The sequence below is a fragment of the Roseixanthobacter psychrophilus genome (genome assembly GCF_043195195.1).
Taxonomy (GTDB): Bacteria; Pseudomonadota; Alphaproteobacteria; order Rhizobiales; family Xanthobacteraceae; genus NCEH01.
On sequence record NZ_JBAFWT010000003.1, the window covers coordinates 170,247 to 275,915 of the forward strand.

Annotated in this window: 136 protein-coding genes and 3 tRNA genes (1 of these 139 cut by a window edge); 49 read left to right on the forward strand and 90 right to left on the reverse strand. The window is 61.6% G+C overall.

The window, feature by feature from the left end:
* Nucleotides 1–4: 4 nt before the first annotated feature.
* Nucleotides 5–328 carry a twin-arginine translocation signal domain-containing protein gene (locus tag V5F77_RS04795; RefSeq protein ID WP_429004187.1) on the forward strand — a complete coding sequence of 108 codons (324 nt, stop codon included), beginning with the start codon at nt 5–7 and terminating at the stop codon, nt 326–328.
* A 268-nt stretch (nt 329–596) separates the two neighbouring features.
* Here the strand turns inward: V5F77_RS04795 and V5F77_RS04800 are convergent, their stop codons facing one another.
* Nucleotides 597–1,151, reverse strand: a complete 555-nt coding sequence (locus V5F77_RS04800) for a DUF1269 domain-containing protein (RefSeq protein ID WP_429004188.1) — start codon at nt 1,149–1,151, stop codon at nt 597–599.
* Nucleotides 1,152–1,423: 272 nt separating this feature from the next.
* Nucleotides 1,424–2,512: an NUDIX hydrolase gene (locus V5F77_RS04805; protein ID WP_429004189.1), complete on the reverse strand. Its 1,089-nt coding sequence runs from the start codon at nt 2,510–2,512 to the stop codon at nt 1,424–1,426.
* A 245-nt stretch (nt 2,513–2,757) separates the two neighbouring features.
* On the opposite strand from V5F77_RS04805, the gene egtB reads away from it, so the two are divergent.
* From egtB to V5F77_RS04820, 3 genes are all read left to right on the forward strand, one after another.
* Nucleotides 2,758–4,020, forward strand: a complete 1,263-nt coding sequence (gene egtB, locus V5F77_RS04810; RefSeq protein ID WP_429004190.1) for an ergothioneine biosynthesis protein EgtB — start codon at nt 2,758–2,760, stop codon at nt 4,018–4,020.
* A gap of 13 nt (nt 4,021–4,033) precedes the next feature.
* Nucleotides 4,034–5,002 (forward strand): L-histidine N(alpha)-methyltransferase, encoded by a 969-nt coding sequence (egtD, locus tag V5F77_RS04815; protein WP_429004191.1) that lies wholly within the window; start codon nt 4,034–4,036, stop codon nt 5,000–5,002.
* Nucleotides 5,003–5,177: 175 nt separating this feature from the next.
* Nucleotides 5,178–6,470 (forward strand): MFS transporter, encoded by a 1,293-nt coding sequence (locus V5F77_RS04820; RefSeq protein ID WP_429004192.1) that lies wholly within the window; start codon nt 5,178–5,180, stop codon nt 6,468–6,470.
* A gap of 50 nt (nt 6,471–6,520) precedes the next feature.
* Here the strand turns inward: V5F77_RS04820 and V5F77_RS04825 are convergent, their stop codons facing one another.
* The 6 genes from V5F77_RS04825 to V5F77_RS04850 form a co-directional block, all read right to left on the reverse strand.
* Nucleotides 6,521–7,576, reverse strand: coding sequence for a heme-dependent oxidative N-demethylase family protein (locus V5F77_RS04825; RefSeq protein WP_429004193.1), 1,056 nt, complete (start codon nt 7,574–7,576; stop codon nt 6,521–6,523).
* Nucleotides 7,577–7,752: 176 nt separating this feature from the next.
* Nucleotides 7,753–8,709 (reverse strand): PDR/VanB family oxidoreductase, encoded by a 957-nt coding sequence (locus V5F77_RS04830; RefSeq protein WP_429004194.1) that lies wholly within the window; start codon nt 8,707–8,709, stop codon nt 7,753–7,755.
* The gene (locus tag V5F77_RS04835) at nt 8,706–9,293 is read right to left on the reverse strand and encodes a dimethylamine monooxygenase subunit DmmA family protein (protein WP_429004195.1); all 588 of its coding nucleotides are present in this window, start codon (nt 9,291–9,293) and stop codon (nt 8,706–8,708) included. The genes V5F77_RS04830 and V5F77_RS04835 overlap by 4 nt, the downstream gene beginning before the upstream one ends.
* Nucleotides 9,294–9,510: 217 nt before the next feature.
* Entirely contained in the window at nt 9,511–11,826 is a 2,316-nt protein-coding gene (locus tag V5F77_RS04840; protein WP_429004196.1) for a DUF1989 domain-containing protein, read from the reverse strand.
* Between the two features lie 5 nt (nt 11,827–11,831).
* Nucleotides 11,832–12,335: a flavin reductase family protein gene (locus V5F77_RS04845; protein WP_429004197.1), complete on the reverse strand. Its 504-nt coding sequence runs from the start codon at nt 12,333–12,335 to the stop codon at nt 11,832–11,834.
* Nucleotides 12,336–12,490: 155 nt separating this feature from the next.
* Entirely contained in the window at nt 12,491–13,894 is a 1,404-nt protein-coding gene (locus V5F77_RS04850; protein ID WP_429004198.1) for an acyl-CoA dehydrogenase family protein, read from the reverse strand.
* A 314-nt stretch (nt 13,895–14,208) separates the two neighbouring features.
* On the opposite strand from V5F77_RS04850, the gene V5F77_RS04855 reads away from it, so the two are divergent.
* Nucleotides 14,209–15,336, forward strand: a complete 1,128-nt coding sequence (locus tag V5F77_RS04855) for an aminomethyltransferase family protein (RefSeq protein ID WP_429004199.1) — start codon at nt 14,209–14,211, stop codon at nt 15,334–15,336.
* Nucleotides 15,337–15,653: 317 nt separating this feature from the next.
* Here V5F77_RS04855 and V5F77_RS04860 read toward each other — a convergent pair whose 3' ends face one another.
* Nucleotides 15,654–15,995, reverse strand: a complete 342-nt coding sequence (locus tag V5F77_RS04860; protein ID WP_429004200.1) for a hypothetical protein — start codon at nt 15,993–15,995, stop codon at nt 15,654–15,656.
* Here V5F77_RS04860 and V5F77_RS04865 point away from each other — a divergent pair.
* Entirely contained in the window at nt 15,994–16,848 is an 855-nt protein-coding gene (locus V5F77_RS04865) for an alpha/beta hydrolase (protein WP_429004201.1), read from the forward strand. The two genes, V5F77_RS04860 and V5F77_RS04865, sit on opposite strands and share 2 nt — an antisense overlap.
* A gap of 63 nt (nt 16,849–16,911) precedes the next feature.
* Here the strand turns inward: V5F77_RS04865 and V5F77_RS04870 are convergent, their stop codons facing one another.
* From V5F77_RS04870 to epmA, 6 genes are all read right to left on the reverse strand, one after another.
* On the reverse strand, nt 16,912–17,184 hold the full coding sequence (locus V5F77_RS04870) for a hypothetical protein (protein WP_429004202.1): 273 nt from the start codon (nt 17,182–17,184) through the stop codon (nt 16,912–16,914).
* Nucleotides 17,185–17,257: 73 nt separating this feature from the next.
* Nucleotides 17,258–18,154, reverse strand: coding sequence for a dienelactone hydrolase family protein (locus V5F77_RS04875; protein ID WP_429004203.1), 897 nt, complete (start codon nt 18,152–18,154; stop codon nt 17,258–17,260).
* A 142-nt stretch (nt 18,155–18,296) separates the two neighbouring features.
* Complete coding sequence (locus tag V5F77_RS04880) at nt 18,297–20,282, reverse strand: autotransporter family protein (protein ID WP_429004204.1); 1,986 nt, start codon at nt 20,280–20,282, stop codon at nt 18,297–18,299.
* Nucleotides 20,283–20,515: 233 nt separating this feature from the next.
* Entirely contained in the window at nt 20,516–20,689 is a 174-nt protein-coding gene (locus tag V5F77_RS04885; protein WP_429004205.1) for a hypothetical protein, read from the reverse strand.
* A 429-nt stretch (nt 20,690–21,118) separates the two neighbouring features.
* Entirely contained in the window at nt 21,119–22,627 is a 1,509-nt protein-coding gene (locus tag V5F77_RS04890; RefSeq protein WP_429004206.1) for a P-loop ATPase, Sll1717 family, read from the reverse strand.
* 154 nt (nt 22,628–22,781) lie between these two features.
* Entirely contained in the window at nt 22,782–23,831 is a 1,050-nt protein-coding gene (gene epmA, locus V5F77_RS04895) for an EF-P lysine aminoacylase EpmA (RefSeq protein WP_429004207.1), read from the reverse strand.
* A 159-nt stretch (nt 23,832–23,990) separates the two neighbouring features.
* Between epmA and efp the strand changes: the two genes are divergently transcribed.
* Nucleotides 23,991–24,560 carry an elongation factor P gene (gene efp, locus V5F77_RS04900; RefSeq protein WP_429004208.1) on the forward strand — a complete coding sequence of 190 codons (570 nt, stop codon included), beginning with the start codon at nt 23,991–23,993 and terminating at the stop codon, nt 24,558–24,560.
* A 274-nt stretch (nt 24,561–24,834) separates the two neighbouring features.
* Here the strand turns inward: efp and ureG are convergent, their stop codons facing one another.
* From ureG to urtA, 11 genes are all read right to left on the reverse strand, one after another.
* Nucleotides 24,835–25,461 carry an urease accessory protein UreG gene (gene ureG / locus V5F77_RS04905; protein WP_429004209.1) on the reverse strand — a complete coding sequence of 209 codons (627 nt, stop codon included), beginning with the start codon at nt 25,459–25,461 and terminating at the stop codon, nt 24,835–24,837.
* A complete protein-coding gene (locus V5F77_RS04910) occupies nt 25,458–26,165 on the reverse strand; it encodes an urease accessory protein UreF (protein ID WP_429004210.1) in 708 nt (235 codons plus the stop codon). The genes ureG and V5F77_RS04910 overlap by 4 nt, the downstream gene beginning before the upstream one ends.
* Complete coding sequence (ureE, locus tag V5F77_RS04915; protein WP_429004211.1) at nt 26,158–26,928, reverse strand: urease accessory protein UreE; 771 nt, start codon at nt 26,926–26,928, stop codon at nt 26,158–26,160. Before ureE ends, V5F77_RS04910 begins: the two co-directional genes overlap by 8 nt.
* Nucleotides 26,929–26,936: 8 nt before the next feature.
* Complete coding sequence (gene ureC / locus V5F77_RS04920) at nt 26,937–28,655, reverse strand: urease subunit alpha (RefSeq protein ID WP_429004212.1); 1,719 nt, start codon at nt 28,653–28,655, stop codon at nt 26,937–26,939.
* Between the two features lie 108 nt (nt 28,656–28,763).
* Nucleotides 28,764–29,384, reverse strand: a complete 621-nt coding sequence (locus V5F77_RS04925) for an urease subunit gamma (protein ID WP_429004213.1) — start codon at nt 29,382–29,384, stop codon at nt 28,764–28,766.
* Nucleotides 29,385–29,395: 11 nt separating this feature from the next.
* Nucleotides 29,396–30,256, reverse strand: a complete 861-nt coding sequence (locus tag V5F77_RS04930) for an urease accessory protein UreD (protein ID WP_429004348.1) — start codon at nt 30,254–30,256, stop codon at nt 29,396–29,398.
* On the reverse strand, nt 30,231–30,926 hold the full coding sequence (gene urtE, locus V5F77_RS04935; protein ID WP_429004214.1) for an urea ABC transporter ATP-binding subunit UrtE: 696 nt from the start codon (nt 30,924–30,926) through the stop codon (nt 30,231–30,233). The genes V5F77_RS04930 and urtE overlap by 26 nt, the downstream gene beginning before the upstream one ends.
* A gap of 190 nt (nt 30,927–31,116) precedes the next feature.
* Nucleotides 31,117–31,890: an urea ABC transporter ATP-binding protein UrtD gene (urtD, locus tag V5F77_RS04940; protein WP_429004215.1), complete on the reverse strand. Its 774-nt coding sequence runs from the start codon at nt 31,888–31,890 to the stop codon at nt 31,117–31,119.
* Between the two features lie 2 nt (nt 31,891–31,892).
* Entirely contained in the window at nt 31,893–33,020 is a 1,128-nt protein-coding gene (gene urtC, locus V5F77_RS04945; protein WP_429004216.1) for an urea ABC transporter permease subunit UrtC, read from the reverse strand.
* Entirely contained in the window at nt 33,017–34,648 is a 1,632-nt protein-coding gene (gene urtB / locus V5F77_RS04950; protein WP_429004217.1) for an urea ABC transporter permease subunit UrtB, read from the reverse strand. The genes urtC and urtB overlap by 4 nt, the downstream gene beginning before the upstream one ends.
* A 174-nt stretch (nt 34,649–34,822) precedes the next feature.
* Nucleotides 34,823–36,124, reverse strand: coding sequence for an urea ABC transporter substrate-binding protein (urtA, locus tag V5F77_RS04955; protein WP_429004218.1), 1,302 nt, complete (start codon nt 36,122–36,124; stop codon nt 34,823–34,825).
* A gap of 499 nt (nt 36,125–36,623) precedes the next feature.
* Between urtA and V5F77_RS04960 the strand changes: the two genes are divergently transcribed.
* Complete coding sequence (locus V5F77_RS04960; RefSeq protein ID WP_429004219.1) at nt 36,624–37,235, forward strand: carbonic anhydrase; 612 nt, start codon at nt 36,624–36,626, stop codon at nt 37,233–37,235.
* A gap of 108 nt (nt 37,236–37,343) precedes the next feature.
* Nucleotides 37,344–38,708 carry a magnesium transporter gene (gene mgtE / locus V5F77_RS04965; RefSeq protein ID WP_429004220.1) on the forward strand — a complete coding sequence of 455 codons (1,365 nt, stop codon included), beginning with the start codon at nt 37,344–37,346 and terminating at the stop codon, nt 38,706–38,708.
* Between the two features lie 86 nt (nt 38,709–38,794).
* Here mgtE and V5F77_RS04970 read toward each other — a convergent pair whose 3' ends face one another.
* A complete protein-coding gene (locus tag V5F77_RS04970) occupies nt 38,795–39,046 on the reverse strand; it encodes a hypothetical protein (RefSeq protein WP_429004221.1) in 252 nt (83 codons plus the stop codon).
* A 163-nt stretch (nt 39,047–39,209) separates the two neighbouring features.
* Here V5F77_RS04970 and V5F77_RS04975 point away from each other — a divergent pair, with 163 nt between their 5' ends.
* The 3 genes from V5F77_RS04975 to V5F77_RS04985 all read left to right on the forward strand — a co-directional run bounded on the left by V5F77_RS04975 (nt 39,210) and on the right by V5F77_RS04985 (nt 42,332).
* A complete protein-coding gene (locus V5F77_RS04975) occupies nt 39,210–40,532 on the forward strand; it encodes an HdeD family acid-resistance protein (protein ID WP_429004222.1) in 1,323 nt (440 codons plus the stop codon).
* Nucleotides 40,529–41,680 (forward strand): MFS transporter, encoded by a 1,152-nt coding sequence (locus V5F77_RS04980; protein ID WP_429004223.1) that lies wholly within the window; start codon nt 40,529–40,531, stop codon nt 41,678–41,680. The genes V5F77_RS04975 and V5F77_RS04980 overlap by 4 nt, the downstream gene beginning before the upstream one ends.
* Nucleotides 41,681–41,870: 190 nt before the next feature.
* Nucleotides 41,871–42,332, forward strand: a complete 462-nt coding sequence (locus V5F77_RS04985) for a hypothetical protein (protein ID WP_429004224.1) — start codon at nt 41,871–41,873, stop codon at nt 42,330–42,332.
* Nucleotides 42,333–42,367: 35 nt separating this feature from the next.
* Here the strand turns inward: V5F77_RS04985 and V5F77_RS04990 are convergent, their stop codons facing one another.
* The 4 genes from V5F77_RS04990 to V5F77_RS05005 form a co-directional block, all read right to left on the reverse strand.
* Nucleotides 42,368–43,501, reverse strand: a complete 1,134-nt coding sequence (locus V5F77_RS04990; RefSeq protein WP_429004225.1) for a hypothetical protein — start codon at nt 43,499–43,501, stop codon at nt 42,368–42,370.
* Between the two features lie 18 nt (nt 43,502–43,519).
* Nucleotides 43,520–44,626: a GSCFA domain-containing protein gene (locus tag V5F77_RS04995; protein WP_429004226.1), complete on the reverse strand. Its 1,107-nt coding sequence runs from the start codon at nt 44,624–44,626 to the stop codon at nt 43,520–43,522.
* 4 nt (nt 44,627–44,630) lie between these two features.
* Nucleotides 44,631–45,404 carry a hypothetical protein gene (locus V5F77_RS05000; protein ID WP_429004227.1) on the reverse strand — a complete coding sequence of 258 codons (774 nt, stop codon included), beginning with the start codon at nt 45,402–45,404 and terminating at the stop codon, nt 44,631–44,633.
* 97 nt (nt 45,405–45,501) lie between these two features.
* On the reverse strand, nt 45,502–45,873 hold the full coding sequence (locus V5F77_RS05005) for a hypothetical protein (RefSeq protein WP_429004228.1): 372 nt from the start codon (nt 45,871–45,873) through the stop codon (nt 45,502–45,504).
* A 214-nt stretch (nt 45,874–46,087) separates the two neighbouring features.
* Between V5F77_RS05005 and V5F77_RS05010 the strand changes: the two genes are divergently transcribed.
* A complete protein-coding gene (locus tag V5F77_RS05010) occupies nt 46,088–46,294 on the forward strand; it encodes a hypothetical protein (protein WP_429004229.1) in 207 nt (68 codons plus the stop codon).
* Between the two features lie 223 nt (nt 46,295–46,517).
* On the opposite strand, the gene V5F77_RS05015 is transcribed toward V5F77_RS05010, so the two are convergent.
* The 16 genes from V5F77_RS05015 to V5F77_RS05090 all read right to left on the reverse strand — a co-directional run bounded on the left by V5F77_RS05015 (nt 46,518) and on the right by V5F77_RS05090 (nt 59,893).
* A complete protein-coding gene (locus V5F77_RS05015) occupies nt 46,518–46,808 on the reverse strand; it encodes a hypothetical protein (protein WP_429004230.1) in 291 nt (96 codons plus the stop codon).
* Nucleotides 46,805–47,167, reverse strand: coding sequence for a DUF1937 family protein (locus V5F77_RS05020; protein WP_429004231.1), 363 nt, complete (start codon nt 47,165–47,167; stop codon nt 46,805–46,807). The genes V5F77_RS05015 and V5F77_RS05020 overlap by 4 nt, the downstream gene beginning before the upstream one ends.
* Nucleotides 47,164–47,379, reverse strand: coding sequence for a hypothetical protein (locus tag V5F77_RS05025; protein ID WP_429004232.1), 216 nt, complete (start codon nt 47,377–47,379; stop codon nt 47,164–47,166). The genes V5F77_RS05020 and V5F77_RS05025 overlap by 4 nt, the downstream gene beginning before the upstream one ends.
* The gene (locus V5F77_RS05030) at nt 47,376–48,626 is read right to left on the reverse strand and encodes a helix-turn-helix domain-containing protein (RefSeq protein WP_429004233.1); all 1,251 of its coding nucleotides are present in this window, start codon (nt 48,624–48,626) and stop codon (nt 47,376–47,378) included. The genes V5F77_RS05025 and V5F77_RS05030 overlap by 4 nt, the downstream gene beginning before the upstream one ends.
* Nucleotides 48,627–48,655: 29 nt before the next feature.
* A complete protein-coding gene (locus V5F77_RS05035; protein ID WP_429004234.1) occupies nt 48,656–48,886 on the reverse strand; it encodes a hypothetical protein in 231 nt (76 codons plus the stop codon).
* Between the two features lie 141 nt (nt 48,887–49,027).
* Nucleotides 49,028–49,366: a hypothetical protein gene (locus tag V5F77_RS05040; protein WP_429004235.1), complete on the reverse strand. Its 339-nt coding sequence runs from the start codon at nt 49,364–49,366 to the stop codon at nt 49,028–49,030.
* The gene (locus V5F77_RS05045; RefSeq protein ID WP_429004236.1) at nt 49,363–50,241 is read right to left on the reverse strand and encodes a glycoside hydrolase family 108 protein; all 879 of its coding nucleotides are present in this window, start codon (nt 50,239–50,241) and stop codon (nt 49,363–49,365) included. Before V5F77_RS05045 ends, V5F77_RS05040 begins: the two co-directional genes overlap by 4 nt.
* Nucleotides 50,242–50,326: 85 nt before the next feature.
* Nucleotides 50,327–51,658 carry a tail fiber domain-containing protein gene (locus V5F77_RS05050; RefSeq protein WP_429004237.1) on the reverse strand — a complete coding sequence of 444 codons (1,332 nt, stop codon included), beginning with the start codon at nt 51,656–51,658 and terminating at the stop codon, nt 50,327–50,329.
* 9 nt (nt 51,659–51,667) lie between these two features.
* Nucleotides 51,668–52,978: a hypothetical protein gene (locus V5F77_RS05055; RefSeq protein ID WP_429004238.1), complete on the reverse strand. Its 1,311-nt coding sequence runs from the start codon at nt 52,976–52,978 to the stop codon at nt 51,668–51,670.
* A gap of 4 nt (nt 52,979–52,982) precedes the next feature.
* A complete protein-coding gene (locus tag V5F77_RS05060) occupies nt 52,983–55,712 on the reverse strand; it encodes a phage tail protein (RefSeq protein WP_429004239.1) in 2,730 nt (909 codons plus the stop codon).
* Entirely contained in the window at nt 55,712–56,083 is a 372-nt protein-coding gene (locus V5F77_RS05065; protein ID WP_429004240.1) for a DUF6950 family protein, read from the reverse strand. The genes V5F77_RS05060 and V5F77_RS05065 overlap by 1 nt, the downstream gene beginning before the upstream one ends.
* A 32-nt stretch (nt 56,084–56,115) precedes the next feature.
* Entirely contained in the window at nt 56,116–56,691 is a 576-nt protein-coding gene (locus V5F77_RS05070; protein WP_429004241.1) for a DUF2163 domain-containing protein, read from the reverse strand.
* A 7-nt stretch (nt 56,692–56,698) separates the two neighbouring features.
* Entirely contained in the window at nt 56,699–57,352 is a 654-nt protein-coding gene (locus V5F77_RS05075; protein ID WP_429004242.1) for a hypothetical protein, read from the reverse strand.
* Between the two features lie 175 nt (nt 57,353–57,527).
* Nucleotides 57,528–58,328: a KilA-N domain-containing protein gene (locus V5F77_RS05080; protein ID WP_429004243.1), complete on the reverse strand. Its 801-nt coding sequence runs from the start codon at nt 58,326–58,328 to the stop codon at nt 57,528–57,530.
* Nucleotides 58,329–58,571: 243 nt separating this feature from the next.
* Nucleotides 58,572–59,708: an ORF6N domain-containing protein gene (locus V5F77_RS05085; RefSeq protein ID WP_429004244.1), complete on the reverse strand. Its 1,137-nt coding sequence runs from the start codon at nt 59,706–59,708 to the stop codon at nt 58,572–58,574.
* Nucleotides 59,708–59,893: a hypothetical protein gene (locus V5F77_RS05090; RefSeq protein WP_429004245.1), complete on the reverse strand. Its 186-nt coding sequence runs from the start codon at nt 59,891–59,893 to the stop codon at nt 59,708–59,710. Before V5F77_RS05090 ends, V5F77_RS05085 begins: the two co-directional genes overlap by 1 nt.
* A gap of 363 nt (nt 59,894–60,256) precedes the next feature.
* On the opposite strand from V5F77_RS05090, the gene V5F77_RS05095 reads away from it, so the two are divergent.
* The 4 genes from V5F77_RS05095 to V5F77_RS05110 all read left to right on the forward strand — a co-directional run bounded on the left by V5F77_RS05095 (nt 60,257) and on the right by V5F77_RS05110 (nt 62,322).
* Nucleotides 60,257–60,550, forward strand: coding sequence for a hypothetical protein (locus tag V5F77_RS05095; RefSeq protein WP_429004246.1), 294 nt, complete (start codon nt 60,257–60,259; stop codon nt 60,548–60,550).
* A 171-nt stretch (nt 60,551–60,721) separates the two neighbouring features.
* Nucleotides 60,722–60,994, forward strand: coding sequence for a BrnT family toxin (locus V5F77_RS05100; protein WP_429004247.1), 273 nt, complete (start codon nt 60,722–60,724; stop codon nt 60,992–60,994).
* Nucleotides 60,978–61,340, forward strand: a complete 363-nt coding sequence (locus tag V5F77_RS05105) for a helix-turn-helix domain-containing protein (RefSeq protein WP_429004248.1) — start codon at nt 60,978–60,980, stop codon at nt 61,338–61,340. Before V5F77_RS05100 ends, V5F77_RS05105 begins: the two co-directional genes overlap by 17 nt.
* 226 nt (nt 61,341–61,566) lie before the next feature.
* Nucleotides 61,567–62,322 (forward strand): outer membrane protein, encoded by a 756-nt coding sequence (locus tag V5F77_RS05110; protein ID WP_429004249.1) that lies wholly within the window; start codon nt 61,567–61,569, stop codon nt 62,320–62,322.
* A 37-nt stretch (nt 62,323–62,359) separates the two neighbouring features.
* Here V5F77_RS05110 and V5F77_RS05115 read toward each other — a convergent pair whose 3' ends face one another.
* From V5F77_RS05115 to V5F77_RS05205, 19 genes are all read right to left on the reverse strand, one after another.
* On the reverse strand, nt 62,360–64,687 hold the full coding sequence (locus V5F77_RS05115) for a hypothetical protein (RefSeq protein ID WP_429004250.1): 2,328 nt from the start codon (nt 64,685–64,687) through the stop codon (nt 62,360–62,362).
* Nucleotides 64,680–65,018: a phage tail assembly chaperone gene (locus V5F77_RS05120; protein ID WP_429004251.1), complete on the reverse strand. Its 339-nt coding sequence runs from the start codon at nt 65,016–65,018 to the stop codon at nt 64,680–64,682. The genes V5F77_RS05115 and V5F77_RS05120 overlap by 8 nt, the downstream gene beginning before the upstream one ends.
* A 14-nt stretch (nt 65,019–65,032) precedes the next feature.
* A complete protein-coding gene (locus tag V5F77_RS05125) occupies nt 65,033–65,419 on the reverse strand; it encodes a hypothetical protein (RefSeq protein WP_429004252.1) in 387 nt (128 codons plus the stop codon).
* A gap of 8 nt (nt 65,420–65,427) precedes the next feature.
* Nucleotides 65,428–65,916, reverse strand: coding sequence for a hypothetical protein (locus tag V5F77_RS05130; RefSeq protein ID WP_429004253.1), 489 nt, complete (start codon nt 65,914–65,916; stop codon nt 65,428–65,430).
* A gap of 15 nt (nt 65,917–65,931) precedes the next feature.
* Complete coding sequence (locus V5F77_RS05135) at nt 65,932–66,351, reverse strand: DUF4128 domain-containing protein (protein ID WP_429004254.1); 420 nt, start codon at nt 66,349–66,351, stop codon at nt 65,932–65,934.
* A gap of 165 nt (nt 66,352–66,516) precedes the next feature.
* On the reverse strand, nt 66,517–67,059 hold the full coding sequence (locus V5F77_RS05140; RefSeq protein ID WP_429004255.1) for an HK97 gp10 family phage protein: 543 nt from the start codon (nt 67,057–67,059) through the stop codon (nt 66,517–66,519).
* Nucleotides 67,059–68,084, reverse strand: coding sequence for a phage minor head protein (locus tag V5F77_RS05145; RefSeq protein WP_429004256.1), 1,026 nt, complete (start codon nt 68,082–68,084; stop codon nt 67,059–67,061). The genes V5F77_RS05140 and V5F77_RS05145 overlap by 1 nt, the downstream gene beginning before the upstream one ends.
* A 2-nt stretch (nt 68,085–68,086) precedes the next feature.
* Complete coding sequence (locus tag V5F77_RS05150; RefSeq protein ID WP_429004257.1) at nt 68,087–68,461, reverse strand: hypothetical protein; 375 nt, start codon at nt 68,459–68,461, stop codon at nt 68,087–68,089.
* Nucleotides 68,461–68,976 (reverse strand): DnaT-like ssDNA-binding protein, encoded by a 516-nt coding sequence (locus tag V5F77_RS05155; protein ID WP_429004258.1) that lies wholly within the window; start codon nt 68,974–68,976, stop codon nt 68,461–68,463. The genes V5F77_RS05150 and V5F77_RS05155 overlap by 1 nt, the downstream gene beginning before the upstream one ends.
* A 2-nt stretch (nt 68,977–68,978) precedes the next feature.
* Entirely contained in the window at nt 68,979–69,302 is a 324-nt protein-coding gene (locus tag V5F77_RS05160) for a hypothetical protein (protein WP_429004259.1), read from the reverse strand.
* Nucleotides 69,303–69,358: 56 nt separating this feature from the next.
* Nucleotides 69,359–70,522 (reverse strand): hypothetical protein, encoded by a 1,164-nt coding sequence (locus V5F77_RS05165; RefSeq protein WP_429004260.1) that lies wholly within the window; start codon nt 70,520–70,522, stop codon nt 69,359–69,361.
* A gap of 102 nt (nt 70,523–70,624) precedes the next feature.
* Nucleotides 70,625–71,416: a DUF6651 domain-containing protein gene (locus V5F77_RS05170; RefSeq protein ID WP_429004261.1), complete on the reverse strand. Its 792-nt coding sequence runs from the start codon at nt 71,414–71,416 to the stop codon at nt 70,625–70,627.
* Nucleotides 71,417–71,516: 100 nt separating this feature from the next.
* Nucleotides 71,517–73,073 (reverse strand): DUF4055 domain-containing protein, encoded by a 1,557-nt coding sequence (locus V5F77_RS05175; protein ID WP_429004262.1) that lies wholly within the window; start codon nt 73,071–73,073, stop codon nt 71,517–71,519.
* Nucleotides 73,074–74,345: a terminase large subunit domain-containing protein gene (locus V5F77_RS05180; protein WP_429004263.1), complete on the reverse strand. Its 1,272-nt coding sequence runs from the start codon at nt 74,343–74,345 to the stop codon at nt 73,074–73,076.
* 79 nt (nt 74,346–74,424) lie between these two features.
* Nucleotides 74,425–75,003 carry a terminase small subunit gene (locus tag V5F77_RS05185; protein WP_429004264.1) on the reverse strand — a complete coding sequence of 193 codons (579 nt, stop codon included), beginning with the start codon at nt 75,001–75,003 and terminating at the stop codon, nt 74,425–74,427.
* Complete coding sequence (locus V5F77_RS05190) at nt 75,000–75,482, reverse strand: hypothetical protein (RefSeq protein WP_429004265.1); 483 nt, start codon at nt 75,480–75,482, stop codon at nt 75,000–75,002. The genes V5F77_RS05185 and V5F77_RS05190 overlap by 4 nt, the downstream gene beginning before the upstream one ends.
* Entirely contained in the window at nt 75,482–75,661 is a 180-nt protein-coding gene (locus V5F77_RS05195; protein ID WP_429004266.1) for a hypothetical protein, read from the reverse strand. The genes V5F77_RS05190 and V5F77_RS05195 overlap by 1 nt, the downstream gene beginning before the upstream one ends.
* A 182-nt stretch (nt 75,662–75,843) precedes the next feature.
* Nucleotides 75,844–76,044, reverse strand: a complete 201-nt coding sequence (locus V5F77_RS05200; protein WP_429004267.1) for a hypothetical protein — start codon at nt 76,042–76,044, stop codon at nt 75,844–75,846.
* A 107-nt stretch (nt 76,045–76,151) separates the two neighbouring features.
* On the reverse strand, nt 76,152–76,574 hold the full coding sequence (locus V5F77_RS05205; RefSeq protein ID WP_429004268.1) for a hypothetical protein: 423 nt from the start codon (nt 76,572–76,574) through the stop codon (nt 76,152–76,154).
* Between the two features lie 220 nt (nt 76,575–76,794).
* On the opposite strand from V5F77_RS05205, the gene V5F77_RS05210 reads away from it, so the two are divergent.
* A complete protein-coding gene (locus tag V5F77_RS05210) occupies nt 76,795–77,235 on the forward strand; it encodes a hypothetical protein (protein WP_429004269.1) in 441 nt (146 codons plus the stop codon).
* Nucleotides 77,232–77,426, forward strand: coding sequence for a hypothetical protein (locus V5F77_RS05215; RefSeq protein WP_429004270.1), 195 nt, complete (start codon nt 77,232–77,234; stop codon nt 77,424–77,426). Before V5F77_RS05210 ends, V5F77_RS05215 begins: the two co-directional genes overlap by 4 nt.
* 45 nt (nt 77,427–77,471) lie before the next feature.
* On the opposite strand, the gene V5F77_RS05220 is transcribed toward V5F77_RS05215, so the two are convergent.
* From V5F77_RS05220 to V5F77_RS05275, 12 genes are all read right to left on the reverse strand, one after another.
* Nucleotides 77,472–77,969 (reverse strand): HNH endonuclease, encoded by a 498-nt coding sequence (locus V5F77_RS05220; protein WP_429004271.1) that lies wholly within the window; start codon nt 77,967–77,969, stop codon nt 77,472–77,474.
* Between the two features lie 189 nt (nt 77,970–78,158).
* A tRNA-Leu gene (locus V5F77_RS05225) sits at nt 78,159–78,238 on the reverse strand.
* A 12-nt stretch (nt 78,239–78,250) separates the two neighbouring features.
* Nucleotides 78,251–78,322, reverse strand: a tRNA-Gly gene (locus V5F77_RS05230).
* A gap of 145 nt (nt 78,323–78,467) precedes the next feature.
* Nucleotides 78,468–78,543, reverse strand: a tRNA-Thr gene (locus V5F77_RS05235).
* A 164-nt stretch (nt 78,544–78,707) separates the two neighbouring features.
* A complete protein-coding gene (locus V5F77_RS05240) occupies nt 78,708–79,289 on the reverse strand; it encodes a hypothetical protein (protein ID WP_429004272.1) in 582 nt (193 codons plus the stop codon).
* 3 nt (nt 79,290–79,292) lie between these two features.
* Nucleotides 79,293–79,463, reverse strand: coding sequence for a hypothetical protein (locus V5F77_RS05245; RefSeq protein WP_429004273.1), 171 nt, complete (start codon nt 79,461–79,463; stop codon nt 79,293–79,295).
* Between the two features lies 1 nt (nt 79,464).
* Entirely contained in the window at nt 79,465–79,602 is a 138-nt protein-coding gene (locus V5F77_RS05250) for a hypothetical protein (RefSeq protein ID WP_429004274.1), read from the reverse strand.
* Nucleotides 79,603–79,820: 218 nt separating this feature from the next.
* Complete coding sequence (locus V5F77_RS05255; RefSeq protein WP_429004275.1) at nt 79,821–80,207, reverse strand: A1S_2505 family phage non-structural protein; 387 nt, start codon at nt 80,205–80,207, stop codon at nt 79,821–79,823.
* A gap of 335 nt (nt 80,208–80,542) precedes the next feature.
* Nucleotides 80,543–81,022, reverse strand: a complete 480-nt coding sequence (gene ssb, locus V5F77_RS05260) for a single-stranded DNA-binding protein (protein WP_429004276.1) — start codon at nt 81,020–81,022, stop codon at nt 80,543–80,545.
* Nucleotides 81,022–82,002 (reverse strand): hypothetical protein, encoded by a 981-nt coding sequence (locus V5F77_RS05265; RefSeq protein ID WP_429004277.1) that lies wholly within the window; start codon nt 82,000–82,002, stop codon nt 81,022–81,024. The genes ssb and V5F77_RS05265 overlap by 1 nt, the downstream gene beginning before the upstream one ends.
* A 6-nt stretch (nt 82,003–82,008) precedes the next feature.
* On the reverse strand, nt 82,009–83,430 hold the full coding sequence (locus V5F77_RS05270) for a replicative DNA helicase (RefSeq protein WP_429004278.1): 1,422 nt from the start codon (nt 83,428–83,430) through the stop codon (nt 82,009–82,011).
* Complete coding sequence (locus tag V5F77_RS05275) at nt 83,427–83,651, reverse strand: hypothetical protein (protein ID WP_429004279.1); 225 nt, start codon at nt 83,649–83,651, stop codon at nt 83,427–83,429. Before V5F77_RS05275 ends, V5F77_RS05270 begins: the two co-directional genes overlap by 4 nt.
* A gap of 80 nt (nt 83,652–83,731) precedes the next feature.
* Between V5F77_RS05275 and V5F77_RS05280 the strand changes: the two genes are divergently transcribed.
* Nucleotides 83,732–83,956 carry a hypothetical protein gene (locus tag V5F77_RS05280; RefSeq protein WP_429004280.1) on the forward strand — a complete coding sequence of 75 codons (225 nt, stop codon included), beginning with the start codon at nt 83,732–83,734 and terminating at the stop codon, nt 83,954–83,956.
* A gap of 198 nt (nt 83,957–84,154) precedes the next feature.
* On the opposite strand, the gene V5F77_RS05285 is transcribed toward V5F77_RS05280, so the two are convergent.
* From V5F77_RS05285 to V5F77_RS05340, 12 genes are all read right to left on the reverse strand, one after another.
* A complete protein-coding gene (locus V5F77_RS05285; RefSeq protein ID WP_429004281.1) occupies nt 84,155–84,913 on the reverse strand; it encodes a DNA cytosine methyltransferase in 759 nt (252 codons plus the stop codon).
* Between the two features lie 76 nt (nt 84,914–84,989).
* Nucleotides 84,990–85,826, reverse strand: a complete 837-nt coding sequence (locus V5F77_RS05290) for a methyltransferase (RefSeq protein ID WP_429004282.1) — start codon at nt 85,824–85,826, stop codon at nt 84,990–84,992.
* Between the two features lie 82 nt (nt 85,827–85,908).
* Entirely contained in the window at nt 85,909–86,496 is a 588-nt protein-coding gene (locus V5F77_RS05295; RefSeq protein WP_429004283.1) for a hypothetical protein, read from the reverse strand.
* Complete coding sequence (locus tag V5F77_RS05300; protein WP_429004284.1) at nt 86,493–86,678, reverse strand: hypothetical protein; 186 nt, start codon at nt 86,676–86,678, stop codon at nt 86,493–86,495. The genes V5F77_RS05295 and V5F77_RS05300 overlap by 4 nt, the downstream gene beginning before the upstream one ends.
* Nucleotides 86,675–87,178: a helix-turn-helix domain-containing protein gene (locus tag V5F77_RS05305; protein ID WP_429004285.1), complete on the reverse strand. Its 504-nt coding sequence runs from the start codon at nt 87,176–87,178 to the stop codon at nt 86,675–86,677. Before V5F77_RS05305 ends, V5F77_RS05300 begins: the two co-directional genes overlap by 4 nt.
* Complete coding sequence (locus V5F77_RS05310; RefSeq protein WP_429004286.1) at nt 87,171–87,404, reverse strand: hypothetical protein; 234 nt, start codon at nt 87,402–87,404, stop codon at nt 87,171–87,173. The genes V5F77_RS05305 and V5F77_RS05310 overlap by 8 nt, the downstream gene beginning before the upstream one ends.
* Before the next feature lie 40 nt (nt 87,405–87,444).
* Complete coding sequence (locus tag V5F77_RS05315; RefSeq protein ID WP_429004287.1) at nt 87,445–87,798, reverse strand: putative PDDEXK endonuclease; 354 nt, start codon at nt 87,796–87,798, stop codon at nt 87,445–87,447.
* The gene (locus V5F77_RS05320) at nt 87,798–88,088 is read right to left on the reverse strand and encodes a DUF2312 domain-containing protein (RefSeq protein WP_429004288.1); all 291 of its coding nucleotides are present in this window, start codon (nt 88,086–88,088) and stop codon (nt 87,798–87,800) included. The genes V5F77_RS05315 and V5F77_RS05320 overlap by 1 nt, the downstream gene beginning before the upstream one ends.
* Before the next feature lie 17 nt (nt 88,089–88,105).
* Nucleotides 88,106–89,179 (reverse strand): KilA-N domain-containing protein, encoded by a 1,074-nt coding sequence (locus tag V5F77_RS05325; RefSeq protein WP_429004289.1) that lies wholly within the window; start codon nt 89,177–89,179, stop codon nt 88,106–88,108.
* A gap of 51 nt (nt 89,180–89,230) precedes the next feature.
* A complete protein-coding gene (locus tag V5F77_RS05330; RefSeq protein ID WP_429004290.1) occupies nt 89,231–89,605 on the reverse strand; it encodes a hypothetical protein in 375 nt (124 codons plus the stop codon).
* Nucleotides 89,606–90,357: 752 nt separating this feature from the next.
* Nucleotides 90,358–90,549, reverse strand: a complete 192-nt coding sequence (locus tag V5F77_RS05335; RefSeq protein ID WP_429004291.1) for a hypothetical protein — start codon at nt 90,547–90,549, stop codon at nt 90,358–90,360.
* Nucleotides 90,546–90,782 (reverse strand): helix-turn-helix domain-containing protein, encoded by a 237-nt coding sequence (locus V5F77_RS05340; protein ID WP_429004292.1) that lies wholly within the window; start codon nt 90,780–90,782, stop codon nt 90,546–90,548. Before V5F77_RS05340 ends, V5F77_RS05335 begins: the two co-directional genes overlap by 4 nt.
* A 280-nt stretch (nt 90,783–91,062) precedes the next feature.
* Here V5F77_RS05340 and V5F77_RS05345 point away from each other — a divergent pair, with 280 nt between their 5' ends.
* From V5F77_RS05345 to V5F77_RS05485, 29 genes are all read left to right on the forward strand, one after another.
* Nucleotides 91,063–91,494: a S24 family peptidase gene (locus tag V5F77_RS05345; protein ID WP_429004293.1), complete on the forward strand. Its 432-nt coding sequence runs from the start codon at nt 91,063–91,065 to the stop codon at nt 91,492–91,494.
* Nucleotides 91,495–91,661: 167 nt separating this feature from the next.
* Nucleotides 91,662–91,919, forward strand: a complete 258-nt coding sequence (locus tag V5F77_RS05350; RefSeq protein ID WP_429004294.1) for a DUF1902 domain-containing protein — start codon at nt 91,662–91,664, stop codon at nt 91,917–91,919.
* A 362-nt stretch (nt 91,920–92,281) separates the two neighbouring features.
* Nucleotides 92,282–92,521 (forward strand): hypothetical protein, encoded by a 240-nt coding sequence (locus tag V5F77_RS05355; protein ID WP_429004295.1) that lies wholly within the window; start codon nt 92,282–92,284, stop codon nt 92,519–92,521.
* A 10-nt stretch (nt 92,522–92,531) separates the two neighbouring features.
* On the forward strand, nt 92,532–92,789 hold the full coding sequence (locus V5F77_RS05360) for a hypothetical protein (RefSeq protein ID WP_429004296.1): 258 nt from the start codon (nt 92,532–92,534) through the stop codon (nt 92,787–92,789).
* Nucleotides 92,786–92,959, forward strand: a complete 174-nt coding sequence (locus V5F77_RS05365) for a hypothetical protein (protein WP_429004297.1) — start codon at nt 92,786–92,788, stop codon at nt 92,957–92,959. Before V5F77_RS05360 ends, V5F77_RS05365 begins: the two co-directional genes overlap by 4 nt.
* 1 nt (nt 92,960) lies before the next feature.
* Nucleotides 92,961–93,233: a hypothetical protein gene (locus V5F77_RS05370; RefSeq protein WP_429004298.1), complete on the forward strand. Its 273-nt coding sequence runs from the start codon at nt 92,961–92,963 to the stop codon at nt 93,231–93,233.
* A 3-nt stretch (nt 93,234–93,236) separates the two neighbouring features.
* Nucleotides 93,237–93,371: a hypothetical protein gene (locus tag V5F77_RS05375; RefSeq protein WP_429004299.1), complete on the forward strand. Its 135-nt coding sequence runs from the start codon at nt 93,237–93,239 to the stop codon at nt 93,369–93,371.
* Nucleotides 93,371–93,652 carry a hypothetical protein gene (locus V5F77_RS05380; RefSeq protein ID WP_429004300.1) on the forward strand — a complete coding sequence of 94 codons (282 nt, stop codon included), beginning with the start codon at nt 93,371–93,373 and terminating at the stop codon, nt 93,650–93,652. The genes V5F77_RS05375 and V5F77_RS05380 overlap by 1 nt, the downstream gene beginning before the upstream one ends.
* The gene (locus V5F77_RS05385) at nt 93,649–93,975 is read left to right on the forward strand and encodes a hypothetical protein (protein WP_429004301.1); all 327 of its coding nucleotides are present in this window, start codon (nt 93,649–93,651) and stop codon (nt 93,973–93,975) included. Before V5F77_RS05380 ends, V5F77_RS05385 begins: the two co-directional genes overlap by 4 nt.
* A 2-nt stretch (nt 93,976–93,977) precedes the next feature.
* The gene (locus V5F77_RS05390) at nt 93,978–95,228 is read left to right on the forward strand and encodes a DUF6745 domain-containing protein (protein ID WP_429004302.1); all 1,251 of its coding nucleotides are present in this window, start codon (nt 93,978–93,980) and stop codon (nt 95,226–95,228) included.
* A gap of 507 nt (nt 95,229–95,735) precedes the next feature.
* A complete protein-coding gene (locus V5F77_RS05395; protein ID WP_429004303.1) occupies nt 95,736–96,092 on the forward strand; it encodes a hypothetical protein in 357 nt (118 codons plus the stop codon).
* 145 nt (nt 96,093–96,237) lie between these two features.
* The gene (locus tag V5F77_RS05400) at nt 96,238–96,396 is read left to right on the forward strand and encodes a hypothetical protein (RefSeq protein WP_429004304.1); all 159 of its coding nucleotides are present in this window, start codon (nt 96,238–96,240) and stop codon (nt 96,394–96,396) included.
* The gene (locus V5F77_RS05405; protein WP_429004305.1) at nt 96,389–97,240 is read left to right on the forward strand and encodes an ERF family protein; all 852 of its coding nucleotides are present in this window, start codon (nt 96,389–96,391) and stop codon (nt 97,238–97,240) included. Before V5F77_RS05400 ends, V5F77_RS05405 begins: the two co-directional genes overlap by 8 nt.
* Nucleotides 97,240–98,247 carry a hypothetical protein gene (locus V5F77_RS05410; RefSeq protein WP_429004306.1) on the forward strand — a complete coding sequence of 336 codons (1,008 nt, stop codon included), beginning with the start codon at nt 97,240–97,242 and terminating at the stop codon, nt 98,245–98,247. Before V5F77_RS05405 ends, V5F77_RS05410 begins: the two co-directional genes overlap by 1 nt.
* Nucleotides 98,248–98,255: 8 nt before the next feature.
* A complete protein-coding gene (locus tag V5F77_RS05415; protein ID WP_429004307.1) occupies nt 98,256–98,885 on the forward strand; it encodes a lambda exonuclease family protein in 630 nt (209 codons plus the stop codon).
* Nucleotides 98,886–99,220: 335 nt separating this feature from the next.
* Nucleotides 99,221–99,565: a hypothetical protein gene (locus tag V5F77_RS05420; RefSeq protein ID WP_429004308.1), complete on the forward strand. Its 345-nt coding sequence runs from the start codon at nt 99,221–99,223 to the stop codon at nt 99,563–99,565.
* A 4-nt stretch (nt 99,566–99,569) separates the two neighbouring features.
* On the forward strand, nt 99,570–100,079 hold the full coding sequence (locus V5F77_RS05425; RefSeq protein ID WP_429004309.1) for a hypothetical protein: 510 nt from the start codon (nt 99,570–99,572) through the stop codon (nt 100,077–100,079).
* Nucleotides 100,076–100,549, forward strand: coding sequence for a hypothetical protein (locus tag V5F77_RS05430; protein WP_429004310.1), 474 nt, complete (start codon nt 100,076–100,078; stop codon nt 100,547–100,549). Before V5F77_RS05425 ends, V5F77_RS05430 begins: the two co-directional genes overlap by 4 nt.
* Complete coding sequence (locus V5F77_RS05435) at nt 100,546–100,956, forward strand: hypothetical protein (protein WP_429004311.1); 411 nt, start codon at nt 100,546–100,548, stop codon at nt 100,954–100,956. The genes V5F77_RS05430 and V5F77_RS05435 overlap by 4 nt, the downstream gene beginning before the upstream one ends.
* Complete coding sequence (locus V5F77_RS05440; RefSeq protein WP_429004312.1) at nt 100,956–101,609, forward strand: hypothetical protein; 654 nt, start codon at nt 100,956–100,958, stop codon at nt 101,607–101,609. The genes V5F77_RS05435 and V5F77_RS05440 overlap by 1 nt, the downstream gene beginning before the upstream one ends.
* Nucleotides 101,606–101,749: a hypothetical protein gene (locus tag V5F77_RS05445; protein ID WP_429004313.1), complete on the forward strand. Its 144-nt coding sequence runs from the start codon at nt 101,606–101,608 to the stop codon at nt 101,747–101,749. Before V5F77_RS05440 ends, V5F77_RS05445 begins: the two co-directional genes overlap by 4 nt.
* The gene (locus V5F77_RS05450; protein ID WP_429004314.1) at nt 101,750–102,184 is read left to right on the forward strand and encodes a hypothetical protein; all 435 of its coding nucleotides are present in this window, start codon (nt 101,750–101,752) and stop codon (nt 102,182–102,184) included.
* Entirely contained in the window at nt 102,185–102,580 is a 396-nt protein-coding gene (locus tag V5F77_RS05455) for an HNH endonuclease (RefSeq protein ID WP_429004315.1), read from the forward strand.
* Nucleotides 102,580–102,939 (forward strand): hypothetical protein, encoded by a 360-nt coding sequence (locus V5F77_RS05460; RefSeq protein WP_429004316.1) that lies wholly within the window; start codon nt 102,580–102,582, stop codon nt 102,937–102,939. The genes V5F77_RS05455 and V5F77_RS05460 overlap by 1 nt, the downstream gene beginning before the upstream one ends.
* Entirely contained in the window at nt 102,936–103,154 is a 219-nt protein-coding gene (locus V5F77_RS05465) for a hypothetical protein (protein WP_429004317.1), read from the forward strand. Before V5F77_RS05460 ends, V5F77_RS05465 begins: the two co-directional genes overlap by 4 nt.
* Before the next feature lies 1 nt (nt 103,155).
* Nucleotides 103,156–103,524, forward strand: a complete 369-nt coding sequence (locus V5F77_RS05470) for a DUF5406 family protein (protein ID WP_429004318.1) — start codon at nt 103,156–103,158, stop codon at nt 103,522–103,524.
* A gap of 53 nt (nt 103,525–103,577) precedes the next feature.
* Nucleotides 103,578–104,891: a hypothetical protein gene (locus V5F77_RS05475; protein WP_429004319.1), complete on the forward strand. Its 1,314-nt coding sequence runs from the start codon at nt 103,578–103,580 to the stop codon at nt 104,889–104,891.
* A 269-nt stretch (nt 104,892–105,160) separates the two neighbouring features.
* On the forward strand, nt 105,161–105,463 hold the full coding sequence (locus V5F77_RS05480) for a hypothetical protein (protein WP_429004320.1): 303 nt from the start codon (nt 105,161–105,163) through the stop codon (nt 105,461–105,463).
* Between the two features lie 3 nt (nt 105,464–105,466).
* Nucleotides 105,467–105,669 carry the 5' portion of a hypothetical protein gene (locus V5F77_RS05485; protein ID WP_429004321.1) on the forward strand. The gene runs 151 nt beyond the window's last position, so the window shows 203 of its 354 coding nt (coding positions 1–203); it begins with the start codon at nt 105,467–105,469; its stop codon lies off the right edge, out of view.

Consider the following 105,669-nt stretch of genomic DNA (forward strand, 5'->3'; position numbering starts at 1 on the left):
CCCCATGATCTCTCGACGGTCCCTCCTCGGTGGTCTGCTGACCGCCGTCGCCGCCGCCGCCGCACCCCTCGCCGTCGCGAGCCAGGCGGAGGCCCAGGTCTTCATCCAGCCGGCCCCGCCGCCCCTGCGGATCGAACGCCGTCCGCCCCCGCCGCGTCCGGGCTGGGTGTGGGTGTCCGGTTTCTGGACCTGGGATCCGCGCCGCCGCAGCTATGTGTGGGTGCCCGGCCGCTGGGTCGCGGGCCGTCCCGGCATGCGCTATCGCGATGGCACCTGGGTGCGCCGCGGCAATGTGTGGGTCTACAATCCGGGCGGCTGGCGGCGCTGAGCCTGCCGCACACCAGGACGTGAAAAAAGGGGACCGTTCGCCGGCCGGCGAACGGTCCCTTTGTATTTCAGAGCCGTTTAAGAGACTGTTTGAAAATGCGCGGGTCTTGGACCCCATTTTTTCTGAATTTCAAAACAGGCTCTTACAACCCAAAAGAGAAGCAGGGCGCCGAGATCGTTCTTCTCCCCTTCCCACCGCCTCCCGTACCCCACCTCTCCCCGGCGGGGAGAGGGGGGGTATACGGACGATCCCGCAAAGATCGCCGCGATCAGGCGGACGGGGTCGCCGGCGCCTGGCCCGATTCGGGAGCGGGCGCCTCGACCGGAACCTCGGTGGCGGCATGGGCGGCGAGCGCGTCGCGCAGGGCGTTCTCCTTGGTATGGTCGAAGGAGGTGCTCATCACCGTGCCGCCGACCCCGCGCAGGTCTTCCAGCACCTTGTCGGTGGTCATCTTGCGGATCAGCAGGAACAGGCCGGCGGTGCCGGGCTGGAGCGCTTCCGCCGCATCCTTCACGAACTGGTCGTTGATGCCGACATCGGTCAGCGCCCCGCCGAGCGCACCGGAGGCCGCGCCGATCGCCGTGCCCACCAGCGGCATCATGAAGATGAAGCCGATCAGAGTTCCCCACAGCGCGCCGGACATGGCGCCCGTGGCGGTGGTGTTGATGAGCTGGTTCAGCTTGATGTGGCCGTTCTCATCCTTCACCGCGATGACCGCATCGCCGAGTTCGATGAGATATTCCTTCTGCATGCCCAGGATCTTGTCGCGAACCTCGACGGCCCGCTGTTCCGAGGGGAAAGCGATGAAGACAAGATCGCTCATGGCCGGTGTCCTTCATTTACGCAGATCGGGGCCGCGCGCAGGCGCGGCGCGGCAGCTTCGGCCTCGGGCGCCCGCGGGAAATGCACCCGCACAAAAGCCGCCCGCCAACCGGAAGCCGCGGCATGTTTGACACGGTTTCATGTCAATTCAAACAGCGGAAGCTGCGGCGTCGCAGCATTGCGGAACGCCCGCAGCGGGACGCCCCAGAAACGCCAGAGGCCGGTTCCCGCAGCAGCTCGCGCAGCGGTGCTTTGGTACGGCGCGAGCCGTGCTCACCGCGCGGGGGCGAAGGTCTGCGTCTTTCCCTCCGGCCCATCGGTGACCCGCACAGCGGAACCGGGCACGGGATCTTCCACGGCCGATTTGCCGGCGGTGGATTTGCGATCGGCTTTCTTGTCCAACGCCTTCTTGCCTGACGCCTTCTTCTGTGTGGCCTTTTTCCCGGCAGCCTTCTTGCTCGCCGGCTTCTTGTCCGACGCGGCGGGCAAATTCCCGGAAGGCGAGCTGAGAGACGCAACCCGCTCCGACGGTGTTTTCACTGCATCCTCGACGGATCTGCGCATCTCGGCAGCAGCGTTTTCGAGCACCGCCTTCTTGGGAGCAACCTCCGTGGAGGCAACCTCCTTCGAGGCGGCCTTCTTCGGGGTGGCCTTCTTGGCCGCGCCTTTCTCGGGCGCAACCGCGATTGGAGCCGGCTTTTCCATTGTCGGCGACGGCTTGGCCGGCAAAAGCCCTGCCGGCGCATCTTCCTGCGGCGGCGCCCCGGCCTTGTTACTCATCGCCTTTTTCGAAGGGGCCTTCTTGACGTCGGCCTTCTTCACCGTCGCCGCCGCCTCGGCGGGCGCCACCGCACTCGGGGCTGCGGTCCCATCGTCCGACACCTCGGCCGGAGCCTTGCCCTTGGCCGGGGGCTTCTCCTTGACCGTCGTCTTAGCAGCCGTCTTGGCCGCCTGCTCCGCCAGGGCCGCCTGCCGCGCTTCTTCCTTCGCGGCATAGCGCGCGGCGGTCTGGGCGGCGAACTGCAGGATGATCTGCGCCAGCCCCTCCTCCTGCACCGCCGCGGCGGCGCTCTCGGCGCTGAACCAGAAGCCGACACGCTCGGAACGCTCCGGCCATTTCTTCACATAGCGCTTCACCTTCATGGGAAACACCATGACGTCGCACGGCACGGTGTGCGTTGGAGACAGGCGCTTCTCATAACTGTAGAGGCCGATTGCCGTGGACGACGTGGCGCCGATCAGCCCCGCTTCCTCATAAGCTTCCCGCGCCGCCGTCTGCGGCGGCTTGAGCCCTCGGATGGGCCAGCCTTTCGGCACCACCCAGCGGCGCGTTTCGCGTGACGTGATGAGGCGAATCTGCACCTCGCCGTCCTGCCTCTGACGATACGGCAAGGCGGCATATTGCATACGGCGCAACGAAGGTTTTTCGGACGTAATTGGCATTTGGCGGCAAAGAATCTCCCTGCCAACATTATGGCGCAACGCAGCCGTCATAATCGGGGCGGGACGAAAAAATTCCGCGCCCCCCTTTCGGAACCGTTCTGCTGTTCCGACGTTTGAGGCATTCATGGTCCCGGTCACGCGCCCGGCAAACAGTGGAGACGCCCATGTCCCGGCACCCCCAGGCCGCACCGGCCGCCTCGGACGCACGAGCGGAGCCTGATACCAGCGATCTGCGCGCGCGTCTGGTCGCCGCCTTTGGTTCCGTGCGCGGGGAGAGCGAGCATCGCGCGGCGCCGCTTTCGGCCGAAGACCAGATGCTCCAGTCCATGCCGGACGCGAGCCCGATCAAATGGCATCGCGCGCACACCACCTGGTTCTTCGAGCAATTCGTTCTGCGGGACTATGCGCTCGGCTACGTGCCGTTCGACGACCGCTTCGCCTTCCTGTTCAATTCCTATTATGTCGCCGCCGGCCCGCGCCACGAGCGGCCGAAGCGCGGCCTGATCTCCCGCCCCACCATGCAGGAGGTCGGCGCCTATCGCGCCCATGTGGACTCAGCCGTCGTCGCCCTGCTGGATCAGGTGGCGGACGACCGCCTCCCCGCCCTCGCCGCTTTGATGGAAATCGGCTTCAACCACGAGCAGCAGCACCAGGAGCTGATGCTCACCGACATCCTCCACGCGTTGTCCCAGAACCCGACCGATCCCGCCTACGATCCAACATGGACCCCGCCGGCCACCGGACCGGACATGGGGGAGGATCGGCGCGCACAGCCATCGATCGCCGGCGGCATCTACCGCATCGGCCATGAGGGCGAGGGCTTCGCCTTCGACAATGAATCCCCCGCCCACCAGGTGTTGGTTCCCCCCACCCGGATCGACCGCCATCTCGTGACCAATGGCGACTGGCTGGACTTCATGCAGGCCGGCGGCTACCGGGACCCGCTGCTGTGGCTTTCCGAGGGCTTCGGCGCGGTCCAGGCGGGCGGCTGGGAGGCGCCGCTCTATTGGCGCGAAATCGATGGGCAGTGGTTTTCCCTCACCCTTGGCGGATTGCGGCCGGTGGATCTGACCGCCCCGGTCTGCCACGTCAGCTATTACGAGGCCGATGCCTTCGCCCGCTTCGCCGGCAAATCGCTGCCCACCGAGCAGGCGTTCGAGGTGGCGGCCGGCAAGGGCCTATTGGCCGATGCGTTCGGCGTGGTCTGGCAGTGGACCCGCAGCTTCTACGGCGCCTATCCCGGCTATCGCGCGGCGCCCGGCGCGCTCGGCGAATACAACGGCAAGTTCATGGTCAACCAAATGGTGCTGCGCGGCTCCTCGCTCGCCACGCCCCAGGGCCACGAGCGGGTCACCTACCGCAATTTCTTCCATCCCCATCAGCGCTGGCAGTTCACCGGGCTGCGCCTCGCCGACGAAGCGATCTGATCCAGGAGACCCGATGTCCCTCTCCCATCCCGCCGAGCGCGCAGAGCCGCTTGCCCCGACCGCGGAATTCGCCCGCGATCTCGCCCTCGCCCTGTCCGCCCGGACCAAGCGCCTGGCGCCGAAATATTTCTACGATGCCACGGGCTCTGCCCTGTTCGAGCAGATCACCCAGCTTGAGGATTATTACCCCACCCGCACCGAGATCGGCATCCTGGAGGCGCACGCGCACGACATCGCCGCCTTGCTGCCGCCGGGCGGCGTCCTGGTGGAGTTCGGCAGCGGCGCCAGCGTAAAGGTCCGCCTGCTGCTGGACCGCATTCCCCACCTCGCCGCCTATGTGCCGGTGGATATTTCCGCCGAGTTCCTGGAGCGCACGGCGAGCGATCTGCGCCGCGCCTATCCCGGCATCGAGATCCTGCCGCTGGCGGGGGATTTCACCCAGCGCTTCGCCCTGCCCGAACTGGCGCGCGGCCGCCCGCTTCTGGGCTTCTTTCCTGGCTCCACCATCGGCAATTTCGAGCCGGCGGAAGCGCGCGACTTCCTCGCCCACGCCCGCGAGACGCTGGGGGCGGGTAGCCGCATGATCGTCGGCGTCGACCTCGTGAAGGACCCCCGCCTGCTCCATGCGGCCTATAATGATGCGGAGGGCATCACCGCGCGGTTCAACAAGAATGTGCTCGCCCGCGCCAATCGCGAACTGGGCGCGGACTTCGACCTGTCCGCCTTCGTGCATCGCGCGTTCTTCAACGCCCCGGCGAGCCGGATCGAGATGCACCTCATCAGTGCCCGCGCGCAGACGGTGCATGTGCAAGGCGCGGCCTATTATTTCGCCACCGGCGAAAGCCTGCATACCGAATGCAGCTACAAATACACGCTCGACGGCTTCAAGGACCTCGCCGGTGACGCCGGCTGGGTGAGCGAGGCGGCCTGGACCGATTCCGAACGGCTGTTCAGCGTGCACCTGCTGGCGTCTCCCGACTGAGGGCATCGACGGCCCCGCGCTCGCACCTCGCCTCTGAGGCAAGCCCGTGGGGCAAGTGCCTGAGGTTTGTCCACATTTGCCGAACGGCGTGCTGCGGCGCGGTGGTAAAACCGCTTGGCCTTGGGTTTGCTTCGTGTGACTTTGGCGAAATCAAGGTCGCACCGGAGCGGGGGACATGCTGATCGAGGATCGCGGACCAGGATTTCAGGGAAAGGCATCCCTGCAAGGCTGGCTGATCTGGGGCACCGCGGCCCTGTTTTATCTCTACGAGTTCTTCGTGCGCGTCGCGCCCTCGGCCATGGAGCCGGAATTGCAGGCCCATTTCGGCCTCTCCGCCGCCGCTCTGGGCGCCGCCGCCGGCACCTATTACCTCATCTATTCGCCCATGCAGCTCATCTCGGGCACCATCATCGACCGCTTCGGCGTGAAGCAGGTGCTGGTGGTCTCGGCGCTGATCTGCACCTCCGGCGCGTTCCTGGAGATCATCGGCTCCAGCAGCCTGTTCCTGGTGGTGGCGCGGTTCGCGCAGGGCTTCGGCTCGGCCTTCGCCTTCGTCGGCACCATGTATATCGCGGCGGAATGGTTTCCCCGCTCCATGCTGGCGCGACTCTCGGGCCTCACCACCTCGCTCGGCATGGCGGGGGCGATCATCGGCAATGCCGGCATCGCCCGGATGGTGGAGACGCTGGGCTGGCAGAGCGCGCTGGTGGGCGCCGGCTTCGTCGGCCTCGGCGTCACGGCGATGATCGTGTTCGTCATCCCGAGCAAGCCGCCCGCCGGCACCGACGTGCCGCATCCCTATAAGCCGAACGTGCTGCGGGCGCTGCGCATCGTCTATGCCAATCCGCAGAGCTGGTATCTCGGCATCATCGGCGCGGCGCTCTACATGCCGCTGTCGATTCTCGGTGCCCTGTGGGGGGCGGAATATATCTCCGCCGTCACCGGCGCCTCCAAATTGGAAGCCACCGGGGCGGTTTCCATGATGTATGTGGGCTGGCTGGTGGGCGGGCCGCTGGCTGGCTTCGTCTCGGACAAGCTCGGCATCCGCCGTCCGATCCTGCTCTATGCCAGCGCGGCGACCCTGGTGGTGACCTTCGTGATCGCCATCATCCCCAACATGTCGCTGCCGGTGGCCTATCTGCTGCTGCTGCTGCTCGGGCTGGCCTCGTGCTCGCAGGTGATCTGCTTTGCCACCGTGGTGGAACACAATCCCCACACCGTTACCGGCACCGCCCTCGCCTCCACCAACATGATCATCATGCTTTTGGGCGGGGTCGCGGAATGGGCGTTCGGCCTGGTGCTGGACCTGGTCGCGGGCACCAGCGACACCACGCAATATTCCGCGCAGGCGTACCATTACGCCATCCTGATGCTGCCGGCGATCTCGCTGGTGGGCCTCGGCGCGGCGACCCTGGTGAAGGAAGCCAAGGAGATCGTCGGCGTTCAGGAAGCGGCCGCGCCGGCGTAGCGAAAGCGGCCAAGCCGGGCGGCCTCACGCTCCGCCCGGCGTCCGGCCTCTCACAGGCGGGTTAGTTCGCTCTGGATGCCCTTGCTGAGCTCGGCGCCGTCGTCGAGCGGGGCGAGATAGTCGATGGCCATCTGCCGGAAGCGCGGCAGGCCCTTGTAGGCCTCAATATCGGGATGCAGGTCGCGCAGCACGCGGTGCAGCCGCTTGCCCCATTTGGGCACACGCGCCACCTCCTCCAGGCTCGCGAGATAGCAGCGGATGCCGAACAGGATGGCATTCGAGCGCGGCAGGCGGAACAGGGTCTGCAACTCCACCCGCAGATGCACCTTCTGCCCCACGTTATCCGGCGTCACGCTGGCCTTGTCCGGACCCCAGACGGGATAATTCTCCGGCGAGGTATCGAGCCGCGGATTGATGGTCATGGTCCAGTTCAGCCGCCGCACCGGCTGGCCATATTGCAGACGCAGCAGATATTTCAGCGCGCGATCGAACACGCCCTTTTCGTGCGCCAGCGGCACCGGCCCGTGCCATTCGTGGAAGCTCATGCCGATGTCGAATTCGAACGACCAATCGGCCTGGGTGGTGACCATGCCGCCGTCCACATAGAGATTGTCCTCGCGCTGGTCCTGCAGCGTGAAATCGCCCTGGGCCTGGCGGGTGATATATTCGAACGGCGGGCACGGCAGGGTTTCCGCCTTGCCGAAAGTGAAGCTCTGGTGGATGCCGAGCGGCCGGTTGATCCAGGTCCACAGGTCCCCCGCCTTGGTGAGGGAGAAATGCGCGGGATAATCGGCGGCCAGATTCTCCATGATGAGTTCGAGCGTGTCCCACTGGGCCGCCATCATGTGCGGCAGCACCTGGCAGCGCTTGGGATCTTCCGCCAGCACCTGCGCCCGCTCGCGGCACTCGGCGACATAATGCTCGTCCACGTCGAACACATGATCATAGGCCGGGCTGGCGCCGCCCTTCACATGCGGCTCGATGTTCACCGAATACATGTATTGGTCTTCGGGAAACGGGAACGGAAAGTGCAGGATGGCCGCGCTGGAATTGCGATAGGTGAAGTCGTGGCGGAAGGTCTCGTTGGGCTTGAATTGAAGGGTCATGAAAAGTCCTTCCGGTCACGAAGAAAGTCTCGGGAACATCCCCTCTCCCGCGTGCGGGGGAGGTCAGGGAGGGGGAAAGCCGCATCCCCCGCCGAAGCATCAGCGCAGCGTGAGAGGCGCCCCCCTCACCCCAACCCTCTCCCCCTCGGGGAGAGGGAGCGGATCGTTGATACGCTTCAAAAATCCAACACCACCTGCGCGGTGCGGGCGCGCGACACGCAGGGCATGATGAATTTCTGCGAGGCCTTCTCCTCGGCCGAGAGAAAATCATCGCGATGCTCCACCTCGCCGTCGAGCACGTCGAGCTTGCATTCCCCGCACGCCCCACCCCGGCACAGACACGGCGCCGCGATGCCCTGCGCCTCCAGCGCTTCCAGCAGGGTCTGGTTGTCGCCGACCTGCACCTCGATGCCGGATTTCGCCAGCACCGCCTTGAACGGCAGGCCGCCCGAGGCATCGCCGAAGCTCTCGCGGTGGATTTTGCCCGAAGGCCAGCCGAGCGCCACCGCGCTCGTTATCACCGCATCCATCAGCGCGCGCGGGCCACACGTATAGACATGGGTGCCGAGCGGCTGGCGCGCGAGAATGCCGGCGAGATCGAACGCCGCGCGCCCGTTGCCGTGGATGAAGATGTCCTCTCCCGCCGCGTGGGGCGCCAGCAGCTTTTCGAACACCGGCGCCTCGTCCGCCGTACAGAGCTGGTGCAGCTCGAACCGCGCGCCGCGCGCCTTGAGGGCCGGCGCATAGGACAAGAGCGGCGTGATGCCGATACCGCCGGAAATCAGCAGATGCTTCCTGGCCTTGGACGCGAGCGGAAACAGATTGCCCGGAACCCCGATCTCGATCACATCGCCGCGCGCCACGCTTTGGTGCAGAAACCGCGAGCCGCCGCGCGACTGGGCCACGTGGCGCACGATGATTTCATAGCGCTCCCGGCTCTCGGGCGGGGAAACCAGGGAATAGGCATTCTTCATCACCCGCCCCTCGTGGCGCAGGGTGACCATCACATGGGCGCCGGCCGATGGGGTCGGCAGCGCCCCGCCGTGCAGGGGCGCGAAGGCGAAGCGCTTCAGGGTGGGCGAAAGCTGCTCGATCTCGTGGATGCGGACCGGGATCGGACCTGAGGCGATCATGCGTAAAGCTCCTCCGCATCTGGAACATCGCCGGGCGCCTCGGCGTCCACCTGCACGCCCATATAGGCGGCGTGCCGGCGGGAGAAATGATCGCGCACGAACAGGTTCGCGCCGCAGCCACCGCAAGTGAAGATGGAGGTGGTGACCCCTTCCCCATAGGTGCGGCAATGCACGCAGAACACGCGCCGGGCCATGCTGCCGGTATGGGCGAGGCGGATTTCCTGGCGGCTCATGCCGGCCTTATCGGCGATGCGGAACACGTCCCACAGGAACGGCTCTGAGCCGGTGGCGTAGAGGCGCAGGCCCATGGTCTCGCGCGCGAGACGCTCTTCCAAAGCGGAGAACAGATGGCCGTTGGCGCGGAACGGCCGCACGCTCTCGCCCTGCGCATCCACCACGGAGACGGGCAGCAGAGCGCTGCGGTTCACCACGGTCCAGGTCTCGAACGCAGCCGGCTCGAACCCCTCCGCCAAAACGTCCGCCGGCAGCGTCGGGCCTTCCACCACTAGCAGATGATGCCGGCCCGCCGGATCCAGCTCCAGCGGCGCATATTTGGGCCGGCTCTTGATGCCTTGATCGCTCATGATGCCTTCCGCTTCAGGTCAAAAATTCTGAGGCCGAGCGTCCGCGCCGCCCCTCACCCCAACCCTCTCCCCGGCGGGGAGAGGGGGTTTTGGACTGTCCAGCCCGCATCACCTCGCACCTGGAAAAGCCGTTCCGCCCCTCACCTCTCCCCCACGGGGAGAGGTCGGCCGCGCAGCGGACGGGTGAGGGGGCAGGCCGGCCCAACGCCTCGCGCCGCTATGCCCGCACCCGCGTCTTCTGCGGATCGAAATGCGGGAACGGCACGATCTCAGCGGGAATGCGCTTCTGGTGGCCGTCCAGCTTGCCGATTTCGATCGGCCCGCCCGCCTCCGCCGCCGCGATATCGAGCCGTGCCAGCGCGATGTTCTGCTTCAGGATCGGCGACTTGGTGGCACTGGTGACGACGCCCACCTGGGCGCGGCCGCTATAGATGGGATCGCCGTGACCCACATCGTCATTGGAGCCGATGAGCAGCCCCACCATCTTGCGCGCCGGATTGGCCTTGCGGCGCAACAGCGCCTCGCGGCCGACGAAATCCTCGTCCTTGGTGGCGACAGCAAAGCCGATGCCGGCCTCGAACGGGTCGGTCTGGTCGCAGAAGTCGTAACCCGCGAACACCAGCCCGGCCTCGATGCGCAGCATGTCGAGCGCGGTGAGGCCGAGGGGCGTCAGGCCCTTGGGCGCGCCGGCGGCCCACACCGCATCCCACAGCGCGGTTGCATCCTTGGGATGGCACCAGATCTCGAAACCGAGTTCGCCGGTGTAGCCGGTGCGCGAGACGATCAGCGCCGGCCCCTGCGGTCCGCCGAGGCGGGCGATGGCGAAGCGGAACCATTTCAGCTCGGCAATCGCGGGCTGCACCGGCGAGGTCCAGATGATCTGCAAGAGGATCTCGCGGCTCAGAGGCCCCTGCACGGCGATATTGTGGAGCTGGTCGGTGGAGGATTTGACCCAGGCTTTCAGGCCCCATTCGGCGGCCTTGTCGCGCAGCCATTTGCCGGTGAATTCCTCGCCGCACACCACGCGGAAATTCGCCGGGCCGAGGCGGAAAACGGTGGCATCGTCGATCATGCCGCCGTGCTCGTAGCACAGCGCGGTATAGACCACCTGGCCGACCGAAAGCTTGCGGATGTCGCGCGTCACGGTGCGCTGGAGCAGAAGCTCCGCATCCGGGCCGGTCACCTCGAATTTGCGCAGCGGCGAGAGATCCATCACCGCCGCCTTTTCGCGGCAGGCCCAATATTCCGCGATCGGCCCGGCGCCGGTGAAGCAGGTGGGCAGCCAGAAGCCGCGATATTCCACGAAATTGCGGGTCTGCTCGGCGATCCGGGGGTGAAAGGCGCTCTCCCGCGTCAGGCGCGGCTCGGCTTCTGGGTTCATGCGGAACGCTGTTCCCTTGGAGATGGGGGTGCCGCCGTCATAGACGCGGACATGGATGTCGGTGGGGTGCCAGGCATTGGCGGAATCGATGTCGTCGGCGCACGAGGAGGAGGCGCACAGAAGATCCGTCATGGCGCGCAGCAGCACATAATCGCCGGGGCGCGACCATGGCTCGTCCATGGTCAGCGCGTTGGAGCTTTCGACGCAGGTATTGAAGAAGAAATTGATCGCCGGCCAGCCGCGCTTCTCCTTGATGCCATACGGCCTCAGCACCATGTTGAAATTGTCCGAGCAATTGTCGTGGCCCGGATAGCCCATGTCTTCGTAATATTTGGCCGAGCAGGCAAGCGCGAACGTGTCATGCCGCCCCACCGTGTCGCGCACCACCTCAATGAGCGGCATCTGGCGCTCGTCGAAATATTTCGAATGCAAGCCGGGGCCGGGATAGGCCGAGCCCATCAGCGTGCGGGTGGTGGTGGAATCGAGGCCGTATTCCAGCCCCTCCTCGTCCAGCGCCTTGGCGTCGAAGGCGAGGAAGTCGGAGCATTGCCGGCCTTCCACGTCGATGATCTGGATATAGTCGCCGGCCTTCACGCGGTACGCCTTGGCGCGGGCCGCGGGAATGCGCAGGTCCAGCACCATTTCGCCCAGCGGCGGCGGCAGGTCCGGCAGGGAGCCGGCGATGCGGGTAATCTCCACCTTCAGGTCCGTCGGGGGCGTCTGCTCGTCCGGCGCCATCAGCGGACCGCCGGCGGCAACGATCACCAACAGGTCGCGCAGCGCGGTCAGGCTCACGCGCCCACCGGGCGCGTCATCCCCGAGCACGGTGCGGGCTAAGGCGGCGGGATCGATGCCGCGCGTCGCGAAGAGGCGCGCCACGTCCGCGCCGCCTTCCCCGTTCAACCGCGCGGCGAGCGGCGCGCCGAGCGGGGCCGCATCGAGGCCCAAGGCCTGCACTGCCGCAAGGCCCGAAGCGTCGAAGGCGAAGATGTCGGCGGCCTGAAAGCCCTCGGGATCGGTGATGCGGATTTCATCGCCCGCCTGCAGGACAAAGGCGGCGCAGCCGCCGCCGCGCACCACGCCGCGCTCGGCCGGCGCGCGGGGCGTTGGGGGAGAGCCGGACGTCAGGGGAGGCGCGGTGATGGCATCCATGAGTTTCAGTCCGGATCGGTGAGCGAGCGATAGCGCCCGCGGTAATAGATGAGCGGTGCGCCCTCGCCCTCGGCATGGAAATGCACCACCCGGCCAACGAAAATCTCATGGTCGCCGCCGTCATAATGGGCGTAGGCGGCGCATTCGAAGGACGCATGGGCCGGGCGCAGCAGCGGCGCGCCCGAATGGCCCTCGTGGAGTTCGAGATTGGCGAACTTGTCGGGACCGCCGCGCGCGAACCGGTTGGACAATTCCTCCTGCCCCTCCAGCAGCACGTTGACGGTGAAGAAATCCAAAGCTTCCAGCCGCGCCAGCGAATGCAGCGAGCGGGCCATGGAGAACAGGATCAGCGGCGGGTCGAGGGAGACCGAGGAGAAGGAATTCACCGTCACGCCGAGCGGCCCTTCCGCGTCGCGGCCCAGCACCACGGCGATGCCGGTGGCGAACCGGCCGAGCACGTTGCGCAGTTCGCGCGGATCGAAGCGGGCGTCGAGATCGATTTGGGTCATGACGTGAAGGCGCTCCTCGCTCCCGCGTCCGCCGATGCCGTGCGGAACGCCCGAAGCGGCGAGGGTGACGGAAGCCGGCAGGGGGGACAAGCCTTGTCCCCCCCGGTGCGCATCCGTGCCGCGGCGTCCCGCGTCCGGCTGCATGGCGGCGCGGTTCACGCCACCTTGGCCGGCTGAAGCTCGGCGAGGAGCTTCTCGGCGAAGGCGCGCTTCTGCGCGTCGTCCATCTTCTTCACTTCGTTGTTGAGCATGCGCTGGTTGATGGACTTGTTCCAGTAATCGAGGCTCTCGAAGCCCAGCAGCGAGGCCTTGCCGACGAACTGGCGCAGCACTTCGTTGGTCGGCCCCATCACCCAGCCGGCCTTGCCGTCGCGCAGATAGCGCTCGATCTGCAGCGCCGGGCGATAGCCCGTGCCGCCGCAGGCGTGCAGCATCTTGTCGGTGACATGGGTGACGTTCTTGGCGGCCTCGAACTTCACCTGCCAGAGCCAATGCAGCAGCGCCGAGCGCGGCAGCACGTCGAGGTCCTTGTGGATCGACCAGTCGCAATTGTTGGTCACGCTGTCGAGCGCCTGGGCCATCTGGAAGACGAAGGCGCGGCAGGTGTTGGTGTCCATGATCGCCTCGCCGACATAATCCTGGATGGTCGGATAGTCGGCGACGCGCATGCCCACGTCATTGTGGGTCTTGCGGGTGGTGTGGCGCTTGGCGATGTCGATGACCGCGAGCGAGATGCCGTTCCAGCAGGCGGAGGAGCAGGTGAGGAAGAACGGGTCCACCACCTCGTCATTGGATTTCGCGCCGTCGCCGATGGGGCCGACCATGGCATCCTTGGGGATCACCACGCCTTCCACCTGGATCGGGCCGGACTGGTTGCCGCGCAGGCCGAGGCCGTCCCATTCGGACGGATTGGACTTCACGTCGTCCTTGAGCACCAGGAAGCAGGAGAGATCGGAATAATCGCCGGAGAAGCCGGGGCTGGTGGTCTGGAGGATGTACCAGTCGGCAAAGCCGCCGGAGGTGGTCCAGGAGGCCTTCTTGGTGATCTTCCAGCCCTCGCCATAGGCTTCCGCCTTGGAGGAGATGGGATACCAGAAGTGCGAGCCGGTCTCGGGATCGGAATAGGAGAGCGTGCCGATCAGCACGTCGGCGTCGAGCCGCTTGAGAATGTCGGTCAGGCGGGCATTCTCGTGATAGCGCAGCAGGGCCGCGGCCACGGCGCCGAGATGCATGGTGTAGCACATGGCGGTGGAGGGGCAGCCGTAGCGGGCGATGGTTTCCACCACCATGGCGGCGCAGACATGGCTTTCACCGAGGCCGCCGAGATCCTTCGGCACGGTGAGCGAAAGCAGGCCGAGGGTCGCGAGCGCCTCGAAATTCTTGCGGGGATAGATGTATTGGGCGTCGCTCTCGATGGCGTTGGCGCGCAGCGTGGTCTCGCACAAGGCGATGAGCTTGCCCTGCAACTCCTTCTGAGCGGGGGTGAGGAGCCATTGCGGGTCCCATTCGAACCCGAGGCCCCAGAATTCTTCCTGGCCCCACATTTTGACGTGCGACATGACGCTTGCTCCGAACGCCCGGCGCCTCAGCACGCGGGCGGTGAATGTGCACGGCGCGCCTGTTCCCCTCAGTGAACTTTTTTGCCGCCGCAGAAACAGATTGCCAAATGCACGGTCGGACGCAAGAACCAAAAGCAGGCACGTAATTGCTTTCAAAATAGGCATATCGCGCAAAAGCAAAGGCTTGGATATTTTGAGAAGCCTATTTTACGGGCACATTATCCAAAAGATTTCTTCTCAGGAAAAGTAATTGACAGAAAATGCCTATCGCTCAAGGATGGCCCCGCCTTGCAGAGCCCCGAGGGACACCAAGAATGAGCCCCATCCCATTGCGCCAGTCGATCCTCAACGAACGCCATCGCGCGCTCGGGTCGAAGCTGGAGGAATCCTGGAACGACACCGCTCTTCCCCAGCATTACGCCACCGACCCCTATGAGGAGACCGAGGCGGTGCGCAACCGCGCCGGCCTGATCGACGTTTCGGCGCTGAAGATCGTCGCTGTCTCAGGTCCCGACGCCACTGCCTTCCTCAACCGTCTCGTCACGTCGGATGTTGCAAAGATCGCGCCGGGCCGCTCCATGATCTCTTCCATGGTCGGAGAGGACGGCGGGTTGATCGACGACGTGCTGATCTATTGCGACAGCCCCACCAGCTATCGCCTCTCCCACGGCGGCGGCGCCACCGAGGAGGTGCTGCCCCTGCTGACCGAGGGCCTCGACGTCACCTTCGCGCGCGACGACGACGTGCACATCCTCTCGCTGCAGGGGCCGAAGGCGCTGGAGATCCTCGATCCCGACACCCCGCTGGACATGGCCTCCATCCCCTATTTCGGCCATGCGCCCACCACCCTCTACGGCATCGAGGTGTCCATCGCCCGCGGCGGCTATTCCGGCGAGCGCGGCTATGAGGTGTTCGTCAAGGCCAAGGACGCGGTCGAGGTGTGGGACAAGATCCTGGAGGCCGGCAAGCCCTACGGCATCATGCCGGTGTCGTGGGATTGCCTGGATATCGGCCGCGTCGAAGCCGCCCTGCTGTTCTTCCCGTTCGACATGCCCCACAAGGACACCACCCCCTGGGAAGTGCTGATGGACTGGACGGTGGACCTCTCCAAGCCGGATTTTCGCGGCAAGGCGGCCCTGATCGCCCGCAAGGGCACCGAGCGCAGCCACCAGGCGGGGCTCGAAGTGCAGCATTTTGCCGCCATCACGCCAGGCGCCAAGATCTTCAAGGACGGGCAGGAAGTGGGCACGGTGAATTCCACCGTGTTCAGCCAGCACCTCATGAAGTCGCTGGCGCTGGTCTCGCTCTTGCCCACGCTCACCGCGCTCGGCACCGCCGTCACCGTGGTGGACGATGGCAAGAGTTATGAGGCCAACGTGGTGCGCACGCCGTTCTACGATCCCATGCGCCTGCGCACCCACCCGCTCGCCGAGCGCGGCTGAGCCTCGCGGCCGGCGCGGTCGCCCCCCTCACCCGCCCGCTCCGCGGCCGACCTCTCCCCCACGGGGAGAGGTGAGTCATGGCCCGGTCCAGAGTCCCCGTTCTCAAGCCCACAACGGCTCCCCCTCTCCCCCACGGGGAGAGGGCCGGGGTGAGGGGGAAAGCGCGCAAACGCCACCCATCTCCCCCCTGCATTAAGCATCTCTATGCGGCTAAGAAGTGCCAATGGCCGTGCGGCGAAGGCTTCTGCTATGATGACAGTGCGGGACGACCTTGGATCGGGGCAGGACGGTACGTGATTTTCACATTCAAGCAGATTTCATGCGACGCGCGCCGCGCGACGCCCCTTGTTGCCACCCCCCGTGCCGCCCTGCCCCTCATCGCCCTCTTCCTGGCTGCGACGACCCTGCTCGCCGGCTGCGCGGATCGGCCCGGCGCCGACGTGCTGACGCCGAACCTCGCCGAGGCGCAGGGCGCAAAGCCCCACACCATTCTGGTCGCGACCACCCGCGCCCGCGACCCGCGCCCCGGAACCCTGTTCAGCGGCGAGCGCGGGAACGGGCTCGACTTTGCGACCGTGACGCTCACCGTACCGCCCTCGCATAAGCCCGGCGGCATCGAATGGCCGAAACAGGCGCCCGGCAATCCCCGCGACCGACATGGTCGTGCACGCTGCGGTCTATCGCGACACCGATCAGGACTTCGTGCGCGACCTCAACACCCAGCTGGCCGCCCTCCCTGCAGGCCACAAGAACGTGCTGGTGTTCGTGCATGGCTACAACACCATGTTCTCCGAGGCGCTGTATCGCCTCACCCAGATGGACCATGATTCCGACGTGCCCGGCGTGCCGGTGCTGTTCTCCTGGGCCTCGCGCGGCAAGACCGAGGATTATGTCTACGACAACAACAGCGCCACCGCCGCCCGCGACAATCTCGAAAATACGCTGAGCCTCGTCGCCTCCAGCAAGGCCGAGAAGATCACCATCATGGCCCATTCCATGGGCAATTGGGTGACCGTGGAGGCGCTGCGGCAGATGAAGATCGCCGGCAAGGGCATTCCGCCCAACCGCATCGGCAACATCATCCTCGCCGCGCCCGATATCGACGTGGACGTGTTCAAATCCCAGCTCAAGCGCTTCGGCAAGCCGGAGAAGCCGTTCATCGTCATCGTCTCGCGCGACGACAAGGCGCTCGGCTTCTCGGATTTCCTGGCCGGCGGCAAGGTGCGGCTCGGCAATTACACCAATGACGCGGAACTGGTGGCCTTGGGCGCCGTGGTGGTGGACATGACCAATGTGAAGGCCCTCGACCCCATGAACCACGGCAAGTTCGCTCAGCTTGCCGAACTCGCCCCGGCCCTGCGCGGCCAGATCGCAGCCCGGGCCGCCACCGTCGGCGACATGCCCAGCACCATCGAACTGGACGGCATCCAGATATCAGGCATCAACCGGAACGTCGGCATCCTGCCCGGCACGGTCGCCACGCCCGCGGCGCCCGTCGCACCCGCGCCCTGAGGCGCGGGCCCCCGGAAGACGGGCTCCGTTAGGACGCAGATACCCGCCTCGGTCCGGGTCGCGTCACGCGCCGGGCGGCGGCTGGATGTTCAGCGTGGTCACGGTGAGCTTGTTCACCGTCAGCTCATCGATGGTGAGCGTGCGGATGCGGCCGCGCCGGATGGCCAGCCGGCCGATCGCCAGCGCGCCGATCGCCAAGGCCCCCACCGCCAGCGCACCCACCGCGAACGCGCCCAATGCGAACGCGCCGCCGGCAAGTACACCGCTGGCAAGGGCGCCCGACGCGGCGGCGGGGACGGCGGCGGGCGCGCTGGTGATCTGTGAACGGCGCTGCATGATAAGCTCCCCCGAAAGAGCGTGGCGCGGGCGCATCCGCCCGCCCCTCGCGTCCGCGCGTGCGGCCCCAGGCTCAGCCGACGCCGTATTGCTTGAACCAGGCGAGCATGCGCCGCCAGCCGTCCTCGGCCGGCTCGCGACGATAGCTCGGACGATAGTCCGCATGGAAGGCGTGGGGCGTGTCGGGATAGACCACGATCTCCACGCTCTTGCCGGCGGCCCGCGCCGTGTCGCGCTGCTTCTCCACGTCGGCGACCGGGATGCCGGTGTCGGCGCCGCCATAGAGGCCGAGCACGGGGGCCTTGAGGTCGGCGGCGACGTCGGCGGCGGTCTTGGGCTGGATGTCGGTGCGTGCGCCGCCGAGCGGGCCGTACCAGGCGACGGCGGCCTTCAGCTTGGGATTGTGCGCCGCATAGAGCCACACCGCGCGCCCGCCCCGGCAGAAGCCGGTGACGGCGAGGCGGTTTTCGTCGCCATGTGAACTCTTCACCGCCCAGGCCACCGTGGCGTCGAGGTCGGAAAGCAGCTCGGCGTCGGGCTTCTTGGAGATGATGTCGCGCACGATCTGCTGGATGTCGGTCATGCCCGTGAGATCGCCCTGGCGGGCGTAAAGCTCCGGCGCGACGGCGCAATAGCCCTGCTTGGCGAGGCGGCGGCAGATGTCCTTGATATATTCGTGGACGCCGAAAATCTCCTCCACCACCAGCACCAGGGGGAACGGGCCGTTGCCCTGCGGCATGGCGCGATAGCCGGGCATGGCGCCGTCGGCGGTGGGGATCTTCACCTCGCCCGCCACCAGGCCGGCGGAATCGGTGTGGATCGCCTGCGCCTCCACCGAGGTGGTGGCGAGGGTGATGCCGGCGATCAGGCCGGTCATGACGAAGCCGCGCCGGGAAAAGGGGTCGCGCACCAATCCTTGAAGCCCGTCGAGGGCGGGATCGGCGGCAGGCGCGATGGGGGATGTGTCCATGGCGATCTCCGTGTGCTGGCCGCAGGCTGAGCGGCCCCGTCCTGTGCCACGGGACGCGGGCGAGAAGTAGGGCACAGGGGTATTGCGGGACCGCGGCCGCGAACACCTGCGCGTGATCGCCCCCGCCGGCCCGCGCCAGCGCTCAGATCTTCAGCCGCAGGGAAAGCGCCGCCATCTGGCCCAGATAGCCCGAGGGGCTGGCCTGGAGGTCGTAATGGGCGCCGAAGCTCCATCGCGCGCCCTCGAATCCCACCAGAGCGGCGCCGGCGGAGAACAGCCAGGGGGAAGCGTCGATGCCCGATGTGGCGAACGCCGCGCCGCCGCCCTGGAAGCTGGCGACGAGGGCGCCGGGGTCGCCATAGGTGTTGTAGCCGACCCCGCCATGCACGCTCACCCGCACCCCGTCGGCGATCCGGTAGTCGGCCTTGAGGTCGGAGGTGACGAACATTTCCCGGTAGAGCTGGGACTTCACCGCAAGATTGAGCGCCCCCGCCCCGCTCTCGCGATAGGCATCGGTGTCGATCTGCAGATAATCCAGCCGCACCGAGGGCGTGAGCGTGAGGCGCTCGCCCAGCGGCACGGCATATTTCAGGCCGATGCCGGCATGGCCCGAGGTGCCGTCATAGGCGGCCGTGGCGCGCGCGTTGAAGAAGGAGAGGGTGCGGCTCGCCGCATTGCGGTTGAGGCCGAGATCGAGCCGCACGTCCATCTCCAGGCCGGGTGCGAGCGCGGCGGCGCCGTAGATGCCGAGCAGATAGCTGGAAACGTCGAGGCTGCCGGGGATGGCGGCGGTGGTCCCGTCGATGCCGGTATAGGTGTAGGCGAAGAAGCCGCCGAGAATGAGCGCGGGCGAGACCGCCTGATCGAGCCCGGCGATGAACCCGCCCCCCGTGGCGCTGGAGCCCGGCGCGCCGTCGCGGGCGGATTGGCCGAGCGCAACGCCGAGCGGCCGCATCCAGGCATTTTGCGACGTGTTCTGCATCGGCGCATTCTGCATCGGCGCGCCCGGCGCGGAGCCGGCATCGCCGGCGCGCACGGCGGCGAGGCGATCCAGCACCACCTGCTGCAACAGGCGCTGGGAATTGGCGGTCGCCTGCGTCCCCTCGCCCGCCAGAACCGGCACGGTCTGGCCCAGCGCAGCGGAGAGCGCGGAGCCGGAGAGCGCATTCAGCACGCCGGTTGCGGGGGCGAACGCGCCGGTGAGGCCGGCCTCGGTGCCGGCGATGGCATAGAGGGTAGCGGCGGCACCGAGGGCGGAGCGGTTGCCCAGGGCGGCGGCGGTCTCGCCATAGGGGCGCACCACCTGGAGATAGGTCAGGTCGCCGTCGAACGTGCCGAGCGCATCATAGGCGCCGAGCAGCATCTGCGCGGTGGAGGCATCGCCCGCGATGGTGCCGTAGAGGCTATAAAGCTGGGCATTGGAGATGACGTTGTAGAGCACCTTGCCTTCGGGGGTGATGGAGCCGAGCACGGTGAAGCCGCTCGCCGCGCCATCGGGGCCCACCCCCTGCCCCCAGAAATAGCCGTTCTTGTAAGTGGTGATGATGAAGGTGCCCGGCGCCGCGGAGCCGAACAGGCCGGGGCTCACCACCCGCCAGGGGGTGCCGGCGGTCCAGGCCCATTGGGGCGAGGCATTGGTGGGCACCGGCGCCGGAGGCGGCGGGGTGAAGGTCGCGGGATCGTACGGCAGCATATAGGCCCAATGGGAGACCAGCAGGCTGGAGCCGGTGATCATCTGCATTTCCATCTCGGTGACGCCGCCGCGCGTGCGCATCTGCCCGAGGCCGATGGTGCTGGTGCCGCCGGTGGTGGGGGTGAACACCATGGTGATGGCGCCGTCCGGCGTCACCCGCCCCTGGATGTTGGAGTCCGAGGAGGTGAGCAGCGGGCCGATGGCAAGCTGGGCGCTGCTGGTGCCGGCGAACACGCCGTTGGTGGAGGGGCCGAGCGTCCACAGGGTCTGGTCGCCGATGGGGACGGGATTGGCGAAGCTGGTGCTGGGCGCGGCATAGGCCAAGAGGTTCGGCACGCCCACATACCAATTGGAATTGGAGATGGCGGCATCCCACGCGCTGCTCTGCGCCAGCGCCGGCCCGCCGCAAAGCAGAACGCCGAGAAGCCCGCCCATCGCGGCGCAAGCTCTTGCGGTCCAAGCCTTTAAGGCCGAATTCCTTAAGGCCAAAACCCCTGCCCGCCCGCCCCGCGCGGCAAACTGCCCCCGCTGCCCCATATTGCCCTCCCCTTGGGGGACACTCTCATCGGGGGCGGGGGATTCCACAAGGCGTCGGAGCGGGTTGGGCCATTTTGTTTCGGGTGGGGGAGGGTGGAGGCGCGAGGAGGCGAGCTACTCGGTTTTAGCCCTCAGGCGAGGTTGCTAAGTTTGCTCCCGGCATCTCGGTTGAACTGGAGCGAGGACGGCGCTTGCGACATCAGGCCCGTCATGACGACGCCGCGCCGGGAAAAGGGTTCGCGTACCAGACCCTGAAGCCCGTCGAGGGCGGGATCGGCGGCGGGCGCGACTGGCGTGGAATCCATGACGAACTCCTCGTTCAGGCCGCAGGCACAGCGGCCGCGTCATTTGGCACGGGATCATGGCGGAGGTCGGGGGGAAGGTTTTCGATTACCGGAAGGCGCGAACACCTGCGCGTGATCGGGGGGACCAAGCTGAGCGCCATGAGTCAGATTTTATAGCATAAAGCGATCAAGGCCATCTGGCTCACATTCCCGGCGCTTGCCCACGAGGTATAGGCCGAGCGCTAACAAGGTCTCGCCGCGGGCGGGAGCGGGATTGGCGAAGCTCATGGTGGTCCCAGCAGACGCCAGCGATTGCAGTACTGCCTCATACAGATTGGATTTGAAGATGACCACACCGCGCGCCGCTCCGCCGCAGCGCGGACGGCCGGAAGGAGGCTGCCGACGTGCACGCCCATCGCAGTCCAAGCTTAATGGCTTGATGGCGCCAACTTAACCAAGCGCCTTTGCAACAGCGGCATGAATTCTGACCTCTCCGGTCTGTGTCGGATTCGTATTACCTCGATGATACTGGTGATATATCATCTTTCCATTAGCATCTGTATACACATAATAAAAAACACCCATCATGTATAAAACATTACAAAATTCATCTAGGTCATACTTTACTCCAGCCACCCTCGCCTTTTCAAAGGCAGGCTTCATTTCACTTTTAAATTTATCAAAATTTATTTTTATACTACCATCAAATTGACCTGAAATCAACACCTTAAGCCCACGCTCGAGAACAGGCAAAGCATCCACTGGCATAAAAGCAGCGAGAGCAGATTTACTTTCTTGCCACGCCTGATATGAATATTTTTTTATTATTGCTTTATATTTATGACTCTGTATAATAACTGTGTTTCCGTCAAAACTCTGCGCCGTTTTAAAAAATCTCACTATATCCCTAGGTTTTGACCACGTGTATTCAAGCAAATCAAGGGGATCTATCTCTTTGAGGTAAGTATTAAACATATCAGTTCTAGAGAAGTTATTACCCATTGCCGCTTTAAATCGAAGAGTTATAAAATCGAATATAGGATGATTATTTGCTGCTGGGTGATGCTCCCATGTTATCGCCTCTCCGTAGGATTCTATGACATGCACAACATCTGCTTGAGCGATCTCGGGTTGGTCCAAAAACTCCTTCCGAAGCGCAATGTAGACGACAATATCAAGTCGCTCTTCAGCGAATCGTTCATTAAGAGCTTGAACTACAAGAATTGTATCGCGCACCAATGCCGCATCAGAACGTAAAGATTCCTTATCCCGGAACGCAAAATGCATTTCGTCAAAAAATAAGCGCAACTTCAACCCTTGATCACGCGCAAGTCGAACCGCCCGACTAAGCAAATCATCATTCGATTTCTTCAAAAGCTGGCCGGGATCGACCTTAATAAGTCCTTTTGTAAGCTTAGTGACATCAATTTCGTACGTTTGAACTATGTTTAAAATAGAATCAAAAGCCACCCTCAGCGCATCTTTCCCTGATTTTCCAAATAGCCTCCCCATAAAATCTCGTTCTTGAAAATTATCGTCCATTTCTACGGTCGACAATTTCGAGATCAACAAAGAAACCATAACACGCTTGATGGCATGATAATAAAATTTGCCAGTCTTTAAATTTTCTTCTTCGAGAACAGCTCCATTAATATTGCCGCTATCTACTTTTATTAATTCAGCTTCCCTCATAATTTCGCTCTTGAAAACAATAAATTCAGTACTAAACCCCGACGAAAATGCTTGCCTTTCCATATGTCTCAATATTGCCGTTTTTCCAGTGCCTTTTTGGCCTGTTACTATAAATTTCTGCCCATTTAAAAATGCGTCATAGTTATTTACTTCTGGCGGGCTCCAGGCGCGGATGTACAGCGGCTCGATATTCGAGCGTAATGAAATGATCCATTCGGCGTTCGCATCCGTCTCACCAAAATCGATTTCCCTTAAAAGTTTGGTCATTCCCCCCCCGTCGCGCGTTATTTTCAAAATATTCAACACTTCATTTAGGCCATCTCAACATTGATTCCAACGCTAATTTGCAGCACAAGATGAGGACAAGGTAATATTTTATTACAAGCGAATGCTTGATATTTCCTAGATAGGAAATCCCCCCTCAAACCTCCACCGGCGCCCACAGCACATCGTCCACGCTGCGCGCGCCGCTCGCCAGCATCGCCAGCCGGTCGAGGCCGAGAGCGCAGCCGCTGGCGGGGGGCATGAGGGCGAGGGCGGCCAAAAAGCCTTCGTCGAGGGGATAGCGCTCGCCATAGAGGCGGGCCTTTTCCGCCATCTCCACTTCGAACCGGCGGCGCTGCTCTTGCGGGTCGGTCAGTTCGCCGAAGGCATTGGCCAGTTCCACCCCGCAGGCATAAAGCTCGAACCGCTCGGCGACGCGCGGATCGGCGGGCTTGGGCCGGGCCAGCGCCGCCTCGCTGGTGGGATAGTCGCACAATAGCGTCGCCCGCCCCCGGCCGAGATGGGGCTCGATGCGCTCCACCAGCACCTTGGAGAAGATATCCGCCCAGGTGTCGTCATCCGCCACCCGCACCCCGGCGGCGCGCGCCGCCTGCGCCAGGGGGGCGGCCTGCGGCTCCTCCCCCGGCTGTGCCAGGAGCGGCGAAAGATCGATGCCGGCATGGCGGGCGAACGCCTCCACCAGAGTGAGCCGCTCGGGCGGCGCGAACGGGTCGCACTCTTGTCCGCGCCAGGAGAAGCGCGCGACGCCCCCCGCCCGCGCGGCGAGCGCCAGCAGGGCCGCGCAATCTTCCATCAGGGTTTCATAGGGCTCCCCCGCCCGATACCATTCCAGCATGGTGAATTCGGGATGGTGGGTGGCGCCCTTCTCGCGATCTCGAAACACGCGGGCCAGCTCGAAGATGCGCGTTTCCCCCGCCGCCAGCAGCTTCTTGGCCGTGAACTCCGGCGAGGTGCGCAGATAAAGCGGCGTCAAGGCGCCATCGGGCGCGCGCCAAACGGTTGAAAAGGCGTGCAGATGCGCCTCATTGCCGGGCGAGCGCTGGAGGATGGGGGTCTCGACTTCCGTAAAGCCCTGGTCCGCGAAATGGGCGCGGATGGCGTTCGTGATGCGGCCACGGGCGGCAAGGAAGGGGCGCTTGTCCTGGTGGCGATCCGGGCTCCACCAGGGGGAGGACGGGGCGCTCATCCCTGCGCACCGCGCGAATAAACAGTGGAGCGGGGCGGAAAAACACTTGCGTCGGCGCACAAAAGCGGCCGGCAAGGGTGGCGAAAAGCGAGAAGATCGCTATGTTGCGCCCCGATCAAGGGCGCCCGGGCGCCCCAAGCCGTTCGAGGAAGACATACCGTGGTCAAGGTCATCGCCAGCTCTCTGCGCAAAGGCAATGTGGTCGATATCGACGACAAGCTCTACGTCATCCTGAGCGCCGAGAACATCCATCCCGGCAAGGGCACGCCCGTCACCCAGATGGACATGCGCCGCATCTCCGACGGGGTGAAGATCTCCGAGCGCTATCGCACCACCGAGCAGGTGGAACGCGCCTATGTGGAAGACCGTCCGCACACCTATCTCTATCAGGACAGCGACGGCTACACCTTCATGAACCCGGAGAATTACGACCAGATCACCGTCACGAAAGACGTGGTCGGCGACATGGCGGTGTATCTCCAGGAAGGCATGGAATGCATGGTCTCCATGCACAACGGCGTCGCCATCGCCATCGAGCTGCCGCAGCGCGTGACCCTGGAGATCGTCGACACCGAGCCGACCGTGAAGGGGCAGACCGCCTCCTCCTCCTATAAGCCGGCCATGCTCTCCAACGGCGTGCGCACCATGGTGCCGCCCCACGTCGCCACCGGCACCCGCGTGGTGGTGATGACCGCCGACGCCTCTTATGTGGAACGCGCGAAGGACTGACCGGGATCGGGCTCCGGCTTTCGGGGGCGGGTTTCGGGGGGCGGCTCTCGGGGGCTGGTTTCGGGCGGCTGGTTTCGGGCGGCTGGTTTCACATTTTTTGAATGTATGAAAAGTGCGCGCGCCCTGGGGGTTGCGCGCATTTTTTGTTCGCCCTGGCGAACGTCTGCGGAATTTGCGAATTCCGGCTGCGAAAACCGCGAACACCGAGGATTTCTAGCCCGTTCTTCTCCGCACACCAGCGCTGGCGGCACGGCCGGGCCGGAGCGCCCGGCGCTCACCCGCGCGCGGCGAGGCCCCCCGCCTTTTCGATGAAGGCGCTCACCACCTCCACCCCCAACCCATTGCGAATGGAGGCAAAAACATAGGGCCGCCCGGCCCGCATGCGCTGGGTATCGGCTTCCATCACGGAGAGGTCGGCGCCGACCATGGGCGCAAGGTCGGTCTTGTTCACCACCAGCAGGTCAGACCGCGTAATCCCCGGCCCCCCCTTGCGCGGAATCTTCTCTCCCCCTGCAACATCAATGACATAGATGGTGATATCGGCCAGTTCGGGGGAAAAGGTGGCCGCCAGGTTGTCGCCACCGGATTCGATCAGGACGATATCGAGATTGGGGAATTTGGCCTGCATATCCGCCACCGCCCGCAGGTTAATGGAGGCGTCCTCGCGGATCGCCGTATGCGGGCAACCCCCTGTTTCCACACCAAGAATTCGCTCCGGCTCCAGCGCCCCGGCGACCGTGAGGATGCGGGCATCCTCCTTGGTGTAGATGTCGTTGGTGATGGCGCAGATATCGTACCGGGTCCGGAACGCCTTGCAGAGCGCCTCCATCAACGCCGTCTTGCCCGACCCCACCGGTCCGCCGATACCGACGCGAAGCGGACCATTTGCCGATGTGCTCATGAGCGGAACAGCCTTGTATATTGGGTTTCGTGGCGGAAGGTGCCGAGATCGGCCCGGAAGGTGGCGCTCCCCACATCATCCAGAGTGAGCAGGGGAATCTGCGCCGCCAACGCCCGCACCTGCGGCGCCAGGGCTGCGACGACCCGCGTGCCCGCGGTCTGTCCGATGGGGGCGAGGCGAATGGCGGCGGAGACCAGATTCTGCATCATCGCCAATAGGAAAGCTTCGGTGGCGGTAGGCGCGGGAACGCCGTGGGCCGCAGCCGCAAGGCCCACCGCCACGGGATAGGCCACCTCCCCCTTCAGATGCCGCGCATGGTCGATGAGTGCCGGCGTCGGCCAGGCGGCGCAGACCGCGTCGAGAAAGCTGCGCCCCTGCTGGCAGGTCTCCAGCCGCAGTTCGGCCGATGGCGCAAGCGCCACGGCAAGCGCATTCACCTCTTCCAGCCGCGCGTCCTCGTCGGCCGCGACCGCCGCCATGGCCTGGGTGAACAGGATGCCGTCATTGCGGCCAAGACCTTGGCTGAGAAGGTCTTCAAGCCACGCGCGCAGGCTCGCCTCGGTCCTGATGTCGCCGGCTTCAACCGCCCATTCCAGCCCATGGGAATAGGCATAGGCCCCCACGGGGAAGGCGGGGGACAGCCAAGCCAGCAGCGGCAGAAGATCGAGCGCCCCAGGGTGCGCACCGCCGGTGGAATCAGCCATGGCGGTGGGATTTGTCCCCGCCGTGGCTGGCATCATGAGAATGGGCGTGGTCGTGCCCACACTCGGGGCCATGAACATGGGCGGACGCACTGGCAGAAGACGCCGCGGCATGTTCGTGGGCGTGATCATGATCGTGGCGGGCATGATCGTGGTGGGCATGATCTTGGGCCTGTCCATGATCGTGGCTGTGATCGTGGCCGCAGCCGCAGCCGCAGGCGTGCGCTTCCGCGTGGCTCTCGGCATGGGCATGATGCCCCGGCTCATGAGGGTGATCGTGCCCTGCGTGGTCGTGTTCGTGTGCATGATCGTGCGCATGCCCATGGGCTTCCGCCGCCTCATAGGCGCCGCGCTCGGGCCGGAAGGGCCGCAGCACCGGGGCGGCGCTGGCGCCAAGACCGCGCACCATCTCCACCAGCACATGATCATAGGCGATATAGAGCGCGTCCTCGGTGATCTCTGTCGGCACATGCCGGTTGCCCAGATGCCAGCCCACCTTCATGAGCCGCAGCGGACTGCCGGTGCGCACCTCGATCAGTTTCTCCGGCGCAGCCTCGATGCGCACAAGGGAGCCATCCTCCAGCTTCAGCGCGTCGCCATGGTCGAGCAGCGTCGCCTTTTCCAGATCGAGCAGGAATTCCAGGCCGCTGGTCCCGGTCATGGCAACCCTGCGGCGGTGTCGCGCCTGATGATCGAGCACGATGGTGTCCACCACCTTTTCCTCGCGGACGGCAGGGCGGCGGACGACGACATTAGCGCGGAGCATGGGAGACCTCAGAACAGGAAATAGCGTTGCGCCATGGGGAGAACCTCCGCCGGCTCGCAGATGAGCAATTCCCCATCCGCACGCACGTCATAGGTCTCGGCGTCCACCTCGATATGGGGCGTGGCATTGTTGAGCACCATATCCTTCTTGCCGATACCGCCGCGCACATTTTCCACCGCCACCAGCCGCTTGGCGGTCTGGAGCTTCGCCGCCAGCCCATCCTCGATCGCCGCCTTGGAAACGAAAGTGAGGGAAGAACCGGTGCGCGCGCGTCCGTACGCGCCGAACATGGGGCGATAGTGCACAGGTTGCGGGGTCGGGATAGAGGCGTTGGGATCGCCCATCTGTGCCACAGCGATGACCCCGCCCTTCAGCACCAGGTCCGGCTTCACGCCGAAGAAGGCCGGTGACCAGAGCACGAGGTCGGCAAGCTTCCCCGCCTCGACGGAACCGATATGGCGCGACATGCCGTGCGCGATGGCGGGATTGATGGTGTATTTCGCGATATAGCGCCGCGCGCGCAGATTGTCGTTGTCGCCAGTTTCGCCCGGCAAGGCGCCGCGCTGGCGCTTCATCTTGTCCGCCGTCTGCCAGGTGCGGATCACCACTTCACCCACGCGGCCCATGGCCTGGCTGTCCGAACTCATCATGGAGAGCGCGCCGAGGTCGTGGAGAATGTCTTCCGCGGCGATGGTTTCCTTGCGGATGCGGCTTTCGGCGAAGGCGAGATCCTCGGCGATCGAGGGGTCGAGATGGTGGCACACCATGAGCATGTCCAGATGCTCGTCGATGGTGTTGCGGGTATAGGGCCGGGTCGGATTGGTGGAAGACGGCAACACGTTCGGCAGGCCTGCCACCTTGATGATGTCAGGCGCATGCCCGCCGCCCGCCCCTTCGGTATGGAAGGCGTGGATGGTGCGGCCCTTGAAGGCGGCGATGGTGTCCTCCACGAAGCCGCTTTCGTTCAGCGTGTCCGAATGGATCATCACCTGCACGTCGAAGGCATCCGCCACCGAGAGGCAGCAATCAATGGCAGCGGGAGTGGTGCCCCAATCCTCATGCAACTTTAGCGCGCAAGCCCCTGCTCGCACCATCTCCTCCAGCGCCGCCGGTAGCGAGGCATTGCCCTTTCCTGCGAAGGCGAGGTTCATGGGAAAGGCGTCCGCCGCTTCGATCATGCGGGCAATGTGCCAGGGACCGGGGGTGCAGGTGGTGGCGAAGGTGCCTGTGGCCGGGCCGGTGCCGCCGCCCAGCATGGTGGTGATGCCCGAGGCCAGCGCCTCCTCGATCTGCTGCGGGCAGATGAAATGGATGTGGCTGTCAAAGCCGCCAGCGGTCAGGATCTTGCCTTCACCCGCAATCACTTCCGTGCCGGGGCCGATGATGATGTCTACCCCGCTCTGCACGTCGGGATTGCCCGCCTTGCCGAGCTTCACGATCAGCCCGCCGGAAAGGCCAACGTCGCATTTCACGACCCCCCAATGGTCCAGCACCACGGCATTGGTGATGACGGTGTCAACCGCGCCGTTGGCGTTGGTCACCTGGCTCTGGCCCATGCCGTCGCGGATCACCTTGCCGCCGCCGAACTTCACCTCTTCGCCATAGATGGTGAAATCCTTCTCGACCTCGATGATGAGCGAAGTGTCGGCGAGGCGGATCTTGTCGCCGGTGGTGGGGCCGAACATGTGGGCATAAGCGGAACGGGGCAGATGGGCGGGGGTAGACATGGGCTCATCCTTGTCAGAACCGAGCGTCTCGGTTCACGTCAGGCGATGGTTTCGGGCGGTCAGACCGCTTGAAAAAATGCCGTGGTCGGCATTCCGGCACGATAGCGCTTACAGTTTTCCCGCTACCGCGCCCCGGAAGCCGAACACTTCACGCTTGCCGCCGAAGGGCACCAGCGTCACCTCCCGCGTCGCGCCCGGCTCGAAGCGCACGGCGGTGCCGGCGGCGATGTCGAGCCGCATGCCGCGGGCCTGATCGCGGTCGAATGCGAGCGCCGGGTTGGTCTCGAAGAAATGATAATGGCTGCCCACCTGAATCGGACGGTCGCCGGTATTGGCGACGGTGAGCGTCACCCGCTCGGCGCCTTCATTGAACACGATCTGGCCGGGCACGGTGGTGACCTCCCCCGGCACATCGTCCGACGCTTCTCCACGGATGGGGTGGTGAACCGTCACGAGCTTCGTACCGTCTGGAAAGGTCGCCTCCACCTGGATGTCGTGGAGCATTTCCGAGATGCCGGGCATTACTTGCTCCGTGGTCAGCACATGGGCGCCCGCCGCCATGAGATCGGCGACCGTGCGGCCATCGCGTGCCCCTTCCACCACGAAATCGGTGATGAGCGCCACCGCCTCGGGGAAGTTCAGCTTCACCCCACGGGCGAGGCGCTTGCGCGCCACCTCGGCGGCCATGGCGATGAGCAGCTTGTCCTTTTCGCGCGGCGTCAGCAGCAAGGCCTATCTCCTCAGGAAGCCCAGACGCGGGGCAATGGCGCGCCCCTGAACGTCATCAGAAACGAGGTCGCGTCCCGCCGCAACATCTCGATGTCGTCGGCGAGCCAGCGCACCACAAGAAGTCCATTCCACGCGCTGGCGCCGCATTCGCTCGCGCAGGCGCCAAGCGCCTCTCGCACGGCATCGAGCCGGGCTTCCGCGTCGGGCGCCACATAGAGCAAGGTCGCCAGCGCATGCCGGCCATTGGCGATGGCCGGGCGCGCCAGCATCTCTCCAATGGGGCCATCGATCCGCAGCGCATCCGCATAGATCAGCCCACCGCCGCGCCGGACCCGCCATTGGTCGACAAGCGCGCCGCCTGACATGGTCTCGCCCCGCGCGGCGCGCCCGAAAACCAGCGCCTCGAAGGCCAGGAACGTGCTCGAAGGATCAAGCTCCACCTCGTAGCGGCGGGTGAGGCGGGCCTGATCGAACAGGATCGTCTCTTGCGGCAGCCAATGCAGCGCGGCACCGGCGCCGGCGGCAAGACGCACATGGATCTCGGCCTGATCTGAGTCAGAGCGATAGACCTTCTCCGCAGCCGGGGTGGAGACCGTCAGCCGGGCGGCGGCGCGCGCCTCCATCTCGATGGTGAAGCGATCGCCGCAAGCGACACCACCGGCGGTGTTCACCATCACCGCTTCCATATCGCCGCCATCACTGCGCGGGATGCGCCCTCGCAAGGCGCCCTGCTCCGCCAATTCCACAAGATGCGTGCGCGCGCGCGACCCAGCGGCAACGAGCCGAAGGCGGCCTTCGCTGCGTTGGCGCTTCGGCGTGTGAGCCACGATGGCCGGGGGCAATTCCTCAGATCGCCATGAGGCGGCGGACATCGTCCCCATCAAGCCCGCTCCGGTCCCCGCTCGCCACCACCTCGCCACGCTCCATCAGGATGAAGCGGTCGGCAAGGTCGCGGGCGAACTCGAAATATTGCTCCACCAGTACGATGGCGATGTCGCCCTTGTCGCGCAAATAGGAAATGGCGCGGCCGATATCCTTGATAATGGAGGGCTGGATTCCCTCCGTCGGCTCGTCCAGCACCAGCAGGCGCGGGCGCGTCACCAGGGCACGGCCGATGGCCAATTGCTGCTGCTGCCCGCCGGAGAGATCGCCCCCGCGCCGGCCCAGCATGGACCGCAACACCGGGAACAGCTCGAACACCTCGTCCGGCACATATTTGTCCTTGCGGGCGAGGCGGGCGAACCCGGTCTCGAGATTTTCCTTCACGCTGAGCAGCGGAAACACCTCGCGTCCCTGCGGCACGAAGCCGATGCCGAGCGCGGCCCGGTCCGGCGTCGGCAGGCGGGTGATGTCCCGCCCATCGAAATTTATGGAGCCGCCGGCGATCGCCCTCTGGCCGACGATCGCGCGCAGCAGCGAGGTCTTGCCGACCCCGTTGCGGCCGAGCACGCACGTCACCTGCCCCGGCATCGCCTCCAGCGACACGCTGCGCAAGGTGTGAGCCGCGCCGTAATAGAGATCGAGATTCTCGACCTTCAGCATGGGAGGTCTCCTCCACCAAGTAGGTGAACCCCCCTTCCCCCTTGAGGGGGCGGGTTGGGGTGGGGGGTATGACGCCGCCTGCAAACCCTGCCGCAAGGCAAGTGGAGAGATACCCCCCACCCTGCCCTCCCCCTCAAGGGGGGAGGGTTCTCGGTGAGCAAGTGGGCGAGGAACGGAAGAGCACCCACCCTCATCTCCCCAGATAGACTTCGATGACGCGCTCGTCGGCGCTCACCTGATCGAGCGGCCCTTCGGCCAGAACGGAGCCCTCGTGCAGCACCGTCACCTTCACGCCGAGGTCGCGCACGAACTGCATATCGTGCTCCACCACCACCACGGCGCGGGTCTTGGCGATCTCTCGCAGCAATTCGGCGGTGTCGGCGGTCTCCTGGTCGGTCATGCCGGCGGCGGGCTCGTCCACCAGCAGAAGCCGCGGCTCCTGCGCCAGCAGCATGCCGATCTCCAGCCATTGTTTCTGCCCGTGGCTGAGCTCGGAGGCCTTGCGCGCGCGATGATCCTTCAGGCGGATGCGCTCCAGCAGCGCGTCGATGCGCTCGCGCTCATGCGCCGTGCGGCGCCAATAGATATTGGAGAAGGGCCGCCGATCCGCCTTCACCGCCAGCAGCAGATTGTCTTCCACCGTGTGCATGTCGAACACGGTCGGCGTCTGGAACTTGCGGCCGATGCCGAGCTCGGCGATGGCCGCCTCGTCCAGGCGGGTGAGGTCATGTATCCCGGCGAACAAGGCCTCGCCCTTGGTGGGACGGGTCTTGCCGGTGATGACGTCCATCATGGTGGTCTTGCCGGCGCCGTTGGGGCCGATGATGGCCCGCATCTCCGCTTCCTCGATGGTGAGCGAAAGCGCGTTCAACGCGCGGAAGCCATCGAAGACGACCGAGACATTGTCGAGATAAAGCAGCGATTGCGTGAGGCTCTGGGAGAGGCCTTGGCTTGCTTCCATCATCCTCACTCCGCCGGTTTCGCCGAGGCCATTGCGCTGGGCGCGGGCTTGTGGCGTCTGGCCGAGAGGCTGCCCCACAGACCGAGCACGCCGCGCGGCAGGAACAAGGTGACCAGCACGAATAGGGCACCGAGCGCGAACAGCCAGGCTTCAGGCAGCACGCCGGTGAACCAGGTCTTGCCCGCATTCACGATCAGCGCCCCGAGCGCCGCGCCCACCAGCGTGCCGCGCCCGCCCACCGCCACCCAGATGACGATCTCGATGGAATTGGCCGGTGCGAATTCGCCGGGATTGATGATGCCCACCTGCGGCACATACAGCGCACCGGCCGCACCCGCGAGCATGGCTGAGACGGTCCAGGCCAGCAGCTTGTAGTTCGCGACTCGATAGCCGAGGAAGCGCGTGCGGCTTTCCGCGTCGCGCACCGCCACCAGCACCTTGCCGTATTTCGACGTCACCAGCGCCCGACACAGCAGATAGCCGGCCGCCAGCGCCACGGCAGAGAGGACGAACAAGGCAACGCGCGTGCCATCGGCGGAGATGGAAAAGCCGAGAATGTCCTTGAAATCCGTCAGGCCGTTATTTCCGCCGAAGCCCATGTCGTTACGGAAGAACGCCAGCATGAGCGCGAACGTCATGGCCTGGGTGATGATGGAGAGATAGACGCCCGTGACGCGCGAGCGGAAGGCAAACCAGCCGAACGCGAAGGCCAGCAGCCCGGGCACCACTAGCGCCATGAGGACGGCAAAGGGGAACCAGTCGAACCCGAACCAGAACCAGGGCAATTCCTTGTAGTTCAGGAACACCATGAAGTCCGGCAGGACCGGATTGCCGTAGACGCCCCGCGCGCCGATCTGGCGCATCAGATACATGCCCATGGCATAGCCACCGAGGGCAAAAAAGGCGCCGTGGCCCAACGAGAGCACGCCGCAATAGCCCCACACCAGATCCACCGACACCGCCAGCAGTGCATAGCAGAGATATTTCCCCAGCAGCGGCACCAGATAATTGGAAATGTGGAACGGATTGCCTTCCGGCACCACGAGATTGGCGATGGGCACCAGGATCGCGGCAGCGGCGACCAAGACGAGAAAGATCGCGCCTGGGCGATCCACGATGCCGAGGCCCTTCATGATTCCACCGCCCGGCCCTTGAGCGCGAACAGGCCGCGCGGGCGCTTCTGAATGAACAGGATGATGAACACCAGCAGCGCGATCTTCGCGAGCACGGCGCCCGCGAACGGCTCCAGCAGCTTGTTGGCGATGCCCAGGCTGAAGGCCGCCACCAGCGTGCCCCACAGATTGCCGACCCCACCGAACACCACCACCATGAAGCTGTCGATGATGTAGCCCTGGCCAAGGTTCGGGCTCACATTGTCGATCTGCGAGAGCGCCACGCCGGCAATGCCGGCGATGCCGGAGCCGAGGCCGAAGGTGAGCGCATCGATGCGCCCGGTTCGGATGCCCATGGCGCCGGCCATGCGGCGGTTCTGGGTCACGGCCCGGACATAGAGCCCGAGCGAGGTGCGTTTCAGCACCACGAGCAAGGCGAAGAATACCCCGAGGGAGAAGATGATGATGCACAAGCGATTGTAAGTGATGGACAATTGCCCGAGCTGGAACGCCCCGGACATCCAGGAGGGCGCGCCGACTTCCTTGTTGGTGGGGCCGAAGATGGTGCGCGTCGCCTGCTGCAACATCAGCGAAATGCCCCACGTGGCCAGCAGCGTCTCCAGCGGACGGCCATACAGGAAGCGGATCACCGTGCGCTCAATGACGATGCCAACGAGGCCGGTGAACAGGAAGGCCAGCGGCAGAGCGATGGCCAGCGACCAGTCGAACAGATAGGGCGCCTTGGTGCGGATCAATTCCTGAACCACAAAGGTGGTGTAGGCGCCGAGCATGACCATCTCGCCATGGGCCATATTGATGACCCCCATGACGCCGAAGGTAATGGCGAGGCCGATGGCAGCCAACAGCAGCACAGAGCCAAGCGAGAGCCCGTACCAGATATTTTGCGCCACGTTCCAGAAAGCGAGCGAGCGGTTGATCTTGGCTATTCCCGCATCGGCGGCAGTGCGCAGAGCGGGGGACGCATCCGCGGGGACGCCGGCGAGCAGAGCCAGGGCCTCCTGGTCGCCGCGATCGACGATGAGCTTCGTGGCGGCGATCCGCTCCGTCTCGGGAGCGTCGATTTTGGTCAGGATGATCGCGGCCTGGGCCTGGGCAAGCGCATCCTTGATGGCAGGATCATGCTCCTTGGCGATTGCCGCCTGAAGCGCTGGTAAAGCGGCAAGATCGCGCGACTTGAAGACGGCGCCTGCGGCGTCGAGGCGCTTCTGCGGGTCTGGGCTCACGAGCGCAAGCGCACCGGCGGCGGCTTCCACGGCACGACGGACGCGATTGTTGACACGAACCGTCTTGAGATCGGCGGGCGCGTCTGCGACCGCTGCACCGGTTGCGGCGTCGCTCAAAGCGCCTGCCTTAGACCTCACATAGACGGTCTTGGTTGCCGGATCGAACACAAGCCGGCCATCGCCCACCGCTTCCACCACTACGGCAGCCTGCGAATTTGAACTAAGGGCGAGAGCGGCAAGGCCCGCTTCCGTATCGGAATAGCTGTCGCCGGAAAACTTGGCGACCGCGGGCGCAATATCCGCGTTGGATTGGCTATGGCCTTCTCTCATGGAACCCGGCGCCATAGCCAGCAGCACCAGTGCGAGCAAGACGGACTGTGCCAACCGCATCAGGAATAATGTCATGTCAGCCTCGCCTCGAAGCGGGATAGTGCGCCGACTCTTGTTCGGGAGGGATGGGCCGCGGCGCGGCGTGTCTTCTCTCATCTCGGGGACAGCGCATTCTGTCGAAGGACTGCCCCACCGAACACGCGGGGGGGCAGATGCTTCTTGCCGATCAAGCTTTCGCGGTGAGGATGCTCACTTGGTCGCGGCGCCGAGGCAGACCTTCTTGACCGAGTCGTAATTCCCGCACTTGAGCTGCACCCAGTCGGCCACCAAGTCCTTCGACCCTTCGAGCTGCTTGGACCAGGCTTCGCCGGGGATCAGGTTCTCGGTCTTCCACACCACGTTGAACTGCCCGTTGTCCTCGATCTCGCCGATGAAGACGGGCTTGGTGATGTGATGATTGGGAAGCATTTCCGAGACGCCGCCGGTGAGGTTCGGCTGCTTGGTGCCGGGCAGAGCGTCGATCACCTTGTCCGGATCCACGGAGCCTGCCTTAGTGACGGCCTGCACCCACATGTTGAAGCCGATGTAATGGGCTTCCATGGGATCATTGGTGACGGCCTTCGGATTCTTCATGAAGGTCTGCCACTGCTTGATGAAGGCGTCGTTCTCCGGGGTCTTGATGGACATGAAATAGTTCCATGCCGCAAGATGACCCACGAGCGGCTTGGTATCGATACCCGCCAGTTCTTCCTCACCGACCGAGAAGGCAACAACCGGGATATCGGTCGCCTTGATCCCCTGGTTGGCCAGTTCCTTATAGAACGGCACGTTGGCATCGCCGTTGATGGTAGAAACCACCGCCGTCTTCTTGCCGGCTGAACCGAACTTCTTGATGTCGGCGACGATGGTCTGCCAGTCGGATTGGCCGAAGGGGGTGTAGTTGATCATGATGTCCTCGGACTTCACGCCCTTGGACTTCAGATAGGCCTCGAGAATCTTGTTGGTGGTGCGGGGATAGACATAGTCGGTGCCCGCGAGCACCCAACGCTCGACCTTCTCTTCTTTCGCGAGATAATCCACCGCCGGGATCGCCTGCTGGTTGGGCGCGGCACCGGTGTAGAATACGTTCCGCTCGCTCTCCTCGCCCTCGTACTGGACGGGATAGAACAGGATGGAGTTCAGCTCTTTAAAGACCGGCAGAACCGACTTCCGGCTCACCGACGTCCAGCAGCCGAACACGACCGCGACCTTGTCCTTGGTAATCAGTTCGCGCGCCTTCTCCGCGAACAACGGCCAGTTGGAGGCGGGATCCACGACTACCGCCTCAAGCTTCTTGCCGAGCACGCCGCCCTTCTTGTTCTGCTCGTCGATCAGCATCAGCATGGCGTTCTTCAGCGTCGTCTCACTGATAGCCATGGTGCCGGAAAGGGAATGCAGGATGCCGACCTTGATGGTCTCTTGTGCCTGCGCCGCGCCGATGCTAGCCGCCAATGCGGCAGCTGCCGCCAGTGTCCCGATGCCTTTGGTGGTCCGTCCCAGAAATTCGAGCATACGCTCTCTCCGTGTTCGTCGGCCGGCGCGAAGCCAGCGACTACAGGGAGCAAGGGGCGTGCCACAATTTGGACAAAGCCGTGAGCGTTGCGAGGCTTCGCACAACCGTAGCCCTACCTACGTGCATATTGCATGCAGACTTACGGGATTGATTAATAATAAGTCAGTCGCTCGTAAAACGGGCATTCAAAAATGCCCGGTTCGAGTGCATCGGAAGAGAGACATCCCTCCACCGCTTCCGGACACGGGCCGGTAGCTCAGAGCACGTTGAACAGATAAAGCAGCACGATAACAAAAAAGGGAACGCCGAGCAGCCACAGTGCAAAACCACGCATCGTCTTCTCTCCATTGAGTTTTAGTTCTCGGAATGAATAACGCTGCGTTTGGCGTTCGCGTTCCCCGCGACAGCCAGAACAAAGCTGTACGCTGCATCGCGAAAGGCTTGACCGCAGGCGCAGCAAGCTCTTTTGTGGCGCGTTTGTTCGCTGCGAGGAAAATCATGGACTCTCTGCTCGAAGGATACCGGCGGTTTCGCGAAATTGCGTGGCCTACCCATAAGGATCTGTTCGAGCGCCTTGCCGCCCGAGGCCAGAAGCCGCACACCTTCGTCGTTGCCTGCTCGGACAGCCGGGTCGATCCCCAGCTCATCTTCGATGCCGGACCAGGCGAATTGTTCGTGGTCCGAAACGTTGCCAATCTCGTGCCGCCTTATGAGCCCGACGGAAATTACCATGGCACCAGTGCGGCTCTGGAATTCGCCGTTCGGGTGCTGGAGGTGGAACGCATCGTGGTCCTCGGCCACGCGCAGTGCGGCGGTGTGCATGCCTTGCTAGAGGGCGCGCCGGCCGTCGCCCGCGACTTCGTGGCGAGTTGGATCACCATAGCTGCGCCAGCCCTTGAGGAAACACTCAACGCGAACCTGCCCCCGGAAGAGCGGCAGCGGTTCTGCGAACTGTGCTGCGTAAAGCTCTCGCTCGCCAATCTGCGTTCGTTCCCCTGGCTCGCCGAGCGCGTGGCCGACGGCCGGCTCTCTTTGCACGGTGCCTATTTCGGGGTGGCAACGGGGCGTTTGGAACTGCTCGGCAGCGACGATGAGTTCCACGCCGCATAATACCTTTGACCCATAGGAACCGCTGTCACACGCCTTTTACCGCTTCATCCTACAGGCTTGATTTGACATCGTGCATGCGAGCGAATGCCGGGCTGGGAGCTGAGCACCATGAAGCAGGATACGATCGACCCGGTGCAGGCGACGCTGTTGCCTGAGAATGCCGGACGCCGCCACGTCGCGGACATCGTCGAGTTCCTCAATCAAAAAGATCTGCCGGAGGTGGTGCAGTTCATCACCAGCCTGCCGCAGAAATGGGCGGTGGAGGTCCTCGACCAGCCCGATTTCGATCTGGCATGCGAGGTGATTGAGACGCTGCCGCAGGAAAAGGCGGTGGCTCTGCTCGAAGGCATGTCGGCCGACCGTGCATCGGACATTCTCCGCTGGGTCGACGACCCTGTGCGCGGCGAACTGCAACACCGTCTTGCGCCGGAGACGCGCAATGCCATCGCGCACCTGTTGACCTATCCTGAAAACACCGCCGGCAGCTTGATGACCACGGAGTTCGTCAGCGTTCCCGCGGATTGGACGGTTGAGCAGACATTGGTTCATCTGCGCGAGGTGGAGGCCTCCCGCGAGACCATCTACGCCATCTATCTGCTGGACCCGGCGTCCAAGCGGCTGGTCAATGTCGTGCGGCTGCGCCGGCTCATATCGGCCAACCCCGCCGATACCATGCTGTCGCTTGCCCAACCTTACGAGGTCATCACCACCAAGCCGCTGGCCGACCGCGAGGATGTCGCGCGACAAATGGCGAAGTACGACCTCATCGCCCTGCCCGTGGTGGACAGCACCCACCACCTGCTCGGTATCGTCACCTTCGACGACATGATCGACGCCATGATCGCGGAGCAGACTGAGGATGTGCAGCGCATGGGCGGCATGGAGGCGATCGATGAGCCGTACATGCAGATCTCGTTCATGCAGATGATCAAGAAGCGTGCCGGCTGGCTGTGCGTTCTGTTCCTGTCAGAAATGCTGACGGCAAGCGCCATGCAGGTCTATTCTGACGAACTCTCCAAGGCGATCGTACTGGCCTTGTTCATCCCCCTCGTCATGAGTTCGGGCGGCAATTCCGGCTCGCAGGCCACCTCCCTGATCATCCGAGCCCTCGCTTTGCGCGAAGTGAAGCTCGGGGACTGGTTCCGCGTCGTGCTGCGGGAAATCCCGACTGGCGTGGTGCTTGGCTCGATCCTCGGTGTGATCGGCATCATCCGCATCGCCGTGTGGCAGGAACTCGGCATCTTCGATTATGGCGAGCACTGGCAATTGCTGGCGCTCACCATCGGCGCCGCCTTGATCGGCATCGTCACCTTCGGCTCGTTCGCAGGCTCGATGCTGCCGTTCATCCTGAAGCGCGTCGGCTTCGATCCGGCAAGCGCCTCCGCCCCGTTCGTCGCGACCCTGGTGGATGTCACCGGCCTCGTCATCTACTTCAGCGTCGCCTACGCGTTCCTGCGGGGAACCATTCTCTGACTTAAACAAGCGCGAGCCGGCCCCCAGCGCCGGCTCGTCTCTCGCAAAACCCCTGCTCAGATCCATTGTCAGTGGTTGATCCACTGTCAGTGGTTGACGATGAATTTCATCAGCGCACCGTAGCCGCCCTCCCCCTCGCCGACAGGTGTTTCGTCACGAGCCTCAGCAGCAGCCGCCTCGGTAAGGTCACGGGCGGAAAGCTCGAAACCGCGAGAGGAGAGGAAGTTCACCGCATCGTCGGCGGTGACGAAACTCTGCACCGCTTCCGCCAGGGTCTCGCTCAAGGCGGTGTTGCCCGAGGCGTCCGCCTTCAGTCGCTCAATATCCGTATCGCCCATTCCGGCCTCCTGGTGGTTTCGGTCACAGTCACAAGCTCAACGGTTTCGCGCCGTCGGTGTTCCAGGGACATCCCGCCTTGCATCTTGAGCCGCGCTGCATCTGGACGGCGGCGGCACTTCCCGGCTACCTAACGCAACCGCGCACGACGGCCACAGGTCACCCATGGGTCAGATCGCATTTCTTCTCATCGGTTCGGAGTCCATGCGGCAGCGCTGGTTCGTGATGGCAGGCGTCGGCGCGCTGCTGATGGCCTGCGGTCTGTTCCTGATGGTCGACGCCATGGATGGTGTCACATTGCTTTCAAATGGGCTGCTGGGCTTCGTCTTCCTGCTGGAAGGGGTGTTCGCGATCTTCGCCACTCTTACCGGTCGGTCGGGTGTCAGTCGCATCATCTCCGCCCTGAAGGCCGCCGTGCTGATCGGGCTCGCCTATCTCATCATCCAGTTTCCCGACGCCAATATCTACATCGTAACCGTGCTGTTCAGCGCCGCCTTCGTGTTCGACGGGGCGACACGCATCGCCACCGCGAGCATCGTGCGGTTTCGCGGATGGCGCGTCGTGATTGCCTGGGGCGCATTCGAGATCCTCCTCGCGGCCCTGATCGCCGCCGACTGGCCGATCCCGCGCACCAAGAATATTCCCTTCTGTGTCAGCCTGCTGCTGACTTTCTCCGGCTGGGTGCTGATCCGCATGAGCCTGATGCTCAAGACCCTTGAGCCCGAGGCGGCGATCCTTACGCTGCCCATGTTCGGCGCGCGGGCCTGGTACGACCACGCGCCGATCCTGCTGGGGGACGACCCCGATCCCAAGTCCACCGAGCCGATGACCGTGCACGTTTGGACCCCGACCGGATCCGCCGATGTATCGGGCCGGCGAGTTCTGCTGGATCGCTATATCGCCGCAGTGGACCGCCAGGGCATGATCTCCACCGGGCACTCTGCACTGGAACTGCCACCGAATCTCTATATCAGCCATTATCCCGGCCATGAGATCGAGCAAGGCGCGGGCGCCTTCATGACCTCCCTGCGCGCAACGGCCGACAACGACCTTCCCGGCCGGTTCCAGCCGTCTTATGCCGAGGAGAGGGCGGCTTGGTGCGACGCGGACGCCCATGTGTCGTTCCGCAATTTCAATGCGCGCCGGCTGCGCGCCTTCTGGATCGGCTATCGCCAGGAGAACACTTACAATCTCACCAATCGCAACTGCTCGGTGGCGGTCGCCTCCGCGCTCGATGCAGCTTTGGAGGGAACCCTCGCCTCCCGATATCCCTGGCTGCGGCTGCTGCAATTGCTGTGTGATCCCGACTTGTGGGTCGCCGCGGCGATCCGCGCGCATGCCGAGGCCATGACCTGGACCCCCGGCCTCGTGCTCGATTATGCGCGGGCCCTTCATCGGCTGGTGGAGCCCACTGAACTTCCTTGGATCGAGCGGCTGAAGGGCGCGCTCGCCTTCCTGCTCCCCAAGTCGAAGGCCGCCGCTTCATGACCGACGCCAGCGCCCCAGCCCCGGCCCATCTGCTGTCACGTGGCGCAGTGATCCTCACCGCCATGATGTTCGGTCTTACCTACAGCCTGAGCGCGGCGCTGATCGCGCTCGACCTCGCCGCGCGCGGGATCAGCGATACCGTCATCGGAGCCAATGCGGCGATGCATGCTGTGGGCGTCCTCGCGACCGCTTTGGTGCTTCCACGCCTCGTCGCGGCCGCAGGCCCCCGTCGCCTGATCCTGTGCGCCCTGTGCCTTGCCGCACTCACTCTGATGGCCTTTCCCTACGCCCCGGCGATCTGGCTGTGGTTTCCGCTGCGCTTCGTGCTTGGAGCCGCCTCGGAATCCCTGTTCGTGCTTTCGGAAACCTGGATCAACAGCCTTTCGACCGAGCAGACGCGCGCCCGCGCCATGGCGGCCTATACCGCCGCCCTTTCCATCGGATTCGCGCTCGGTCCGCTGATCCTCTCTCTGGTGGGCGCGCAGGGCGTGCTGCCTTATGCCATCGGAGCCGGAATGGCCTTGGTGGCCGCGCTGTTCGTTTCCTCGCCCAAGGTGGAGGCGCCCGTGTTCGAGGCGCCGAGCCATTCCAACCCCATTCATTACCTTCGGCTGGCGCCGCTCGCCATGGGCGCCACGGTACTCAACGCCGCGATCGAAGCCGCGGGACTGTCGTTCCTGGCACTTTATGCGATCAATCTCGGCTGGGCGGAGCAGGACGCGGCGCGTCTGATGTCCTGCATGATGCTAGGCGCCATTGTGCTGCAGCTTCCCATCGGCTGGCTCGGGGACAAGATGAACCGCCGGCATTTGGTGGTGGGCCTTGCCGCGACCGCCGCCGGCGGCGCGCTGCTCTGGCCCCTGGCCCTCTCAAGCCCGGTCATGACCTACGGGCTGCTCTTTGTCTGGGGCGGAGCTTTCGTGGGAATCTACACGATCATGCTCACCGTGGTCGGCAGCCGCTTCCAGGGCAGCGCCTTGGTGGGCATCTACGCGGTCATGGGATTGACCTGGGGCGGCGGAGCATTGATCGGCCCCCTCGCGGCAGGGTTCGCCATGCAGATGACCTTGCACGGCCTGGCATTTTTCGCCGCCATTGCCTGCGGCTCCTTCGCGCTCGCGGCGCTGCTGATTCGCAAGGAAAGCTGAGCGGAAACAAAAATCCGTCGGCAGTCCGCGTTTTATTGCGACGCGGCCGACCCGGCGGGCTTGCCTCCGAACGTCATACATTCATGCTGGAGCGCTACAATAGCTTGAGTTCAACTACCCATGGGGCAGTGTAATGAAAGCAATGTGGGGTGCGCTCCTTCTCAGCCTGACCTGCGCTCTGTCGCCGGCCATGGCCCAAAATACTAAGGACCTGCCTGCCAATTCCGAGCCCATGCCGGCCGCCAATTGGCTGTTCGTTCAGGTGGCAGATTCTGTGAAAGTGGACGGCAACAAGCTGATCCTCAAGGGCATCGCGCCCCAGACCGTCATGTTCGCCGACCGCCCCGAGCGCATGACCGGCGACACCGCGACAGCAGATTTCGTGAAGTTCTGGACGGTCGGCAAGGACAGCTTCCAGAAGGATCCTCCCAACGCCACCGTCTCCGTGACCGTAGACGGCAAGAGTGACGTCTCGGTGGTTGAACTGACCAACCCGGAACTTACCGGCGATACGCTGACCTACACCATCAAGGTTCTCAGCGACGCTGGTCCCAAGTCTGGTGTGTCGGCGAGCCTGTTCATCGATTGGTGGGTGGCCGGGCGCGGCGGTTGCTACCGTGGCCCCTACGGCGGACTGCACTGCCGCTGGTGAACCACGCCATTTTAAGTGTGCGGGATTTATGTGCCCTAGCGTTGCGGCACTTGCCGCAACGCTAGGGCCAGCGCCGAGAGACGCCCGGCCTTTGGATCCCCGTATGTTGGCAATATACAACCGCCTTCGTCACATTCGTCCCAGGAATAGACGAGCAGGGATCGCGTGGCACAACTTTCCGGATGGGCATTGATGAATTCGAGGCCCGCAAGGATGTGGCGTCGAAACTCTTCAGGCGTCGCAATGTCGAAATAGGGGCTTTCGCGGCTCCTCTGCCCTTCCCAGGGCACGGGATTATCCAGGCGCGGACGAATATCCCACCCTGTCATGGCGATTGGGATGATCTGCTTCCTAGTCGCCGCAAGAGCCTGCCAGTAATTTTGTGTCTGCCGGTCCAGCTCTGCATATGTCTGGCGGCCTCGGCCGGACATTAAGGCCACATAGCTGCTGAGTCCGTCCGCGCCAACCAAATTCATTTTATCAAGCGTCGCGGGCCGGGTCATCGCGACAATGAAGGGGTCTACCGAGAGACGAGCGCGCACCGCTTTCTTGAAAGCCGCGAATGTCTCAGTCATCACTGCGACATCATTATTGAAAGACAAGACATCTTTACGACTGAATAATAAAAAAAGAAGAGGACGCCCCTCATTCATCGTCTTGTAATATTCGTTTTGCTTAAATTGAGATATCCAGAAATCGAAATTCTTTTCAACCGATGACGCCGAGAACGGCACACTTCCAATTACGGAAGCCGGTAAAATAGCACACCATTTCACTTTATTCTTCAAGGCGCTGCTTTGGTATAAAGTCCATGCGCGCCGGAGGCTGGACTCATTTGAATACCAACAAAACGCCCAATAGCCCACTTTAGCTTCCGCCGCGAGGCGAATTTCGTCGTCCATGTCGGCTTGGGTCCCGGAACACTCAATTTCCCCTTGCGCCGGGAAAGCGCAATGGTCGGGCGCGCGGTCCCGGTAAATTCCCGCAAGGTTGTTCTGGGCGAAAACGGAACTTCCAAACTTCGCATACCAAGCGTCCCATCGGATCAATCCGATGTCGAATTTTCCGGCGAGTTCCGCCGCCAAAGATCGGCGTGGCAATAGGGCAGCGCCGCTGGTGCCAATCAGGCCGCGGGTGAAATCTCGTCGAGTTATCAGTCCTTTATTCATGCTGCGGCCTCTTGCGCCTCAAAGCCCAGCCGCAGCTTCCTCGCACTCGGCATTGGCCAGGATGCTGGAGATCGATACCTGTTCAATCTCAGCACTCGCTCGGGGTTCCGAAGCTTGCACAATGGGAGCAACCACTTTCGGCGTGATCGGCGCACCGTCGTGCAGATCAAGCTGAATTTCCTCTCCCTCGCATTGGGACAAAAATGCGCTCATGACGGCGCGGATCGCGACGTCGCTCGGCTCCCGACGATCATTCTCGAAGAATTCATATGGTGCCTGCGGGCCCGTCACGATTTCATAGGCGGGAAAATAAACCACATCCGGCATGCGCATGGCCGCTTCCTCCGCCGCGACCCGCAACACAGATTTGCTGTAGGTGGTTGCGGTCAGGACATGACCTGAAGTCATTGTCGCAACCAGCGGCACCGGTGAGACTGTAAGAATAAACCGCATGGCCGGATTGAAAGTCCGCACCGCCTCGATAAAGGCAAACAGATCCTCTCTCACCTCATCAATCGTAAAATTGTGAAAGGAATGCCGCTCGGGATCGAATATTCCGCGAATAGTACCCGGACACGCGGGAAACACTGCGCCATCTACGGCTGACACCCACGCCTCTGTCAAACCAAGCGTGAAGATAAAAACATCGGCCTCTTCAAGAACGGTCTTCACATCGCTCAAATACTGAGCGGTCAAAATATCGAATTCGGCGTCGGAACCGGCCGGAAATCTAAGGCCAGGACGAAAAGGATCTATGACAACTCCCCCCTGGGCCCACCGATCCTCGCTCGGCTGAAACTTCCCCTGAACACGCTGAACGAGTTGCAATGCCTGTCTCGTTGTATATATGTTTCCATACCCAGCAGAAAATTTGGAATAGCTGAAATTATCTTCATTCATCTTTCCAAATTCAGCAATCGGCTCCCGCGCCTTGAAATAAGTTAATCCAGCTCGTTCCAGATAAGGCACGATATTGGCCGCGAAGCAGCTGCCTGCTGACGCTATCTTTTCAGGCCGTCGCAGCAGGGGCGCCGCGGACATCGCCACATCTTCGAGGCGCCAACCCTCACTCACAGCGCGCTTCCAAAATGCGCGAGATGGTGCTGATTTGTACGGATGATCCATTAGGTTAATCCAATTTTAACGCGCTTCGCAGATGCCCGAGGAGAACTTCTCCATATTTCGGATTGCCATGCGTCACATCATGGGCCCAAAATTCTCGTTTTAAACACCCATCGGGGTCTAGGACGAAGTTTGGCACAGGCAAGAACGTTGCGCCGGCCCTTTGAGCGATATCCGCCATCATCTGCTGAAGCAGCCGCCAGAGCTTCACCCTCACCGAGGAATCATTAATTTCAACGGTACTTACATCACGCCCTAATTTTTTCGCAGCATCTTGAAAATAGCGAGACCCCATCACAATTTCACGAATGAAATTGGGGTCGCCCTTACAAGGCGGCGTGCCCAGCACGACTATTCCGGCCGCACCACTCTCCTTCAACTTCGCCACAATCGAATCCAAGTGCATCAGCGATGGCTTGAAATATTCGGCAACCATTGACCGCGGGAGAACGCGAGCGCCTGGAAGCAACTCCCCCACCGCGCTTGGATCCCAGAAATCGAAGGACGGGCCTGATCGAAACAAAAATCCGGCATTGTGCTGATTGCCATTATAGACCAAAGCCACCGTCCGCCCCGGCACATAATTCAAGAGCGCGTCCCAATATTCGCGAGTTCGGTTCCCTCGCCACTCTTCCATCAGGAAGAGCATATCCGGAAATTTAGCGGCCGACTGTAATGAAACACCGCCCTTGTAGCTTTGCGACGCGCCCATCGCAAAAATATGCGAATGCCCAGCAACAATAACCTCAGAACCGACACCCGAAGCTTGCTCTACATGCATATCGTAACTCGCTGATCAAAATGAGCTTAGAAAACTAGATCAATTTAGATTTACATGCGACTTACGCACTCCAGAATGTTTATATTCTTGAAAGGTGTCATAATCGTCTAAAAAAATCAAGCTCACCGCACTGTGGCAATCTGTTGAGGCGGGCTCTGAGCCGTCGCTTCGCGCCCACAAAGACATAGGAAGCTGCCTCACGCATGATCGACGCCGCCTCGATCCGGACGCTCACCTCATCCGCACTGCGCAGCCCTACGCATTTGGTGAGGCTCGTAAGCGCGGAAAAGATAATGGCATCCATTTGACGGCAACTGAATGCCGATCGGAACGGAGCCCCCTTCGCATGGATCGCGGCATGAGGCCTTGAAAAGTGCCTGCTGACGATGCCGTCGCGCGCGATCGGCAAGGGTGCCGGGTAGCACCTAAATAATTTTGTGCCTGCCGGGTCGACTTCCGCGAAGTCCATATACGCCCCCTAAGGGCGAGACGCGGCTTTCAAGATCATCGGAAATCCCCTGGTCGGAGTGGCAGGATTTGAACCTGCGACCCCCACGTCCCGAACGTGCCGTTCTGCACGGAAACCCGCATGAATGCGTGATTTTCGTTTTTCCAGATTGGCGTTTATCTCGTTTTGTTCACGGTGTATCTGTCCCGTTTCTGTCCCCCAAGGAGTGCCCGCGATGACCATGACCATGGACGAGGCTCTGAAGCTCGCCGCTGAAGAGATCGAGGTGCTCCTGAGATCGGGAGATGAAGCCATTTTCTCAGCCGCAGAACGCCTGCCAGATGGGCGAGTAGACACCACCAAGCTCGCCGCGGCAATGGCTCGCGCGACCGAGCGGCTCGCGTCCGTCATTTTTAATGAGGCCAACGAGACGCTATCATAACCTGCCATGCACATGGACCTCGCCAACATGCGGGACAACGGGGTGCGGCATCTTCTGGTGTCCTGCCTCGCCTGCAATCACTCGGCTGAGGTCGATGCGGATCGGTTCGATGGGGCAGAATCAGTGCCAGGGATGGCGCGGCGATTCCGCTGCTCCCGCTGCGGGTCAAAGCGGATCGAGACGCGGCCTGCATGGAAGTTGCAGGATAAGACGACCGTGAAGCCTATCCCCTCTCTCGCATCCAAAGGATTGCCCCGGCAAGGTAGTTGATCGCCCCGAGGCATTCCGCCTCCGCTGCGGAGAGATCGCCTCGGTCCACCATGCCAAGTGATTCCTGCGCTTTCTTGATCGCCTGCCCAAGCGGGAACCCAGGTCCGACCATTCTGGAAATCTCCATCATCGGCTGGCGATCAAATGGCCTTCCGTTGGCATGGCGTTCTTTTCCCTTCCCTTCAGAGGCGTGAGCGAGGGCCGCGTCAAAAACCGTTTGCAGATCGTCATACCCGTCGCTCAAGGCAGCACCTCCATTTCGACGATTGGCTTTCCCGCGCGCTGAAAAAACTCAGCCTCCATCGCCATGCCGACGCTATCCTTCCAACCATCCATTCGGACTGCGACCATTGCCGAAGCTGCGTCCATGAACGGTTCGTTCTGCCCCATCCAAATCTCATGTGAGAGCGGATCGATCCCGCCGACGCGAGCAATTGTGTGGGAATGGGCGATAGGGGAAAACACCTTCAACCCGAGGCCGATCAGGTGCGCGGCATGTCGCTCCGCATCATAGGCCGCGCTTGCGATGCCCCAGCGGTACCGGCTGTACGGCGTCGCGAGATACACAAAGCCCGGAAGGCCGCGAAGATCGTCCAGCGTCATAGCGGCTTCCCCGGTTCGGCACGTTCGAACGCGAGCACGGCAGACCCCTTGACCTCGCTGCGCATGGTCGAAAGCACCACCTCTATGGTCTTTTCTATCAGGCCCCTGACCACCGGGTCTCTGGTCCCCTTCATATCTGCAAGGAGGTTGCGAATGGCTTGGCTTCGGACAGCAATGATGTCCTCGTCTGCTGGCACGTATTCCTCACTCATGCCGGCGCCCCCACTGCGTCCATGATCGCGACGCGGGCGCGCCCGATCTCGCCAAACGACTGGTGATAGGTGATTGCCTGGAGCGAGCGGCCGGATAGGAAACCCGAGCCGAAATGCCACGCGTCTTGCGCAACGGGGCTCTGGTGAATCTCGCAGATTACCCCTTCGCCCTCGGTGGCGGTCTTTGAAGAATGATGCAGATGGAACCCATGGACGTAGCGGAACTGCGTTGCGCCCCAATCCTCTGCGCGGCGGTGCGCCATGATCGACGGCATCTTGCCGATCTTGACCATGTGACCGTGCGTGGCGCCGAAGAGCACGCGGCCGAACCGCATCCACCAGAACAAGGACGGATCGACATCCACCGTCACACGCGGCTCGTTGCGGTACCAGCCAAGCAGGAAATAGGCGATAGCGACGCTGGCGTGCTCGTCGTGGTTCCCCTTGAGAATGCGAACGGTCACATGCGTATGCCGCGAAAGACAGTCGTCCACGGTGCGCACCAGCAGCCTGGAAGCAACGCCGATTACTTTGTCATAACGCCCGTCGACGTCCAAGGTGTGGCCAGATCGAGAGGTCCGGTTATCCCCATTGTCAGCATGAATAAGGTCGCCGCCACCAAGCACAATGGCATTTCCTGATGCGGGCGAGCGCGAGACTAGATCGGAAACCGCTTCCCCGATCGTCGTTTCCGCAATCTTCAAATCCCAATTGGTTCCGGTCTCTCCCCTCCAAGCAAAAAGACCTATGTGCCAATCAGCAAGAGGGTATAGAGTAACAAGTTCGTCGCTGGTGTGCAGCGGTGCTTGGACGGATGGGGATGCCCCACTATAATCCGCAAATGCATCCTTGATCGCATCGGCGATGGCGAGAGGGTCTAGCTCGCCTTCTCGCGTCTTGATCCACTGCCCGATGATCCGGTTTTCGGCGTCCACATAGGCAGAGACGCCTTTGACGACGTGCCCAGCCGGTACCGCAAATTCCTCGCCTGGTGCGGGCTCTTGCTGCACCCACTGGCGCACGACGTTTTCTGCTTCGTCGAGTTCTGCCGATGTCTTCGTGATGACAAACCCAGGGAGGACTGGCTTTGTCCCCATCATGCCCAGGACCGCGGCATTGTTCAGCCGCTCCCGGAATGATTGCCGGGATATCCCAAGTTCCCGCGCTGCCGCGCTCTTGTTGTCGGGGTTGCGCGCTAGAGCCTCAACTGCCTCCCGCGCTTTTGCCTCGTCTTTGGGCACGCCCATGCGACTACCTCACAAGCTTGAGCGACGGGTCAGTGGCCCCGGATAAACATGGCGATCTTCTGGATGCTCTCTCCCAATGCGGAGACAGCAACGATCACGCCGAAAATTGAGATGATGATCCACTTGACGACGGTCGCTGTCGCTGCGATCTTGCGCGTCAGGTCGATAGACTTTTCCAGCAGCGGGACGTCTTCCGCGTCCAGGCGCGCGAGAAAAGCCGCGACGGCAGGGTCCATGGTTTCTTTCGGCCCCTCGGTCATGCAGGCCTCCAGCCGCAAAGCTTTTCGCCGAAACGGTTGTGCGATCTCATCTGCTCTTTGGATTGCCGGTCTTTGACCGCATATTCCGCCGTCGTCGGGCGGATCGGGCTATTGGTCTGGCACCAGGCGTCCGGCCGGGGACTACTTACGCAGCCACTTAGCGTTATCGTGGTCCAGCACATCATCAGAGAGATGAGCCGTTTCATCATCTATATCCCTTTTTGCCTGGATAACCTTTTGCGTTTCCGCGTCTTGCTTGGCTCGCTCTCGCTCGACTGCTCCTGCGGCGCCACGATTGCGGCCGGCGAGATACGCCAGCACGGCTGCGCCAATGGCGATGAGGGTGGCCTTGGCCGGCTGCGGGAGGAGAGCCCACAGCGGCATCCAAAGCTGATAGGTGGCTGCCAGAGCGGCGGCAGCGGCGATCGCCCACGCCCACCACGGCGTGTTGTCTAGGACGACGCCGATAAACCAGCTCATGCCGCGGCCACTTGCGGCACGACGAGGTCAAGATCCGCGGATATCGCTGCGGCCTTTTTGTTGGCATAGACCGCCCATGCTGCGCCGGCTGCAGCGGCAAGAGCGCCAACGATCACGATGCCTTGGATCACAGAATCCAGCGTGGGGTTGATCCCCTGCGCTGGCGTGAGAGTCGGTGCTACGGCCGCAGCGCCAGTGGTGACCGTGCCCGCGAACGACGCCACCATGCCCTTCGTGGGGCTTGGGAGCGTCTTGGCATCGGTGATGAGTGCCTTGCCGCCGGCCTTGGTCCACGTGGGATTTGGTGCAAGCTCGATCGATCCGCGTGCCACCGCCTGGCTGGTCTTGCGCACGTCCTCAACCCGGCGCGACCAGCCCTTGCCAAAATACTTCCACGTCTTCAGATTCTTAAGCATCGCGAGACGCTTTGCCTGGATCAGGGCGATGACCTTGTCTTGGTCCTCGATCTCGTTAAGGGCGGCGATTGTCCCATCGCCGATACGACCATCGACCAAGATCGGCGCCTGCCCCATTAACGAACGAACGTCATTGATCGCGCGCTGCAACCACTTCCCGGCCTGCCCTTCTCCGGAATTTACAGCGCCGTCGAACACGGCATAATCAGTGCCGGCGGGAAGGTCATCGAACCTGATGGCCTTGGCGTAATATTTTTCATATATTTCCTCGCTCTCTTCGTCCGTGAGGAACTGCACAGAGCGCAGCGGCAGGCCAGACGCCTTCCGGTACTGGTCATAACGACGCTGGATAACGCCGTTTTTCGTCGGGCCGCCTGGGTCATTGGGGACGTTCTCAAAAACCTTGCCTTCGTGCACATATACGCACGCCAGCGAGGGCTTGAAATTGCTCGCGACCATTGGGATCACCTCAGATTGTGGGCATAAAAAAGCCGCCCTAAGGCGGCAGCGGAATGGGGTAAAGGAGAGGGCTATCGAGAGTGCGTCAGCCCACCAGGGTAGTTATTTGGTCTTCGGCGGAAGAAACGCGCGACTCCAGTATTTTTATGGCCTCGACGAGTGGTCCGACCAAGGCTCCGTAGTCAACGCCAAGGTATTCGTTACCGTCTTGGCCGGACACGGTATAAACTGCCTCAGGATAAACCGCCTGAACCTCCTGCGCGATCAGGCCAATCTCGCGCGATTCGCGTCCATGACGAAGGAATGACTTTCCAGATAGCGCGACAATTTTAGCAAGAGCGCCAGACAGCGGCTCGATCAAGTCTTTCAGACGTTCGTCCGAAGCGCTAACCCATGAGCCGCTCAGGGCGTTTCCATTTCCGGACGCGTCAAAATTGAAGTACCTCTCCGCTCCGGAGGTACCAGACCGGATACCCAATACGCCGGTCGCGCTCTGATAGATCAGGAGATCGGCCGGGCCGATGAGAACGCCACCGCTCAAACGAGGCTGCGCGGCCGTGAACGTGATCGCACCGCCCGCCGCCGTGGAGATCGAGCCCGTCGCGGATCCTCGATCGTAGGTGATGACAAACTGGTAGTCATCGGCGGTGCCGAGCGCGATGCGCGAGACCGCGCCTACGCCGCTGAGGCGCACCGTATCAGGATAGACGCTGTTCGCCTGGGCGATCGTGATATTGCCCGCGATCGTGCTGTCGCCGGACAGAGGCACCGCGCCGGCATTGGTGGTGACCTGCGTTTTTTCGCCCGAACTGAGGGATTGCGCCGTATCATAGCGCAGCGCACCGGCGGAAAAGGGCCAAGCGGACCATGAGCCGGTTGTGTCAGACCAGACGTAAATCACGGACGTAGCGAGGTCCATGGCAGCATTGCCGTCCTCGGGGGCCCACAAATACCATGCGCTCCCCGTCCACTTGAGGATCTGGTTTGCGAGCCCTGTCCATGCCCCTGTCGGCGACGTACCGACCACATAGAGATCATCTGTGGCGGGCGAGCCTGGCGGCGTGTTGACCAGGACACCGACGCATCGCTGGATTGTGCTGCCGTTCTCGATCCGTGCCGCCGCCGCCAAATAATCCCGTAGACGCGCAGCCACAGCGCCCGCCGTCGTCCGGCTCTCGCTGTTGAGCAGGATCGCATAAGCTGCAGTGGTGGCCGCTGCAGGGGCAGGATAGGCCAGGGTCAGATGGGTATCGTCCACCACGGCAGCAATGGGGAGGCTCATGCCGCCGACAGAGAGAGAATCCCCGGCCACGACAGGCTTGGAGCCGATGGTCCACGCGGTACCAACCCCGGTCACAGCGGTGCCGCCGGAGGCGACGGAAACCGTGCCTACGTTGTAAAATCCATCGTATGACATGGATGATCCTCAGGAATGCTCGATGATCGCAACGTTGAACGCGCGGGCCTGCGAGTAGTTCGTAAATTGGTAATAGAGTTGGTTTGACGTTAGCGGGCGCACCGCTCCAAGAGTCGGAGATGCAGCACCACTTGACGGCTGAAAGTCTGTGCGCAGGGCGTTAAGGTCTGCACCAGTTGGGTACACAAACCACTGCGATATTTCCGGGTTGTAGCAGGCCACGATCAGGATCGGGGGCGCCGCGATGTTGGTATCCGTGGATGCATTGCCGGAATATCCGACATAGGCGCCGGCAAAATATTTCCTGGTCTTAATGTGCAAGCATCCGCCATCGGTGCGCATCAACAGTTGATCGTCCGTCGCGAAGCTGACGTCCACGTCCTTTTTGCTGATACGCAGGCCGCGCACCGTATCCAGTAAAACGCGAGGCGTAGATGTTGCGCTTGATCCGCCTGGATAACCAGTGTCATAGCCCAAGATGCTGTAATGCATGTCCTGGGAAAATGCCCCGCCGAAAAACTTATACCTGACAGTGTTGTCGTTCACCCAACCGAACTCCGTGGTCGAGAGCTGCATGTTGCGCGGCAACCCGAAAGCATCGGCGGTCGGCCTAAACAGGATCGGCGGGAGGTCGGGATGGTTTTGCGCCGTGTTAAACGTCCCGCTCATGATGTATTGTCCGGTCGAGCCATCGGGGACCGCCGTCCCGTAAAAACTTCCGGCCTCGATCACCTGCATGGACGGCTTATTGGTCGAGAGCGTGAGATCGTCATCGCCGCACGTCAGGACGTCCGTCCCGTTGCGCGACACATAGAGCCCAGGCCCGCGCGTCGGGTGGTTGCCAAGTAAAAACGAGTTTGTGCCTCCGTTGTCCGCCTCTCTGGAGTCGTATTGGTCCACCGGCTTGTCAAATACGATGTACGCAAAAGACTTTAGTGGAGCCATCTTAACAGTCCCCCACCAACCTGCGTTTGTTACGTCAATATAGCTGTTTGTCGGACAGGCAGCGACGGGCGTATATCTTTTGGCATATCCTGGGATTATATAATCAACAACCCACGCTAGAGCCAGAGGAACGAACGGGAGCGCGGGAAAACTGATGCGACAGAAGTTGCGGTACAGATTGCTGTAAGTCTGCCGAAAACTGACGAGCCCGCCGCTGTCCCAGGAGATCGCGTGCGGCTTGAGAATTTCGCTCCAGGCCGAGTCGAAGACGAGCTGGTCATCGGTCAACGCCGGATCGAGCACGTCGAACCCTGGTTTTGAGAAACGCAGGCGCTTGCGCCCGTAGTATTCGCCTAGTAGTAGACGGTTTGCCATGGCGTCAGTCTTTAAACAAAAGGTATGTGTCGGTCAGGTTGAAATCGACTTTCCCGTTTGTGGAAAGCATCCTCCCGACAGTTAGTGTCCCCATGTTTCCGGTTATCGCAGACAGCGTGGAAACAGATAGATGTTGCGCGAGGATCGAGCCATCGGCGAAGATATTTCCGTCAAGATAGAAATTTCCGCCCGCCGATTGAAGAAGAGCAAACGTCGTCCCGTCCGCTTTAGCGAACAGGAACTTGTCAGCTTGGAACCGAATTTGCCCACCGCCACCCGAAAGGGCGATAGCGGACATCCCCACGACCACAGAGCCAGCGACAAGCTGCAGATCCCACGCGGCCGTTGCACCGGCTGGGGTAACGCCGGCCGCCCAGGTCACGTTGACCGAAGCCGATAGGTCATCAACCGCCGCCGAAAGATCTGTCACCTCGGTTGCAATGGCAGATGTTTCCGTTGCCAATGTTGATAGAGATGTGCTTAGGCTAGAGACCGACGTCGATAGACCTGTGTAATTGACCTGCAGCGCAGTAACAGACGTTGCCAGCGCGGCATTTTCGGTAGCCATCGTTGTCAATGTAGAATTGATGGTAGCTACTGACGTCGTGAGGCTGCCAGCCGTAGATTCAAGAGTCTCTACCCGCGATACCGTAGCGGACACATCGTCTGCCACCGCACCGATCTGTAACAGGTATTCCGCTTTCTGATTTCCAAATGTGGCCGTCACCCGCCGAACGTCTTCCAGCCGCACGACAGCTTGATGCGCAGCGAGTTCGGCTACGATCAGGTTTAGATTTTCAATGCCCGCGCGGTATTCGGCATCGGCTGCGCCAAGCTCATTGGCGATTTTATCCCGCAGGCCCGCCTCAAAGTTTTGCATCCCGACCGGAACGATCTGCTCTGTGGTCGTGACCGGGAGCCAATCGGTCCATGTGGTCGAGCGCGGCGGCGTGCTCGTGATGGTCGCGCGCACCTCATAATCGGTCTCGGACTGGAGCCCCGCGCTCCAAACCCAGGCGCCCGAAAGTGGGTCATCCGAGCGCGCCGTGAGCACGTCCGTCTGTCCCACCACGCGATACTCAAACAGCAGAGCGTCCACGCGGTTATCAAGGATCGCCTGCCACCCGGCCTGGATCGCTGGCGTCTTTAGGCCATTGTCTCCAACGAGGGTGCGGGAGGTGACCGAAAACATCGGCACGGTCGTGAGGTCAGTATCCCCCACCCCAGGCAATCCACCGTTGAGCGGTACGTCGTCGATCTCGCCAAATGCCGTGGCGTTGATCTCCCGCAGATCCAGCGTATAGGTGCCCTGCCCCTCTTGGATGCGCTCGATCATCCATCGCCGGTCGCCAAACCTTGCGGAGGTCCACCGCACCCAATCCCCCGGCTCCAGAACCACAGCGGACATGCCGAGGGTGATCGTGGCCGTGGCCTGTAGGCGCGCGAGCAGAAGCTCCAGTTCGGCAAGCCGCTGTGCCTGGACGGGATCAAAAACCTGAGGGTAATCGCTCTCGCTATAGCGTTGCTCTGTATCGAGCGTGACCGCGTCCAGATCCACCCGAGAGGGATAGGAGACGCTTGCGCCATTTTGGGAGAGGTCGGTGTAAGTGCCGAAAACCCCGTTGACCAGTTCCGCCCGGCCGCGCTTGGCGATAAACCGGATCGGAAACCCGGAAACGAGGTCGCCATCAGTGATGGTCGGATAGGTCGTGGCCTGCGCGACCCCGGCAAGTGGCGCGAACGCCCCCGCCCGCTCGTACATCGCTCCTGCACAGGAATCCAAAAACCGCTGGATAACGGCGCCGTGCTCCTCCGCATCCGAGATGATCGTGCCGCATGAATAGCGATCGGCGGACGATCCGGCGCTATCCATGACAGATTCGTCGCAGGCATTTGCCGCGGCGGTATAGGCATCAAGCACGAGGTCTGCGGTCTGGACGTTGGCGCCGTAAAGCAGTTGCGTCGCGGCACGCAGGCCCCGTTGAAAATTGTAAAGCTGCACGATTGGGTTGGCGCTATAAACCCACGAGGTCTGGTCGCTCCAGCGCTGCGGGCCATCGCCGCCGGCCGTGGTGTCAGAACGCCAGTCGTACAGGCGGCGACCACGGATACCGAAGGAAAACGCCGGGAACGAAGAAAACACCTCTTTAAAATACAAGCACCGCGTCGCAACGTAACAGACGCCGGACCCGCGATAATCAGAAGTCCACCGGTCGGACGGGTTGGCATTCGTGACGAGTTCGGAAAGCGCCGGCTGGTCCGTGTAGCCGCGAAAGAACCACAGATGCATGCAAGGAACGCCGGTGGTCGGATAATTATATTCATTGACCGTGTAATGATCGACGTGAGTTGACGCAGAAACCAGGGACAACGTGCACAGCTTGCCATCGACCCAAACGCTTTCCAGCGCGTCGTGCGGCCCCTCACCAATCGCATAGACCCGGTCCAGCGCTAGGTTCGGAGTCGACGCAAACGACCCTCCCGTCTGCCCATAGACCTGATGCCCCTCAGTGATAGCCCGTCCGAACACAGCGCCGCGTGGGACGTCGCCGGCAATCTGGAGCGATCCCTCCAACCCGCTGCTTGTGGCGGTCTTGGATGATTTCCCACCGAGAGCTTTGGAGAGGTACGATAAGCCAACCGACGCGCCGATACCGAGCAAGGCAGAGCCGACGGCGCCAAGGCTCCCGATGCCAGCAGCGATGCCCCCGATAAGTGGCGCAAGGAAAGGCATCAGACCACCTTGAAAGCGCGGGAGAGAGCCGAGCGCGGCATGTGGGTCAGACCCGTCGCGGGCGATATCCCGACGATTGCCGCGCCCAACACGACCACGCCGCACTCCTGCCCATCGGGGGCGAGCGCTACGCCAATATCGCCGCGACCGGCGCGCACCGGATGGATTTCCAAGAGCTTGGCCGCGAATGCATCGCCGACTCCGGAAAATCCCAGGCGAGATAGCTTCCGCGCCGCGCCAACCCGTGTGGTATAGGACCGCTCATCAGCCCACGGATCGGAGCCGGTTTGCGCGCAAACTGCGTCCATGGGCAGCGTGAAGCAGTCCCTCACACCCCAGGAAAACGGTTCGGTGCGGTAGGTATCGATCATCTGATCTAGCTGCTCCCACCAATCGCGTCGCTTCATACGTTGCGCCCCCAAAGTAGCTTCGCGTCAGCCGTCGGAGCGTGGACGAAGAACCCGTCTGCAGGGTCAATCATTCGCTGGTCCGCATCGCTGCGCACCCTGTGGCCCACGCGCGTGTGATCCCGAGAGCGGCTTTCCAGCATCGCGGTCAGTGTTGCGCCGCCACCCACCTGCAGATCGTGCTGCATCTGATCTAGATAGCCGCGATAGACCCTCTCAACGGAGAGCAACGCCCGCGTGTCGGGATGGATGTACGCGCGCGAGATGGTCACGGGACGCTGGTGATAGTTCTCACTCTCGATCGAGGCGAGAACATCGGGCGTGAGACCCTCTTCGGGAATTGCGGAAAGCTTGATGCTGACGGCAGACGGCGCAAGACCACCCTCAAAGGAGAGGTCTTCGATGTCGAAAAGCTTGCCCGCGCCGATATAATCGAGCCCGGCATAGGTGAGCGTGCCCGCGCCTGTCCAAAAGCCGTAGAGCCCGCTCGCAAAATCGAACAGGATCATATCGCGCACGGCCGCGCGGCCCGACGAGAGCATCGCCAGGGTGTCGCTGTCATAGGATCGCATGGGCGCCTCAGATTAGCGTCTGCGCGGCTTCGAAGGTCGCTGGCGGGCTAGATTTGCTAGCAACGGCGGACGTCGACCCGGGGCGGATCTTCATCACACACGACGGCCGAACCATATCGACGACGGCACTCGCGCCAGGGGCAGGGCTTGATCTGACCGGAGGCCAGACGGAGAGCGTGACGGCACCCGAGCCGTTCGCCGTGGAATCCTCCATCACCATGTGGAGGGCTTTGACGCCGTTCCATGGGAACGACAGCATGTCCCCTGACGTCGCCTTATAGGAGGCTGGGAGGCCCAGCAGACCAACGGTCGTCGCCGTATAAGAGTTGAGCACCGCAGCGCCGGTGAAGGCGCCTCCTCCCGCCTTTGTAAGACCGAGAACGGCCGCCCCATAAAATGCGGGGTATACCTTTTCAGGATCATACCCGAGGAAGGTCTTCCCGCCGCGCAGGCTCAACCACCACGACTGCCACGTGTGGCGCATCGTCGCCTCATAGAGCGGCTTGGTCGTATATTTGGCGAGCCAGATGCTCTCGCCGTATTCCGTGGTCTGCACGGCGCCGTTCTGCAGAACATTAAAGGAGGAGGATTCGGAGAGGGTGAACTCGACTTCGGTGAACCAACTTCCAGATGGGAAGGCGCGCGGATAGGTGATCGTCATGCGTCCCCCGGTCATTAAAAAAGCCGCCCGTAGGCGGCTTTGGTTGGTGTGTATTCATCTCAATTTTGAGCCGTTGAAAATCAACGGGTTACGCCGAATAACTCGGCGTGACGTAGGCGGCCGAATTTTCGACCAAACATTATCAATGACTTGCTACAGCCCATCAGGCCGCAGGTCAGCCGGCGGGCGGGTGGCTCTGAGGCGGGACCAAATTCAACAAGCGCTGCCCCTTCTTGTCCTTCTTGCGCATCTGAGCGCCGATCTGGTTGCGGATTCGCTCGGCGCCATGGTCGGTGCCGAACAGCCAGTCGCGCGCTTTCTCACGCGGGAAGCGCCACGGGCGCGCCGGGTTGAGGTCGCTGGGAGTGCGAAAGCAGCCGGCGCCATCGCAGAAGTCGAGCAGCGCGTTGGTGATCATCACCGTGGTGCCGCGGACGCGGTCCTTGCGGTTCACGCCCGTCATCTCGATGATCGTGTCCGAAGTCACCGTTCCCGACAGGTCGAAGGTCGGGGAGGCTTGCATTGCCTCCAGGCGCTTCACCGCCCTTTCCATCTCCGTGACCTTGTGGATGGTGGACTTCATGATGCCGAGCGCTCGGGAAATTTCATCCGCCGTCCCTGCGGTCAAGACCGCGCCGGTCGCCCTGCCCTCCATATGGTCTCGGACGACTGTGTTGCACCAGACGTGAAACTCGGGGGACAGATATTTCGCGTAGGCAAGACCGATTTGCCAATGCGCAAAGGTGCCGCCACGCTTCCGGGAACTGAACAGGTTATTGTGGGATTTTCCCACGATAACCTCTAAATGTTCAATGAATTCAACGGATGCTGGCAAGCGCTGCCATTGCGCAGGCGCCTTCGATGAGGCGCCCCCAGATGCCTTCCACATGTCCGTCAGAGACAGCATCTCATTCCGGTCGTGAATTTCCACCCCGTTGAACGAAAGCGGGGAACGTGCGATATCTTGTGCCGTCATTCACAGCATCCTTTGTGCTGGGATTGAAACTAGCCGCCCTGCTAAGGCGGCCGGGAAAGCGGGGTCGGGGAGCGCGCCTCTCACAGCATTTGCTCCCCGCCCCTGGTCCCTCGGGAAACCGAGGACGAATTCACAAGAACAGATTATGAACTTCGCATCCCATACCGCCAAGCGGTTAGCCCGGTGTGCCGGCGTCTTTTCCCATTCCCTGTGCATATCCCGGTGAATTAAGGGGACGGATACTTAGGCGCCGATCGGATTCGACGCCACAAGCACGGGACGCGGGCGCATGACGCGGACTTCCGTCACCTTCCCGAGGATGATGCTCCCATGCCGGACCTTGATTGGTGCTCGCCCGAGCACCTTTTCCTCTCGAATGGATGACATCGCGGCGCGGGCATCGAACTGGTATCCTTGGTATCCAGAATTCCCACGATGCTCTGGCTTATCAATGCAGACCTCGCCATTGCTCATAATGATGACTGCCCGGTCTCCATCTCCGAGAACAATGTCCGTCGAGTCGTACATCACGATCTTCCCATCAAGAATGATGGCGCCCGTACCTTCCGGCATGTCCTGCGGCAGGTAGCGTTCGGCGGCGATGCGGGAGAGTGCAAGGCGGCCCTGCCCTTCCCGTTCCGCGATCTTCATCTCGACAGCCGCCTTGCCGCCGTTCTTCAAATAGGCATCGGCCCGGTCGGGATCGAACAATCGATAATAGGCCATGCCGCTGTGCCCGTTCCCCTCGACGCGGCAGCCGGCCTGCTCCAGACGGTTGCCGAACCACTTGGCGAGGTTCTTCGGCGCGCCCGTGAAGCCGGCGGCGCAGAGGATTTCTCCCGCCGACTTGCCGGGGCGATACACGCCGGGCACGCCGGGGGAAACAATGGCGGTCAGCGCCGTCATGGCCTGCACCAGCGTAGCGATGTCCTTGCCCTGCTCCGTCACCTTATGGGACAACTGGCGGGCGATGCCGTCTGTGCGGCGGATTTCCTCCAGCACGTCCGGAGCGAGGGAGGCGATCTGCTCCACCATGAAATAGCGGTCGATCATCTCGCCCTGGACCTCCCAGGCGCGATCGTCGGTGAGCGGCTTGACGAGCTTCAGATATCCGCGCCGGGTGATGAGCGTGCCGCGCGCGGAACGAGGCGGAAAGACCCCATCATCCGACATGCGACGAATTTCGTCGGATGTCAGTTCCACATAATCTTCGCCTTCAACGAACCGCCCCCGGTTTTCCCGGAAGGTGCGCCCTGCCGTGCCATCCGGCCGCTTGTGGATCTCGTCCACCATGGCGAACGTGACGACGGGATCACCCTTATAGAGCACCTGCTGGACGTCGGTGCCGGCGATGGAAACCATGAGCGGCTTGCTATTCATCACGCGTCCTCCCTCACCTTGGCAGCGACGCCGCCGGTCAGAACCGGAAGCTTCGGGTTGGCCTTCACCAGCGCGGGGCTGGACGGAGGCGTGATCAGAAGGCCCATCAACAGCATGACGCCAAAGGTGGCGGCATCTTCGGGGCGGCGGCGGGGTGTGGTAGAGGTGGAAGCAGCTTTGGGCATGGCCAACTCCGTGCCTGGGGTTAGGGCCGCTTTGGTGTTGGTAGCACCTTGGCGGCCCGACTTATTTACGCTAGCGTTATTCCATGAGCATGTCAATTAGCGCTAGCACAAAAAGGAAGGGCCGCCCTAAAACGACAGGGACCGGCCAAACCATCGGCATCCGCATGCACCCCGACCTTCTCGCCCCGATTGATCAGATCGCCGAGGATCGCGGCGGAAAGGCATCTCGCGCAGATGTCGTTCGCTTCATCCTCCGCGACTGGCTGGCTAGCCGTGGGTTGCTCCATCCGGATGATTCGGGCGGCTGACACGACATCGTGGCGCCTCATGCTAGCGTCACCAGAGCAAACATGGGGATGGGCTATGAAAGCCGCGAGGGTCACGCTGATCGTTTTGTTGGTAATGGCATCCGGTGTGCATGCCGAGCCGCAGATGAAAAGCAGCACGACAAACCCTGAGATATTGGCGGCATTCCGAGGATACGTTCTGAAACGCGACTACAACTGCCCAGTGGCAAAGGCCATTGCCCGCTACCCCCAAGACGAATACGGGGACGTTTTCCGCCTTTTCTGCAAGACTGATCCGGAAACTGACGTCATTCTGGACTTCCGGATCACCGTGTCCCCAAAGGGCAATTACATCGTTCGGAAATGGTGATCAGCCCCTCCGACGCGGATGCCAGGTGAACGCGCACGGCGCGCGCCCCGCTATCCGTGCTTTCGTTGAGGCCGGCCCTAGACGCTCCCCAGAACCGCCCTAGATTTTCAGATTGACCACATGGTCAATCGCGGGTTATAACTACGGCAATGCCGGAGTTGGCGAGGCGCGATGGAATTCGAATGGGACGATCAAAAAGCGGAGCGAAATCTGGAAATCCACAGCATTTCGTTTGAATTTGCCGCCACTGTCTTCTTCGATGAAAATCGTATTGAGTGGAGAGATGAAAGGCGCGACTACGGCGAGGAACGAATTATCGCCGTTGGTGTTGCAGAGGGGCTGTGCCTCTGCGTGGTTTACACCTTGAGAGGTGACTCCATCCGCATGATCTCGGCTCGTCTCGCCCACCGCAAGGAGAGACTTAGCTATGGCTACAATCCGTAAATCAATTAGTGAAATTAGAGACTTCAAGCTCTCGCAAGAAAACAAAACCCGTCTTGATGCTGTTATCGACGCCGACATCGAGCGTGCTGCGGCGGACGATTCTGACAATCCTATTGCTTCAGACGAGGAATTGTCCCTTGCCGTCCTGGCTAGGTCTCTTCGTATGGTTCGGAAAAAATTGTCCCTTACTCAGGAGCAATTCTCTGCGAGGTTCGAAATTCCGCTCCCGACCGTTAGAGATTGGGAGCAGGGACGTCGCATGCCTGAGACACCTTCTCGATCATATTTGAAGGCAATCATCAATGATCCGGACGCGATAGAAAGAGCCCTCCACAAAGTGGCTTAACTGCCATACAGACTAAGATGGCCACATACAGCGATAGACCCGCGACTTAGAAGCGACCCGGGGGCGCCATGACAGCGCCCCCGCCGCTCATATTAATCACCGATGCAGGCCCGGAAACCGGGCCTTCGTCATTTCCGCCTCAACTCCTCTCGCCCCTCCGCACCCGCACCTGCTCGACAAAACGAATGCCTAGGCTAAGGTGCCCGCCCTAACCTAGGGGGACGATATGCGGCCTGTTCTAATTTGCGCGGCCTTGATGGCTGCGACTCCATCTCTCGCCGCAGACATGGAGGCGGCAAAGGCGCTTTATTCTCCCGCGCCAGCGTTTTCGTGGGACAGATTTTATATCGGCGGAAACGTCGGCGGGTCATGGGCGAGTAACAACACATCTGAGATAGAGAATATTGCACCCACTACATATTCCCACATCCAAGATACAGGCCGCGCTACAGCCGGCTTTCAGGCCGGGTACAATTATCAAGTCGGTAAATTAATCGCTGGCGTTGAAGCTGATATTAACTATGGCGGCTTTAAAAGCGAGGCCGCTCTCGCTGATACAATCGCCTATTATTCCGCGTCATTGGTCACCTCGTCTGAGGTGGATTGGTTTGGCACCGCACGTGCGCGGATCGGGCTCGCCCCCGTCGACCGGCTTATGATCTATGCGACAGGCGGTCTCGCTTACGGCAGCGTCAAAATGGGGTACGCCATGGGGGTCACGAATGGCACAACCTATTCCGCCAGCGCGCCGTCTCAAGCGAGTATGCAGTTCGGGTGGACCGCAGGCGCAGGTGCAGAATACGCCTTCCTGAACAACATTTCGTTCAGGATAGAGTACCTGCATATTGATCTCGGGACGGCAGACTATTCGGCCACTCTTTATACAACAATCCCAGGCATAGGCCCTTATGCAATCAGGCGAAGCGCGACATCTGATACGGCTTTTGATATTGCGCGAGCCGGAGTGAATTGGCTATTTTGAACGCCACCAGCGTGGTGACGGCGGGAAGGCCCCGCCGTCACGTCCGCTCGCCAACCCTGCGACGCTTCCGCGCCTCTTCGACGAACCCAGGCACTTGCCGAGAAAGCGCCTTGTCGCGCTGGTCAAGCATCTGATTTATCTGCGCCTCGGTTACATTAGACCCACGCGCGTCGATGTTTGTCACCGGGGCGAACGTAATAGCCGTCTGACGTTCCGCCTTGTTGGTGTTCACCGGCCTCGGGATTGCTGTTCCGACATATCCACCGCTGGCATATCCCTTCGCCCCCCGATGGAGCGCATCAAGATTGGCGGCACCGAGCGCGCGCGTGGCGGCCGCGCTGAAAACGTACTCCTGACCATGCACCACCCCGGCCACACGAGACGACGGCCCGTCACCCGTGTAACCGCCTGTCGCATAAGGGGCACCAATGCTGGCGCCAGTCGTAGACCCCACGGTTCCGCCGCCACCACCGAGCCCGAAGAGTTGCCCCAACAGCCCGACAATCCCGCTACCGCCCCCGGAATTCCCGAGGCTGAACAGGCTGTCCACCAAATCGCCCTGGATCTTATCGACGATCTTATTCAGGACGTTCACAGCGGCATTGCCAAAGCTCTTCCACACGCCCTCTCCGTTCTGTAGCCCTGTGCGGAGATCGGACAAGAACCCGTTCGTAGCGCCCTTCGCGAAGTCGAAGGAATCTTTCACCCGCTTCGCCGCGCTTTCGACCTCAGCCATGGTGGCGGCTTTGGCCATCAGTTCAGCCCGCTGGGCTGCGGATAGGGTGATGTCCGCCCTATCTGCCGCATTCAGCAATTCAGTTTCGTACCGGAGACGAGATGTCGCCTCTTCGGTCAGGCCAATGCCAGCGGCCTCGGCTTGCAGCGATGCAATGCGGCGGTCTGCATTCTCGACAATGCCGGGATATTTCTTAGCTTGGGATGCGGAATCCCGCGCCGACCGCTTCCCCGCCTGCTCTGCTTCGCGCGCAGCCTTCTCCGCAGCCGCCTGATTTTCTTGATCCGTGAGGCGCGATGTCGCCGCAAGATATGACGCATCCGCAGATGCGCGCGCGCCAGGAGTGCTCGCGTTGGAAAGGCCGCGCTGATAGGCATCTGCGGCCATGTCGCGAGCCGACATCTTCGGTAGCGCGATCTTTGATAGATCGCGAAGTGCGGCGCCAAAATCCTGGGTTGCCTGCAGGTTTCCAGCAGCGACCTGCCCCATGGCGTCCATCGCCCTGCGGCCCGCATCCAATGCGTCCGCTACATTGCTACCCTCTTCCGAGATTTTCAGAAGTTCGGCGGCGAGGCTCTGGAGCTTAGCGTTTCCAGTGTCAGCAGATGCGATGTTTGCGATCTCTTGACGGAACTCCTTCAGATCCGGAGCCCCCGCGGCTGTCTGATAGTTCAGGCGCTCGATCGCTTCCTTGAATGCATCAAATCTGGCAACGGCCCCGGTATCGGTTCCGGTCACATTTCCCATCGCGTCGACCGAGGCGGTAACTGCAACCGTCTGATCAATGATCGACCGCGCCGACGTCTTAATCTGCTCCTGCAGCACAATCATCGATGCGCGCAATTGCGTTGTTAGAACATCCGTGCTCGCCTTACCATAAAGCTGCACCCCGTCGATCGCGCCACCGTATGCGTCCTTCAGCGACGAGATGATTTCAGCGTGGGCTTTCACAGCCTGACTGGCCTTCGACGCCTCAGACGAGGTACTGGAAAAATACTCCAGTGCCATGCTGGTAAGTTGGGCAAACGCCAGGGTCACAAATCCAACCGGAGAAATGAGCGAGAGTATGCCAACACCCAACGCCCCCGCGATGCCCTTCGCAACACCCTTGGCAGCGCCCCCTGCCAGGTTGTCGTTCGCGACGGTTGTCCCGGTAGAAGGGAGGGCAACGGCCGCAGCCTTGGCCGCTGCCGCCTCAGCGGTAAGCGCCGCAGCATGTGCGGTCGCATTTGCCGTAGCGCGCGCTGTGGCCACCCCAACCTGAGTGAGGTTCACTGCCGTCTTCCCGAGCGCCGCGTCCACTTGACCATACGTCACGGCGACCCTGGAAGTGGATACAGATAGGTTGCCCATTTGCGCCGCGGCTGTTGAGGCCGAAGCACCAAGTGCGTCAATTTTGGCGTCCGCGACCCCAGCACCCCGGCTCATGCCGAGAACTGCCTTCTCTACATCCCGGACGGCGCGTTCGATATCTGCAAGTGCCTTCTCCAGCCGTGCAAACGCGTTCTGAAGGCCTCCACCGGCCTTTTCAGCCTTGGCGGCGGCATTCGTCAGCCCATCTAGCGCCTTGGCGCCCTCAACCACGGGAGCGCTATCGACGGCCAAGCCGAGGCGGGCAATATCAGCCATCTTTGTCCCTCTCCCGCTCGGCTTGCGCCCGCTGCTCTTCCGCGATTGTCCCGATAAATGCCGCGTCCATCCGCCGAAGGATCGAGACCTCCTCTCGGGTGATGATTTCTCCCGTGAGGGTTGACCAACTCACGATGTCTGACAGCCTGATCGGGTCTGGTCCGTTAAACCCGTGAGATCGGGCTGAGGACAAATCCCAAAACCACGCCAAGAGATGTTCGGCGCCATCCGGCGGCTGGATCTCAGGGTTCAGTTCTGAGCAGTCGAAGCGCTCATTCCGTTGCCGACGCGTCTCGCCCTTGCTATCTGGCGTGTCGTAGCGGACGAGCAACCGAACGAACTCGGCTAGCTCGTCTCCGATGTCTGAAAAAAAGCAGATTCATCCCCCAAAGCTGCATCGATCTGCTTCGCGATCCATGGCGTTGATAGAAGTTTCGCTTTGTTCTCAGCCGTTAAGGCGGGGTTTTTCGCGCCGCCGAGCGATGCATCTCCCGACCATGCCCAGCCTACGATGGCGGCGGCAAGGAAAGAGACGGTGTTCTCGTCCATCTTTTCGGCTGTCATGGAGTTGCGCCCGGATCGCAGCGCCTTGTTCTTGATCTGTCGCTCGACGGCCTTCACCTCGTCCGACTCCAGCGAGACGCACTCGACAGAGACACCGAGCGGCTTTCCGGTCGCAGGGTGCTTCAGTTCCACCGTAATGGTGTTCGGCTTGATCGAAAGGATATCCATTCCAGGCCTCACGGAATAACAGCAGGATCGACGATCACATCACGCTGATTCATGGCGAGCGTGAACTGTTCGAGGATGAAGCTCTCCACACCGCCGCCGGGCCGGCGCGGGCCGGTCACGAGGCCGCAATTGTATAGGATGGTGTTGGTGTAGGTTGCGCTGGGAGCGTCGGCGTATTCGATCTTGAACGCATAATCATAGCCGGTCAGAGCCGCCGCCCGCATCGCCATCTGCCCTGCATCGTCGTGGACGCGCGCCACTTCGATGGTCCAGTTTCCGCCGTTCGTGACGCCCTTACCCTTTTGGGTCACGTCGGTATCGAGGGTATCGTAGCTCACGACGTTGGTATCGGTGCCCATGTCGGAAGCCTGTCCGACCTTCTTGACCTGCACCCAAGTCAAGGCACCGAATGCGATCGCGTCGAGAGGAAGAGCCGTCTGCGGCGAGGTGCAGACGTAGAGCTTCGCCCCCGCCTGCGTGTCGGGTTTTCCAACCATTGGTATCTCCTGAGATTAGACGAACGCTTGCCAGCGCACGGTCACTGGCGTGCGAAGGTATGGAGGGTCTTGGAGCGAAGCCGAGACCGAAGGTTTGTCGGGAACGCGAACCTTGAATGAGGCGCCATAGAGCGTGGTGCCCTTGGCAAAGTGGCCAGCGATCTTGCCTGCGAGATCGAGCGGCGCGCTCCCGCCTCTCCCGCGCGCGGAAACCAGGGTGATTTGCATCAAACCTCGGTGCAGCGTCTCGTCATCATTGGCGAGATAGAGGTCCACGTTGGTGTTCGGCAGGTAGGCGACTTCCAACCAATCGCCCGATGCGGGAGGCGTGAAGTCCACGTTCGGATAGGCGATCGGAAGAGCCGGGGTATTGGTGAAGCTGGCCACCCGCGCCATGAGCAGGTCGTGGATTAGCGCTTCCGCGAATGTCGGCATGCCGCTATCCTGTCCTAATGCAGTTGAGCGATGACGAAGCACACAACCGGCTTGTTGCGGCGCGCGAGGCGCTGGGAGACGATGCCGCGGCGTCCATCCCCGCCAACACCGCACTGGAGGCCGCTCGAAAAGCTCTCGTGCTTCTCCAGATAGGTCTTGTGGCTGCTATGGAACGGAAGAGCCGTTCAGACGAGCCACCACCCGGTTGACGATTTCCTGCCACCGCTGGGCGGCGAGGCCAACGAAACGACGGGGCGCCCGTCCTCTTGCCCCGTATTCAACATGTGGAGCATATTTCGCCGTATAGCCGGCGTTAATCGTCTGCCCGATCTCGGCACCGTTGATCAGCAAATTTACTGGTTCCGGGTTATAGTTATGCGTGACACGCTCAGGGTTTTCTCTTGTCGCCGATGGAAATTCTCCATCTATGCTGATTTGCAATGACGAGCGCAGAAATCCAGTATCCACCGGCATATTCCCACCCTCACCAGCGGATAAAACAGGCCCTTGAATGGGCTTATAATTTTTCCCCCTGCCCTTCCCTCCAAGCCCCTCGGCGATAGCCGCCGCTGTCGATGCGACTGACCACCCGGTTGTCTGCATATCCGCGACCACGTCCTGCGCCGATTCTCGGAAAACGGCTCTCATCTTCTTTTCGGCCTGCTCTTGAAAAGCCGCGACTTGAGCACTGAACGACTGCTGCGGCATCACATCACCTCGGCGAGATAATCGACCCGGTATTCGCACCAGCAGCGACACTTGATCCGCTCGCGTGCTGGGGCCTGCGGGTCTCCTGGATAGCGCAGGCGGGCGCCGGATGGGCTCGCGAAGGGCGTGCTAAACGGAACCTTCTGGCCGTTCATTACATGGTGCGTGTCGCGGACGCGGACGTCGCGCGAGTCGTGCCAGGTCTTGCTTATGAGGCTTTCCTTGACCTGCCCGGCGCTGATTGCCTGGCGCCAGCCCTCTTCCTGCGACTGATGCAGCGCAGTGAGGGCTTCCGTTCTGCTGATCGTCTCCGCTCTATAGCGGAGCGCGCGGCTCTTATAGGCAGCGGTCATCTTAGCGATCATCCCGGCCGGCAAGGGTCGGCCTTCGCGGATTGCCTTCTCGATCGACCGGTCAAAGCGCTTGTCGCGCAGTTTCATCTGCATAGCCTCGGCTAGCGCAGCGGGATCGCCAGATTTCAGCCGGGACTCGAAGGACCGCACCCATTGTTCTTGCGAGGACGCCAAGCCAATGATCCCACCCTCGCGCTTCCCGGTTGCACCGTTCTTCCGCCCGGCAATGTCCAGGGCCACATTCCGCGGGTTTTCGCCCGCCGCCAGACCGGATGCCAAGCGGTTCCGGATCATCGCCTCCGTGTCGCCCTCGATCTCCCTGATAAGATCGGCGCCGTACGCCCTGATCCATTCGACGGCGGATGGCGCATAGACGTTGAACCCCACCTTGAGGATATGACCGCTGGGCTCGCGCAGCGCCGGAATTCCGGAGGCGGTCGACTTCCCGCCTGCCTCGTAAGCGTCCGCAAGGATGCGATCGAATCCACGAAGCGAAACCGGATCGAGGTTCACGGCCCGAATGGCACCGTCTACGTCCCCGCGCTCCAGCATGGTCACGAGCAATTCGACCTGCACGCGGTCCCGCATGGCATAAACCGCGTCGAGAAAGGCGCGGCGCAATTGAGGCGTCCAGTCCTCAATCAATTGGTCAATCGAGCGATTGGACGCCATTACTACACGCGCCCCCTGCACATCCAAACCGCCGTCGCTGGATCGGTCGTGACAGCCGGCTGAGAACCGCCGTCAGAAACCAGCGTCAACGTCGCGCCCTGGATCGTGATGCGGTCGCCTTCCTGCGGAGCCACAGAGAGCGTGGACGCCAGAATGAGGATCTTGCGATCTGCGCCCGCCACAAGCCCGCCCGCCCGCTGGTAGCTGCTCCAGGCGTCATTGAGGCCCTTGCAGGCATATTCTGTGGTAGTGATTGTTCCAGGCGTCCAGCCATTCGCGCCGGCCGATGCGACATCGCGCGCAAGAACAGCGTCGAAGAACACGCCAGAAAACGCCTTGCCGATGGTTTTGGAGAGGCCAAGCAGAGGGGATGCCATCAGCCCCTCACAGTCCGCCCGGAATAGGGCGATTGAGCCACAAGGAGTGAGCCCAGCACGTTGTCGATGATCGTGAAAAGCGTGCCCGCAATGGAGTTCGCGCCGTATTCGATCTCCACCGAACCGGCCTGGATGCGCTTGATCGCTCCACCGCGCTCCAGATCGGGAGCAAGGATTCCCGGCTCCACCAATTCCCGTTGCGCCGCCTCGCATGTGGCCGCGATGATCTCGCTCGGGACGGCATCATGAGCCACGGCCCATCCCGCATTGTCACAGGCGCCAGATCGGGGCCATTCAAGAGCCTGTAGACGGCCTTGCAGACGTTCTCCCGGAAACCGGCTGCGATACCGCGCATCAACCCACATGGTGGCGCGCCGAACGGCCTTCTCTCGGTCCTCGATCACGAATTGTGCATCAAGGGGATAGCGCGCCGCGAAATAGGCGTCGAAGCCGGCCACAGACACATAGGCGTCGGCGTTCGCCAGCCCTGCGCCCGTCTCCACCACAAGTGTCATGATCAGCCCTCAGCCCGGCGCGCGACCTCGGCAGCGATCACGGCGTCTGCCGCACCGACCGGCTTCTGGCCACCTGCCAGCGCAAGAGCGAGGTCGCCGGTCAGCTTCTCGGCAAGCGCCACGCGCTGCTTCCAGTGAAGCGACTGCCAATCGGCGGGAATTGGAACAGCGGGCGCGTCGCGGCCGGAAGTGGACGGGTCGACAGGCTTCCCCACCACGTCGAACAGCGTGTGAATGGCGGGGTCGAAGTCAATCGCCGGGATGTTCTTGTAGCCGGCGCGGACATTCTCCGGACAAACGACGCTGATGGTCTTTGCGGGTTCCATAGTGATCTCCGAATAAGCTTTGTGACGGGGCCACCGAAGCGGCCCCGCTGCAAAGATCAGCCGAGCAGGATGGCAGCGTGCTCTGACTTCACTCCGGCGACACCCCACGCGAGACCAATCTCGATCTTCACGCGGCGATACTGCCGGTACATCGCGACCTGGAACACGAGCCCCGAAATGGGATCCTGAATGGTCATAACGTCGTCCGCATCGTCACCGCCCTCGGGCATCGCCGGGGTGCGCGCGGCAAGCACGAACGCATTGCTGGTGAAGCCGATGTTCGGGGTGTAGCTGTTGCCGATGGCTAGGGCATCGTTGTCGGCCGCAGCAATCAGAAGACCGGGGTTGCCGATCACGATATCGCCGGAGGTCGCCACGAGCCCAGTGTTGACCACGTACATGTTGGACGAATCCGATGCGTGCGTGACGATATCGCCGGCCTTGATCCCGGTCGTATTGACCGTGATGGTGTCGAGCGTCAGGGTCGTCTGTCCGACAGCTTCGGCGCCGTTGATGAGCTGTCCGGACGCCGCGCCCTTGACGTGCTGAACGAGCCCTGCCGAGTAGCCCATGGTGAAGCCCTGAAGCTGGCGCATCAAGCGCTGGCGAAGCATGGCGCCGGCATCGCCCGATTCATTCACCTTGAACAGTTCGGAGTGCTTGCCTTCGAGCTTGGCGCGCGAGGCCGAATTGAGGATCATGACGCGGCCCGTGGCGGGGGCTCCGTTGTCGTCGAGGATGCGGTTGATCTCAGAGAGGTCAGACAGATCTCCTGCCGTGGCAAAGGGCGTGGTCCCAGCGGTTCCGTAGGCGCGAGAGGCGTGGGTCTTAGCCACGGCTGCGAGGTCCGTTTCCACCGCATTGGCGATGGTACGAAAGCCCTGAGCGAACTGGTCGGCCAAGATCGTATTGTACTGGCCGAACTGGCTTACGGAGAGCTGTTCCTCGCCGGTCCAACGGATCGGATAGGCCTTCGACTTGGTGATCGTCACATCGGCATAGCCCATGGTCTGATCGCCGCTGTCCGCAGGCGTGGCGCCGGGCGTGATGTCTTCGAGCGTGGCCGCAGGAACGATGGGCGAGCGCACAGTCTGCCCAACGGCGCCAGACTCGGCGCGCGCGTCGCGGTTGACGTTCGGGATGAACCCGATCTGTTCACGAGATACGACGTCGAGAGCGGTATAGATGGTCGACACGAGGCCGGTCAGAGTGTTAGCCATTTGGCTACCCTTTCAGAAGATGGGGATGGTGATGGTTGCGGATGGCCCCGCCGGGCTTGGGCCATCCGGCCCTCTCGCCTACCCCCATCCAGGGGTCAGCCTTCAGTCGGTGACGGTGAATCCGTCTTTGGTGATCTTGGACATCTGTTCGCCGGGGGAGAGCTTCGTGAATTCCCCGCGGGTGATCGTCTTCGCGCCGGGCGAACCGCCCGTGCCGGGCTTCTGGCCGCCGCCACTCGCGCCACTGCCCTTCAGGATCGCGTCCCGGTGGGCATAGCTGTCGACGATGGTTTCCAGTGCCTCGTCAAAGTCGGCGATCTCGCCAGGCTTCGCGCGGGAATAGATCTTGTTCCCAGCCGCATCGTAGGCGACAGTCTTGCCGTCTTCGACCTTGAAGCGGGAGCCGAATTGCGCCTGTAGAAGGTCGGTCGGAATGGCGATCTTTTCGGAAATGAACTTGGATCGGCTGAACGCGCCGCCGATCTTTTCGCCGTAGAGGTCTTGCCTGAGCTTGTCGCGCTCGGATTCAAGCGTCTTCTGCTGTTCCGCACTGGTGCGCGCCGCGGCGGCGACCTGCTCCTCTGCGGCCTTGCGAGCGGCGGCCTTGATCTCTTCGACCTTTCCGGCCGTCACGAGATCTCCGTCCTTGAGGTTCTTGACGGTTTCGAGCGCCCTGCGGGCCGCCTCTCCGTCTTCGATTCCCTCGAATGCCTTGAGCTTCGTTTCAGCGGCTTCCTTGGCTTCGCGGTGGCCCTTGGCCTCGGAATTGAGGCGGGTGATCGTGGCGATGGTGGTCGGAGCGTCGAACGCGACCTCCTTGCCGTCCGCGTGCACGTACACAGGCTTCCCATCGCTGACCACCACGTGGCCATCGGCGTCGATTTTCAGTTGCATTTGGACCTCTGGGCATCCGCCCTATGGAAGAGCCATCCGGCTCGTTGCGCCATTGACCGTCCGGCCGCAGGCATTAAAAACCGCTCGAACGCGGGGAAACCTATGCCGCTGCGGCGCGCGCGAACGGCTCGCCCGTAACCGGGTCGATCTCGTCTTCCGGCTCTAGCCCCTCGTTTTGCAGGGCAATCCGCTCGTCTTCCTCGTCCTGGTCATGATCGTCGGCGAGGATGCCGCGGCGCTTGAACTCCAAGGCCACCGTGCGCTTGGAGATGACCCCCTGAGATTCTGCCTTCAGGAGCGCGTCGAGTTCCTTGCCTTCGCCGGTCTCCACCGCGAAGTCCGTGTAGACGACGGCCTCGGTTTGATCCGGGATGTTGAGCCACTTGGACGTCAGTGCGAGGGCGCGATCCAATGTGTCCTTGAACAGGATCGCCCAAGCCTGCACTTGCGAGCTGGCTTTCTTCGACACGTTCGCCGCCGTGATGACGGTCATGTTCGCGGCCATGAGGGGCTGCATGCCGAGGTCGCGCATTTCCTGCCGATGCGCGGCAAGGTCTTCCTTCAGAAAGGTCAGGGACGAAGCCGAGGGCTCGATGAACTTCCACTCGCCGTGGCTTCCATCCATACCAGGAGGTGCGAAGAGCACAGATCGCGGGCCAACAGGCACGACAATTGCTTTGTTTTCACCGTCCACACCGGGCACGCCATTGCCGGCAAGCATCGGGAAGGCCGTGAGCGTCTTCGTCGCCTTGAGGTTCGATTCCTGCTGGAACTCCTCAACCTGCATATAGGCAACATCGCGCAACGGCGGATCGACCACGAACGATGTCCCGTGCCGCTCGCCGGGGATAAACGGAACCATGGGGATTTCCCCAATGGTGTATTCGCCCTCGTCCTTGACCACCCACGACTTCGCGCCGCTCGGCTTATCCTCGATTTCTTCCCACAGGGTCCAGATGGCGCCCCCCAATGCGACCGGCATGTCATCCGGGCCGATCTCCGTCACGATGCGATCGAGAACACGAACACAGCGCCGCGTCACCTCCTTGAACCCATCCCTTGCACGGGACACCTCAAGGAGCCTGACGTGGGCTAGGACTTCCACACCCCCCACGAACACGCTGTAGGCGGCGATCACCTGTTCCGGCGGCACATGCACCCAATATGGGCGAAGCTTCTGCGCTGCCTCCTCAGCCCTGGTCAGGGGGCGCCCGTCATCGTTCGGGCGCGACCGCGTGTAATCGACCATGATCCAGGACAGACCCTTGTCCATCCCGGTCTTGAACGACTTGGATGCAAATACGTGCAGGCTGTTGCTCTGCCCATCGATGTTATCCACCAGGCCGCCGGAGCGCTTCTTACTCGCGTCCATGGTGCCGACCATGATATCCGGTGCACCCTCTGCAAGAACCGTCTCTTTCGAGAACGGCTTCGACGCGAGGTTGCGCGAGATATCGGCATAGATGTTCGTGAACGGCGCGTGCTCGACGCGGATCTTATAGTCCTTGTCGCCTTCGTTCTCAAATTGCGGCAGATAGTTCTTACATGCCGCACGCATGGCCGGCGCGCCACCTAGGATCGCGGACACCATTCCCCAATAGGGTGCCATGGCGGAATAGTCAGAGGACGGCGCGCTCGGATCGGGCTTATCGGTCATTTATCTTTGCCCATAGGTTCCGAAGATCGGTGCGGCCGGCGGTGCTGTAACCATGAGGTCAGTGAAAGCCCATACACGGGCGTCCAAACGGTCAGGAGACCTAACCCCGGATAGAGGTTCCCACTCGCAAAGCTGGTCTTCCAATTTTGGGAATGACCCCACATGATGGATCTTATGTTGCTCGTCTAAAGCCGCGATCGGTTCCGCCCGCGCCTGCTTCCCCCGGCTCGCGTGAACGGCGCGGTAAGCAACGCTAGGAGACGTCCTCAGCCCCTCTAGACGCATGGTCTTCGCGGTCAATTGGATAGTCTGTCCAATCCACTCACCACCGTTGTTCACCTCACCAACTACGCGATCGGCCTGCCAGTCGTCATAGGCTTGGATGGCTCTACGGGCGGCCTTGTCGGGTGACAGGCGCTCCGACAAATCTGCCAGCACAACGCCGTGCCCGTCCGGCCTGAGGCCCGCGACGATGATGCCCATTTCGTCCGCGCTGTCCGAGGATGTCGCAGCGGGGTCCATGGCGACGACGATGCGGACCAAGCTTGAGATAAGCTGCTGCCGCTCGTCTTCGTTCCTCCACCTTGGGAGGCGATTTTCCTCGATCAGCCCCCGCGTCCAGAGCGCCCCAGGAACATCGTCAAGGATCTCTGCCTCGATCTCCTGCCGCCCTAGGCGTGTCCCCATCAAGGGGGCAATCACCTCGCGATAGAAGACCGGCGACAGGTTCTCCTTGTTGTCCCAGGTAGAACCGCGCGTAACCAGTGTGGATGGCCGCGCCAGAAGCTCCTTGAGCAAGGCCGAAGGCCTCGGTGTCGTGGTCACAATGCCGCGCGGGTTGCCCTCACGCATACCGAACAGCATATTGTCCCAGCCGGCGCGTGCGTATCGGCTCTTTGCCAGCTCGTCCCACCAGAAGAACGAACCCGATGCGCCGCGAAGCGTCTCAGGGTCTTCCGCCGAGAACAGCAACGCCTTACACCCATTCGGCCATGTCAAAGTCTTCTTGGACGGCTCGTGCAGCGGCCGATATTCCGGCGGGCCAACCTTCAGAAACCCGGATGGCCCCTCAATCGAGTATTGCCGCAAATCAAACGGCGAATCCGCAATGATGGTCATCACGGCCGGCGCACCAAGCGGCGCCTTCATCGGCGTTGGCCCGCGCAACATGCGCGCGATATTCTCAACTGCCGTCCTGGTCTTCCCCCAACCGCGGCCCGCAAGGATCATCCATACGAACCAGTCCGTGCCATCGGGCATCTTGCTCGGCAACTGCTGGTCCGGCCGGCCCCAAAAACCCCAATCCAATTCGAGGAACGATAGCTCCTCAGGCGACAACCCCTTGAGGAACCTATTCCGCTCCGCCAGAGGCCGAGATGCGAGCCAGCTTGCTTTCGATTGAGGCTTCGATGGCATCGCGAGATTGGCTCACTTCAATCGGGCCGCCATCCTTGCCCGTATGTTCGATGCGCTCTTTGAACAGGCCGAGGTGCTTCCCGAGGTCCACCAGGGCGGCCCGTTTGTCATGCAGCTTGAATTTCACACGCCGGACGTCGCGGGCGTCATCGCCCCGCCCATCCTTGAAGTCCTCGACCGTCACCTCCGCGAGTGCCGCGGCCTGCTCACGGGTCAGGTTTGAGAAGTCCAGATATGGGTCGCCTTGAGGGCTCGACCGCATGTAATCCATCATGTTCGCGAAGCCGATTTTCGCTAGTTCTTCAATGACGCGCTCTGCCGTCACTCCGGTTCGCTCGGAAATCGCTCGCTGGTGCTCGGAAATCGCTACGGCCACCGGAGTTTTCCGTAGCAGTTGGCGACCGATATCTGCCGCGGTCTTCGCGCTGTACCCGGCGCGGATGGCTGCTTGGGTGGCGTTCAGATCGACCATGTACTCGTCAACGAAACGAGCCTGCTTGTCGGTCAAGCTCATGCCGCGGCTCGCTCAGCTTCGCTAGCGCACAGCATGGCAACCCATTCGTCGATCGTCGGCATTGGGAACATATCAACATCCGCTGCGATGCACGCCAACGCCACATCCACAGGGAATTGCCCCGGCATCGCGAGAACCTTTCGCACTCGATAGGCTTGGAAGTCGGACGCCGCCATGATCGACTGGTAAGCAAGCTGGCCTATCCCAGTGCAATAATCTCGCACCCCGAGCCCGGCGTTCTTCACCTCGATTATCGTGATCGACCCATCGACGTGAGTGACCACAATATCGCAGATCCCGCGCCCGACGCTGACTTGGCGGCGGATAGACCGAACGTCAGGCCATCCCATTTCACGCCAGACGCTTTCCTTAGGCAGGAAGGCAACCGCCATTCTCTCCGCCCCGGCTTCCGTTTTGGGGTAGAGGCCGCGCCAATAGCTCTCAATGGCCTCCCAGTCTGTTCTTGGCTTATCGGCCATCAGTGCACCGCTGCGCCTTCAAGCATCTCGTCTTCGTCCCCGTCGAGAGGAGCGAACAGTTCGGGCGCGATGGCGCTGGCCTCCTCCATGAGGTGCGCGGCGAAGTGCTGGTCATCCATCTCAAGCACGGCCTGGGCTGCGGCTAGCATGGACGCGGCTGCCGCACGACGCTGTGTCATGGTCATTGCTGCTTGCCTCTTGTGTCCAGATACAGAGCAATTGCCACCACAAGAGCTATCCACCAGATGGTGTGCCTTGCTATGTGGCTCATAGTGTTAGGAGCGCGGGCTGGGCTCGCGGGCGCCAGCGGCACGAAGCAGCGTATTGGCGAGGCGGATGATGGCAGACCAGAATAGCTTGCTCATGTGCATCTCCATTCCATTCCCCACTTCGGCGGGTTATCTGAAATATCGAACCCGCGCATCGTTACAGCGCCGTCGCCAGATGTGAGCGTGAAATGCTCAACCGGTATTGAGCGCGGCCGAAGCATTTCCTTCAGTTCGAGCACATGCCGTTTGAGGTCCTCGATTTCCGCCCGCAGCAGGCTGATCTCGTCGTTCATTTTGTGATCTGCCCCACACCCTTTGAGATGCCTGCCCAGTCAGTGCGGGGCGAGGCGCAGCCGGCAAGGGCGAGCGCGACCAGGATGATTGCAACTGCCTTCATGCCTCACATCCCGTCTATCGTCACTGACCCATCAGGCCAGATTGTCGTGACCTTGCGCCCTCGCCCCTTGGCGTAGCGTATCGTTGCCCATGTGCCCGACTTGTTGACCTCGGGACCATGGGGCGCCGCGACCAGTTCGTCCGTCTCGTCCACGATGTCGCGGTTGCGATCCAGATACGGGCGAGGGTCTCGCGTGGCGTAGGCGCCTGGACAATCAGCCATCAGCACCGCACACGTCGGAGGGTGCATCACGATCGGCACCATTAGATCGCGAGCAATGGCATGTGTCTGCGCATCAGAGCCAATGCATTGACCGTGGTGCCATTCCGCTGCCTGGGCAATGATCAGCGCGACCTTATCCGCCTGAACCTTGGTCATGCCCTCGCGCGAGCCGGTAAAGCCTATGCGGCGGCCCCATGCGGTCATGATGCGCGCCTTGTTTGTGGGGTTCGGAAGGCCCGGCTCGCTAGCGTCGGGTAGACGCGCGCCCTAACGGGCTAGGTGAGTCGTCCCGGTGCGCTTCCGAATTCGGTTTTTTCTGGTACAAAAAATGATCACGATGCACATTTTATTCTTGAGGTCTAATGTGCATGGTGTACATTAATCGCAAGGACAGCGGCGCTGCGGCGCTACACGGGAGAGTAAGATGACATGGACCCCCGAAAACATCGCCGAGCGCAACCCTCACCTCACTGTAGAAATGGTGGCTGAGCGCGCAGTTCTCACCCAGTCGATGCTTGAGCGCATTAAGGCGCGCCGCGAAGAAGAGGCTTCCCTTGCTGATTTCTTCGAGCCGTCTCAAGAGTCGGACGAAGAGTCCGCATTGCAAATTGTCGCAGAAGACGCAGCAAAAGAACGCAACGAAATAGAGCGCAGGCAACGCGAAGCAGATATTGCGGAGCGTATCGCGACCAACCGACCGACGCACTACACGGTTGACTACACCAATCAACACGGTCGCCTTGGCATGGAAATGCCCAGCGCTGAATTTGCCGCTGATATGGCCAAAACCCTTCTGACCACCCCTGCATGGGGCAAGGTCACATCAGTTACAATCACAGCCCAGTTTGATGGAGTGGCACAATGACCCCCGAAGCATTCCGCGCCTGGCAGGAGCATTCCGGCCTGTCAGGAAAGGAAATCTCGGAAGCCCTTGGCAAGTCCACTCATACCATCGTCAGATATCGCCAGAGCGGCGTACCGGCGGAGGAAAGCACCACTGTGCGGCTTGCCCTGCGAGCGATCTCTAATGCACTTCCGCCATGGCCTGCAAAGTGAGTGGTGGTCCGCAGCGCCTATCGGAGCCTTGCGGGATGGGGAAAGCTAGGCTCGAGAGAATTGCCCGAACAGCGCGCGCGACCGTTGCGCATAGGCCGCAGCAGCCTCTGCTTCACTCTGGAACGATCCGATCTGATATTGACGACCGTCGCAAGTTATTTGCGCTACCCATCGATTTTTATCAGGTCGATAGACGACCCCACGGATTCCTGACTTAGAATTGACCCGCGCGACAGTATTGGCTTGATTTTGCGAATTCGTCGCCAACCGCAAATTGACAATACGATTATCGTCGCGCTCGCGATTAATATGATCCACCTGAACTTCAGGCCATTCCCCGTAATATAATGCCCACGCCACTCTATGAGCATACAATTCCCTGCCCTTAACAGACAGTATCATATACCCAAGAGCGCCGATTCTGCCTGCTTTGGCGCCAGCAAGAGCGCCGCCAGTGCTAGATAGATGTATAAAATGGCCAGTGTACGGGTCATATCCAAGGCGGATTCGGATAAGCTTAATGTCCATACCGGTCCAACCCATCCACTGCGGTTTTGCTTTCGAGAGAGGCGGGGCTTGATACCCGCTGGGCTATGGCAGTGAACGCTCGCCCTTTATTGGCTCAACGGGTGATCCGCAGGGGTTCTGCCACAAACGCCGACTTGCAGGACCATTTCCGCATTTTGCCTCAGCGTGTCCTTCCACGCCGCCCTCTCGAAACTGTATCTAGCGGGCCGGTAACGGGGCTCGAACCCGCAACCCGAAGGAGCCGGGGTTAACCGGCCGCGTCTATCCCGTTCCGCCATACTGGCGCCGCTAGAATTTGGAGCGGAGAGCGGGCATCGAACCCACCTTCACAGCTTGGAAGGCTGTTACCTCGCCTTGAGGACCCCCGCCTATTAGTCCGTGCAGTCAAGCCCACGGCGGCGTCGAAGTGAATGACTGGGGTGCCTCAATCCAGAAGTCAGGCACCTATTTGGTCGGGAAGCTGGCCTATCCGACCACAAGCGTACACGTCGCCGCGCCGCGACCAGTCAACTATGGAGCTATTGGCCAGGGTTCGAACCGGCGACCCGCGATTTACAAAATCGCCGCTCTACCACTGAGCTACAACGGCTAAACTGAAACGATGGGGTAATTCTTCACCGGGAGCGCGTACTGGTCCAATCACCTTGCGATGATCCCCACGCCATCTCTACCCATCACCCGGCCTGCCTCATGTGCGCCTGCGGGCGCGAATCTGGCTCATATTGACTTTGTCTCACAGTCGCGTACTCGGCGTCAATGGTCTTTTTGCAGTTTCCCGAAAAAAATTGCGAGACGATGCAGCCCCTCGGACAACCTATCCACAGCAATGGCCCGGCCACGGTCCAGATTGGCGTGCCCGCTGATCATGCACCCGACTTCCGCAGGATCTTGCCCGTCAAGGATAATCGGATCAAGAACGCGATAAAAATACATGCCTAAGCAATCCCGCGCACCACGAAACTGCCCCCTGTGATATGCTGTGCGCTCGCTGCTCGGCATTGCACTTTGGGGCATGGTTAGGCCCTCGCCCTTTGATCCCGCGCCATAGTCGATTGCGCCGAGCCCATTTAGACCGGACAGGTACCAGTGCGAATAATACTGATCTCCCGCCTGATACAGAATCGTATTTCGGTCTTTGTCGCTGCGATCCAGGCATTGGCGGATTGCCAGACGGAGAAGAGGCTCATCCTCCATTCGACGGATGCCATCCGCGCCGATGCGAACGTCACCCCCCGCATGGGATAGGCGTTCTGGCGTCGGGACAGGCGTCAAAGCGGCGCGCTCTGCCGCACGATCGATGAGCTTAGGCTTTGGCTTCAGAGCTGCGCGGGCCATGTGTCAGTCCTTGTTCAGCGGGGTGACGCGGTAGGCTTTCCCGTCTTCCATGTGAACTACGAAGGACGGGGCGTCTATGCGTTCGATCCTCCGATTAATGCTGGCGAGCGCAAGACTATTCATCACGACTACAACTACGATGATAAAAACCCAGTAGCGGGCGCCATCATTCATCTCACAACCCCGCCAGAACAGAGGAGCACTGCTGCACAGCCTGATCCGGGACGCGCACCAGGCTCGCCCCGAACAGCATTGAGCACGCCATCACGAACGCAGCGGCCGCGCCCAATTTCAGCCCGTCAACAATCGTCATTGGCTCGCCCTCTCACTTTCACTTGTCGTTAGCCTCGCTCCCTTGAGCGCCGCTCGCATCTCCTGCACCAGAGCTAGCTCTTCCGTGTGCCGCTGGGCTGATTTGTCGTTGCCGTCGTCTGCCATCCGCTCGATCCTACGACCCAGGACGGATGCCCGGCATCCAAGGGCGGCGATCAGAGCGTCACGCTCGGCTTTGGTGCCTCGGAAGAGCATGTGTTAGCGCCCCTCCTGCTTGAGAGCAGCGCGTCCGGCAAGAACTGTCTTGAATTCATCCGGAAGCGTGCAGTTTTCTGGCGCGTTGCGGAACATCGGCGCGATATCTTCATGTCGATACCCGGCGAGCCCGCATCCGATGGGCGTAACCTGAAACATTAAGTCCGGTCGACTCCGGGCGAAGTCAAGAAAAGCCCGCACACTATGATCTACCGCCGAAAGGCTGCGGGTTTTCAGCGCTACGTCTTTCGTGGCGATACCGTAGCTCTGCCCCTGCAAGCCTTCGCCCTGCCCATAAATAGCGCCCCGGTAATGCCACGCCCATAATGCCGCGCCCGCGCCGTGGCGCCCTGCTAGATTCGAGCCAAAAACGAAAATCGGTTCGCCCATCCCTCACTCCTCCCCTTTGTGAGGGGCGGTCCGGCCGTCGTCGGCGAACGGGTTCTTCCACAAGCTCCCGTCTTTGAAATGATACCTTCCACACGATTCGCACGCCCACCTGATGAAGACGTCCATATCCACTACTGGCTTGACAAGATCTTCGGTGCCAGGCCGGGCTATGGCCGGGGACACGGGTTCTAATCGGCGGTTATAATTATCGAACCCGCAGATTTTACATTTCATCTCTCAGCCCTCCCCACCAGTAATTTCGGGGCGATCGCGAAACGACTCTACCGAGCCCCTGCACCACAGATTGAATGCTTGGTTTGCGGCATCGTCACTCATCAGCGCATCTCCGGGGCAAAGGGAATTTCGTCGTCCATATCGTCGCTGATCGGGCGCGAACCAGCCGAACCCGACGCTCGCTCAGATCGGCTAGGAGCGTCGCCAGCGTCCGTTTCACGCTCCGATGAACTCGCCCCGCTCAAAATGGTCAGCTCGCCCCTGTACGGCCTCAGGACGACTTCCGTGGTGTATTGCTCGCGCCCATCCTTCTCGTACTTGCGGGTTTCCAACTGGCCTTCGATGTAGACGGTCGTGCCCTTCTTCAGAAACCTCTCGCAGACGCCGACAAGATTTTCGTTGAGCACCGAGACACGATGCCACTCGGTTCGCTCTTTCCGCTCTCCGCTCTGCTTGTCTCTCCAAGACTCACTGGTTGCGACGCTTAGATTAGCAACCCTTCCGCCGTTTTGGAAGCTTCGGACCTCTGGATCGCGGCCCAAATTCCCCAAAATAATTACTTTATTCACAGATCCAGCCATTACGCGGCACTCCCTTGTTTCTGAAATTTGAACGTGAGTTCACTTGGTGCCGCGCACTTTGGGTGCCCAGGCGGGGGGCCAAGCACAGCATCAGGCCAATCTCCGGTATCGCCGAAGCGCCGAATGGCCCGCTCCCATTCCGCCGGCTTAACGGTGGTTGGGTCTTTCACAACGACAAGGGCCGGCTTAGCCATATCCGGCGCACGCTTTTTGTGCGCCTCGCGAATGTCTTCATCGAAATAATTCAGCGACCTAACGCTTTTCCCTGCTCGCAACTTCTGCTCGAGCTTCCCCAGCACCACGGCTTCGCAGATCCGCATGTCGAACCCCTGCGATGCCCAGACGTGCACCGTGTGCGTGTCCAGCGTGAGCCGGCTCGGGTCGTTACTGAGCCGTCGGTAGAGGCTGGTGATTTTGGTTGCCAGAGTGGCGGCCGGCGATGGCGGCTCGTTGGCCGGGTCTTGCGTCTGACCAGAGACAGGCGAGGCCACCGCATCACCCGCGCCCACAGAAGATGCGTGAGCATCTTCTTCTGTCTCTGTATCTGTCTCTGACTCTGGGGGCGTTGCACAACGTCCCTGCAACGTCCCTGCAACGTTGCGTTCCGTTTCATTAACGTCTCTATCCGTTGTTGGGACGTTGCGACGACGTTCGCGCAACCGCCTCGAGCGCTCGGTAGAGGTATCACCCTCATATTGCCGGCGCTTCCACGCGCTTACCGCTCCATCTTCGATCATGCTGATTTCACTCATCGCGTCGAAAACAGATTTGATCGCATCCACTGGCTCTGAAAGCGCTGCCGCCACACGGCGTGGCGTCGTTTCGAACCTTCCTCCATCTTCGGTTTCTGCCGCAGATTCCAAGATCGAATGCCAAACGGCGATAGCAATGGATCGCGAGCAGCCCGCAATAACAGACGCCTCAGCGAGCTTGTCGTCCTTAACGGTCCCCGCGTATGCTCGATACCAGCGGTTGCTCATTGCCTGCTATCTCCCCAAGTTGCGGATTGCATTGCAACCGATGTCGCAGAACACGGACACGATCTTGATCGGCCCCTGGCGTTGTTTAGCGATGGCGATTTCCATGATGTTTTCGTTGGCGTACAAAGCCGCCTGACGCTCTGCCTCGTCCTCTGCGGTCTTCCCTTTCTGCCGCTCGAGGTAATAGGATTCTCGGTGGAGGAAGAGCACTACGTCGGCGTCCTGCTCGAGGGCGCCGGAATCCCGCAGGTCTGACAGCTGGGGACGCTTATCGTCCCGGTTCTCATTGCCGCGGTTCAATTGGCACAACACCAAAACACAGACATTCATTTCTTTCGCCAGTGCTTTTAACGCTCCGCTGATTTCCGTTACCTCTGCCGTCCTATTTCCGGAGTACCGCTCCGAAGCGCGCACGAGGTGGACGTGGTCGATCACCACTAACTCGAGACGCGGCTTTCCTTCCCGCTCCCATCTCTCTTTCAGCTTTCTGGTACGGGACGTAATCTGCCCAACAGTCAAACCCATTTCCTGCTGTATTTCGATTGGCCATGGGATAACTTCAAGCGCCGCGCGCTCGAGCCTGGCCACCTCTTTGTCGTCCACTTGACCAGCGCGGATCGATCGATAGGTAATCGGAGGACCGTTTCCGTAGGTTAAATCGGACAAGGCTCGTTGAGTGAGAGATTGGGCGCCCATCTCGAGCGAAAAGAACGCCACCCCGTGACCGCTCTTCGCTGCCTTGCAGGCGATGGAAAAACCTGTCGCCGTCTTCCCCACGCTTGGCCTAGCGCCAAGGAGAACCATTTCCCCGTAAGACATTCCGAGCGTAGCGTCATCTAGCTCGGACAGTCCATATGCGACACCAGCAATGGCTCGCCCGCTTTCTTTGGTCTCCAACATCTGGCGATATGCGCCGGCCGCCGCAGCGCCGATAGACATAGGCTTTACGGATTGATCCAGATTAGCCGAAACAATCCCATCAAGAACTTCTATGCTCGCTCGAGCGGCTTCTGCAGGAGAGCGCGCAGACTGGGACAGAGCTGTCGCGCGCAGCGTGTCACCGACTTCAGCCATTCGTCTGAAATCAGCCAATTCGCGGATATGCGAGGCATAGTCTCGACACCCTACCACTGTAATTGATTCAGACGCGAGACGCGCTACATATTGCCCAACGGTCATCCCATCGAACAACTCTTGCGAGGCAACGGATTTGAGCGCGCCGATCGTCAACGTCATGTCGATCGATCTGCCCATACGTCGGGCCTCGAGGAAGGTGCCCCAAATATGACCGTGCACCGGCTCGAAAAAGTCTTCTGGGGCAACCCTGCCTTCAACAACATCAACGGCATCGGAGTTGATGAGCGCGGCCCCAATTAGGGCCTGCTCTGCCTCGATATTGTGCGGAAGTTTTGAATCTACTCCGATCATTTGTGCCGGCCGATCATGAGGATATCCGCATTATGCAGGGCCGCCCGCTGGTCGGTGCTCAAGAACACATCCATAAACGCTCGGTGGGCAGCCCCGGCCGCGATACCGTCTGCAAGACGCAGCGTTTGTTGGGCGCGCTTTACTGCCGCCACATAAACATCCCAGCGATCTGAGATGACCGCTTCCCGTTGCGCTTCCAGGGAGATGATATCTGCGCTCATGCGGCCTCCCGGTGATTTATAAGATTGACGCATAGGTCCAATGGACCTATAACAATGGGAGAAACGCAGGAACAAGCGCCATGACATCCGCCCACCCACTCATTTCCGCCGCTCTTGCAATGCCGAAGACCCACGCTGTGGTCACGACCTACGCAGATGGGCAGATCAAGACCTTCGAGACGCGAAGCATCGGCTCGGCAGAAACCTTCGCTATCGGCGAGCGTCGTAAGATTGGGCGCGACCTGATCAGCCGGGAGACTGGCGCAACGGTTCGCGTTATCTCTGTCGTGGTGGAGACCCTGTGAAACAAGCCGAACTTGAGCGCCGCGCGTCCGTACTTTATGGCGCGGATTGGCAAACTCCTCTCGCAAAAAGGGTTTGCGTAGACCCCCGCACTGTACGGCGGTGGAAGGCTGGGGACCGGGATATCCCAGCATGGGTGGAGTGGGTTTTAGGGGTTCTGGAGCGGAACCCGAAAGAACGTTGAGCCGCGCGTTATTCATTCAGCGGCCTCTTGTATCGAGATAGGCGCCAATGAACTGCGCAGCCGGACGATGGTCGATCGCGTTTCCGATGGCGCGCAGTTTATCCACTCGGGCGGGTATCCGAGTTCCCAGCCAGCGAACTCCGGGTGAAGGGAGCCGGCGCCATTTTCCATCGGGGCATTCGAGGTATTGGCAACCGTCGATACTTGCGACGGCAGCGGTGAACCCCCGGCTCCGAAACTCTGGTTCGGTCCACCCTTCTCCCCATCCGAGGCCCGGACGGTTGACCAAAGCGCGATTTCCACCACTTGTTCGGTCAGCCACGTTTGATGGAGGCCCGGCGCTGTCGCGCGGGTCCGGTTGCCCTTCTCGCCCTCGCTCGCCTGGCATGTGCGCCATGTCGCCATAACCATCGTAGACAGCGGCACCCCTCCCTGCGCATAGCGATTTGATCGCATGCTCACGCTGTCCAGTGTCACGGTCGGCCACAAACCAATACCGATCCCGGAAATGGTCCGCGTCCGCGCTCGCGGCCTCCATCGGGATTGCCCCCACGGCGTATCCCATTTCGACCAGATCACCTCGCACGAGGTTGAGCCACTCAGGCGCTCGCGCAACCTGCTCTCCAAACAGGACTGGAGGGCGTCCGACCTCGATAAGGCCTCGGAATATTGGCCATAGGTGTCGTTCGTCGGCAAAGCCCCTTCGCTTCCCGCTGACGCTGAACGGTTGACAAGGGCAAGAGCCTGTCCACACCCTCCAGTCGCGGGCATTCATGCCGCCTCCCGGACTTGCTCTGCCTTGTGGATGGTCAGAACAGTGGTGACCTCTCCTCCTATGGGTGTGCGCATGACTATTCCGCTGCCTCTTGAAATAGATCGCCCTGCCATTCCGAACATTCGGTGTCTTGGGTAGTTTGCGCCTCAGGCCTCAAATCATCTTTTGGCGCCCGGCGTAAGCGCACCTCCTGAAAGTCAACAGTGACGACCTCAACCTTCGGTGCGACGCCGTGCCATTCGTCCTGGCTGCAAGAACAGTCGATCCCGCAGTTGGCGCCTAGTTCGATCCCGGTCTTCTGCTCAAAGGCCAGATAGCCGGCGTCTTTCGCCACTCGATAGGTGGCCTCCCCGCTATATCGGAACGGCGCAGACATCTGCGGGATGATGAATACGCCGTAGTCTGCCAGGTCGGATGCGATGTCGATGACGTGGTATTCGAACTGCCTGCCAGTAAACCGCGGGGCGTCCAGGCCACCCCTCTTGATGTTGCCGAAGGGCGGGTTCGAAATGGCGCAATCGAAATGCTCCAGGTCCGGCAGGTCGAAGACAGAGGCTTGAACCCACGTCGCCTCGGGAAGGATCTTCCGCCCGACCGCGATATAGTCCGGGTTGATCTCGACGCATGTGATCTTCGGCTTCGGGCCAAAGCAGCACTTCTCCATGTAGAGGAACGACAAGGTGCCGATGCCTGCGCAGAGGTCAATGATCAGCCGGCCGTCAACCTCTATGCAGAAAGACCGCGCCAAGTCAGGCGGCGTGAAGAACGCGCCAGCCACCGTGTTAATGTGCGTCGCGCTTTCCTGCCAATTCTCTAGCACAAACCACTTCTCGTCGTTGGTTAGGACGTCCTTCTTCAGGATTTCGCAGGCTTGCTGGTGGGCCTTTGCTTTGGCTTTGGTAAGCTTGCTCATTCAGGGGCCTCCGAACGGGAATGCCCTCTCCTATGGATGTTCAGAACAGTGGTGACACTTGTCCCTGTGAGGATGTGCATCGTCATGCGGCCGCTCTCCAGTCGAACCAGTGCAGTTCAGGGCGGCCTATGTGTCTGCGGTCCCAAACAAACCAGGCAAAGGCAATCGCAGAACTCGCCTGCGGGCCCTCCCAACCGTCTCGGTGCATCATCGGCATGCGGCGGCTGGAAATATGCACGCGCGCCAGTGGCCCGGCCTGAAACCAATCCTTGCGGGTGGCGCTCTCCAGAAACGACAGCCGCAACAGCATCGCCACATAGGGCGCAATGGTCAAAGAACGATCGACGAACTCAGCCGCCAGCTTGAACGGCGGGTTTGTCACGATTCCGCCGATATCCATGGGCACCGCGAACGGCATCAGGAAATCTTCCCGGCTCGCGCTATCTGGGCATCCGCGGTCGACGAGGTCGGATGCTTGGACATCATATCCAGCCGCGCGCAAAGGCAGCACGATTGCCCCGTCACCACATGCAGGCTCCCATAGCCGGCGTGGAAGGAACTCACTTTCCGCAGCGAGAAACCCGCGCACTGCCTCGGGAGGCGTGGCATAGAAATCGTCCTTGCGGTCGGCAAGAGAGTGGCTCTTCTCACGGGAGGCAATGCCGCTCATGATCCACCCCTCACACTGGAGCGGATCTTCGCCGCCGCATCGCCAAGACGATTGGCGCCAGAGACAACCCGCGTCTCCAATAGTTCCGCCGTACCCTTAAGCGCGCGGTTCCCCTTGGCTTGCCGATGCAACTCCAGGATAGCGCTCGCCTCTTGTTCCATGTCGTGGGCTTTGTCGCTCATGGCCTCCACCCCACAACTTCCCTGACCGCAGCCACCTGGGCTGCAACTTCGGGACACGTCTCGATCAGCCGTCCGATTTTGCGAAAGGCGTGCAGTATTGTTGTGTGGTCGCGTCCGCCGAATGATTTGCCAATCACCGGGTACGATTTCAGGGTCATTTCCCTCGCCAGGTACATCGCGATCTGACGGGGGGCCATGAGATGACCGTTGCGGGCCTCCGATACGATTTCCCGAGCCGGAACACGGAAATACGCGGCCGCAGCCGATATGATAACCTCGATCTGCGGCGCCTTTCCAGGGTGGTAAAGAACCATCCAGTCGCGGGGCGCTGGGCCTGTGAGCGGGGCAGTGCAGTCGGCAGGCGGCTGTTCCGCTTGAGGCGCGGCGGATGCAGCTTTTCGGCCTTGGAGGCGCGCGGTCGCGGGCCAAAACTTTTGCCGACGCTCAAGATGAGCCGTATATTGCCGCCGCAACTCATCTCCATTGACAACCTCAAGCATAACTCGCCTCCCGCATCTTCACGGCTTGGTCGATCAGGGCGCGCGTTTCAGAGTCAACAGACCGCGCAGGAGGCGAAAACATCCCGAGCTGAGGAAAGAAGACGATCTTTGTCGCCTGCCCCGTTTCTGCGAGCACCTTCCCTGCCTTTTCGCGGCGACGGAGGTTGACCATAGCCTTGCGGGCACCGTCCCGGCGCTCACGCGTCTGCTTTGACATCTTGCTCATGAGCTATTTTTCCTGTCTAAATGCTTGCCGACGCTTGCGTCTAGCCGACGATCTGTTGAGCCTTCGCGTGCTCGGCACATTCCAGCACTCGCGCTGCATCAGAAAGCCGGAGAACAATCAGCGGGTCTTTGCGATCCGCCTTGATGACGAGGCCGTAATTGCCTTCAAGCCACCCGTAGATCATCGCGAAACCTGACGATCTCGCTTTGACTTCAATGCGCTCATCTTGCCCAAGGACAGGGACATGCACGTCGCCACCGAAGCGATCCGACGCGCGGGCGATGGCGCCTTGACCGGAGAGTGGGACGCGTTCCGCACACAGCCCATGATCTTGGAGTATCTTGACGATGGCGCGCTCGATACGGGCGCCTTTGTCTCGGGATTTCTTGCCCATCACAGAATGATGCCGAGGGCATGGGCATAGAGGTCGACGATAGCTTCGTGCTCTTTGCGATCATCCACGTCTTCCTTGCGGATCTTGAGGATTGCCTTCAGGGCTTTCACGTCGAAGCCGTTGGCCTTGGCCTCCGCGAAGATGTCGGAAATGTCATCCGCGATGGCCTTCTTTTCCTCTTCGAGCCGCTCAACGCGTTCGATGAACGATTTCAGTTGCTCCTTGGCGAACCCCGCAGGAGCTTCGGAGGAATCGGAGACAGACGGGTGGCGTGCGGTATCGTCGAACATTTGAAAATCTCGTTTGGTTATGAGGGGTTGCGGGTGGCGCGGCGGGCGGCGCCAAAATCAATCACGCCCTGCCCACAGGCGACGGCGTTATGCCCGCTCACCAGGGCATAGCCCCGGCTATCCATGTAGGCGGCGGCAAAATCGCGAGGAAACAGCCACACGTTTGAATGTGGGCAGCGCCGCAGCGAAGTGGGAGGGTTGGATACAGCGGCACGGCTGCGCAGCTCGAACCCGATCTTAACATTGACGCCGCGCCGACCTTTCTGGATCGCCTTGGCATCGTCGAGCAGTTCGCGCACAGACACATAATCCAGCACGGCCCGGCGCGGATCCGAGGCAATCGCCTGCTCTACTTCGCGACCGATCAGCAGCGGGACGGCGCGCTCGATCTCCGTGACCTTGCGGGCGAGCATCTTGATCATGCCGTTCATCCGCTGCAGCATCTCGCTGTCGGGTGCGGGAGCCGGCTTTCCTTCCATGTGCGAGCGCACGACCGTGTTGCACCAGACATGGAATTCGGGGCTGAGGTACTTCGCGTAGGCAAGGCCAACCTGCCAGTGCGCGAACGTTGCCCCGCCCCGCCCCTGGTCGACCTGCAAAAGGTGGGAATTTCCCACCATTGTTTCGAGGTGTTCGATGAAGTCACGCGCCGCTTTGGAGCGGAGCCATTCCACCGGACGTTTGGACATGTCGGAGCCGGCCGCTCGCCACATATCCGTCAGACACAGGCGGTCATTATCCGCCTGGATCGCGCGCCCCTGGTAGGCCAGGGCAGCGGGGCGAGGCATGGCGATGTGCCCGATATCATCCGGAACGATAGGCGCGGGCTCGGCAACGGGGACCGCCGCCTCGGCAGTCCAGGCCCGCAGATCGCGTCGCAGCTTGGTCGCTGAGATTACCGGAGAGCGCCGGCTGCTAGGCGTGCCCGCGAACATAACCTTGCGGTCTTTGCCCGCGAATTCAAAGCGAAGACACGGGTGCGGTCGACGATCTTCGACCTCGTGCCGCTCCACACCAAATTCCAAGAGCACGCGATGAAGCGACTTGTACACGTCGTTGTTTCGGATTTTGGTGAGAACATCTTTCGACATCAATCCCTCCTACCGAGCCAAGCACTCAAATCCATCCACCTGCCGGCGCACTTATTCGCCCGGCGCATCCCCCATTTGCGGACAGGCCAGGGCAGCCCGTTCCTCAAGGCGCGCAAGGCGTGCCCGTAATTCCGCCATTTCCCCATTGATCAGTGCCTCTTCGTGAGCACGCATCAGGCCCCGCACCCGATCAAGCTCTTCTGCGCGGACTCGCCCGCGCCCGTACCAAAGATCAAACGCCCGGCTGTAACCAAAGCCGGTCTTGCGCGAGACCTTGCAAATCAACGCTTTTACGCTCTCACCAGCACTGACCGGCTCGGCCAAACGCCGAAGGCCAGAGCTCATCTCCATGGAAACTGACGACGCGTTCATTTCGCGCTCACAAGGATTTTGGGAAAAACCACAAGGATTTTGGGAAAACGGCATCTCTGCCTCCGATAGCTTTGGGCTACTGGAGTTGGAGACGACGAATGCTTACGAAGACACGCACCACGGCTGAACTTGCAGGAACAGACGCGGTGCGTGCGAATAAAGGCCCCAGCCCGAAGGCCGGGGAAGTTGGCGCGGGGGAGGAAATCCGCGCCGGGGGTTGGCGATCCATCGGCGCCCTTACGGCAAAGCTGATGGACGAATTGAGGTTGCCAGCGGATCGCACCGCCGCTGACGCCGGCTGTGAAACGGGTCGACCGGCACGAAGCGTCGGCATCACCGCTGCGATTTGGAACGGGAGCTACGGACATGCCTAACCCCCTTGAAATGCGTAAATATAGAGCGCGGTCGCAAGCACGTAGACGGCGCCAACGAAGATGCCGGCATGCCTGTGCTGCATGATATTTGCGAGCGTGAAGGTCTTTGGAGGCTGCACGAGGCGCCGTGGCCTGGGCGCAGGCTTAGGCGGCGGGCCTGCAAGATCGGATAGGAGTTGATCGCGGGCGAGGATGCTCATGAGCGCGTCGCCTTCGAACGCTCGACAAAAAGACGAGCAAGTTCCGCTTGATCTTCGTCTTTCTCCCGATGGCCCCCATCAACCGCGCCATTGCGCCACCCGTGCCAGTAAGACGTGGAGCGATTGTCTCCGGGCTCAGGGTAACCCCCCGCTCCGTCTCGATAGCCCTCGATAATCTCGGATCCATCCAGGCGCGCGAGGTCTTCGAGCGTGCAGACAGCGGCGCGGGGGCTCATGACACATCCCCTTCGTATCTGCGGAAGTAGGTATCGTCGCGGACGACACGGATCACGATGGACGGGCCGAAGACGCGCCGCCCAACAGACTCGCCGAAGCGCAGACCGAAGGCCGCTAACGCAGACCCGATGAAGATCGCAGAGCCGGCCGCGAAAACCGTGAGGATCGTTGAGAGCAGGTCGCTCATTCTGCGCCCTCCTCACGTGCACGTGCACGAGGGGCGGCGAAGAAGATGGCGTCCTTCAGCTTGACGCCTCGCTCTTGCGCCGCAGCGCGGATACGCTCCAAGTGCGTCAGATCCGGAGACGAGCGGCCATTCTCCCAGCGGGAAACGGTCGCCTGCGTTGTCTCAGCAATGCGCGCCATCTCGGCTTGCGAGATTTTGAAAAGCTCAGTCCTGATATGAAGCAATGCACTCATACATCCATATACGCATGCGTATCAGCCAATGCAAGCGAAATATGCGTAAGCGTATTGGACGATTCACGGCGCCTTGGCGTATAGCGCGAGGATGAATGTGCCGAAGACACTTCAGACGATAATGGACCGAACCGGATGGAACCAAGACGGGCTAGCGGAGCGTCTCGGAACCACTCAGGCGACCGTTTCCCGCTGGATGAGCGGTAGCGACCCCAGGGGCGTTAAGCGGGACGCGATCCGCCGTCTCCTTGTTGAGGTCTCGAATGGCGAGATCGATAGCATGGATGTAGCGGAAATTAGCTCCCGGAACCGACCTATCGGGCGCCTGATCCAAGTTGTTGGGTATGTCGGAGCCGGGGCGGAAGTTTTCGGCTTAGACGATCACGAAAAGGGCGGTGGCCTAGACGAGATCGAAGCGCCACCTGGCGCGTCCACGCATGCCGTCGCTGTCCGTGTCCGAGGCGAAAGCATGCTGCCAGCCTACCGGGAAGGCGACCACATCATTTACGACGAGCTGGCGACTGGCGGCGACATCGCTCGCTACATCAACAAAGAGTGCGTCGTTCGGCTCACTGACGGACGCACATTCATCAAGACCGTCGTTCGCGGGTCTGAGGACGATTGCTGGACTCTATGGAGCTACAATGCTCCGCCGATGATCGACATGCTCCTAGAATGGGCGGCTAAGGTCCGTTGGGTCGAGAAGGCTTAGTCCCGATCACGAGAGCGTGCTGACTGCCGCCGACGCAATCGTCAGGAAACGTTTTGATGCGAAACGTGTCCTAGAGCGGAACGCTGCGACGATTGACGGTGTTGTCAATTTGTCACCCCATATGCATTGTATAGCTACAACGACAGGGGACCGGGGGAGATTGGACAATGGATATGGAGAAGGTAATTACCGTTGACATTCAAACACATAGAGAGACTGGGCTAATTCTGGCTACGAGCGACGATATGCCGGGCCTCTATGTGCATGCTCGCACCTTCGACGATCTGGAGCGGCGTCTGCCGATCGCGGTCAGGGACATATTGGAATTTAAGGGCAACATCGTCGAGTCCGTCGAGATTGTTCGCCGGCCGAATAGCGAGCCCTTCATGTCCCCACACTTCACGATCAACGCGATCGCTGCGTGACGTGCGACGAATATCGGGCCAAACTTAAGCTTCTTGGCCTAATTCCAGTGAAGGCGTCTTATGATGGCGCTACTCTGTATCAGGATCGCGACCGGCAACCGCACGTGATCCCGGACCCAGAGGGTTTAAGCGAGATCGAACGATCCGACTTCCTGATGAAGCTCATGATACGGATTGGCGCGGAAGACTGACCAGCAGGACGAGCCCGCCCTATCCGGCGGGCTTTTTTGTGCCCGTAAGGCCACTGATCGGCACGGCGCTCCTGACGATCGAACATTTTTATACGTTTGCGTATTTTTCCTCTTCCAATCCTCATACGCATGTGTATTATTGGGTCATCGAACGAGCGATGGGGATCGCAGATGACCAGAGACCAGGCCGAGACGGCCACCACCACCGAGATCAGAGCCCGCCTCCGGGAGATCAAGAGCCAGATCGCCAGCCTCTCCAAGGTGCATGCGAGCGCGAAGAACTCTGCCACCTCCGAGCACGGCCGGATGCGCGGCGCCAGCATCGCCCTGATGAAGGTGGAGCGTTGGTGGCTCAACAAGGAACTTGCGACCCGCACCACCAGCCGGGACGCGCTCCCGGTCGCGGCCTGAGGAGGGACACATGGCCATCGAACAGCCCACCCACATTCGCCGCATCCTCGGCAACCGCTCCATGGAGATGACCGAGCCTAACCCGTTCGATCATGCCGCCATCGTCCGCATCACGCGCGAAGACAGCGCAGCGCTCATCGCGGAGATCCGCGCCAACTGGTCCAACTCTCCTCAATGCCCGGATATGTACGAGGCTGCCGCCCGGGCAAGCCGAAGAATTTCGGCCATCCACGCAGCTCTCTCCAAGGCCAAGGGAGAAGTCGCATGAGCACAAATGCAACGCTCCTAATAATCTCGCTCATGAGTTTGGCATTCAATCTCGTCATCTATGGCGTCTGTGCCTATGCCGTGTTCTGGCTTGGGCACTCCGGATGGTGGTTCTTGCTCGCCATGGTGATCAGCGCCTCTGTCACCGACTCCACAGCACGGGAGGCGTGAGGTGGCAAAGCTGAACGAAGGGCAGCGCGCGATCCTCACCGATCTGACGGATAGAAGGCGATACGGGCGGCCCGGCGACGGGAAAGATGAAGGATGGGCCACCGCAGTGTGGATCGCAGAAAGCTGCGACCATTTCTTCGAAACGGAATGGGCGTCCTCTCGACTCCTGACATTGATCAAGAACGGACTTGTCGAGCGCGGCGCCCGTGGCTTTTACCGCATCACCGACGCTGGTCGTGCCGCTATCTCTGAAACCGAAAAGACGGAGGGTTAAGTCATGCACGAGATCATCCACCAGATCAGCCGGCGCTCAAAGAAGTTCCGCGCAGCTCGCAACAATGGGCGAGCCCTTGGCCGCCGCTTTCGGATCGAGATCGATTGGCTGCGGGCTGAATACTGGGAGACCGTGTGATGACCGCCGCCTCTGAAATCACCGAGGCCCGCACCGCGCTCGCCTACCAGTGGCGGGAAAGCCGCGCCGCGCTCCTGGCGACCGCGAAGGCATCCTGCCTCCCGACCGAGCAATACAACGCCGTGCTCTCTGCAATCCACCTGATGAACGCGGTCTTTTCCGAAGAAATCGGCGACGCTCTGGAAGCAGAAGCGAGCCGCGTCGAAGATGACTCGCCCGCAGAAAACCCGCGCCGCGAACACGGCACCTATACAACAAGTAACGGAATGAGGGCAGCATGAAATACCGCAAGGGAGACGTGGTGTCCCTGACCGCCACGGTAAAGATGGATTGCAGGGATGGAGACGCGTACGTGTTTTTGTCCGGCGACGGATATTATGCCGATTTTAGCATCCCGCCCGAAGCAACGTCGGCCGTGCGCTATAAGATCGAGGTCGGAGACATCGTAATCGACGGCGTCATGGAAGGAGCAGTCGTCGCGATTTCCGGCGACCTAGCCTGGACCCGGACGACGACGGGGCGAGACATAGTTCTGCCGATAGCGGGCCTCATGCGCGCCCCTGCCAAGACCCATGCCCTGCCCCTCTTGGAGGCTGCGGAATAGCCATGGCCAAGATTATCCGCACTCCCACAAAAGCTACCGGCGGCGTTACCCCGGAAGAACTTGAGAAGATGCGCGCCCACACTGATATGTGGATCAAGCGCGCATTCCGCACCGACCCGATTGAACCCGAAAAGATCGTCCCCGCGATCAAGGGACTTTATGCGGCGGCTGGACTCAAGGAGCCGCGCATCGTCATTGTATCTTCTCCGCTCGTGATGGCCTTCGCCTACGGCGCATCGGCCGCGATTTGGCACAATCGTGGGCAGCGCAGCGCGACCCTCAGCGCGACCCGCAGCGCGACCCTCAGCGCGACCCGCAGCGCGACCCTCAGCGCGACCCGCAGCGCGACCGACAGCGCGACCCGCAGCGCGACCGACAGCGCGACCCGCAGCGCGACCCGCAGCGCGACCCGCAGCGCGACCGACAGCGCGACCTACAGCGCGACCGGCAGCGCGACCGACAGCGCGACCGACAGCGCGACCCGCAGCGCGACCCGCAGCGCGACCGACAGCGCGACCCGCAGCGCGACCCGCAGCGCGACCCGCAGCGCCGAAAAAGACGCCGCGCGGGCGTGCTTCGAACTGGCGGGGGAATTAGGCCTCATGTGCGCAGCCCGGTGGGGGAACGTCTACCAGGGCGGGAATATGTGGGCGTCCTACGACAGTTATCTGACCGCCATGCGAGACATCATCGGCCTTCAGCTTCCCGAGCATGCGGCTTATGCGAGCTGGGAGCAGGCGGCGATCGAGGGCGGGTTTCGCGTCATGCATCCCGAATTTTGCATCGTCAGCGACTTCCCAGAATTCATCCGGATCGACGATCAGCGCCGACCGCACTGTGAGGACGGACCGAGCCACAAATGGCGGGACGGATGGTCCCTCTACCACTGGCATGGCACGCGCATCCCGGCCGAGTGGATTGAGCAGAGGAACAAGCTCACCGCCCAGGTCGCGCTCAAGCAAGAGAACCTTGAGTTGCGGCGAGCGGCTATCGACATAATCGGGTGGAATAAGGTTCTGCGCGATCTTGATGCTCACGTGATCGATGAGCACCCGGATCCCGAATGCGGAACCTTGGTCGAGGTTCAGCTTCCCGACCTTGACCGGCGCAGCCGGTTCATCCGCGCCCGATGCGGTACGGCCCGCGAATTTGCGGTCTGCGTCCCCCTTGAAATCGACACCGTCGTTGCCGGTCAGGCGTGGCTCACGGGCCTGCCTGTCTCTGAATTCCAGTTTCCCTCAGTGAGGACGTAACAGGTGCGCCGCCTTGACCTGACGGGCCAGAAGTTCGGCCGTCTTGCAGTTGTTTCGTGCGGCGGTCCCGATGAGAGAGGAGCAATTACATGGGTCTGCGAGTGCTCGTGCGGATCGTCAAAGCGCGCCAGGGGCGCGGATCTGAAGCGTGGGTTTGTTCAGAGCTGTGGGTGCTGGCGACGCCAGATGCCTGCGACGCGCTCAACTCACGGAGGGTCGAACTCTCGGATTTATAGAATATGGCAGGCAATGCGAGATAGGACACAGAACCCTCGCGCCAGCAGATACGAGTACTACGGGGGCAGAGGAATATCAGTCTGCGCCGAATGGGAAGATTTCGAAGTCTTCCGAGCATGGGCATTGTCTCATGGGTACGCCTCAAACCTATCAATTGACCGCATCGACAATGATGGGAACTACGAGCCCGGAAACTGTCGGTGGGCCACACAGAGAATGCAAGTTCTTAACCGTCGAACACGCCATCAGATGATGAAATAGGAGCATGAAATGAAAATCTTGGAAACTCTTGGAGCCCAGGGCGAAGTGCGCATCTATCGCATTGATGCGATCCCTTCTGGCGTGAAGCCTATGAAGAAGGAGCGCGGACACTGGATCATTGGCCAGTCCGAGACGCACCATGACCACGTGCTTGTTGCCGAGCGGGCGCAGGTTTTCGAGGCGGACACCGCTCCGGAGGGCATGCGCATCCTCTATGCGGTTCTCGACAGCGCCGGCACCCTGGAGCACCTGCGCGGTCACGACACGCACGCGCCGCATGCTTTCGAGCCAGGCGATACGATCATGTTCCGAACGGATCGCGAATATGACCCATACGCCGAACTCGCCCGCCGCGTCGCGGACTAACCCATGACCGGCGACCTTATCCTCATCTGCATAGGCGCCGCGTGCGCCTACTTGGTCCTCTCTCCCCTGTTCCGTAGGAAACGGGAGCGCGACCCACTGGACGATGCCCATAGGGATGTCCCGCACTGGACACCGGAGATGGGCGATGACTGACCGCGACTTCCACCGCGCGGAAGAGATCATCGGCCGCCACATCCAGCAACAGGCGATCATGGCTGAGATCCATGCGCAACAGACATCTGCGGCACGATTGATCGCGCTCCGGATAGAGATTCTCAAGAACAAGGAGCGGAACCGTGGCTGAGGCAGCATATCTCGACGAAATTGACCAACTCGACTTGGCGCATACGGCGCGCTATGACCGGGGCGCGGTGCCAGCAGTGCGGACGGCATCTCGCGCCGTCGCGCAACGACGTGCCGCATCACCGAAGTCTGATGCCGGCTCGATCCTCGGCGCCATCATGCAGGCGGCGGCCAACCCAGCAATCGACGCCGACAAGGTCGAACGCCTGATGGCGATGTATCGCCAGATCCGAGCCGACGAGGCCCGGCAAGCGTACCTAGCCGCCCTCCCCCTGATGCAGAACGAATTGCCGATGATCGACCAAAACGGCCGCATCGTCATCAAGGAAAAGGGTGGAGAGCGGGTGATCCAAGAGACCAAATATGCCCGATGGGAAGACATCAACGAGGCGATCCAGCCCGTCCTATTCCGGTACGGCTTCGGCCTCTCCTTCCGCCTCAGCGCTGCGCCGGATGGAAAGCAGATTGTAACCTGCGTTCTGAGTCACCGGGACGGCCACCAGGAAGACACCTCAATCACCCTGATGCACGACAGCACCGGGAGCAAGAACAGCGTCCAGGCTGTCGGCAGCACCATCAGCTATGGCCAGCGGTATACGGCACGCGCGCTGACGAACTTCCAGAGCAGAGCGCGAGAGGACCGCGACGATGATGGGCAGTCGGCAGTCGGAGCGGCGACTATATCGGCCGGGCAATTGGACAGTCTACGCGCCCTGATCGATGACACCAAAGCCGATATTCGCAAGTTCTGCGCTCACTTCAAGATCGGCGCCCTGATCGAAATGCCGGCGGCGGACTTCAGCCGAGCGGTCACCATGCTTGATGCTAAGCGAAAGGCATCGTGATGGACCTCGAACTCATCACCATTGAACCGACGAGCGCCCTCGTCGTTTTCACCACGTCCAAGGCAATCGAACCCTTCCTCGCCAAGGTGCGGGAGGAAATCGATGGGTTTTCCGGCGACATGACGACGGCCAAGGGCCGCGCCGAAATCAAGTCGATGGCCCACAAGGTCACAAAGGTGAAGAACCGCCTGGAGGCTATCGGGAAACAGCTCGCGGACGATCAGAAGGAAATCCCCAAGAAAATCGACGCCACGCGCAAGCTGGTTCGCGACACGCTGGACAAATGGTCCGACGAAGTGCGCAAGCCGGTCACGGAGTGGGAGGAGGCAGAAGAGGCTCGCGTTGACCGTCACAAGGGCGCTATTGCGCGCATTGAACAGCTTTCCGGCATCGCTCATTTGCAGATCCCAGCCGAGCAATTGCGCAGCGCGCTCGCTGAAGTCGAAGCCGTGGCTGTCGGACCCGAGTGCGAAGAATATGAAGCAGCCTATGCCAAAGCCAAGGAAGCCGCCGCCGCGGCCCTGACTACCGGCATTGCCGCGCGCGAACGCTACGACGCCGAACAGGCAGAGCTTGCCGCCCTGCGTGCTGCTGCCGAAGAGCGGGCCAAGAAGGATCGCGAAGAGCAAATCGCCCGCGACGCGGCGGAAAAGGCAACCCGAGATGCCGAGGCAAAGGCCGCCGCCGAAAAGCAGAAGGCCGAAGACGATGCCCGGCAAGAACGGGAATCTGCGGCGGCACGCGAATTGGCCCTGAAGCGGGCGGCAGAAGACGCGGAACTTCGCGCTGCCCAGGCAGCCGAGAAGGCGCGCCAAGAACAGGAGGCCGCGCGCATCGCAGAAGAGGCCGATACCAAGCGGCGCGAAGCGAACAAGGCGCACCGCGCCAAGATCAACCGCGCAGCCCTGGAAGCGCTCGTTGTCGGCGGCATTCCAGAGGACATCGCGAAGGAGGTCTTGAAGTTGATCATCCTGCGCGCCGTCCCCGCCATCTCGATTGCCTACTGAGGCCCGTCATGACCATGCAGATCATCGATTGCGTTCAGGGGACTGATGAATGGTTCCGCGCCCGCGCTGGCATCCCAACGGCCTCTGAATTTTCTACGGTCATGGCGTCTGGTCGCGGCGGCGGCGAGAGCAAGACGCGCAGAACTTACATGTTCAAGCTCGCTGGAGAAATCCTGACGGGCGAGCCAATGGAGCGGTTCACGAACGGCGCCATGGAACGTGGCCACGTCATGGAAGACGAAGCCCGCAGCGCCTACGCGTTCATCAAGGACGTGGAACCGGTGCAGGTCGGCTTCATCGTCAATGGGCAGAAGGGTTACAGCCCTGACAGCCTCGTGGGCTCTGACGGACTTCTGGAGATCAAGACGGCCGCGCCGCATCTCCTGATTGATAAGCTGTTATCCGGCGAGTTCTCCCCCGAGCATAAGGCCCAATGCCAGGGTGGCCTGTGGGTGGCAGAGCGGGAATGGATCGACCTTGTCACCTATTGGCCGAAGCTGCCCCCCCTGATCGTTCGGGCCGTCCGTGACGAAGTCTATATCGCAGGCCTCGCGCGCGCCGTTGCGCAGTTCAACGAAGAACTTGCCGAGGTGGTGGAACAGATCCGCCGCTATGGCGATGGGAAGGCCGCAGCATGAGCGACGCCTTCGAAGACCAGGCGCGCGCCTTGGCACATAGCATCCCTGTCTGCGACCTCGGATCGACAGCCGGAATTCAGGCGATTGCCATTGGGCTGCGGGAAACGTGGCGGATGGCGACGGAAGCCGCCGATAAGAAGATCGCTATCCTTCAGCAGTGGTCGGAATCGGCAGAAGTATCCGCGGCACACATCAGAGGCAGAAGCAGAACGCGACCGGCTGCGGGACGCTCTGAAAGCCGCTCGCCCGTTTGTCGTCATCTCAGACCATCGGAACACGGACGGGGTTCTCAAGATGATTGAGGCTGCCCTCTCCAGCACCACGGAGTCTCAGACATGAGCAGCGCGACGACGAGCGCGGCGGCCGATCATCCCCGCATCTGGCTACAGAACGCGGAAGATGCGAAAGCGGCCGGCGAAGGGCGGCTCTGGTGCGAAGACAAGGTTTGGCCTGTCGATGATAACGACAGAGAGCCAACCGAGTACGTCCGCGCCGATATTGTCCAAGGTCTGGTAACGGAAGTGTCCGAGCTTCGCGAAATAGCGAAACGTCTATCCACAATCGGGGCTGGGTTTGCAGAATTTCATCTTAAGGAACAGGGGTTCGTTCCAGCCGGCATAAAGCGGTTGTTCCCCGAAATTGACGCAGCCCTCTCCTCCTCCCGTAAGCAGGGAGAGTGAGACCATGAAAACACTCACGTGCAATGGCTGTGCCTTTGACGGCGCCTGCGAGCGACAGAAAGACAAGCGCGCGGCACTTCGCGGCCTCGGCATCACGACCGTCAAGTTCATCTGCAAAGAGCGGCGGAACACCTTCTCTCCGGGCCAGCCGGTCATCTTCACGACCTACACCACCGACGATGACGGAGAATACCGGAGTGGTGTGATGGAGGTGAGTTACCGGGGCCACTGCATCAAGCAAATCGGCCTGAAAGTGTTCGGATTCATCAAGCCGGGGTCGGAAGAAATCGGCGGCGAGGGCATTCCGTTCGAGGCGCAGAATGCAGGCTTCGTTAAGATGCCGATGCGCCGTGTGAAGGCAGACGACACTCGCCCTTCTGCCGACCCGTCCTATTGCGATCGATGTGGCGCGTATGCCGGCCTTGGCCAGTGCTTCAAGGGCCCTGAATGGCCGCACGGGAGGTGCGCCGCTGAGAACATGACGCGCGACGGAGCGGAGGTGCCTTCGTCATGAGCTCCCCCGCCGCAATCCAGGCCACCTATTCCGACCTCAAGATCGTCAAGGGGCGGAAGGTCGCGCAGATCATCTGCGAAATACCACTTGAACAGGCGGAAGCGTTCGTCGCCGCGTTCGGCATGCCATTGGGCGCGACGGAGACCTGGGTAGCGATTGCGCGGCTGGATCTGAACGCGCCGGCTTCCGCCCCGGTGGCAGAGAAGCCGTCCGACGCAGAGAAACCCCGCAAGCGGTGGGAAGACCTGCCGTTGCCGCAGCAGGCCGCCATACGGTGTGAGGAAGAGGCGTTCCGCAATTTCTTAGGCGAGAAATACGCCGTCTTCAACCACGCGAATAGCGCTGCTGAATACGTCCGCAAATACTGCGGCGTCAACTCCCGCGCCGACATCGGCGGCACCACAGATAGCGCCCGCGAATGGAAGCGTCTCGAAAGCTATTATCAATTCTGGCTGAGGAATGCCGCATGAGCAACGACACCAACACCAATTCGCCGGCCAACACGCTCCCCATCGGGGCCGGCGATAGGGAGGCTGGGTCTCCCCCAGGCCCGGCCTCCCGCACCCTTAGAGAGAGGGTGGCAACTGCGATCCGGCAGCAGGTCCGCGCGGATGCAGCACCGCCCCCGATCAACCACTACCTTTTCGGCATCGAAGAAGCCGCAGACGCCGCCATTGCAGAGGTAATGGCGTGGCAGCCTATCGAGACGGCGCCAAACTTCGAGGCGATCTTAGTTTGTTATGACGATGACAGCGTCACCCTCATCGAAGGAGATGACAACTTTTACGAATGGGGCGAATACAAAGGGCATACCGAAGGAGTTGTTTCGCCCACCCGCTGGATGCCCCTCCCCTCTCCTCCCAAAGGAGAGAAGTGATGGATAGGGCAATCCCTTTCAAGGCGCAGATGGTCAAGGCAATACTGCGCGAGATCGAATGTCCCGGCACGGGCAAGACACAAACACGGCCGGTCCTTCCCGCCGGAAATGTGCTGGAAGATATCGCCAGTGAAGCCGCCGAAGACCTTGAATTGCGGGGATGGTTCGGTTTTGCGAGGGAAGACATGCTTTGCGCAGCCAGGATCAACATCGGTGCTGGTGACCGCCTGTGGGTGCGCGAGGAGTGGAAGACCACAGCACTATACGACACGACGTCGCCGCGTGATCTGCCGCGTTCGGCTCCGATCCATTATATGTCTCACGATCGACTATGGCCCGTCGCGCAGTGTCGCGCCGGCATGTTCATGCCCCGCTGGGCTTCCCGCATCACTCTATACGCGACAGATGTTAGGGTGCAGAGGTTGCAGGACATCAGCGAGGAAGACGCTTGGGCCGAAGGCGTGCGGAACTGCGGCGAAGCGGACGGCGGCAGAAGCATCCCCGGAGAAGGCCGCGACCTTTTCAGAAGCCTCTGGAACACCATCAACGGTCCTGGCTCCTGGGACGATAACCCATGGGTCTGCGCAATCTCATTTATCCCGCGTCTCGGGAACATCGACGCCTTGCCGGCCACCCTTGAGGAGGCCGCATGACCTTTATCGACGCCATCTTGGCCAGCGCAGTCATTTATTCCTTCGGATGGCCATGCGGACTCGGCCGGCACATCGCTGAAATTGTCGATGCCTATGAGCAGCGCCGGGCCGAACTGCGCGCCGAACGGGAGGCAGCATAGATGGCCCGTGGGCACCGCACCAATCCGAGCGTCAACAGGTATCTCGAAGACGAGGCGATGGATCACATTGATCACGCACTTGGACGCCCGGTTGACCCGATGGGCGATACGTATCGAAACCACTTTGTGGTGGGAGGTGTCGGCGCCAAAGCATTCGCGGCCTCTCCGTATTGGGAAGAGGTGCATCGCGGCGGGACCGAGATGTCTTCGTTTCGCGTCACCGACGCCGGACGCGCCGCGCTAGCCGCCTATCTCAAAACGCTTCCGCACCAGCACAAGAAATGGGAAGTATCCTTCGACGGCCACACCTGGATATCCGCCGCGCCTACCGCGGCGAAGGCCAAATATCAGGAATATCTAGAGGTATGCGATTGCTGCCCTGATTTGACATTCGGCGATTTCTGCCGCGGGACCCGTGTCCGGAGGGCCGCATAGATGGCCCGCAGCACAGACGAGTGGATCGGCGCCAGCGCAGACAGCGCCATCCCGCCGCGTGTCCGTGTCCGTGTCTTCGAACGAGCCGGCGGCTGTTGCACTGTCTGCACCCGGAAGCTTGGGCCGGCGGATGCATGGCAGGCGGATCACGTCGTGGCAATCATCAACGGAGGCGAGAACCGGGAGGCAAATCTCCGTCTCGTTTGCGACTGGTGTCACAAAGGTAAAACAAAGGCCGATGTTGCGGAGAAATCCCGCACCGCGCGAGTGCGCTCCAAGCATCTCGGGATCAAAAGACCGTCTCGATTTTCCGCGAGCAAAGACAGCAACGTCAAGAAGAAAATTGACGGAACTGTTGTGGATAGGCGCACGGGCGAACCGATCACGAGGCGATAATGGGCTATAATACTGTCGCGGTCATTTACAACGACCATACACATGAAATCGGACGAAGTGGACACTTGGGCGAGCGGATAGCCGAGGCCATGATTTCCGCATCGGGCTCACGCTGTCAGACGCACGAGCGGCGTTTCGGCTCCGGATACATCGTTTCTCAGGCCCATGCCGACACATGGCAGATCACGGCCATCGGCCACAACATCGGGTATCGGCTGGGAGACCTTGGGAACCCACCGCCGCCGGACGCCCTGGAAATGGCCGCCTGGATGCTGCGAGAGCACGGATACAAGGTAACCAAGCCCAAGGTGAAGAAGGCCGCACGCAACGCACCAGACATCACGGAGCCGCCGCAATGAACCCTGTCAAAGCCTTCGCGCCGGTAAGGAGCACCACAAGGGGCGCCACGTTTATTTCGATGTGGGGCGTGTCATCGACGGCGACCGAGGCGCGAGAAAAAATCGGGCGTCATTGGAATAATGAAAACCCGCGTGCCGGCTGGGAGGTGGCGAAGAAGGAAGGCTACCGCATCCGCCGCGTACTGGTGACCCTGGATACTACGGAGACCGACTAGCATGGGCCACATAGAGAAATACAGCCCTAATATCAGGTGGGGCAAGCAACGTGTTTCCATCACACTAATGGCGTGGGGATACAAAATTGAAAGAACCGTGAGCGTCGGCGGGAACTGTTGTGGGTTCGTTGTTATCGAGGCCGCAATTTGCACATTATCCGATGAACTCGACGGCGAGGTCACCCTCACAAACGATGCAGGCGATACACTCGACTGTAGCGATGATGACAATCGCGGCGAGGATTGGGTTAAGCGCATGGTGGTGAGCGCCAGCATTATCGAATGGGAACCGCCAACGCTCAACGAAGTCAGGGCCATGAATGGTGCCGCGCCTCTGCCTGATGGCGAGCGGGCTTATGACCCAGGTTAGGCCGGCCACGACAGTATTCATTCTGACATTTTTCGACATCACGGAGACCGGCCATGAATGAGAATGCAGAGCGAGAGGCGTTCAGCCGGCTGATCACATCAGCCAAGATTCTGCTCCAGAACGCCGAGGGCTGCGCCGTTAACCATTATGGCGAGGACTACTCCACTCACGGAGAGCCAGGATGGATTGCGGACTGCCGTGCCGACATCGTGCGCGCGGCGGACGTGATGCTGGCCAGCGCTGCCCTCTCGCCGCCTCCCGTGTGGAGAGAGGCAGAAGCGCTGCGGGATGCGGAGCGCCTTGCGAAGGCGATACACGCCAAATGCTACCCCGATAAAACTAAGTGGGCTCCGCTTTCCGGCAACCTACTTGGTCTGCTGTCTCAGATTGACAACATGGTCTCTGGTCTTTCGCGCGCTATCCCCGCTCATGTGGGGGAATGTCCGAAGACGTCAGATATCCCGAGGAATATTCGTGATGAGGCAGCAGCATTTTATAGAGAAGCGGTATCCGATCTGAACCGCAGTTGCGACGACGGTACGGTGAAGCCGCTCGCATGGACGTGGCGTCAGATGATGCACGATAGCCAGGGAGGGTGGGAGGTTAAGACCGAGCGCAATCCTCCCGCCCAATGGGTACGGCCCGAAGATATTCGTGAGCTTGAGCCGCTCTATCGCCGCTCCGCCCTGGTCGAGCCCGCTCCCGCCCCTGCTGGCGTCAATCAGGACGACCCCGACGAAGCCTATGAACTAGGCAAGCGAGACGGGTACGAAGACGCGGCGCAAGAGATTGACCGCCTCACCGGAGGCGACGGAGAATATAGCTTCTCGTCCTTCCAAGGCGAAGGATGTTCGACCCCTGACGCGATGATCCAACGCATTGTTGATCGGTTCAGCGCTCTGGAGGAAGTCGAGAAGCTACACCTCGCACACGTGATGTCCCCTGATCTCGCCCCTGCGGGCGTCAATGCGGAAGCCACAGAAGTCCGCATCAAGGAGTTAGAGGCGGCATTAAGGTTCTACGCCGACGTGAGTAAGTACCCCGCGCCATTCACTGGTGGCATGGGCGCACTTTGGACCGATTGCGGCGAGGTTGCCCGCACCGCCCTCGGTCTGAGCGAGGGTCATTCCGCCCCTGCAGAATGTACCGCCATTAAATTACGCATAACGGTTCTTGAGGCGGCTCTAGAGCGAAGCAGGATTGCTCTGGACGATTGGCTGAACACGTATGCCGAGGATTGCTGCGACCCGGCGCGGGTTGCTCAGGCGCATGAGCGGATTGGCGAGGTTGGTACGCTTGCCTACATCGCAGATGTCCAAGAACAAAACCGCGCCGCCCTTTCCGCTCTCAAACAGGGGGAGGGATAGGAGGTGGAATGGCATTGGCGAAATTGTCGCTCGATTGGGTTGAAGCTCGATTTCTGGGTATGGCCTTGGGCTTTCGGTGCCTACCGTGAAGAAGACGTCTGGGGCGGCCAGCGTGGCTTTCACGTTGGCCCGTTTGGGATCGGAGTGGCTTATTCTATCGGCAATGCCTCCAGCTACGGGCTGGACCGCTTCACAGCCCTTTCCGAGGTAGAAGCCGAGAAACGCGCGGATCGGTGGGAAACCGCCCCTCACAAAGGGGAGGAGTGAGTATGGGCCGCAATAGCACGCCGAAGCTCGACGAGCGGCGTGAAGGGAAGCTCTACCGCTTCCGCCACCCCGACGAAACCCCAGTTCTTAGCGCCAATGACGGGCACATGATCGTCTACGAGATGGTCACGCAGTCTGGCACTCAGATTCTCGCGACCGCCTGGGCAGACGGGCTCCAAACGGTCATGGCGGAGATGTGGGAGAGCGGATACCGCAAGGGTCTGTCTGCTGGTTCTGAGGCCGCGAAGGAGGAAATCCGCCGCTCGCTTGGCGCATGCGCTGCTCTCAAGCAGGGAGGAGAGTGAGATATGGGCCTTTTCGATAGCGTCTATGTTCCGTGCCAAAACTGCGGGAAATCAGTCGAATTCCAGAGCAAGCAGGGCGAATGCTACATGCAAAACTTCACCTGTGACGATGCCCCGACTGAAATTCTTATGGACATCGCCAACACCCCGCATTTCTGCCAGGCGTGCGGCACTTGGGTTGCCCTTATCGACCCGGCTTTCCCACC

Bases quoted from the DNA above. Each gene is read 5' to 3' on its own strand.
- V5F77_RS04795 (WP_429004187.1), top strand. From the start codon at position 5: ATGATCTCTCGACGGTCCCTCCTCGGTGGTCTGCTGACCGCCGTCGCC.
- V5F77_RS04800 (WP_429004188.1), bottom strand. From the start codon at position 1,151: ATGAGCGATCTTGTCTTCATCGCTTTCCCCTCGGAACAGCGGGCCGTC.
- egtB (WP_429004190.1), top strand. From the start codon at position 2,758: ATGTCCCGGCACCCCCAGGCCGCACCGGCCGCCTCGGACGCACGAGCG.
- egtD (WP_429004191.1), top strand. From the start codon at position 4,034: ATGTCCCTCTCCCATCCCGCCGAGCGCGCAGAGCCGCTTGCCCCGACC.
- V5F77_RS04820 (WP_429004192.1), top strand. From the start codon at position 5,178: ATGCTGATCGAGGATCGCGGACCAGGATTTCAGGGAAAGGCATCCCTG.
- V5F77_RS04825 (WP_429004193.1), bottom strand. From the start codon at position 7,576: ATGACCCTTCAATTCAAGCCCAACGAGACCTTCCGCCACGACTTCACC.
- V5F77_RS04830 (WP_429004194.1), bottom strand. From the start codon at position 8,709: ATGATCGCCTCAGGTCCGATCCCGGTCCGCATCCACGAGATCGAGCAG.
- V5F77_RS04835 (WP_429004195.1), bottom strand. From the start codon at position 9,293: ATGAGCGATCAAGGCATCAAGAGCCGGCCCAAATATGCGCCGCTGGAG.
- V5F77_RS04840 (WP_429004196.1), bottom strand. From the start codon at position 11,826: ATGGATGCCATCACCGCGCCTCCCCTGACGTCCGGCTCTCCCCCAACG.
- V5F77_RS04845 (WP_429004197.1), bottom strand. From the start codon at position 12,335: ATGACCCAAATCGATCTCGACGCCCGCTTCGATCCGCGCGAACTGCGC.
- V5F77_RS04850 (WP_429004198.1), bottom strand. From the start codon at position 13,894: ATGTCGCACGTCAAAATGTGGGGCCAGGAAGAATTCTGGGGCCTCGGG.
- V5F77_RS04855 (WP_429004199.1), top strand. From the start codon at position 14,209: ATGAGCCCCATCCCATTGCGCCAGTCGATCCTCAACGAACGCCATCGC.
- V5F77_RS04865 (WP_429004201.1), top strand. From the start codon at position 15,994: ATGGTCGTGCACGCTGCGGTCTATCGCGACACCGATCAGGACTTCGTG.
- V5F77_RS04860 (WP_429004200.1), bottom strand. From the start codon at position 15,995: ATGTCGGTCGCGGGGATTGCCGGGCGCCTGTTTCGGCCATTCGATGCC.
- V5F77_RS04870 (WP_429004202.1), bottom strand. From the start codon at position 17,184: ATGCAGCGCCGTTCACAGATCACCAGCGCGCCCGCCGCCGTCCCCGCC.
- V5F77_RS04875 (WP_429004203.1), bottom strand. From the start codon at position 18,154: ATGGACACATCCCCCATCGCGCCTGCCGCCGATCCCGCCCTCGACGGG.
- V5F77_RS04880 (WP_429004204.1), bottom strand. From the start codon at position 20,282: ATGGGCGGGCTTCTCGGCGTTCTGCTTTGCGGCGGGCCGGCGCTGGCG.
- V5F77_RS04885 (WP_429004205.1), bottom strand. From the start codon at position 20,689: ATGGATTCCACGCCAGTCGCGCCCGCCGCCGATCCCGCCCTCGACGGG.
- V5F77_RS04890 (WP_429004206.1), bottom strand. From the start codon at position 22,627: ATGACCAAACTTTTAAGGGAAATCGATTTTGGTGAGACGGATGCGAAC.
- epmA (WP_429004207.1), bottom strand. From the start codon at position 23,831: ATGAGCGCCCCGTCCTCCCCCTGGTGGAGCCCGGATCGCCACCAGGAC.
- ureG (WP_429004209.1), bottom strand. From the start codon at position 25,461: ATGAGCACATCGGCAAATGGTCCGCTTCGCGTCGGTATCGGCGGACCG.
- V5F77_RS04910 (WP_429004210.1), bottom strand. From the start codon at position 26,165: ATGGCTGATTCCACCGGCGGTGCGCACCCTGGGGCGCTCGATCTTCTG.
- ureE (WP_429004211.1), bottom strand. From the start codon at position 26,928: ATGCTCCGCGCTAATGTCGTCGTCCGCCGCCCTGCCGTCCGCGAGGAA.
- ureC (WP_429004212.1), bottom strand. From the start codon at position 28,655: ATGTCTACCCCCGCCCATCTGCCCCGTTCCGCTTATGCCCACATGTTC.
- V5F77_RS04930 (WP_429004348.1), bottom strand. From the start codon at position 30,256: ATGTCCGCCGCCTCATGGCGATCTGAGGAATTGCCCCCGGCCATCGTG.
- urtE (WP_429004214.1), bottom strand. From the start codon at position 30,926: ATGCTGAAGGTCGAGAATCTCGATCTCTATTACGGCGCGGCTCACACC.
- urtD (WP_429004215.1), bottom strand. From the start codon at position 31,890: ATGATGGAAGCAAGCCAAGGCCTCTCCCAGAGCCTCACGCAATCGCTG.
- urtC (WP_429004216.1), bottom strand. From the start codon at position 33,020: ATGAAGGGCCTCGGCATCGTGGATCGCCCAGGCGCGATCTTTCTCGTC.
- urtB (WP_429004217.1), bottom strand. From the start codon at position 34,648: ATGACATTATTCCTGATGCGGTTGGCACAGTCCGTCTTGCTCGCACTG.
- urtA (WP_429004218.1), bottom strand. From the start codon at position 36,124: ATGCTCGAATTTCTGGGACGGACCACCAAAGGCATCGGGACACTGGCG.
- V5F77_RS04960 (WP_429004219.1), top strand. From the start codon at position 36,624: ATGGACTCTCTGCTCGAAGGATACCGGCGGTTTCGCGAAATTGCGTGG.
- mgtE (WP_429004220.1), top strand. From the start codon at position 37,344: ATGAAGCAGGATACGATCGACCCGGTGCAGGCGACGCTGTTGCCTGAG.
- V5F77_RS04970 (WP_429004221.1), bottom strand. From the start codon at position 39,046: ATGGGCGATACGGATATTGAGCGACTGAAGGCGGACGCCTCGGGCAAC.
- V5F77_RS04975 (WP_429004222.1), top strand. From the start codon at position 39,210: ATGGGTCAGATCGCATTTCTTCTCATCGGTTCGGAGTCCATGCGGCAG.
- V5F77_RS04980 (WP_429004223.1), top strand. From the start codon at position 40,529: ATGACCGACGCCAGCGCCCCAGCCCCGGCCCATCTGCTGTCACGTGGC.
- V5F77_RS04985 (WP_429004224.1), top strand. From the start codon at position 41,871: ATGGCCCAAAATACTAAGGACCTGCCTGCCAATTCCGAGCCCATGCCG.
- V5F77_RS04990 (WP_429004225.1), bottom strand. From the start codon at position 43,501: ATGAATAAAGGACTGATAACTCGACGAGATTTCACCCGCGGCCTGATT.
- V5F77_RS04995 (WP_429004226.1), bottom strand. From the start codon at position 44,626: ATGGATCATCCGTACAAATCAGCACCATCTCGCGCATTTTGGAAGCGC.
- V5F77_RS05000 (WP_429004227.1), bottom strand. From the start codon at position 45,404: ATGCATGTAGAGCAAGCTTCGGGTGTCGGTTCTGAGGTTATTGTTGCT.
- V5F77_RS05005 (WP_429004228.1), bottom strand. From the start codon at position 45,873: ATGGACTTCGCGGAAGTCGACCCGGCAGGCACAAAATTATTTAGGTGC.
- V5F77_RS05010 (WP_429004229.1), top strand. From the start codon at position 46,088: ATGACCATGACCATGGACGAGGCTCTGAAGCTCGCCGCTGAAGAGATC.
- V5F77_RS05020 (WP_429004231.1), bottom strand. From the start codon at position 47,167: ATGACGCTGGACGATCTTCGCGGCCTTCCGGGCTTTGTGTATCTCGCG.
- V5F77_RS05025 (WP_429004232.1), bottom strand. From the start codon at position 47,379: ATGAGTGAGGAATACGTGCCAGCAGACGAGGACATCATTGCTGTCCGA.
- V5F77_RS05030 (WP_429004233.1), bottom strand. From the start codon at position 48,626: ATGGGCGTGCCCAAAGACGAGGCAAAAGCGCGGGAGGCAGTTGAGGCT.
- V5F77_RS05035 (WP_429004234.1), bottom strand. From the start codon at position 48,886: ATGACCGAGGGGCCGAAAGAAACCATGGACCCTGCCGTCGCGGCTTTT.
- V5F77_RS05040 (WP_429004235.1), bottom strand. From the start codon at position 49,366: ATGAGCTGGTTTATCGGCGTCGTCCTAGACAACACGCCGTGGTGGGCG.
- V5F77_RS05045 (WP_429004236.1), bottom strand. From the start codon at position 50,241: ATGGTCGCGAGCAATTTCAAGCCCTCGCTGGCGTGCGTATATGTGCAC.
- V5F77_RS05050 (WP_429004237.1), bottom strand. From the start codon at position 51,658: ATGTCATACGATGGATTTTACAACGTAGGCACGGTTTCCGTCGCCTCC.
- V5F77_RS05055 (WP_429004238.1), bottom strand. From the start codon at position 52,978: ATGGCAAACCGTCTACTACTAGGCGAATACTACGGGCGCAAGCGCCTG.
- V5F77_RS05060 (WP_429004239.1), bottom strand. From the start codon at position 55,712: ATGCCTTTCCTTGCGCCACTTATCGGGGGCATCGCTGCTGGCATCGGG.
- V5F77_RS05065 (WP_429004240.1), bottom strand. From the start codon at position 56,083: ATGATCGATACCTACCGCACCGAACCGTTTTCCTGGGGTGTGAGGGAC.
- V5F77_RS05070 (WP_429004241.1), bottom strand. From the start codon at position 56,691: ATGCGATCCTATGACAGCGACACCCTGGCGATGCTCTCGTCGGGCCGC.
- V5F77_RS05075 (WP_429004242.1), bottom strand. From the start codon at position 57,352: ATGACGATCACCTATCCGCGCGCCTTCCCATCTGGAAGTTGGTTCACC.
- V5F77_RS05080 (WP_429004243.1), bottom strand. From the start codon at position 58,328: ATGACGGCACAAGATATCGCACGTTCCCCGCTTTCGTTCAACGGGGTG.
- V5F77_RS05085 (WP_429004244.1), bottom strand. From the start codon at position 59,708: ATGAATAGCAAGCCGCTCATGGTTTCCATCGCCGGCACCGACGTCCAG.
- V5F77_RS05090 (WP_429004245.1), bottom strand. From the start codon at position 59,893: ATGCCCAAAGCTGCTTCCACCTCTACCACACCCCGCCGCCGCCCCGAA.
- V5F77_RS05095 (WP_429004246.1), top strand. From the start codon at position 60,257: ATGAAAGCCGCGAGGGTCACGCTGATCGTTTTGTTGGTAATGGCATCC.
- V5F77_RS05100 (WP_429004247.1), top strand. From the start codon at position 60,722: ATGGAATTCGAATGGGACGATCAAAAAGCGGAGCGAAATCTGGAAATC.
- V5F77_RS05105 (WP_429004248.1), top strand. From the start codon at position 60,978: ATGGCTACAATCCGTAAATCAATTAGTGAAATTAGAGACTTCAAGCTC.
- V5F77_RS05110 (WP_429004249.1), top strand. From the start codon at position 61,567: ATGCGGCCTGTTCTAATTTGCGCGGCCTTGATGGCTGCGACTCCATCT.
- V5F77_RS05115 (WP_429004250.1), bottom strand. From the start codon at position 64,687: ATGGCTGATATTGCCCGCCTCGGCTTGGCCGTCGATAGCGCTCCCGTG.
- V5F77_RS05125 (WP_429004252.1), bottom strand. From the start codon at position 65,419: ATGGATATCCTTTCGATCAAGCCGAACACCATTACGGTGGAACTGAAG.
- V5F77_RS05130 (WP_429004253.1), bottom strand. From the start codon at position 65,916: ATGGTTGGAAAACCCGACACGCAGGCGGGGGCGAAGCTCTACGTCTGC.
- V5F77_RS05135 (WP_429004254.1), bottom strand. From the start codon at position 66,351: ATGCCGACATTCGCGGAAGCGCTAATCCACGACCTGCTCATGGCGCGG.
- V5F77_RS05140 (WP_429004255.1), bottom strand. From the start codon at position 67,059: ATGCCGCAGCAGTCGTTCAGTGCTCAAGTCGCGGCTTTTCAAGAGCAG.
- V5F77_RS05145 (WP_429004256.1), bottom strand. From the start codon at position 68,084: ATGGCGTCCAATCGCTCGATTGACCAATTGATTGAGGACTGGACGCCT.
- V5F77_RS05150 (WP_429004257.1), bottom strand. From the start codon at position 68,461: ATGGCATCCCCTCTGCTTGGCCTCTCCAAAACCATCGGCAAGGCGTTT.
- V5F77_RS05155 (WP_429004258.1), bottom strand. From the start codon at position 68,976: ATGACACTTGTGGTGGAGACGGGCGCAGGGCTGGCGAACGCCGACGCC.
- V5F77_RS05160 (WP_429004259.1), bottom strand. From the start codon at position 69,302: ATGGAACCCGCAAAGACCATCAGCGTCGTTTGTCCGGAGAATGTCCGC.
- V5F77_RS05165 (WP_429004260.1), bottom strand. From the start codon at position 70,522: ATGGCTAACACTCTGACCGGCCTCGTGTCGACCATCTATACCGCTCTC.
- V5F77_RS05170 (WP_429004261.1), bottom strand. From the start codon at position 71,416: ATGCAACTGAAAATCGACGCCGATGGCCACGTGGTGGTCAGCGATGGG.
- V5F77_RS05175 (WP_429004262.1), bottom strand. From the start codon at position 73,073: ATGACCGATAAGCCCGATCCGAGCGCGCCGTCCTCTGACTATTCCGCC.
- V5F77_RS05185 (WP_429004264.1), bottom strand. From the start codon at position 75,003: ATGAGCTTGACCGACAAGCAGGCTCGTTTCGTTGACGAGTACATGGTC.
- V5F77_RS05190 (WP_429004265.1), bottom strand. From the start codon at position 75,482: ATGGCCGATAAGCCAAGAACAGACTGGGAGGCCATTGAGAGCTATTGG.
- V5F77_RS05195 (WP_429004266.1), bottom strand. From the start codon at position 75,661: ATGACACAGCGTCGTGCGGCAGCCGCGTCCATGCTAGCCGCAGCCCAG.
- V5F77_RS05200 (WP_429004267.1), bottom strand. From the start codon at position 76,044: ATGAACGACGAGATCAGCCTGCTGCGGGCGGAAATCGAGGACCTCAAA.
- V5F77_RS05205 (WP_429004268.1), bottom strand. From the start codon at position 76,574: ATGACCGCATGGGGCCGCCGCATAGGCTTTACCGGCTCGCGCGAGGGC.
- V5F77_RS05210 (WP_429004269.1), top strand. From the start codon at position 76,795: ATGACATGGACCCCCGAAAACATCGCCGAGCGCAACCCTCACCTCACT.
- V5F77_RS05215 (WP_429004270.1), top strand. From the start codon at position 77,232: ATGACCCCCGAAGCATTCCGCGCCTGGCAGGAGCATTCCGGCCTGTCA.
- V5F77_RS05220 (WP_429004271.1), bottom strand. From the start codon at position 77,969: ATGGGTTGGACCGGTATGGACATTAAGCTTATCCGAATCCGCCTTGGA.
- V5F77_RS05240 (WP_429004272.1), bottom strand. From the start codon at position 79,289: ATGGCCCGCGCAGCTCTGAAGCCAAAGCCTAAGCTCATCGATCGTGCG.
- V5F77_RS05245 (WP_429004273.1), bottom strand. From the start codon at position 79,463: ATGAATGATGGCGCCCGCTACTGGGTTTTTATCATCGTAGTTGTAGTC.
- V5F77_RS05250 (WP_429004274.1), bottom strand. From the start codon at position 79,602: ATGACGATTGTTGACGGGCTGAAATTGGGCGCGGCCGCTGCGTTCGTG.
- V5F77_RS05255 (WP_429004275.1), bottom strand. From the start codon at position 80,207: ATGGGCGAACCGATTTTCGTTTTTGGCTCGAATCTAGCAGGGCGCCAC.
- ssb (WP_429004276.1), bottom strand. From the start codon at position 81,022: ATGGCTGGATCTGTGAATAAAGTAATTATTTTGGGGAATTTGGGCCGC.
- V5F77_RS05265 (WP_429004277.1), bottom strand. From the start codon at position 82,002: ATGAGCAACCGCTGGTATCGAGCATACGCGGGGACCGTTAAGGACGAC.
- V5F77_RS05270 (WP_429004278.1), bottom strand. From the start codon at position 83,430: ATGATCGGAGTAGATTCAAAACTTCCGCACAATATCGAGGCAGAGCAG.
- V5F77_RS05275 (WP_429004279.1), bottom strand. From the start codon at position 83,651: ATGAGCGCAGATATCATCTCCCTGGAAGCGCAACGGGAAGCGGTCATC.
- V5F77_RS05280 (WP_429004280.1), top strand. From the start codon at position 83,732: ATGACATCCGCCCACCCACTCATTTCCGCCGCTCTTGCAATGCCGAAG.
- V5F77_RS05285 (WP_429004281.1), bottom strand. From the start codon at position 84,913: ATGAATGCCCGCGACTGGAGGGTGTGGACAGGCTCTTGCCCTTGTCAA.
- V5F77_RS05290 (WP_429004282.1), bottom strand. From the start codon at position 85,826: ATGAGCAAGCTTACCAAAGCCAAAGCAAAGGCCCACCAGCAAGCCTGC.
- V5F77_RS05295 (WP_429004283.1), bottom strand. From the start codon at position 86,496: ATGAGCGGCATTGCCTCCCGTGAGAAGAGCCACTCTCTTGCCGACCGC.
- V5F77_RS05300 (WP_429004284.1), bottom strand. From the start codon at position 86,678: ATGAGCGACAAAGCCCACGACATGGAACAAGAGGCGAGCGCTATCCTG.
- V5F77_RS05305 (WP_429004285.1), bottom strand. From the start codon at position 87,178: ATGCTTGAGGTTGTCAATGGAGATGAGTTGCGGCGGCAATATACGGCT.
- V5F77_RS05310 (WP_429004286.1), bottom strand. From the start codon at position 87,404: ATGAGCAAGATGTCAAAGCAGACGCGTGAGCGCCGGGACGGTGCCCGC.
- V5F77_RS05315 (WP_429004287.1), bottom strand. From the start codon at position 87,798: ATGGGCAAGAAATCCCGAGACAAAGGCGCCCGTATCGAGCGCGCCATC.
- V5F77_RS05320 (WP_429004288.1), bottom strand. From the start codon at position 88,088: ATGTTCGACGATACCGCACGCCACCCGTCTGTCTCCGATTCCTCCGAA.
- V5F77_RS05325 (WP_429004289.1), bottom strand. From the start codon at position 89,179: ATGTCGAAAGATGTTCTCACCAAAATCCGAAACAACGACGTGTACAAG.
- V5F77_RS05330 (WP_429004290.1), bottom strand. From the start codon at position 89,605: ATGCCGTTTTCCCAAAATCCTTGTGGTTTTTCCCAAAATCCTTGTGAG.
- V5F77_RS05335 (WP_429004291.1), bottom strand. From the start codon at position 90,549: ATGAGCGACCTGCTCTCAACGATCCTCACGGTTTTCGCGGCCGGCTCT.
- V5F77_RS05340 (WP_429004292.1), bottom strand. From the start codon at position 90,782: ATGAGTGCATTGCTTCATATCAGGACTGAGCTTTTCAAAATCTCGCAA.
- V5F77_RS05345 (WP_429004293.1), top strand. From the start codon at position 91,063: ATGGATGTAGCGGAAATTAGCTCCCGGAACCGACCTATCGGGCGCCTG.
- V5F77_RS05350 (WP_429004294.1), top strand. From the start codon at position 91,662: ATGGATATGGAGAAGGTAATTACCGTTGACATTCAAACACATAGAGAG.
- V5F77_RS05355 (WP_429004295.1), top strand. From the start codon at position 92,282: ATGACCAGAGACCAGGCCGAGACGGCCACCACCACCGAGATCAGAGCC.
- V5F77_RS05360 (WP_429004296.1), top strand. From the start codon at position 92,532: ATGGCCATCGAACAGCCCACCCACATTCGCCGCATCCTCGGCAACCGC.
- V5F77_RS05365 (WP_429004297.1), top strand. From the start codon at position 92,786: ATGAGCACAAATGCAACGCTCCTAATAATCTCGCTCATGAGTTTGGCA.
- V5F77_RS05375 (WP_429004299.1), top strand. From the start codon at position 93,237: ATGCACGAGATCATCCACCAGATCAGCCGGCGCTCAAAGAAGTTCCGC.
- V5F77_RS05380 (WP_429004300.1), top strand. From the start codon at position 93,371: ATGACCGCCGCCTCTGAAATCACCGAGGCCCGCACCGCGCTCGCCTAC.
- V5F77_RS05385 (WP_429004301.1), top strand. From the start codon at position 93,649: ATGAAATACCGCAAGGGAGACGTGGTGTCCCTGACCGCCACGGTAAAG.
- V5F77_RS05390 (WP_429004302.1), top strand. From the start codon at position 93,978: ATGGCCAAGATTATCCGCACTCCCACAAAAGCTACCGGCGGCGTTACC.
- V5F77_RS05395 (WP_429004303.1), top strand. From the start codon at position 95,736: ATGAAAATCTTGGAAACTCTTGGAGCCCAGGGCGAAGTGCGCATCTAT.
- V5F77_RS05400 (WP_429004304.1), top strand. From the start codon at position 96,238: ATGACTGACCGCGACTTCCACCGCGCGGAAGAGATCATCGGCCGCCAC.
- V5F77_RS05410 (WP_429004306.1), top strand. From the start codon at position 97,240: ATGGACCTCGAACTCATCACCATTGAACCGACGAGCGCCCTCGTCGTT.
- V5F77_RS05415 (WP_429004307.1), top strand. From the start codon at position 98,256: ATGACCATGCAGATCATCGATTGCGTTCAGGGGACTGATGAATGGTTC.
- V5F77_RS05420 (WP_429004308.1), top strand. From the start codon at position 99,221: ATGAGCAGCGCGACGACGAGCGCGGCGGCCGATCATCCCCGCATCTGG.
- V5F77_RS05425 (WP_429004309.1), top strand. From the start codon at position 99,570: ATGAAAACACTCACGTGCAATGGCTGTGCCTTTGACGGCGCCTGCGAG.
- V5F77_RS05430 (WP_429004310.1), top strand. From the start codon at position 100,076: ATGAGCTCCCCCGCCGCAATCCAGGCCACCTATTCCGACCTCAAGATC.
- V5F77_RS05435 (WP_429004311.1), top strand. From the start codon at position 100,546: ATGAGCAACGACACCAACACCAATTCGCCGGCCAACACGCTCCCCATC.
- V5F77_RS05440 (WP_429004312.1), top strand. From the start codon at position 100,956: ATGGATAGGGCAATCCCTTTCAAGGCGCAGATGGTCAAGGCAATACTG.
- V5F77_RS05445 (WP_429004313.1), top strand. From the start codon at position 101,606: ATGACCTTTATCGACGCCATCTTGGCCAGCGCAGTCATTTATTCCTTC.
- V5F77_RS05450 (WP_429004314.1), top strand. From the start codon at position 101,750: ATGGCCCGTGGGCACCGCACCAATCCGAGCGTCAACAGGTATCTCGAA.
- V5F77_RS05455 (WP_429004315.1), top strand. From the start codon at position 102,185: ATGGCCCGCAGCACAGACGAGTGGATCGGCGCCAGCGCAGACAGCGCC.
- V5F77_RS05460 (WP_429004316.1), top strand. From the start codon at position 102,580: ATGGGCTATAATACTGTCGCGGTCATTTACAACGACCATACACATGAA.
- V5F77_RS05465 (WP_429004317.1), top strand. From the start codon at position 102,936: ATGAACCCTGTCAAAGCCTTCGCGCCGGTAAGGAGCACCACAAGGGGC.
- V5F77_RS05470 (WP_429004318.1), top strand. From the start codon at position 103,156: ATGGGCCACATAGAGAAATACAGCCCTAATATCAGGTGGGGCAAGCAA.
- V5F77_RS05475 (WP_429004319.1), top strand. From the start codon at position 103,578: ATGAATGAGAATGCAGAGCGAGAGGCGTTCAGCCGGCTGATCACATCA.
- V5F77_RS05480 (WP_429004320.1), top strand. From the start codon at position 105,161: ATGGGCCGCAATAGCACGCCGAAGCTCGACGAGCGGCGTGAAGGGAAG.